This window comes from Chitinophaga sp. CCNWYY40, assembly GCF_037483205.1.
Lineage (GTDB): Bacteria > Bacteroidota > Bacteroidia > Chitinophagales > Chitinophagaceae > Chitinophaga > Chitinophaga ginsengisegetis.
The window spans coordinates 500354-615696 of sequence record NZ_JBBHLF010000004.1 but is presented as its reverse complement, the minus strand read 5'-3'; the positions used below and the strand labels follow the sequence as shown (position 1 = coordinate 615696).

89 protein-coding genes (2 of these 89 running past the window's edge) are annotated in these 115343 nt (G+C 46.5%); 57 read left to right on the top strand and 32 right to left on the bottom strand.

The window, feature by feature from the left end:
- From V7S65_RS17225 to V7S65_RS17215, 3 genes are all read left to right on the top strand, one after another.
- Nucleotides 1-929, top strand: partial view of a tetratricopeptide repeat protein gene (locus V7S65_RS17225; protein WP_336387404.1) — the 3' portion only. It extends 559 nt beyond the left edge of the window; 929 of the gene's 1488 nt are visible here — the last part of the coding sequence; the start codon falls outside the window, past its left edge; the stop codon is at nucleotides 927-929.
- A gap of 32 nt (nucleotides 930-961) precedes the next feature.
- Nucleotides 962-2617: a DNA repair protein RecN gene (recN, locus tag V7S65_RS17220; protein ID WP_336387403.1), complete on the top strand. Its 1656-nt coding sequence runs from the start codon at nucleotides 962-964 to the stop codon at nucleotides 2615-2617.
- A gap of 143 nt (nucleotides 2618-2760) precedes the next feature.
- Nucleotides 2761-3573, top strand: a complete 813-nt coding sequence (locus tag V7S65_RS17215) for an enoyl-ACP reductase FabI (RefSeq protein ID WP_079469311.1) — start codon at nucleotides 2761-2763, stop codon at nucleotides 3571-3573.
- A gap of 159 nt (nucleotides 3574-3732) precedes the next feature.
- Here V7S65_RS17215 and V7S65_RS17210 read toward each other — a convergent pair whose 3' ends face one another.
- Nucleotides 3733-3954: a DUF2795 domain-containing protein gene (locus V7S65_RS17210; protein WP_012794455.1), complete on the bottom strand. Its 222-nt coding sequence runs from the start codon at nucleotides 3952-3954 to the stop codon at nucleotides 3733-3735.
- A 100-nt stretch (nucleotides 3955-4054) separates the two neighbouring features.
- Between V7S65_RS17210 and V7S65_RS17205 the strand changes: the two genes are divergently transcribed.
- Nucleotides 4055-4705, top strand: a complete 651-nt coding sequence (locus V7S65_RS17205) for an ABC transporter ATP-binding protein (protein ID WP_079469310.1) — start codon at nucleotides 4055-4057, stop codon at nucleotides 4703-4705.
- Here V7S65_RS17205 and V7S65_RS17200 read toward each other — a convergent pair.
- The 3 genes from V7S65_RS17200 to V7S65_RS17190 are packed head-to-tail and all read right to left on the bottom strand — an operon-like array spanning nucleotide 4702 to nucleotide 8740.
- Nucleotides 4702-5601, bottom strand: a complete 900-nt coding sequence (locus V7S65_RS17200) for a histone deacetylase family protein (RefSeq protein ID WP_336387402.1) — start codon at nucleotides 5599-5601, stop codon at nucleotides 4702-4704. The two genes, V7S65_RS17205 and V7S65_RS17200, sit on opposite strands and share 4 nt — an antisense overlap.
- Nucleotides 5598-6245, bottom strand: a complete 648-nt coding sequence (gene pdeM, locus V7S65_RS17195; protein ID WP_336387401.1) for a ligase-associated DNA damage response endonuclease PdeM — start codon at nucleotides 6243-6245, stop codon at nucleotides 5598-5600. Before pdeM ends, V7S65_RS17200 begins: the two co-directional genes overlap by 4 nt.
- Nucleotides 6246-6286: 41 nt before the next feature.
- A complete protein-coding gene (locus V7S65_RS17190; RefSeq protein WP_336387400.1) occupies nucleotides 6287-8740 on the bottom strand; it encodes a ligase-associated DNA damage response DEXH box helicase in 2454 nt (817 codons plus the stop codon).
- Between the two features lie 52 nt (nucleotides 8741-8792).
- Between V7S65_RS17190 and V7S65_RS17185 the strand changes: the two genes are divergently transcribed.
- A complete protein-coding gene (locus V7S65_RS17185) occupies nucleotides 8793-10118 on the top strand; it encodes an NCS2 family permease (protein WP_336387399.1) in 1326 nt (441 codons plus the stop codon).
- Here V7S65_RS17185 and V7S65_RS17180 read toward each other — a convergent pair whose 3' ends face one another.
- From V7S65_RS17180 to V7S65_RS17165, 4 genes are all read right to left on the bottom strand, one after another.
- Complete coding sequence (locus V7S65_RS17180; RefSeq protein WP_079470037.1) at nucleotides 10119-11150, bottom strand: S66 peptidase family protein; 1032 nt, start codon at nucleotides 11148-11150, stop codon at nucleotides 10119-10121.
- A 31-nt stretch (nucleotides 11151-11181) separates the two neighbouring features.
- Complete coding sequence (locus V7S65_RS17175) at nucleotides 11182-11577, bottom strand: ester cyclase (protein WP_336387398.1); 396 nt, start codon at nucleotides 11575-11577, stop codon at nucleotides 11182-11184.
- Between the two features lie 62 nt (nucleotides 11578-11639).
- A complete protein-coding gene (locus V7S65_RS17170) occupies nucleotides 11640-12497 on the bottom strand; it encodes an AraC family transcriptional regulator (protein WP_336387397.1) in 858 nt (285 codons plus the stop codon).
- Nucleotides 12498-12703: 206 nt separating this feature from the next.
- A complete protein-coding gene (locus V7S65_RS17165) occupies nucleotides 12704-13237 on the bottom strand; it encodes an ORF6N domain-containing protein (protein ID WP_336387396.1) in 534 nt (177 codons plus the stop codon).
- Between the two features lie 142 nt (nucleotides 13238-13379).
- Here V7S65_RS17165 and V7S65_RS17160 point away from each other — a divergent pair, with 142 nt between their 5' ends.
- On the top strand, nucleotides 13380-13964 hold the full coding sequence (locus V7S65_RS17160; protein WP_336387395.1) for a hypothetical protein: 585 nt from the start codon (nucleotides 13380-13382) through the stop codon (nucleotides 13962-13964).
- On the opposite strand, the gene V7S65_RS17155 is transcribed toward V7S65_RS17160, so the two are convergent.
- From V7S65_RS17155 to V7S65_RS17145, 3 genes are all read right to left on the bottom strand, one after another.
- A complete protein-coding gene (locus V7S65_RS17155) occupies nucleotides 13942-14451 on the bottom strand; it encodes a hypothetical protein (protein WP_336387394.1) in 510 nt (169 codons plus the stop codon). The two genes, V7S65_RS17160 and V7S65_RS17155, sit on opposite strands and share 23 nt — an antisense overlap.
- Before the next feature lie 67 nt (nucleotides 14452-14518).
- A complete protein-coding gene (locus V7S65_RS17150; protein ID WP_336387393.1) occupies nucleotides 14519-15124 on the bottom strand; it encodes a hypothetical protein in 606 nt (201 codons plus the stop codon).
- A gap of 21 nt (nucleotides 15125-15145) precedes the next feature.
- Complete coding sequence (locus V7S65_RS17145; protein ID WP_079469299.1) at nucleotides 15146-15643, bottom strand: Lrp/AsnC family transcriptional regulator; 498 nt, start codon at nucleotides 15641-15643, stop codon at nucleotides 15146-15148.
- A 108-nt stretch (nucleotides 15644-15751) separates the two neighbouring features.
- Here V7S65_RS17145 and V7S65_RS17140 point away from each other — a divergent pair, with 108 nt between their 5' ends.
- On the top strand, nucleotides 15752-17143 hold the full coding sequence (locus V7S65_RS17140; RefSeq protein WP_336387392.1) for an MFS transporter: 1392 nt from the start codon (nucleotides 15752-15754) through the stop codon (nucleotides 17141-17143).
- Here V7S65_RS17140 and V7S65_RS17135 read toward each other — a convergent pair.
- The 4 genes from V7S65_RS17135 to guaA form a co-directional block, all read right to left on the bottom strand.
- Nucleotides 17108-18712, bottom strand: a complete 1605-nt coding sequence (locus V7S65_RS17135) for an ATP-dependent DNA ligase (protein ID WP_336387391.1) — start codon at nucleotides 18710-18712, stop codon at nucleotides 17108-17110. The two genes, V7S65_RS17140 and V7S65_RS17135, sit on opposite strands and share 36 nt — an antisense overlap.
- Before the next feature lie 3 nt (nucleotides 18713-18715).
- Nucleotides 18716-19723: a ligase-associated DNA damage response exonuclease gene (locus V7S65_RS17130; protein ID WP_336387390.1), complete on the bottom strand. Its 1008-nt coding sequence runs from the start codon at nucleotides 19721-19723 to the stop codon at nucleotides 18716-18718.
- A gap of 73 nt (nucleotides 19724-19796) precedes the next feature.
- Nucleotides 19797-21107 carry an ABC transporter substrate-binding protein gene (locus V7S65_RS17125; RefSeq protein ID WP_079469295.1) on the bottom strand — a complete coding sequence of 437 codons (1311 nt, stop codon included), beginning with the start codon at nucleotides 21105-21107 and terminating at the stop codon, nucleotides 19797-19799.
- A gap of 130 nt (nucleotides 21108-21237) precedes the next feature.
- The gene (gene guaA, locus V7S65_RS17120; RefSeq protein WP_079469294.1) at nucleotides 21238-22776 is read right to left on the bottom strand and encodes a glutamine-hydrolyzing GMP synthase; all 1539 of its coding nucleotides are present in this window, start codon (nucleotides 22774-22776) and stop codon (nucleotides 21238-21240) included.
- 92 nt (nucleotides 22777-22868) lie between these two features.
- On the opposite strand from guaA, the gene V7S65_RS17115 reads away from it, so the two are divergent.
- The 10 genes from V7S65_RS17115 to V7S65_RS17070 all read left to right on the top strand — a co-directional run bounded on the left by V7S65_RS17115 (nucleotide 22869) and on the right by V7S65_RS17070 (nucleotide 32425).
- Entirely contained in the window at nucleotides 22869-23606 is a 738-nt protein-coding gene (locus V7S65_RS17115) for a head GIN domain-containing protein (RefSeq protein ID WP_336387389.1), read from the top strand.
- A gap of 326 nt (nucleotides 23607-23932) precedes the next feature.
- Nucleotides 23933-24853 (top strand): hypothetical protein, encoded by a 921-nt coding sequence (locus V7S65_RS17110; protein ID WP_079469292.1) that lies wholly within the window; start codon nucleotides 23933-23935, stop codon nucleotides 24851-24853.
- Nucleotides 24854-25068: 215 nt separating this feature from the next.
- On the top strand, nucleotides 25069-26205 hold the full coding sequence (locus V7S65_RS17105) for a beta-ketoacyl-ACP synthase III (RefSeq protein ID WP_079469291.1): 1137 nt from the start codon (nucleotides 25069-25071) through the stop codon (nucleotides 26203-26205).
- 24 nt (nucleotides 26206-26229) lie between these two features.
- On the top strand, nucleotides 26230-26628 hold the full coding sequence (locus V7S65_RS17100) for a hypothetical protein (RefSeq protein ID WP_079469290.1): 399 nt from the start codon (nucleotides 26230-26232) through the stop codon (nucleotides 26626-26628).
- Nucleotides 26629-26717: 89 nt separating this feature from the next.
- Nucleotides 26718-27722, top strand: a complete 1005-nt coding sequence (locus tag V7S65_RS17095; protein ID WP_079469289.1) for a BtrH N-terminal domain-containing protein — start codon at nucleotides 26718-26720, stop codon at nucleotides 27720-27722.
- 19 nt (nucleotides 27723-27741) lie between these two features.
- Nucleotides 27742-28488, top strand: a complete 747-nt coding sequence (locus tag V7S65_RS17090; protein WP_168771237.1) for an ABC transporter ATP-binding protein — start codon at nucleotides 27742-27744, stop codon at nucleotides 28486-28488.
- Between the two features lie 33 nt (nucleotides 28489-28521).
- A complete protein-coding gene (locus V7S65_RS17085; RefSeq protein ID WP_079469288.1) occupies nucleotides 28522-29814 on the top strand; it encodes an ABC transporter permease in 1293 nt (430 codons plus the stop codon).
- 92 nt (nucleotides 29815-29906) lie between these two features.
- Nucleotides 29907-30164, top strand: a complete 258-nt coding sequence (locus V7S65_RS17080) for a phosphopantetheine-binding protein (protein WP_079469287.1) — start codon at nucleotides 29907-29909, stop codon at nucleotides 30162-30164.
- Between the two features lie 13 nt (nucleotides 30165-30177).
- The gene (locus V7S65_RS17075) at nucleotides 30178-31392 is read left to right on the top strand and encodes a beta-ketoacyl-[acyl-carrier-protein] synthase family protein (RefSeq protein WP_079469286.1); all 1215 of its coding nucleotides are present in this window, start codon (nucleotides 30178-30180) and stop codon (nucleotides 31390-31392) included.
- Entirely contained in the window at nucleotides 31382-32425 is a 1044-nt protein-coding gene (locus V7S65_RS17070; RefSeq protein ID WP_336387388.1) for a beta-ketoacyl synthase chain length factor, read from the top strand. The genes V7S65_RS17075 and V7S65_RS17070 overlap by 11 nt, the downstream gene beginning before the upstream one ends.
- Here the strand turns inward: V7S65_RS17070 and V7S65_RS17065 are convergent.
- The 4 genes from V7S65_RS17065 to rpsT form a co-directional block, all read right to left on the bottom strand.
- Complete coding sequence (locus V7S65_RS17065) at nucleotides 32422-33648, bottom strand: PDDEXK nuclease domain-containing protein (RefSeq protein ID WP_336387387.1); 1227 nt, start codon at nucleotides 33646-33648, stop codon at nucleotides 32422-32424. The two genes, V7S65_RS17070 and V7S65_RS17065, sit on opposite strands and share 4 nt — an antisense overlap.
- A 117-nt stretch (nucleotides 33649-33765) precedes the next feature.
- Nucleotides 33766-34782 (bottom strand): PDDEXK nuclease domain-containing protein, encoded by a 1017-nt coding sequence (locus V7S65_RS17060; RefSeq protein ID WP_336387386.1) that lies wholly within the window; start codon nucleotides 34780-34782, stop codon nucleotides 33766-33768.
- 338 nt (nucleotides 34783-35120) lie between these two features.
- On the bottom strand, nucleotides 35121-36845 hold the full coding sequence (locus V7S65_RS17055) for a M14 family metallopeptidase (protein WP_336387385.1): 1725 nt from the start codon (nucleotides 36843-36845) through the stop codon (nucleotides 35121-35123).
- A 73-nt stretch (nucleotides 36846-36918) separates the two neighbouring features.
- Complete coding sequence (gene rpsT, locus V7S65_RS17050; protein ID WP_079469282.1) at nucleotides 36919-37173, bottom strand: 30S ribosomal protein S20; 255 nt, start codon at nucleotides 37171-37173, stop codon at nucleotides 36919-36921.
- A gap of 241 nt (nucleotides 37174-37414) precedes the next feature.
- Between rpsT and V7S65_RS17045 the strand changes: the two genes are divergently transcribed.
- The 3 genes from V7S65_RS17045 to V7S65_RS17035 all read left to right on the top strand — a co-directional run bounded on the left by V7S65_RS17045 (nucleotide 37415) and on the right by V7S65_RS17035 (nucleotide 43103).
- Nucleotides 37415-40174, top strand: a complete 2760-nt coding sequence (locus V7S65_RS17045; RefSeq protein WP_111576663.1) for a 2-oxoglutarate dehydrogenase E1 component — start codon at nucleotides 37415-37417, stop codon at nucleotides 40172-40174.
- A gap of 96 nt (nucleotides 40175-40270) precedes the next feature.
- The gene (gene odhB, locus V7S65_RS17040) at nucleotides 40271-41848 is read left to right on the top strand and encodes a 2-oxoglutarate dehydrogenase complex dihydrolipoyllysine-residue succinyltransferase (protein ID WP_336387384.1); all 1578 of its coding nucleotides are present in this window, start codon (nucleotides 40271-40273) and stop codon (nucleotides 41846-41848) included.
- A 97-nt stretch (nucleotides 41849-41945) separates the two neighbouring features.
- Nucleotides 41946-43103 carry an RsmB/NOP family class I SAM-dependent RNA methyltransferase gene (locus V7S65_RS17035; protein ID WP_336387383.1) on the top strand — a complete coding sequence of 386 codons (1158 nt, stop codon included), beginning with the start codon at nucleotides 41946-41948 and terminating at the stop codon, nucleotides 43101-43103.
- Nucleotides 43104-43178: 75 nt separating this feature from the next.
- On the opposite strand, the gene mnmA is transcribed toward V7S65_RS17035, so the two are convergent.
- On the bottom strand, nucleotides 43179-44285 hold the full coding sequence (mnmA, locus tag V7S65_RS17030) for a tRNA 2-thiouridine(34) synthase MnmA (protein WP_111576660.1): 1107 nt from the start codon (nucleotides 44283-44285) through the stop codon (nucleotides 43179-43181).
- Between the two features lie 210 nt (nucleotides 44286-44495).
- Here mnmA and V7S65_RS17025 point away from each other — a divergent pair, with 210 nt between their 5' ends.
- Genes V7S65_RS17025 through V7S65_RS17005 form a run of 5 tightly spaced genes read left to right on the top strand, consistent with a single transcriptional unit; the run spans nucleotide 44496 to nucleotide 50378 of the window.
- Nucleotides 44496-45989 carry a tagaturonate reductase gene (locus tag V7S65_RS17025; protein WP_111576659.1) on the top strand — a complete coding sequence of 498 codons (1494 nt, stop codon included), beginning with the start codon at nucleotides 44496-44498 and terminating at the stop codon, nucleotides 45987-45989.
- 7 nt (nucleotides 45990-45996) lie between these two features.
- Nucleotides 45997-47391 (top strand): glucuronate isomerase, encoded by a 1395-nt coding sequence (gene uxaC, locus V7S65_RS17020; protein ID WP_336387382.1) that lies wholly within the window; start codon nucleotides 45997-45999, stop codon nucleotides 47389-47391.
- A complete protein-coding gene (locus V7S65_RS17015) occupies nucleotides 47391-48389 on the top strand; it encodes a sugar kinase (RefSeq protein WP_079469275.1) in 999 nt (332 codons plus the stop codon). Before uxaC ends, V7S65_RS17015 begins: the two co-directional genes overlap by 1 nt.
- Nucleotides 48390-48392: 3 nt before the next feature.
- Nucleotides 48393-49055, top strand: a complete 663-nt coding sequence (locus V7S65_RS17010) for a bifunctional 4-hydroxy-2-oxoglutarate aldolase/2-dehydro-3-deoxy-phosphogluconate aldolase (protein ID WP_336387381.1) — start codon at nucleotides 48393-48395, stop codon at nucleotides 49053-49055.
- 33 nt (nucleotides 49056-49088) lie between these two features.
- Complete coding sequence (locus V7S65_RS17005) at nucleotides 49089-50378, top strand: MFS transporter (protein ID WP_079469273.1); 1290 nt, start codon at nucleotides 49089-49091, stop codon at nucleotides 50376-50378.
- A 144-nt stretch (nucleotides 50379-50522) separates the two neighbouring features.
- Here V7S65_RS17005 and V7S65_RS17000 read toward each other — a convergent pair whose 3' ends face one another.
- On the bottom strand, nucleotides 50523-52169 hold the full coding sequence (locus tag V7S65_RS17000) for a UxaA family hydrolase (protein ID WP_111576655.1): 1647 nt from the start codon (nucleotides 52167-52169) through the stop codon (nucleotides 50523-50525).
- 502 nt (nucleotides 52170-52671) lie between these two features.
- Here V7S65_RS17000 and V7S65_RS16995 point away from each other — a divergent pair.
- The 7 genes from V7S65_RS16995 (at nucleotide 52672) to V7S65_RS16965 (ending at nucleotide 62403) form a co-directional block, all read left to right on the top strand.
- Nucleotides 52672-54624, top strand: a complete 1953-nt coding sequence (locus V7S65_RS16995; RefSeq protein ID WP_336387380.1) for a heparinase II/III domain-containing protein — start codon at nucleotides 52672-52674, stop codon at nucleotides 54622-54624.
- Nucleotides 54625-54929: 305 nt separating this feature from the next.
- Nucleotides 54930-55772: a 5-dehydro-4-deoxy-D-glucuronate isomerase gene (gene kduI / locus V7S65_RS16990; protein ID WP_336387379.1), complete on the top strand. Its 843-nt coding sequence runs from the start codon at nucleotides 54930-54932 to the stop codon at nucleotides 55770-55772.
- A gap of 22 nt (nucleotides 55773-55794) precedes the next feature.
- Nucleotides 55795-58017: a DUF4861 family protein gene (locus tag V7S65_RS16985; protein WP_336387378.1), complete on the top strand. Its 2223-nt coding sequence runs from the start codon at nucleotides 55795-55797 to the stop codon at nucleotides 58015-58017.
- 51 nt (nucleotides 58018-58068) lie between these two features.
- Nucleotides 58069-58830, top strand: coding sequence for an SDR family oxidoreductase (locus V7S65_RS16980; protein ID WP_111577399.1), 762 nt, complete (start codon nucleotides 58069-58071; stop codon nucleotides 58828-58830).
- A 30-nt stretch (nucleotides 58831-58860) separates the two neighbouring features.
- A complete protein-coding gene (locus V7S65_RS16975) occupies nucleotides 58861-59913 on the top strand; it encodes a LacI family DNA-binding transcriptional regulator (protein ID WP_079469267.1) in 1053 nt (350 codons plus the stop codon).
- Nucleotides 59914-59934: 21 nt separating this feature from the next.
- A complete protein-coding gene (locus V7S65_RS16970; RefSeq protein WP_336387377.1) occupies nucleotides 59935-61128 on the top strand; it encodes a glucuronyl hydrolase in 1194 nt (397 codons plus the stop codon).
- 18 nt (nucleotides 61129-61146) lie between these two features.
- Nucleotides 61147-62403, top strand: coding sequence for a DUF2264 domain-containing protein (locus V7S65_RS16965; RefSeq protein WP_336387376.1), 1257 nt, complete (start codon nucleotides 61147-61149; stop codon nucleotides 62401-62403).
- Between the two features lie 70 nt (nucleotides 62404-62473).
- Here V7S65_RS16965 and V7S65_RS16960 read toward each other — a convergent pair whose 3' ends face one another.
- From V7S65_RS16960 to V7S65_RS16945, 4 genes are all read right to left on the bottom strand, one after another.
- Entirely contained in the window at nucleotides 62474-63004 is a 531-nt protein-coding gene (locus tag V7S65_RS16960) for a GNAT family N-acetyltransferase (RefSeq protein WP_111576649.1), read from the bottom strand.
- 19 nt (nucleotides 63005-63023) lie between these two features.
- The gene (locus V7S65_RS16955; protein WP_336387375.1) at nucleotides 63024-66956 is read right to left on the bottom strand and encodes a Pls/PosA family non-ribosomal peptide synthetase; all 3933 of its coding nucleotides are present in this window, start codon (nucleotides 66954-66956) and stop codon (nucleotides 63024-63026) included.
- A 197-nt stretch (nucleotides 66957-67153) separates the two neighbouring features.
- The gene (locus V7S65_RS16950; protein WP_079469262.1) at nucleotides 67154-67567 is read right to left on the bottom strand and encodes an SRPBCC domain-containing protein; all 414 of its coding nucleotides are present in this window, start codon (nucleotides 67565-67567) and stop codon (nucleotides 67154-67156) included.
- A 488-nt stretch (nucleotides 67568-68055) separates the two neighbouring features.
- A complete protein-coding gene (locus V7S65_RS16945) occupies nucleotides 68056-68901 on the bottom strand; it encodes a bifunctional transcriptional activator/DNA repair enzyme AdaA (protein WP_079469261.1) in 846 nt (281 codons plus the stop codon).
- Between the two features lie 522 nt (nucleotides 68902-69423).
- Here V7S65_RS16945 and V7S65_RS16940 point away from each other — a divergent pair.
- The 4 genes from V7S65_RS16940 to V7S65_RS16925 all read left to right on the top strand — a co-directional run bounded on the left by V7S65_RS16940 (nucleotide 69424) and on the right by V7S65_RS16925 (nucleotide 76159).
- Nucleotides 69424-72567: a SusC/RagA family TonB-linked outer membrane protein gene (locus V7S65_RS16940; RefSeq protein ID WP_336387374.1), complete on the top strand. Its 3144-nt coding sequence runs from the start codon at nucleotides 69424-69426 to the stop codon at nucleotides 72565-72567.
- Between the two features lie 11 nt (nucleotides 72568-72578).
- Entirely contained in the window at nucleotides 72579-74042 is a 1464-nt protein-coding gene (locus V7S65_RS16935; RefSeq protein WP_336387373.1) for a RagB/SusD family nutrient uptake outer membrane protein, read from the top strand.
- Between the two features lie 174 nt (nucleotides 74043-74216).
- Nucleotides 74217-74624, top strand: coding sequence for a c-type cytochrome (locus V7S65_RS16930; protein ID WP_079469258.1), 408 nt, complete (start codon nucleotides 74217-74219; stop codon nucleotides 74622-74624).
- Nucleotides 74625-74914: 290 nt separating this feature from the next.
- Complete coding sequence (locus tag V7S65_RS16925; RefSeq protein WP_079469257.1) at nucleotides 74915-76159, top strand: DEAD/DEAH box helicase; 1245 nt, start codon at nucleotides 74915-74917, stop codon at nucleotides 76157-76159.
- 50 nt (nucleotides 76160-76209) lie between these two features.
- Here the strand turns inward: V7S65_RS16925 and V7S65_RS16920 are convergent, their stop codons facing one another.
- A complete protein-coding gene (locus V7S65_RS16920) occupies nucleotides 76210-77544 on the bottom strand; it encodes a DUF2252 domain-containing protein (RefSeq protein ID WP_336387372.1) in 1335 nt (444 codons plus the stop codon).
- A gap of 287 nt (nucleotides 77545-77831) precedes the next feature.
- On the opposite strand from V7S65_RS16920, the gene V7S65_RS16915 reads away from it, so the two are divergent.
- Entirely contained in the window at nucleotides 77832-78728 is an 897-nt protein-coding gene (locus V7S65_RS16915) for a DUF1266 domain-containing protein (protein WP_336387371.1), read from the top strand.
- On the opposite strand, the gene V7S65_RS16910 is transcribed toward V7S65_RS16915, so the two are convergent.
- Nucleotides 78725-79621, bottom strand: coding sequence for a hypothetical protein (locus tag V7S65_RS16910; RefSeq protein ID WP_079469254.1), 897 nt, complete (start codon nucleotides 79619-79621; stop codon nucleotides 78725-78727). The two genes, V7S65_RS16915 and V7S65_RS16910, sit on opposite strands and share 4 nt — an antisense overlap.
- Nucleotides 79622-79725: 104 nt before the next feature.
- Between V7S65_RS16910 and V7S65_RS16905 the strand changes: the two genes are divergently transcribed.
- The 11 genes from V7S65_RS16905 to V7S65_RS16855 all read left to right on the top strand — a co-directional run bounded on the left by V7S65_RS16905 (nucleotide 79726) and on the right by V7S65_RS16855 (nucleotide 92326).
- Entirely contained in the window at nucleotides 79726-80463 is a 738-nt protein-coding gene (locus V7S65_RS16905) for a glycine-rich domain-containing protein (protein ID WP_336387370.1), read from the top strand.
- A gap of 18 nt (nucleotides 80464-80481) precedes the next feature.
- Nucleotides 80482-80847, top strand: a complete 366-nt coding sequence (locus V7S65_RS16900; protein WP_336387369.1) for a hypothetical protein — start codon at nucleotides 80482-80484, stop codon at nucleotides 80845-80847.
- A gap of 574 nt (nucleotides 80848-81421) precedes the next feature.
- Nucleotides 81422-82585 carry a sensor histidine kinase gene (locus V7S65_RS16895; RefSeq protein ID WP_111576644.1) on the top strand — a complete coding sequence of 388 codons (1164 nt, stop codon included), beginning with the start codon at nucleotides 81422-81424 and terminating at the stop codon, nucleotides 82583-82585.
- Nucleotides 82586-82592: 7 nt separating this feature from the next.
- Nucleotides 82593-83345, top strand: coding sequence for a LytR/AlgR family response regulator transcription factor (locus V7S65_RS16890; RefSeq protein ID WP_111576643.1), 753 nt, complete (start codon nucleotides 82593-82595; stop codon nucleotides 83343-83345).
- Nucleotides 83346-83477: 132 nt separating this feature from the next.
- Complete coding sequence (locus V7S65_RS16885) at nucleotides 83478-83657, top strand: hypothetical protein (protein ID WP_133256090.1); 180 nt, start codon at nucleotides 83478-83480, stop codon at nucleotides 83655-83657.
- Between the two features lie 53 nt (nucleotides 83658-83710).
- The gene (locus V7S65_RS16880; protein ID WP_079469250.1) at nucleotides 83711-84085 is read left to right on the top strand and encodes a response regulator; all 375 of its coding nucleotides are present in this window, start codon (nucleotides 83711-83713) and stop codon (nucleotides 84083-84085) included.
- Nucleotides 84086-84171: 86 nt separating this feature from the next.
- Nucleotides 84172-87267 carry a lantibiotic dehydratase gene (locus tag V7S65_RS16875; protein ID WP_336387368.1) on the top strand — a complete coding sequence of 1032 codons (3096 nt, stop codon included), beginning with the start codon at nucleotides 84172-84174 and terminating at the stop codon, nucleotides 87265-87267.
- Between the two features lie 99 nt (nucleotides 87268-87366).
- Complete coding sequence (locus tag V7S65_RS16870) at nucleotides 87367-88638, top strand: PQQ-dependent sugar dehydrogenase (protein WP_111576641.1); 1272 nt, start codon at nucleotides 87367-87369, stop codon at nucleotides 88636-88638.
- Between the two features lie 9 nt (nucleotides 88639-88647).
- Nucleotides 88648-89061 carry a c-type cytochrome gene (locus V7S65_RS16865; protein ID WP_336387367.1) on the top strand — a complete coding sequence of 138 codons (414 nt, stop codon included), beginning with the start codon at nucleotides 88648-88650 and terminating at the stop codon, nucleotides 89059-89061.
- 90 nt (nucleotides 89062-89151) lie between these two features.
- Complete coding sequence (locus V7S65_RS16860; RefSeq protein WP_336387366.1) at nucleotides 89152-90960, top strand: ABC transporter ATP-binding protein; 1809 nt, start codon at nucleotides 89152-89154, stop codon at nucleotides 90958-90960.
- A gap of 85 nt (nucleotides 90961-91045) precedes the next feature.
- Nucleotides 91046-92326: an HAD-IB family phosphatase gene (locus V7S65_RS16855; protein WP_336387365.1), complete on the top strand. Its 1281-nt coding sequence runs from the start codon at nucleotides 91046-91048 to the stop codon at nucleotides 92324-92326.
- Nucleotides 92327-92389: 63 nt separating this feature from the next.
- Here the strand turns inward: V7S65_RS16855 and V7S65_RS16850 are convergent, their stop codons facing one another.
- Entirely contained in the window at nucleotides 92390-94474 is a 2085-nt protein-coding gene (locus tag V7S65_RS16850) for a LamG domain-containing protein (protein ID WP_336387364.1), read from the bottom strand.
- Between the two features lie 342 nt (nucleotides 94475-94816).
- On the opposite strand from V7S65_RS16850, the gene V7S65_RS16845 reads away from it, so the two are divergent.
- Nucleotides 94817-97237 (top strand): TonB-dependent receptor, encoded by a 2421-nt coding sequence (locus V7S65_RS16845; RefSeq protein ID WP_336387363.1) that lies wholly within the window; start codon nucleotides 94817-94819, stop codon nucleotides 97235-97237.
- A gap of 56 nt (nucleotides 97238-97293) precedes the next feature.
- Here V7S65_RS16845 and V7S65_RS16840 read toward each other — a convergent pair whose 3' ends face one another.
- On the bottom strand, nucleotides 97294-98265 hold the full coding sequence (locus tag V7S65_RS16840; protein ID WP_336387362.1) for an NAD(P)H-quinone oxidoreductase: 972 nt from the start codon (nucleotides 98263-98265) through the stop codon (nucleotides 97294-97296).
- A 173-nt stretch (nucleotides 98266-98438) separates the two neighbouring features.
- Between V7S65_RS16840 and V7S65_RS16835 the strand changes: the two genes are divergently transcribed.
- The gene (locus V7S65_RS16835) at nucleotides 98439-99002 is read left to right on the top strand and encodes a DUF1801 domain-containing protein (protein ID WP_336387361.1); all 564 of its coding nucleotides are present in this window, start codon (nucleotides 98439-98441) and stop codon (nucleotides 99000-99002) included.
- Between the two features lie 11 nt (nucleotides 99003-99013).
- On the opposite strand, the gene V7S65_RS16830 is transcribed toward V7S65_RS16835, so the two are convergent.
- From V7S65_RS16830 to V7S65_RS16820, 3 genes are all read right to left on the bottom strand, one after another.
- Entirely contained in the window at nucleotides 99014-100081 is a 1068-nt protein-coding gene (locus tag V7S65_RS16830; RefSeq protein ID WP_336387360.1) for an ArsO family NAD(P)H-dependent flavin-containing monooxygenase, read from the bottom strand.
- Between the two features lie 400 nt (nucleotides 100082-100481).
- Nucleotides 100482-103175 carry a T9SS type A sorting domain-containing protein gene (locus V7S65_RS16825; protein ID WP_336387359.1) on the bottom strand — a complete coding sequence of 898 codons (2694 nt, stop codon included), beginning with the start codon at nucleotides 103173-103175 and terminating at the stop codon, nucleotides 100482-100484.
- Between the two features lie 247 nt (nucleotides 103176-103422).
- On the bottom strand, nucleotides 103423-106302 hold the full coding sequence (locus V7S65_RS16820; RefSeq protein ID WP_339546064.1) for a ligand-binding sensor domain-containing protein: 2880 nt from the start codon (nucleotides 106300-106302) through the stop codon (nucleotides 103423-103425).
- A gap of 184 nt (nucleotides 106303-106486) precedes the next feature.
- Between V7S65_RS16820 and V7S65_RS16815 the strand changes: the two genes are divergently transcribed.
- The 7 genes in view from V7S65_RS16815 to V7S65_RS16785 are tightly spaced (at most 56 nt apart) and all read left to right on the top strand, a layout consistent with a single transcriptional unit that may run on beyond the window.
- Nucleotides 106487-109564, top strand: coding sequence for a SusC/RagA family TonB-linked outer membrane protein (locus V7S65_RS16815; protein ID WP_079469240.1), 3078 nt, complete (start codon nucleotides 106487-106489; stop codon nucleotides 109562-109564).
- A 56-nt stretch (nucleotides 109565-109620) separates the two neighbouring features.
- Nucleotides 109621-111156, top strand: a complete 1536-nt coding sequence (locus V7S65_RS16810; protein ID WP_336387357.1) for a RagB/SusD family nutrient uptake outer membrane protein — start codon at nucleotides 109621-109623, stop codon at nucleotides 111154-111156.
- A 36-nt stretch (nucleotides 111157-111192) separates the two neighbouring features.
- Complete coding sequence (locus V7S65_RS16805) at nucleotides 111193-111996, top strand: glycoside hydrolase family 16 protein (protein WP_336387356.1); 804 nt, start codon at nucleotides 111193-111195, stop codon at nucleotides 111994-111996.
- A 28-nt stretch (nucleotides 111997-112024) separates the two neighbouring features.
- Complete coding sequence (locus V7S65_RS16800) at nucleotides 112025-113107, top strand: Gfo/Idh/MocA family protein (protein WP_336387355.1); 1083 nt, start codon at nucleotides 112025-112027, stop codon at nucleotides 113105-113107.
- Nucleotides 113108-113128: 21 nt separating this feature from the next.
- Nucleotides 113129-113863, top strand: coding sequence for a glucosamine-6-phosphate deaminase (locus tag V7S65_RS16795; RefSeq protein WP_336387354.1), 735 nt, complete (start codon nucleotides 113129-113131; stop codon nucleotides 113861-113863).
- A 1-nt stretch (nucleotide 113864) separates the two neighbouring features.
- Entirely contained in the window at nucleotides 113865-114689 is an 825-nt protein-coding gene (locus V7S65_RS16790; RefSeq protein WP_336387353.1) for an ROK family protein, read from the top strand.
- A gap of 47 nt (nucleotides 114690-114736) precedes the next feature.
- Nucleotides 114737-115343 carry the start of a GMC family oxidoreductase gene (locus tag V7S65_RS16785; RefSeq protein ID WP_336387352.1) on the top strand. Its footprint extends 1112 nt past the window's final position, so the window shows 607 of its 1719 coding nt (coding positions 1-607); the start codon lies at nucleotides 114737-114739; the stop codon falls past the right edge of the window.

The window sequence follows — 115343 nt, the reverse complement described above, 5'->3', positions numbered from 1 at the left end:
AAGAAGGGATGGCGAATGTGAACAAGTTCATTGAGAGCAATGCGCCGGAAGCAAAAATGTTCCGGGAAGAATCTTACTACTATTATTGCTACCTGATGTTGTTTATTGTGAATAAACCGGAAGAAACGTGGGAATTCTTACAAAGAAAACAACTGGATACTAAAAATAACTACCTGTTTGCTTTAATGGTGGCAAACCTTTCTTTGAACAACCAGCGGGCTGCTACCGGCATAAAAGTACTGCAGGAGCGGAATGATACAGCGGAGTATGCAGACATGCAGTATTACAATTATGTAATGGGATTACTGAAATTAACGAGGCTGGATCCGGATGCACACATTTACCTGGAACGGTTTGTCAGTAATTTTAAAGGCAAGTTTTATGTGAAAGAGTGTTTGCAGCGACTCAGCTGGTACTATTACCTGGAAGGGAACCAGACCACGGCAGATAAATACCGGGCCATGATCCTGACGAAAGGCGGTGTGGAAACGGATGCGGACAAACAGGCACTGAAAGAAGCCAAAACCGGCAAATGGCCCAACCCGTTCCTGTTGAGAGTACGCCTGTTGAGTGATGGCGGATATTTCAACAAAGCGCTGGCATTGCTGCTCACAAAAAAAGCAGCCGAATTCCCGGCGATGGAAGATAAACTGGAATATGCCTACCGTTTGGGTCGCATTTATGATGAAAGCGGGCAAGACGATCAGGCCATAGCCATGTACGAAGTAACCGTGAAAGTGGGCAGCAACAGGCCGGAATATTATGCGGCACGGGCTTCCCTCCAAATGGGTTACATTTATGAAAAGAGAAATGAAAAAGCCAAAGCCATAGAATGTTATCAGCGTTGTCTGAACATGAAAGGCCACGATTATAAAAATTCCCTTGACCAGCGCGCCAAAGCAGGCATGCAGCGGGTAAACGGAACCTGAGCTTTCAACATCATAAAGGAATTTCCTTACTTATGTTACAGCGATTAACCATCAAGAATTACGCAATTATCGATCACCTGGAAGTAGACTTCTCAGGGAACCTGAACGTGATCACCGGAGAAACCGGTGCAGGTAAATCCATCCTCCTCGGAGCCCTTTCCCTGATACTGGGAGAAAGAGCAGATCCCGGAGTATTGTTCGATAAAACAGGCAAATGCATCATAGAAGGGCTCTTTAAAGTAAAGAAATCACAGATCGCTACTTTCTTCCAGGAACACGAACTGGACCTGGAAGATCAGCTGATTATAAGAAGAGAAGTGAGCGCCACCGGTAAATCCAGGGCGTTTGTGAATGATACGCCGGTGAACATCTCCCAGCTGGCAGAACTCAGCGGTTACCTGGTAGACCTCCATCAACAGTTTGACACACTGGCGCTCGGTAACGCCGATTTTCAACGGGAAGTGATCGATGCCCTGGTCAACAAACCTGCCGAACTGCAACAGTACCACCAGGGATTTATTCAGTACACACAGGTGCAGAAGAAATACAAACAACTGCTGGATAACCGCGACAACGCCAACAAAGAGCTGGACTATAACCGCTTCCTGCTCGATGAACTGGCAGAAGCAGGTTTCAATCCCAACGAAATAGAAGACCTGGATGCAGAACTGCAAACATTAAGTCACGCAGAAGAAATAAAGAACACCCTGAACCGGGTGTATTTTCAGCTGAAGGAAGACGAACAGCCCATCCTTCAACAGCTGAAACAGCTGCAGTCGTCGCTGCAGGCCTTATCCGCCTTTCATAAAGACATGCCCGCGGTATCTGAACGCCTGTTATCCACTTACCTCGAGCTACAGGATATTGCCGGAGAAGTGGAAAGCATCAACGACCATGTACAATACGACGCGCAACGGATAGAGCTGGTGAATGAAAGAATGGCGCTGGGATACCGTTTATTCAAGAAACACGGTGTACAAACCACTGCCGAACTACTGGCCATAAAAGAAGTGCTGACCCAAAAGGTAGAGGATGTGCTGAACCTGGATGAACAGCTGGCATCGCTGGAGCTGGAACAAACCCGGCTGAAAGAAAGTCTGCAGAAAGCGGCGGCTATCATCACCGGGCATCGCCAGGAACAGGCCGGTCCTTTTGAAAAACACGTGAATGCTTTACTGGCGCAGGTAGGCATGCCCAATGCACGCCTGAAAGTAGACATCATCCCCGGAGATCTCAATTCATACGGACAGGATACCATCGAATTCCTGTTTGACGCCAATAAGAGCAACCAGTTTGCACCGGTGGGCAAAGTGGCGTCCGGCGGGGAATTGAGCCGTATTATGTTATGTATTAAATCGCTGGTGGCACAGTCGGTAGCGCTGCCTACCCTGATCTTTGATGAAATTGATACCGGTATTTCGGGAGAAGCTGCCCGCCAGGTGGGTGTTATATTGAAAGATCTTGCCAAATCGCACCAGATCATCTGTATTACCCATCAGCCGCAGATAGCCGGGAAAGCAGATGCGCACTACTTCGTATATAAAGATGCCAAAGCGGATAAAGTTACTACCAGCGTACGTTTGCTGTCGCAGGATGAGCGGGTGAATAAAATTGCTCAGATGTTGAGCGGAGAACGGCCTACTGCTGCAGCGCTGGAGAATGCCCGCGAAATGCTGGCTGTACATTAATAACTGCTATCTCATTATAGCTGTTAGCCTTTAGCAGGCTGCATTTGGTTAACGGGCAACCGTCTAAATGCTGGTCGCTGATAGCTAACAGCTTTTTTTTTCAACTATAACGACTATTTTTGCCGAAATTAATTTTTGACCAAATGGCTCATAACTTATTAAAAGGGAAGAAAGGTATCATCTTTGGCGCACTGGACGACAAATCTATTGCCTGGAGAACTGCACTGCGTTGCGTGGAAGAAGGCGCTGAAATTGTGCTTACCAATGCCCCTATTGCCCTGCGTATGGGTGAGATCAACAAACTGGCGGAAACCTGTAAAGCACCTGTTATTCCGGCTGATGTTACCAATATGGATGATCTGGCCAACCTGTTCAACAAATCTATGGAGCACTTTGGTGGTAAGATCGACTTCGTTCTCCACTCCGTAGCAATGGGTATGAACATCCGTAAAGGCAGAAGCTATACCGACCTGGATTACGATTTTAATCACAAAACATTTGATATCTCTGCGATGTCTCTGCACCGTGTTCTGCAAACCGCTTACAAGCTGGATGCGTTGAACGAATGGGCATCTGTTATTGCATTGTCTTATATCGCGTCTCAGCGTGTATTCCCTGACTATGGTGAAATGGCTGATGCCAAAGCCCTGCTGGAATCAATTGCACGCAGCTTCGGTTATCACTACGGTACCCACAAAAAAGTACGCGTAAACACCATCTCCCAGTCGCCTGTTAAAACCACTGCTGGTGGCGGCGTGAAAGGTTTCGATGGCTTTATGTCCTATGCAGAGAAAATGAGCCCGCTGGGTAATGCCACTGCAGACGAGTGCGCTAACTACGCCGTAGCCATGTTCTCCGACCTCACCAAAATGGTGACCATGCAGAACCTGTTCCACGACGGAGGTTTCTCCTTCACTGGTGTTTCCAAACCAGTGATCGACCAGATGGAAAAATAGATCAGTCATTTATGGAGCCTGGCGATGTTGCAGATATGAGAGGTTAATCTCTGCAACATCGCCGGATCTCCGAATACCAAAATAAAAGCCGCTTCCTTATCAGGAGCGGCTTAGTAATTATTTGTCATAGTTGAACGGGAGTACGGTCAGCGATACGGGCTAATATTCATCCTCATTAAAGAAGAAGTCATCCTGCGACGGATAATCAGACCAAATATCTTCAATCCCCTCATAAATTTCCCCCTCATCCTCCAGCTCCTGAAGGTTCTCGATTACTTCGATCGGTGCACCGGAGCGAATGGCGTAGTCGATAAGTTCGTCTTTAGTAGCTGGCCATGGAGCGTCCTCCAGGTATGAAGCTAATTCTAATGTCCAGTACATCTTATTAAAATTTTTACTTTTTAATTTTTCGCAAAAGTATTATTTAATTTGAAATAAACAACTTTTACTATTTTATCGGTTAATTACTTTTCTTTGGGTTATGCTAACCGCTCGCAATGTTACCAAAAATTATTCCAATTTACCCATATTAAAAGGGGTAGACATTACTGTCAGTAAGGGAGAGATTGTAACCATCGTAGGTTCCTCCGGAGCCGGCAAGAGTACCTTGCTGCACATTCTCGGAACCCTCGATACGCCCACTGCCGGCGAAGTATGGCTCAATGATGTCAATCTGACCGGTTTAAAGGGAAACACCCTGGCCGATTTCAGGAACCGTCATATTGGCTTTATTTTCCAGTTCCATCACCTGCTGCCGGAATTCACTGCCCTCGAAAATGTTTGTATTCCCGGTTATATTGCCGGCACCCGCAAAAGCCAGGTAAAAGAAAAAGCCGTTTTCCTGCTGGAAACCCTTGGGCTGAAAGACCGGCTGGAGCACAAACCCAACGCCCTCTCCGGCGGAGAACAGCAAAGAGTGGCTGTGGCACGCGCGCTCATCAATGATCCGGACGTGGTAATGGCCGACGAACCAACCGGTAACCTCGACTCCCGCAACGCCCGGGAACTGCACCATCTTTTCATGGAGCTGCGCGATAAACTGAAGCAAACCTTTATTATTGTTACGCACAATGAAGAACTGGCGCCTATGAGCGATCGCCAGCTGGTAATGAAAGACGGGAAAATTATTTAGCCGTAAATACGGATGCCTGCCTTAAAAGTATTGCAGTGCGCATTTACAATATCACGGATATGGGTGGAATAGCCTCCTCCCATGGCCACCGCGCAGGGGATGTGATGTTTTTTCAGTGAATGAAAAACCATTTCATCCCGCTCCAGGCAGCCCTGTTGCGTTACTTTCAGCTTCCCGAACTTATCCGTTTCCAGGATATCCACCCCCGAAAGATAAAAAACGAGGTCCGGTTTTACCCGGTTAATCAGCACCGGCAAGGCTTCTTCCAGTAATTGCAGGTATGTGCCGTTATCCATACCATCCGCCAGGGGAATATCCCAGTCGGATGTTTCTTTATGAAAAGGGTAATTGTGCGCGCCATGCATGCTAAACGTATATACATGCGGGTTACCGGCAAACAGCGCCGCGGTGCCATTGCCCTGGTGCACGTCGAGGTCTATCACCAGCGCCTGTTTGATCCGTTGCCGGTGCAGCAGGTAATTGGCGGCTACGGCAAAATCGTTGAGCAGGCAGAAACCTTCCCCATGATCGGCAAAAGCGTGGTGGGTGCCGCCAGCCACATTAAAACCAATACCATGATCGAGTGCATGCAGCGAAATGTCTATGGTGCCCTGCGTAATCACTATTTCCCGTAAGGTAAGCGCAGGAGATTGGGGGAAGCCAATTTTCCGCTGTTCGCGTGGCTCCAGTGTCTGATCCCTCAGCTTATGCCAGTACCCGGGGGTATGTGTTAAAAGAATAGTTTCTTCCGTAGCCGGCGCAGGGGCAAATAATTGGGCAGGGGTAATAACGCCTTCCCGCAGCAGCTGGGCCGGTATCAGCTCGTACTTGAGCATCGGGAAGCGATGATCGGCGGGCAAAGGATGGGTGTATATATCGTGACTGGCAATTTTCATTGTGCGCGTATAATCGTTTTTCCGGCTATTACAAAGACTGGATCCCTTTCTTCCGGGTCGAGGCTGGCCGAACCGGTAAAGTGGCCGAATGCGGGTAAAATGCCGCAATGCCGGCCAAAATAGAAACAGGGTAAACGCAGCCGTTGCCTGCCGGCTCCATGCATCACGAAAGCCGGGTGCAGGTGCCCGGAAAAAGTATAGGCGAAGCCATTGTTATCTTCACAAGGCTCATGGATAAAATGAATGTTACGCAAAGTAAGCGCAGGGTGTACATTGATCTGCAGTTCCTCGTACACGGCATCGGGCATAATATCATGATTGCCTTTCACCAGGTCAAAGGAGATCCGGGAAAATTGCTGCCGCCATAATTTGAAATAATGCACTTCGTTGTTCTCCCGGCTATGGAACATGTCTCCCACTATGATGATCCTGTCGGGCAGGAACTGGGTGATCAGCTGCTGCAGCCGGAACAGATCTTCCTGTACAATGCCCGCCGGCACGGCAATCCCTGCCTTGCGAAAATGAGCTGCTTTCCCCAGATGCAGATCTGAAAGGATCAGCGCTTTCTCTTCTTCCCAGAAAATCGCCCGCTGGGGTGATAAATGCCAATGCTGCTCCTGAAAGTGAAATATTTCCGCGACCACTGAATCAACTGTTTTTTAATGAGGTGCAAATTAGAGATTTCTTAACCGTTCACCGTGATCAATTTTTTGATCCGGTCTTCCAGCTTTTCGCTGGTCATGGTGTCACGCAAACTGTCCACTTTAATCGGGAAGCAGAAGGGTGTGAGCTTTTGTGGGGTGGTGATCACGATCCTGCTTACCGCGATGCGCTCCAGCGTTTCCCTTAAACGGGCTTCTTCCATCTGGTAAAAAAAGGCTTCGTTGAAAGCCTGCTTCAGCAGCAGGTTTTGCGGGTCGTAGTCTTTGAACACGTTAAACAACAGCGAGGCAGAGGATTGCAGGTGACGGTTAGCCTTGTGTTTACCGGGATAACCCTGGAATATCAAACCGGCTATCACCGCAATGTCGCGGAATTTTCGCCGGGCCATTTCGGTGGAGTTAACACTGGTTTGCAGTTCCACGAGCAGGTTTTCGGTAGAAAAAAGCTGTTTGGCGTTTTCGGCTGTCAGCGGAATAGGCTGGTCAGATAACAACTCGAAGCCATAGTCATTCATGGCGATGGAAAAAGTAATAGGCTGGATACGGCTGATCCGGTAGGCCAGCAGCGCCGCCATTACTTCATGTACCAGCCGTCCTTCAAAAGGATATACGAAAAGATGATAACCGTCTTTGGTGGCTATCTGTTCAATCAGCAACTCATTGGCCTTTGGAATATGCGACAGTTCTTCCTGCAGGTTGAACAGCGGCTGTAAAGCAATCAGCTCAGGGTCTTTTGTGTTCCTCGACAGGGCTTCATTGAATTTTTCGCGCAGCATGCGTCCCAGGTTGGAAGAGAGGGGAATACGGCCGCCCTGGTAGCTGGGAACAATTGATCTTTTGGAATTTGATTTGCGGACCAGTACTGTCATGTCCTTGATGAGGATAAATTCCAGATTGCGGCCCGCCAGTGTAAAGGAGTCGCCGGGCGAGAGGCGGGAAATAAAACCTTCTTCGATTACGCCGATATAGCCGCCACTCATGAACTTTACTTTGAGCATGGCATCGCTCACGATAGTGCCTATATGTAAACGGTGACGCATTGCCATCATCCGGCTGCGGCAGATGTAGAAATTCCCTTCCCGTTCTACTTTTTTGAATTCATCATAGCTGCCCAGTGCATCGCCGCCGGTAGTGAGGAAGGAGAGGAGCCACTGCCAGTCATCTTCCGTAATATGCTGATAGCAAAAGGTATGGCGTACTTCTTCCCATATTTCATGGGCATGAAAGCCATCGGATACTGCCAGCGTCATCAGGTATTGCAATAATACATCGTAAGCGAGTAACACCGGCATCCGGCTTTCTATAAGATCCTGTTCCATAGCGGCTTTCAGCGCGGCCGCTTCTACCAGTTCCAATGCGTGGGTAGGCAGGAAGAAAATTTTACTGATGGCTCCGGGTTGATGCCCGCTACGGCCGGCCCTTTGCAGGAAACGGGCCACTCCTTTCGGACTGCCCACCTGTATAACGCTGTCTACCGGCCGGAAATCCACGCCAAGATCCAGGCTGGCAGTACATACCACCGCCTTCAGGATACCGTTGTGCAGCGCTTCTTCCACCCATATGCGCAGCTCCATATCTATAGAGCCGTGATGCAAGGCCAGCGCACCCGCCAGCATGGGATCTTCGCGGAGAAGGGCCTGGTACCATAACTCCGACTGCGACCGGGTATTGGTAAATATCAGCGTGGTTTGGCTGTCGTTGATAATGGGTAATGCCTGCGGCAGCATTCTGATACCAAGATGTCCTGCCCACGGATAATTTTCTATCTCATGGGGGATCACACTTTTCAGGGCGATATTCTTTTTCAGTTTGGCGCGGATAATAAGGCCATCGCTATGATAGGGGCCCAGCAATACTTCCAGCGCTTCATCGAGGTTGCCGATGGTTGCGGAAATACCCCATACTTTCAGCCGGTCTTTGCATAGTCCCCTCAGCCGGCTGAGGCCCAGTTCCACCATTACGCCGCGTTTACTACCTATCAGCTCATGCCATTCATCCACCACTACGGTGTGCAGGTGTTTAAACACGGCGGGATATTCTTTTTGCGCCAGCAGCAGGTGCAGGCTTTCCGGTGTAATGATGAGTACTTCCGGCATCTGCTTTTTCTGTGCTGCCCGCGTTGCAACAGGTGTGTCGCCACTGCGGATGCCTACCTGCCAGGGAACATTGAGTTCCTGCAGTGCGCTTTCCATCGCCCTGCCCAGGTCTTTGGCCAACGCGCGCAATGGCGTTATCCACAATAGCTGTAAACCGTTTTTTGTTTTATGGGAATAGTCTTTCGGGTGGGCATCTATCCAGCCGATAACGGCCCCCAGGAACAGGGAAAAGGTTTTTCCGAAACCCGTAGGCGCATTCACGATTCCCGATTTGCCCTGCAGATAAGCTTTCCAGGCATCTTCCTGGAATTTGAAGGGCTTCAGTTCTTTTTCGCCCAACCAGTTATTAATCACTTTCCATCCACCCGAACGTTGTTGCATAGGAATGAAATTAGGATAAAATGATAAATCGTGAAACGCTTATTTTTGCATTATGCTCGCAAAATTTTTCCGGCTCTCCGAACATCACACTACTGTTAAGAAAGAAGTACTGGCAGGGTTAACCACCTTTTCCACGATGGCGTATATCCTGGCCGTTAATCCAAGTATCCTGTCGCGCACAGGAATGGATTTTAATGCGCTGATCACCGCTACCGCCCTGGCCGCTGCCATTGGCACATTGGTGATGGCATTATATGCCAGGCTGCCTATCGGCGTGGCGCCGGGAATGGGACTGAATGCATTTTTCGCTTACACCATTGTTTCCTCTATGGGCTACAGCTGGCAGTTTGCGCTTACTGCCGTTTTCCTGGAAGGCATTATTTTTATTTTTTTGTCGATGTTCAGGATCCGGGAGGCGATCATCAACAGCATACCGGAGAACCTGAAGCATGCTATTTCGGTGGGTATCGGGTTATTGATTGCATTGATAGGTATGGCCAACGCAGGCATCATTGAAACGGGTATGCATCATGTGGGAGATGGAAAACTGGATGGCGTGATCCTGAAAATGGGCGATGTTACCAGCATCGGCCCCCTGATTGCGTTGATAGGACTGATCGTCAGCGCAGTGCTGATGTACCGGAATGTGAATGCGGCATTGCTGATCGGTATCCTGGCTGCTACAGTAGTAGGTATTCCGCTGGGCATTACGCATTTGCCGGCCAACGGCCAGCTGGTAAGCCTGCCGCCTTCGCTGGCGCCGGTAGCGTTTAAGTTGCAATTCGATAAAATATTCACCCTGGATATGGTGATGATCCTGTTTACGTTGCTGATGGTAAACCTGTTTGATACGGTGGGTACGCTGATCGGTCTTTGTAATAAGGCAGGACTGCTGGATGAGAAAGGCCGCTTACCCCGCGCCAAACAGGCTTTGATGGCCGATGCCGTAGGCACTACTGCCGCGGGTTTATTAGGTACCAGCGTAGTAACGGCGTATGTGGAAAGTGCCAGTGGGATTGCTGCTGGTGGAAAAACCGGTTTAACTGCGCTTACGGTAGCCGTCATGTTCCTGCTCTCCCTGTTTTTTGCCCCGGTTTTCGCTATGATTCCGCAGGCGGCCACAGCGCCCGCTTTGATTATTGTAGGTATGCTGATGATGGGAGCTGTTACCAAAATAAACTTCAATGATGTAACAGAAGCCATTCCCGCATTTTTAGCTATCGTGATGATGCCATACAGCTATAGCATAGCAGAAGGGATTGTGTTTGGTATGTTGTCTTACGTATTACTGAAAGTATTAACCGGGCAATATAAAAGTATCAGCCCGGTCATGTATGTACTGGCCGTGTTGTTTATCATCACTTTTTTTGTGAAGTAATTATTCCTTTAACGTAACGGTGTCGTCGCCTACGTAGAGGCTATGCATCATACCGCATTTAAGGGCATAGTTATTTTTCTGATGTCCTACGGGAAAATTAAAACATACCGGGAAATTAAAATCCTTCACCTTTTCCAGTACCATATCGTATACGGTTCTGCCAAATTCTTCACCGGGATCATCGGGCTTGATCCGGTTAAACCCGCCAATGATCAGACCTGCGAGGTTATCGAGTTTATGTGAGCGCTGCAGGGTGCCCAACATACGGTCAAGGCTATACGGATATTCGCCTACTTCTTCCAGGAACAGGATCTTTCCATTGGTATCAATTTCGGAATTGGTACCCGACATGCTTTGAATAATAGAGAGGTTACCACCCGTGAGCACACCTCTTGCTTTCCCTTTCCGGTTGCGGGTATCCGGCAAAGCGCTGTACTGCATCTTTTTGCCTGTAAGCGCCTGGTAGATAGACATGATGGTATCCTGGATAACGGGTTCCGCTTTTCCGAAATCGTCCGGGAAGCTGTTGCACATTTTTGAATGCAGGGAAGCTATGCCAAAGTGCCGGCCAATGTGGCAATGCAGTACGGTGGCATCGCTGAATCCAATCACCCATTTGGGTTTCCGCTGAAAGCGGGAGAAGTCGAGTTTATCAACAATCCGTGCAGTACCATAACCACCCCGGCCACACATGATGGCTTTGATATCATCATCGTTCAGCATGGCCTGTAAATCCGCCAGCCTTTCCGCGTCGGTACCGCCGAAACTGTAGTCGCGGTCACCCACGGTTTTGCCTATACGAATATTAAACCCCCAGCTTTCCATAATCCGGATTGCCGGTTGGATCTCATCCCTGTTGATATATCCTGCGGGGCAGGTGATACCAATGATGTCGCCGGGTTTGAGATAAGGAGGAACAAGCGGTTCCTTCTTATCTGAAGGTGTGGCCAATCCAATGCCGGCGAGTGTTTGCAGCGCCGGTAGCCCGGCGCCGGTGGTAATAAGAGCAGACAAAAAGTGTTTGCGGTTCATACGCTTAAAATAAGCATATTTCAGCAAATAATCAGGTGGTGATCATTTCGCGGATAGACCAGTGAGCAACGTATTGCCCTTCTTTCAGCTGTATGATATCAATAATACGCAGGGTTGCTTTTTTGCCTGTGGGCGCCTGTCCCATAAAGGGCGCGGTGAAAGTGCCTGTAAATGCTTTATGGGTTACTACTTTGTCATCTTCTGCTATCATATCAAAAATTTCCAGCTGAAGATCCGGCAACGCAGGATGTAATAACTGTAAGATAAAATCGCGGGTAGCATAGCGGTCGTTGCTGCCGGCAGGTGCGGTATGGTTAATAAAGTCCGCCGCTACTATTTCTTCAAAAGCCTGCAGGTTGCCTTTTACCAGGAATTCTTCATTGAAGCGTTTTACCACTGCCTTATTCTTTTCAGATAATGTTTGCATATTTTTCTTTTTTACAGATGCAAAATTATCCCGGAATACTTACGGTCAATAACGGAAAAAGCTCAGATGATAGCCTTTTTGGTTCTTACATGATTGGGTGTAATGCCATACGTTTGTTTGAAGATGCGGATGAAGTGAGAGGTGCTCTCAAAGCCGCATGCAATGGCTATTTCAGCCACCTGCTGCGTAGTGGTTTCCAACAGGGTGTGTGCGAAGGACAGTCGCTGCTCATTGATCCACCGGCGGGGTGACGACTGGTACTGCTGCTGAAAATCGCGCTTGAAGGAAGCCAGGCTGCGGCCGGACAGCCTCGCCATTTCTGCGAGTGTAATGGGCTGAAACAGGTGCTGCTTTACAATAAAGGCAATATCCTGCGGCTGTGCATATACGATCTGTTGCATAAAGGCAAGCACAGCAGCATGTTGCGGCGTAGCCAGCAATAACAGGAATACTTCGTATAGTTTTACAGATAATAACGCCGCCAAAGTGGAAGGCTCCTGCGTAAAGTAAGCCGTATAATGTTCCGAGAAAGCCTCCAGCAACGGGGTGATGGGTAATGTAAGGTGAATGGTGGCAGTAGCTTTTACAGGTGTTACGTAATTGTATTTATGCAGGAACCTGCGCAGTTGTTCATCTGAAAAATATAACAGCAAACTTTGAAATTGTATTTCTTCCCTCACGTAGTCGGACATCACATAAAATCCACGTTTCATCAACAATATGGAACCTGCCTCTACTTTTACGGTATGCTGATCGAAATGCAATAGTTTGTGTCCCGCCAATACAAATATCATCACGTTTTCTGTCAGGAATATGGTGCGTTTATCAGCCTTACTCCTTTGCTTTAGCATGGCGAAGTGGGTGTTGCCTGCTTTGAGGATCTGTTGCCCGTTTTGGTCTTTGGGAAATTTGAGTAACATGGGGTAAAGGTACGGCATTTCCTTTTTGTGAATGTAGGATACCGATGGAAGCATTTATGGAAGATAGTTGTTAAAATATTTGCCATTTATTGTGGGAAATATTTCAGCTCAATTCGGGACGCAGTGCGTCCCGAATTGGCAATAGGTGTCCGTTTCTCAGTGTTTAATCCTGGGCCTGAAAAGAATTTTACAAAGGTGATTGACTCTTATTTATGTCGTATAAAACCAATCTGTACCCGTGGCTCCTGTGGAGAATTTAGCAATTGTTTTAGATATTCAAAGACTAATGTTATCTGTTCATCATGCCCAGATACCCGCTTTTCCATCTGTTCCAGTTTTAACAAGATGTCTTTGTTTGTTAATACCATTTCCCGCATCCGGGTAAAGATGCGGACAATCTGGATATTTACAGCGATAGCTCTGTCACTGTTCAGAATGCTGGCCAGCATCACTGCACCATGTTCTGTAAAGGCATATGGCAGGTTCGGTGAGAATTTCAGACTTTTAAGGTGGTCGCATTTTGCGACCACCTCTTCCTTTTCACTCGTTGTTAATTGAAACATAAAGTCATCCGGGAAGCGTTTCATATTACGTTTTACCTGTTCATTCAATCGCTTTGTAGGTACACAATATAACTCAGCAAGGTCTTTATCGATCATTATCCTTTTATTTCTTATGAGCAATATTTTGCTCATAATCGATTCGTCTGCTAAGGTTACTTCACAATTGGTTTTGGCCATTATTGATAACTTTTAGCATTCAACATCTAATACACCTGTGCGTGTTTTAAAGTCCTATGCTTCTTTTCGTTTTTAACCTTCTCCCCATAAAATACGTTACTATACTGGCAGCATTTTTGAACTCATCTCCCAAACAAAAACTATGCGTCTCCTCATAATTTTCTTATCACTCCTATCCGCTACTTCCGCAGCCTTCGCCCAAAAGAGCGCCTGGCTGATCACTCCTGGAAAGTCTATCGGGCAAATAAAACTTGAAGCCCCGGCCCAGAGTCTGTCAGTATTAGGAAAACCGGACGGCGGCGATGCCGCTATGATGAAAGCCTGGCGAATCTGGTACAGCCGCAGGAAAGATAACAGCATCGATTCATCGCATATGCTGGCGGTATTCACCGCTATGCGTACGCAGGATACGCAATATGTAAAACAGATCCGCGTAAATTCGCCGAAGTTCAGAACCAATAAAGGCGTAGGACCAGGAAGTACCATTGCTGCCATCAAAAAGGCGTATCCTGGTATTGAAAAAGCACAGGCTTATGAATCCGCTAATAAAGCCAGGAAGATTGTAGTATATGAAGATAAGAAACAGGGAATTGCTTTTGAAACAGCAAACTCACGTAGCAGGAAACCCGTATGCTCTATGGTCGTTGTTTTTGATCCGGGAGAATCTGCTGCCGGCTACCTCGATTTTCACGCAGGATTTGATCTTATGAACCCTGTGGCGCCGTAATTCTTCGCCTGTCCTCCTTTTTTTTCTTCCTCATTTCACGGTCCAGTTCGTGGTAATATTCCCTGGGGTGTTCATAATGACGCCTCTCCCGGTGCTGATGAATACGGATGCCGATATTATACAGCAACGACATGCTAAAGATGCCTTTGACATCAGGATTATTGTTACTGAAATTAAACATGTAAGAAGATTGAAGGCTCCAGGAAGAATTACCCATCGGGAAATTGATCCTGCCATCCAGCACCAGGCCATGCGCATGCACTTCTGTGGTATCTATACCAGGACCGGGATCTACCTCGCGCCGGCCATTGTGTGCAGCATAACCTGCTCCAATGGAATAACCCATATATTTATAGCTACGTGGAGTGGCAGCATTGCCGAAAGTATAATTAACCGTAACGGGCACATTTACCATCCATCCTGGCCGTATAGGCCCGGGTCCTCCGTATCCCTTGTCAGTACTATAGTCATAATAAGAAGGCCCCATTGTCATAGATTTAAAACGGACCAGTTAGATAACAGGTTACAGTAAGTGGCGATTTTTCTATGTCATTTTATCTTGTACCCCTGATCCGCACACCAATGTTATAATCGATACCAATACCGGCAATGCCAGGAATGTCGGGGTTATATCGATTGTTATTAAAGAGATAAGAAAAGCGGATACCCAATGAATGATTGCTGACGGGTAGTCTTATTCCTGCACCCAGCGCTATTCCGGATACATGCACCTGGTTGGTGGTTACTTCTTCATCATCTACAAATTCTACACTACGTGTGGAATTATGAAATCCATAACCTGCGCCCATAAAAAAGCCCCACTTTGTGAAAGCTTGTTTGGTGGCGGCATTGCCGTAGTTCCAGGTTAACAGGAATGGTATATTTGCCATGAAGATGCTGGTGGAGTTACCACCGGTATTGCTGTTGTAATTATCGCCGATAGAAGTACCAACACCAATGTGTGCGCCTGCCGACAGTGTAGACCTATCGGAGAAACAAATTACATTTAAACGGGGAGAATATACGATGCTGCCACCGAGAAAGTTATTGCAGGAAAACAAGCCACCGCCTATTGCGTGGGAAAATAACCGTGATTGGGCCTGAGCCGCAACAGATATTAAAAAGCATCCTGCACACAGTAACGCGTATAGTCGGAACATAGGTATTGAAAATAATTGGCGTTAAAACACTACCTGGTGCGTAGCTTTAATCACTGAAATTACAAATATACTTTGTGTATGACTCAGATTATCTAACTCACCCAGTTTGTTCACATAAAATTCACGGTACTCATCCATATCCTTTACCTGCACTTTGATCATAAAGTCGAACTCACCGGAAATATTCAGGCACTCCGTTACTTCCGTGAAACCGAGTATTTCCTGGATGAATTTCTTCCCACACTTTTTATTATGTTCTTTCAGGGTGATGTAACATAAAACAGTGAGACTCTTATTAATCTTCCTGGGATCCACAATCGCTGCATATTGTTTGATAACGCCTGCCTGCTCCATTTTCCGGATGCGTTCGTACACGGGAGTAGTGCTGAGATTCAGTTGACGTGCAATATCCCGGATGGTCATTTTTGCGTCCTGCTGTAATAACTTCAGGATGCCCAGATCCTTCTCATCGAGGTTCAATTGTATATCATCCGTATTATTTTCTTTTTTGCTTGCCATCAAGATAGGTGTTTGGAACAAATATCTAATTTATTGTTAGATAATAGTCTTTTGTTCCAAATTTTTAAGAATTAAATTCCTTTTGAGATGTTTTAATAGGTTTGTGCCGTGAAAAAGGAACGAATCATATTAACAGTAGCCTGCATGGCTATCTTCTTTGAAGCACTGGATGTATCTGTGCTCAACATGGCGATTCCGCAGATGGAATCATTTTTTCATTTTGGTGCAGCCGCTATTCAATGGATACAAACCGTGTATGTTTTATTTTACGCCGGACTGGTATTGCTCGGCGGCCGGCTGGCAGATACCATAGGAAGAAAGAAAGTATTTGTAACAGGCGCCTGCTGTTTTGTGTTAGCGTCACTGGCTGCCGGGTTTTCCATGAACTTCACCTGGTTGCTGGTATGCAGGGCCCTGCAAGGCGCTGGTGTGGCGCTGGCTATTCCGGCTGCAATGGCTATTATCACCAATACATTTAAAGAACCGGTAGCAAGGAACCGCGCCTTCGGAATTTTCGGCGCTACTGCGGGAATCGGGTTTGCCACAGGTCTTGCTATAGGCGGGTTAATCAGCAACTATCTCGGCTGGCAATGGGTGTTTTTTATTAATGTACCGGTAATAGGACTGGCAGTGATCCTGGCAATTGTATACATTCCGGCAGATGAAAAAGCCGTGGTGAGACCTGCGCATAACCTGCTCAGCGCATTATTGATTACCGGCCTCATGATGCTGGCCGCGTGGCTGATCCACGACCTCGGTAATATCGCCCACCACTATACGAAATATGGCCTGTGGTTATTGTTGTTCCTCGCAGCCGGTATATTTTTTATACGCCGTGAACGCGTACACCCGTCACCGTTAGTAGATTTCGAACTGTTCCGGTTACATGGGGTGATCACCGGGAACATAGGAGCAGTAATACTTGGCAGTATCTTTCTGAGTTATATTTTTATGCTCACCATATACCTGCAGCAGGATCTGCATTTCACGTCTTCACAGGCGGGCTTGTTATTATTTCCCTTTAGTGTTTTATCAGGCGTTGTTTCAAAATTTATATTGCCACACTTGTTTGGTAAACTGGGTGTGGTAAAAACAGGCATGCTGGGAAATGCTTTTATGGGATGTGGTATACTCTTTTTTATCGCCAGCTACTTTACGGATTATACATTGTTGTTTATTTTTTGCGCAGTAGCTTGTATCAATTCATTTGGTATGGCTATTACTTTTCCGTGCGTAACTATCCTGGCGGTGCAGTCGGTGCCGGAGCCACAGCAGGGGCTTGCTTCGGGTATCAACGGCACAGCCAATGCGTTAGGTAGCGGGCTGGGCCTGTCTTTGACAGGATTGATCATGCAGCTGGCGGCAACGAAAGGCTGGAGCAGTTATGGCGCGGGATTAACAATGCTGGCAATTATTGCATTGGCAGCTATTATACAGCTGCTGGTGTTTTACCGCCGTAGTCAATCAGCCGTTGGTGTTGTAACCGTTCACCCGCAATAGTTCTTTCAGGTCTTCTAACGTATTGATTTCAGCTACCGGTTTATCTTTCCTCCACCGGTTAATGCGGGGAAAACGCAGTGCTACGCCTGATTTGTGGCGGTTAGATTCAGCAATGCCTTCGAAGGCGATTTCAAATACCAACTCCGGCTGCACGGTTCTTACGGGGCCAAATTTTTCAATAGAGTGGCGTTTGATCCAGTTATCCACTTCCGCAATTTCTTTATCCGTCAGGCCGGAATACGCTTTGGTAAAGGCTACCAGCTGTTCGCCATCTTTTACTGCGAAGGTGTAATCGGTATATAAATTTGAACGACGGCCATGACCTTTCTGCGCGTATATCATTACGGCATCTATAGTCAGCGGGTCTATCTTCCACTTCCACCAGTCGCCGCGCTTACGGCCAACCTGGTAGGGAGCTATCTTTTTTTTGAGCATAAGCCCTTCGCTGCCTTTATCGCGTGATTGGAGCCGCAGTTGCGTTAGTTGATCCCAGCTGTCAAAAATAATTTCCGGCGACAGCTGCAATACGGGCGCTTGTGTATTTTGCACGAGTATTCCCAACAGGGCGCGGCGCTCTGCCAGTGTTTTTTCGCGGATATCTGTTCCTTCCCATTCCAGCAGATCGTAGCTCAGGAATATAACCGGGGCTTCCTGGAGTTGTTTGCGGGTCACATTTTTGCGGCCTATCCTGGTTTGCAGCGTTTGAAAGGGTAGTGGCAAACCATTGGCAAAGGTGAGTATTTCTCCGTCCAGTACGGTACCATCCGGTAAGGCTGCGGTTAATGGTGTGAACTCCGGAAATTTTTCAGTGATCAGTTCCTCTCCCCGCGACCATACAAATAGTTGTCCTTCCCGCTTGATGATCTGTCCGCGGATACCATCCCACTTCCATTCCGCCTGCCAGTCTTTTTCCGGACCCAGTGTTTCCGGTAGTCCTTCCAATGCATAAGCGAGGTAAAAAGGATAGGGCCGGGAAGCATCTGCGCCGGTGGTATGCTGATGCAGCAGTTCTTCGATCGTTACATTATGCGGATCCCAGTTGCCGCTGATCATATGAGAAAGGGTGGCGGGTTCAATGTGGTATGTTTGGGCGAGGGCGTTCACCATCATTTTCTGCGACACGCCTATACGAAATCCGCCGGTGATCAGCTTGTTGAATACAAACCTCTCGCCGTTATCGAGTGCATCCCATGCCTGCAAAATAAAAGCCTTTTTGGTTTCTTCGGTTGCTTTCTCCAGTTGTTGCAGCTGTTCCAGCCAGTAATGCAGGGGAGCCGCTATGGGAGTGGTGCGTGGCGGCAGCAATAGTGCAATGGTTTCTGCGAGGTCGCCTACGGTGTGATAACATTCATCAAAAAGCCAGTCGGATAGCCCGGTGGCCTGCATGCACCAGGTTTTCAGCTGTGTACTGTTGACCGTCCGTTTAGGCCGGCGCCCTGAAAAGAGCGCCAGCACCCATGTTTTATCTTTATCCGGCGCTGTGGCAAAGTATTGGCTCAGCGCCCCCAGCTTCTCGTTGGTTTTGGTGCTGTTGCTTAATAATTGTACCAGTTCAGCAAATTGTTGCACGGCTTAGGATTCTGGGTTATTAATAATTTCTTCATCGCCATAGGAAGTAGTTACTTCTTTGGCGGCAATACCTTTTTCTGTGAGGTAACGGGCAAATACGCTGCTGAAGCCATGTGTGGCGTATACCTGTTCTGCACCGGTAGCTGTTACGGCTTCGAGCAAACCGGCCCAGTCTGCATGATCCGACAATACAAATCCTGCATCTGCATTCCTGCGGCGCATATTACCACGCACCTGCATCCAGCCACTGCAAATGCCCAGTGAGTAAGGCTGGAACCTGCGCATCCAAACATTATCTTCCGCCGAAGGCGGGGCAATAATTACCGCATTCTTAAAAGCAGTTTTCGGTGTGTCGGGTGTTATTCTTTCCACCGGAGGTAAAGGCCAGCCTTCCTGTAACAGTACTTCATGCGGAATGGCGATGGCGCCATGCGCCAGGAAATGATCCACTTTATCTTTCAGATGATATAACAGCCGTTGTGCTTTCCCCAGGCTGTAAGCCAGTAGTACGCTGGCTTTGCCGGCCTGCTGGTTTTCGTATATCCATTGGGTGATGCCATCGAAAATCTGTTGCTGCTTCGGCCACCGGTAAATAGGCAAACCAAAAGTAGATTCGGTAATAAAAGTATGGCAACGGACAGGCTCGAAGGGAGCCGACAATCCATCATTTTCCAGTTTGTAATCGCCGCTGGCTACCCATACTTCTCCATCCTGTTCCACTCTTATCTGTGCAGAGCCAATGATGTGTCCCGCGGGATGCAGGGATACTTTTACACCGTTTAAAAAAATAGTTTCGCCGTAGGCGATGCCCTGCACCTGGATGTCGTTGCCAAGCCTTAACCGTAGCAAGGGAACACTGGCATTTTCACATAAGTAGTATTGATTTCCCCACCGGGCGTGATCGGAGTGTGCATGCGTAATCACTGCCCGCTTTACGGGTTTCCAGGGATCAATGTAGAAATCGCCTGCAGGACAGTAGATGCCGTTGTCGGTAAATTGCAGCACATTCATATAGGGAATGTACGTAAAAAAAATCGTGCCACGACAACCGTCGCGGCACGAAGCAAGTAGCGTTGCAGGGCAACTATTTATTCATTTTAATATCCATGCTATCACCCTTCTGGATGATGTAGATATTTTTATTTTCAAAGTAGGAAGGTGTTTCTTCTCCTTCTTTCAGGTATACCGGAAGAAAGTTATAATTGGTGATCACTTTGGGGGATGTACTCACCATGTTGTTGAAATAAACGCCGTTGGTATACAGCAGTTTTACAAAGTAGTAGGTCAGGTCAAAGCCTTTGAAAGCCATGTCAGACGGGCGTGCTTTGTATACCCTGCGGAAATAATCGGAGACATAACGGCTGTAGTAATCTGTTTTGTCGTTATAGTAGGGAGATGAATAATATACCTGTAAGCCTTTAAACTCGGGTTCTTTCAGCTTAATCACATCCCAGGTGGGCATGCCAAAGATCTGCAATGGATAGGTAGCTGCAGAAATGCTCAGCTTACGCAGCAGGCTTTTGGCGCCGGCTTCATCCAGGGCAGTTACAATAACGGCGTTGGTACGGTCTGCCAGCAGGTATTTGGAAATTTCTTCCGGCGTGGTGGCGTCATTCCAAACTACTTCCCGGATCCTCGATTTTTTGGTACTCTCCATTTTATCGTAGGATGCCTTGAAATCTGCTGCCAGTCTTGTTTCAAAGGCAGTATTCCTGCGGAACAGCACAATATTTTTAGTAGTGAATGCGTCCTGGATATAATTCTGGAGCGCGTCGCAGTGCGTTTTCAGGGTGCTGTTGGAGATGTATAAAAACGGGTTGTTGTTGATACCGCCGTCATTGGGGAAAGTACCGGAAACAAAATTGATTTCTTTGTTCCTGGCAAAATCGCTCAGTTCTTTCAGTTCCGGGTTGCTCACCGCACCCAGGATGAGGTCAGTTTCATCGAGCGCTTTATTGCGGATCAGGGAAGATACGCTTTGCCTGGATTTGCTGTCGTATACGGTTACTTTCAGGTTATATCCCTGTTGTTGCAGCGTATCCAGCGCCAGTTGTGCGCCTTCATAAAATTCGAGACCGGGCAATACATACCGTGGCATGGTACGGCCGGGAATTTCACTGCTGTTGGCAAAAACGGAATCGAGGTATAATGGTGCGAAGAAAGCAATGTTATAGGAAGCTTTTTTAACTTCTTTCCCGAATGCGGGCACATTAAAAGGCGCCTTTGCAGCTTCTTTCTTATTATCCTCCGGTTTTTTAGCCGGTGAAGGTTTACTCAGAGATGGTGGTGGCCCGTCTACCTTACTGGTACTTTTCCTGGTAGATGAGCAGGAGCTGATCAAAACCAATAAAGCCAATCCGGATAACAGGTGCTTAATTGAAACTAAGTGGTTCATAATTGGCGCTAATTTACAAAAATCATTCCGGGGAATGTGAAATAAAGCATTACGGAGTTATGGATAGAAGAAATTATCTGTCTATCCATAACTCCGTAACTATAGCTCAGTATTTTATTGCTTCCTTTTTTTATTCCCACTCAATAGTAGCGGGCGGCTTGGAGCTGATATCGTATACTACGCGGTTGATGCCTTTTACCTTGTTAATGATGTCGTTAGACATTTTAGCAAGGAATTCATAAGGCAGGTGCGCCCAATCGGCGGTCATACCGTCTACAGAAGTTACTGCACGTAAAGCTACTGTGAATTCGTAGGTACGTTCATCGCCCATTACGCCAACGCTTTGAACCGGCAGCAGGATGGTGCCCGCCTGCCATACTTTGTCGTATAAGCCGGCTTCTTTCAGTCCTTCTACATATACGCTGTCTGCTTCCTGCAGCATGTGAACCTTTTCAGGGGTAATAGCGCCGAGGATACGGATCGCCAAACCAGGACCCGGGAAAGGATGACGGCCCAGGAATATTTCACTGATACCGATTTCACGGCCCACGCGGCGTACCTCATCTTTAAAGAGGAAGCGCAGCGGCTCTACCAGCTGCATATTCATCTTTTCCGGCAACCCGCCTACATTGTGGTGCGACTTGATAGTAACCGAAGGACCGTTTACAGAAACGGATTCAATTACATCGGGGTAAATGGTACCCTGACCCAGGAAAGAGATATCGGTGAGATGTGTGGCTTCCTGCTGGAAAACATCGATGAACAGGCCGCCGATGATCTTGCGTTTTTGTTCCGGGTCGGAAACGCCAGCCAGTTTTCCGTAAAAAAGATCTTTTGCATTGATCCCTTTTACGTTCAGGCCCATGTGTTTATAAGATTCCAGTACGGTTTCAAATTCGTCTTTTCTCAGCAAACCGTTATCCACAAAGATGCAGAAGAGGTTTTTGCCGATGGCTTTATGGATCAGCTCTGCAGCAACGGTAGAATCCACACCGCCGCTGAGGGCCATTACTACTCTTTTATCGCCTACCTGTGCTTTGATCCTTTCCACGGTTTCATGTACAAAAGCGGCTGGTGTCCAGTCCTGGCTGCAATTACAGATATGTAGCAGGAAGTTGCGGAGGATCAGTTTACCTTCCAGGGAGTGGGTTACTTCCGGGTGGAACTGTAAACCAAACATCGGGTTGGCCGCCAGTGTGGTATTTTTGAAAGCCGCTACCGGGATATTTTCTGTAGTGGCAATAATTTCGAATGCTTCAGGAATACGTTTAATGCTATCTGCATGGCTCATCCATACCTGGCTTTTTGCAGAGATATCATATAATAACTTTTCCTCTTTGTCGTTGTGCTCCATAAAGGCGCGTCCATATTCACGGAGGTTGCTTTTAGCCACTTCGCCGCCGAAAACTTTGGCCATCATTTGGGCGCCGTAGCAGATACCGAGTACGGGTACCTTTGCAGCAATCGCGGCAATATCAATGATAGGCGCATTCTCGTCATTCACCGAAAAAGGACTGCCTGATAATATAACACCTTTAATAGTTTCGTCCCAGGCAATGGGCTGAAGGCAAGGTTTAATTTCGCAATAAACATTCAGTTCACGGATGCTGCGTGCAATCAGCTGTGTATACTGGGAACCGAAATCGAGGATAAGTATCTTTTCTGTCATGGTGGTGCAAAGATAAAGTCCTTCTACGAATTTCGGATTTGGAAATTCGAATTTCGGAAATCTGGCGTATCTTTCTGTTATAATTTAGACCCATGATATCAACAAAATCGCTCCTATGTCAGGCCATAGTGGCCTCTTCTGCTTCTGTACTCCTTTATTCCTGTGATGTAATCGGACAAAATCGTGTAAAAGGCAACGGCCATGTTATTAAGGAAGAACGGCAGGTAGTCCCTTTTCACAGGATTAAGGTAGAAGGAAGTATGAATGTATACCTCACACAGGGCGCTGCCAAAGCGGCTGTTATTGAGGCGGAAGATAATATAGCCCCATTGGTGGAGCTGGTAGAAGAAGACGGCCGCCTCATTGTAAGACTGAAGCGTGGCGTTTCCATCAGCACCCATAAAGATCTGAACGTATTCCTCACCACCCCGGAGGTAGATGAAGCCAGTCTGGCCGGCTCCGGCGACCTGAAACTGGATGGTAAATTTACTTCCCGGTCTGATGTGAAATTCAACCTGTCGGGTTCCGGTAACCTCAAAGGCGAAATCAATGCACCGGCAGTAAAGGCTTCCATTGCCGGTTCCGGCGATATGTCGCTCAAAGGTGAAACAAAGGATGTAAACTTATCTATTGCCGGCAGCGGTAATTTTGAAGCAGATGAGCTGCTGTCTGAAAATGTAAGTGTAAATATTGCCGGCAGCGGCGATGCTGATGTGTATGCCAGTGTAAGGCTGGATGCAAAAATTGCAGGCTCAGGGAACGTAAATTATAAGGGTACCCCTCAGATATCCTCTTCTGTAGCGGGTTCTGGCAGTATTAACAAGAGATAAGCTTCAACATTTACAAATCTTTAACATTTTGAATATCATATTTGGCGGTGTTAAAGAGTTTATAGAGATGTTTTGAAGAAAACAATATCAAGTCCTTGAGTCCAGGTACAGCATTCGCTATAATTAACCCGCTGATGCTGTACCTGGCTGGGGCACAAGACATTACCCCTTTAACAAATACCCCATCCCGTCAACATTTCGCGTCAAATTATCATTAAATCACATGAATCATTGCCGTTTTTTTGTATGTTTACGGCTTGAATTGTAGATTTTACTATTTAAACTGTTTGATTTACGTTTTGAATTGTTGAACTCCTATTCCTTTTATGAACGAAAGACCGAAGATCCTGGTGGTATATTATACACAGACAGGGCAATTGAAAAGGATTATTGATCATGTGCTGGCTCCGCTGGAAGGCAAAGCCGATATTACTTTTGAGCAACTGGTGCCTGTAACGCCTTTCCCTTTCCCATGGGGGAAGCAGCAATTTTATGATACTATGCCGGAAACCGTTCAATCCACCCCCCGTGGTATTGAGCCGTTGAAAGTGGACGTGAATGCACATTTCGACCTGGTTATATTGGCTTATCAGCCCTGGTTCCTTTCTCCTTCACAGCCAACTGCCGCTTTTCTGCAAAGTGAAGCTGCCAAACAGCTGCTGAAAGGTAAAAAGGTAGTTACCCTGCTGGGTAGCCGTAATATGTGGCTGAATGCGCAGGAGAAGGTGAAAAATTATCTGCAGCAGGCCGGCAGTACCCTCGTGGGCAACATTGTACTGGTAGATAAATCGCCCAATCTCATTTCCGTGATCACCATCCTTCGCTGGGCGTTTAAAGGGAAAAAGGAAGCCACGCGCTTTTTACCGCAGGCAGGGGTACAGGAAAACGAGATCATTACCTCCAGCCGGTTTGCCGCCCCAATCGCAGAGGCATTGCAAAAAAATCAATGGGACACGTTACATTCGCAACTGCTGTCATTGGATGCAGTGGAACTGCTTCCCAACCTGGTAGTACTGGAAAACAAGGGGATCAGGGCTTTCCGTTTCTGGGCAAAGTTCATCAGTGCCAAAGGTGGCCCGGGCGCTCCTTCCCGTCAGGGACGCGTATCCATGTACCGGGGATTACTGCTGGCAGGTATTTTTGTTTTAACACCGATATCCCTGATTACTTCTCTTATACAGTTAAATCTGAAAAAGGCTAAGCTGCGCCGCGAAGTAGATTATTATAAGGGTATTTCCCTGAGATAATAAGTATCAGGTCCACCTTAAAGGCGTATCAAAAGCGTACTTAAAGCGACCTTTACGCAGTGGCGTGATACTTGTAATTCCAATTAGAATTCTATATTTACGTCTGTATACAACGTATATTAAATTAAAATATGTTTTTCACTGTGAGCTGGCTGGCAAGGCAGGGCAGCTTTGACCAGGTTTTACATGTAGCCTTAAAAGACGAATAAATTCAAATGAAGGAAGTTTATATTACCAGGCTGTCTAAATTTTTACCTAACAAGCCTGTAGAAAATGAGGAAATGGAGAGTATTCTCGGCATGGTAGATGGAAAGGCTTCCCGTGCGCGTTTGAAGATACTTGGTAACAACAAAATCAAAACCCGTTACTACTCTTTGGACAAGGAAGGGAAATCCACCCATTCCAATGCAGAGATGACCGCAACAGCAGTATCACAATTATTTGATGAGCAGTTTCCCATCAGCAAATTACAGTTACTGGCCTGCGGTACTACTTCTCCTGATCAGTTGTTGCCCAATCATGCTGCTATGGTGCATGGTATCCTGAAATGCCAGCCGGTAGAGCTGATTGCAGCCACAGGAGCCTGTGCGGCAGGAATGCAGGCATTTAAATATGCCTGGATGTCTATCCGTTGCGGTAATACTTCCAACGCCGTAAGCACCGGTTCTGAAAAATTCTCCGCCTGGATGCTGGCACAGAAATTCCAGCCGGAAGCAGAAAATCTGAAAAGCCTCGACGAAAATCCTATCATCGCCTTTGAAAAGGACTTTCTCCGCTGGATGCTATCAGATGGCGCCAGTGCAGCCCTTTTCCAGGATAAACCCAATGAAGAAGGTTTATCCCTGCGGGTCGACTGGGTAGAAATACTTTCCTATGCCAATGAGCTGGAAACATGCATGTATGCCGGCGCAATCAAACAACCGGATGGCAGCACCACCGGATGGATTGATATGACCCCTGAAGAATGGGCACAGCATAGCGTATTCTCCTTTAAACAAGATACCCGTTTACTCGGTAAAAATATTGTTCCTTCCGGAGCACAAATGTGGAAAGAGCTGGTAGAGCGCCACAATATTAATCTCGATGAAATAGATTTCTTCCTGCCTCACCTGTCGTCTGAATTTTTCAGGTTAAAGATAGATGAGGAAATTACCCGGTTAGGTGTTCCTATTCCTTTGGAAAAATGGTTCACCAATCTGGCCAACGTAGGTAACGTAGGTACCGCATCACCATACCTGATGCTGGAAGAACTGATGAACAGCGGCCGCTTTAAGAAAGGACAGAAAGTAGTAATGATGGTTCCGGAAAGCGCACGTTTTTCATATGCTTATGCACATATTACCGTAGTATAAGCAATCACTTCTAAAACTGCCATCATGAAAAAAGAGGAAGTACCGCAGGATAGTGATAACCTGCATGGAGGTACATTCAAGCAGATTATGTATGCGGTGGATAATTCCGGCAATTATGTACAGGTGCAAAGTGCAGGCTGGGAGCCGGAAAACATTGCAATGGACCAGGCCTGGGAAGAAGTAAATGAAAGAGTAAAAGCGGCACGCGCCCGGGTAGAAGCAGGCGAAATAAGTCCTGTTGCCTATTACATGGAAAAGAACCTGATGGATCTGCCGTTATTGGCCAGTTACGTCGGTAAATTCCAGTGGCAGGTAAAAAGACACATGAAACCCGGCGTATTCAAAAAGCTCAGTCCTAAACTGCTGCAGCGTTATGCAGATGCCTTCAAAGTGAGTTTAACAGATCTGCTGCAGATCAAATAAAGCATACAGATATAACGGATTTGTGGGTAGATGATATCCGGTGATCTTCCCGCAAATCCGTTATTCATGATGCTGCTACAAAAAATATTATGACTAATTCTTTTTTCCAACACCACCAGACCGCCCATTGTGAAAGTGGAGTGATATCAAACCTGCTGGGACATTACGGCTTACAGATCAGTGAACCAATGGCGTTTGGTATCGGTGCCGGCATCTTTTTCGGCCATCTGCCTTTTTTAAAGGTGAACGGCGTGCCCGGTACTACTTACCGGATATGGCCCGGCGCTATTTTCCAACGGGTGTGCAAGCGGCTGGGTGTACGGATGGAATCCGAAAAATTTTCTACCCCCGAAAAAGGAATGCAGGCGCTGGACAAAGTAATTGAAGCCGGTATTCCCGTTGGATTACAATCCGGCGTGTATTACCTGCCCTACTTTCCCGCTTCCTACCGGTTTCACTTTAACGCACATAACCTGGTTGTTTATGGCAAACAGGATGGACAATACCTGGTAAGCGATCCGGTAATGGATACCGTTACCACCATTGACCCGGAAAGCCTGGCGCAGGCCCGCTTTGCCAAAGGATTTCCGGCCCCTAAAGGAAAAATGTATTACCCGGTACACGTACCACCTTCTGCCTCGTTTGAAAAACCGATTAAAGCCGGTATTGAACAGGCATGCCACTTTATGCTGAAAGTTCCTATCCCCTTGTTCGGCGTAAAGGGGATCCGCTTTCTTTCCAAAAAAGTAGCCAACTACGCCGAAAATCCCGGCGACCGGAAAGCTACACTGTATCTCGGAAATATTATCCGTATGCAGGAAGAGATCGGCACCGGCGGTGCAGGTTTCCGTTTTCTGTATGCCGCTTTTTTACAGGAAGCAGCGGAGTTACTGAAGAAAGATGAACTGAGCAGGCTTGCAGGTGAGCTAACTAAAACCGGTGACTTATGGCGTAATTTTGCATTTGCTGCCGGCCGTGTATGCAAAAGCAGATCGGCGGATAATGTTTCCTATAAAGAGCTGAGCCAGATGTTACTGGAGTGTGCGGCATCGGAAGATGCATTCTTCCGCAAGCTGGCACAGGTGAAGTGGTAATTAAATATCCAATTGAATTATGTCCGGCATATCTGTAAAAGATCTATATAAAACCTACAAGGGTAGTGCAGAACCCACACTGAAAGGACTTACATTTCAGTTTGGGAAAGGAAAGATTGCCGGCTTGCTGGGCCCCAACGGCGCAGGCAAAACCACCACGATTTCAATATTATGCGGTATTGTGCGGGGCGACAGCGGAGAAGTAATCATACACGATTTAAAGCAGCAGGCCGCCCACCGGGAGGAGATCAAACATATTATAGGGATCGTACCACAGCAGATAGCCTTGTATCCACAACTGTCTGCCGTAGAAAATCTCACCTATTTTGGTAACCTCTACGGTTTTAAAGGAAAGCCGCTGCAACAGAAAATTATGCACTACCTCGAGCTGTTTGGCCTGGAGAAAAGTGCGCACAAAGAAATCCATAAATATTCCGGCGGTATGAAGCGGCGGGCCAACATTATTGCAGCCATCCTGCACAACCCCAAACTGCTGGTGCTGGATGAACCTACTGCTGGTGTGGATGTGCAGTCGCGCAGTATGATATTACAGTTCCTGCGCGACTACAACAGCCAGGGAGCCAGTATCCTGTATACTTCCCATCTGCTGGAAGAGGCACAGTCGTTATGTGAAGAAGTAGTAATCATGGATGCTGGAAAAATGATTGTACAGGGTAATCCGCAAACCCTCATCCATCAGCATCCGGATTGTAATAACCTGGAAGACGTATTCCTGCATTTTACCGGAAATGCACTCCGGGATTAATTTTTTAAAGCTAAAAGCTAAGGGCCAAAAGCGATGTTAAGACTACTGGCAACAATCAGGAAAGAGTGGCAATTGCTGTTACGTGATAAAACAGGGATCATCCTCCTGTTCATAATGCCTGTGGTATTGATTACTGTAATGGCACTGATCCAGGATGCCCCCTTTAAGGATTACCAGGATATCCGGTTTGATATTTTAACAGTAGATAATGATCATGGCCGTTTGGGCAGGTCCGTAAAAGAAGGGCTGGCTTCCGGCGGACAATTCAATATTATCGATTCTCTTGATGGCCAGCCGGTAACGGCAGAACGGGCCAAACAACTGGTGAACGAAGGCAAATACAAGATCAGTATTATCATACCCGCAGGCGCTACAGCTGCCATTGTGAGCAATGCTAACCGCATTGTAAATGATATCACTCACCGCATGGGAATGTCTGTATCCCTGCCGGTAAAGAAAGTACCTGATTCATTAAACGTAACGATCTATTTTGACCCCGCGGCGAAGAAAGCATTTAAAGGCGCTATTCACCAGTCGGTAGATAACTTCCTCACGCAGCTGGAAACAGATATGCTGATAAGCCGTATTAAACAGCAGCTACAGAGGAAAGACAGCACCGTTACTGCCACAGATACGCTGGCTATTCGTTTGCAGGCAGTGGGATTGAAGGAACAAAGTACAGGTACGGCCAAACAACTGGATGTAATTTCCAATTCTGTTCAGCACAACGTGCCTGCCTGGAGCATCTTTGCGATGTTTTTTATTGTGATACCCATTGCCGGCAACATGATCCGGGAAAGGGAAGATGGCAGCCTGTTGCGGATGAAGCTGATACCCGGATCTTACCTGGCTATCCTGGCCGGTAAGATGCTGTTTTTCGTAGGGGTTTGTGTATTACAATTTTACCTGATGATGCTGGTAGGTATTTATGTACTGCCACTCCTGGATCTGCCGCAACTGGTAATGGGACAGCATCCGGGAGCCACCTTGCTGGTAGCCGGTGGAATAGGGCTGGCTGCAACGGCTTATGGTATCCTGATTGGCACGGTATTTAAAACGCCTAACCAGGCACTGAATTTCGGAGCTATCTCTATTGTGATATTGTCGGCCATTGGCGGTATATGGATCCCGCTGGAGGTAATGCCTGCCAGAATGCAGCTGCTGGGGCATTTGTCGCCTTTAAGCTGGGGACTTGATGCTATTAATGATATTTACCTGCGCAATGGAGATGTTGGATTTGTGTGGAAGAATGTGTTGAGATTAATACTCACCGGACTGGCTATGCTGGCCATAGCCGGATGGGTGGAAAAAAGAAGAATGAACTGATAAATGTTTTCAAAACAATAGTAAAACTGTATTTTTACTCCCCGCAAGGGCATTCGCCTGTTGTGAACAACAGGTGATAAACCTACATCATTATGGAAGAATTAAAAAAGAAACTGAAAGAACAAATCATTGAGGCACTCAATCTTCAGGATACCAAACCGGAAGACATTGATGACAATGCACCATTATTTGGAGAAGGTCTGGGTCTCGATAGTATCGATTCGCTCGAACTGATGGTATTACTGGAAAGACAGTATCACATCAAAGTAGAGGACCCGCGCGAAGGTCGTAAGATTCTGCAGTCTGTTCAGTCTATGGCAGAGTTTATCCAGGCAAAACAACCGGCATAAGTAAACTGGCTACATGGCGGAAAGAGTGTTTATAACAGGGATAGGAATGATCACCGCCATTGGTGATAATGTAGCCGGAAACTTGCACCACCTGCGCTTACAGCAAAGTGGGCTGGGTTACAGCAGCTACATTGATACCATTTACAAAAATGTATTGCCTGTTGCGGAAGTAAAACACGCGAGCGAGGCCTTGTTTGCACTGGCCGGTATACCGGTAAAGGAAGGGTATACACGTACCACTTTACTTGGACTGGCAGCCATGCGGGAGGCTTTGCAGGATGCAGGTATTACGGATGTACAATCGGCTCCCACAGGCTTTATCAATGCCAGCACCGTGGGAGGGATGTGTGATACAGAGAAGTTATATTTTGATATTATTAATCCTGAGAAGACCGGCTCCTTTTTACAATATATAGATACACTGGATTGCGCGGATTGTACACAGCGTATAGCCGACACCGTAGGATTCAGTGAACATATTGCTACCATCAGCACCGCCTGTTCATCTTCTGCCAATGCACTGATGTTTGGCGCGCGTATGATTAAGCAGGGCATGCTTCCCCGGGTGGTATGCGGCGGCACCGAAGCGCTTACCCGTTTTACATTGAATGGATTCAACTCCCTCAAAAATGTGGATAAGCAGTTTTGCCGGCCCTTTGATCAGCAACGCACCGGTTTGAACCTGGGTGAAGGCGCGGCTTACCTGGTACTGGAAAGTGAATCTTTCGCCAGGGCCAACAACAGCCGCATCCTGGCTGAGCTAAGCGGGTATTGTAATACCAATGAAGCTTTCCATCCAACCTCTCCTTCACCGGATGGCGACGGCGCCTACGAAGCGATGAAAATGGCGCTGGCTATGAGCGGACATTCACTGGAAGAAGTATCTTACATCAATGTGCACGGCACTGCCACTCTTAATAACGATGTTTCCGAAGGAAAGGCGCTGGAACGTTTATTCGGGGATAAAGTTCCCCTGTTCAGTTCTACCAAACCTTTTACAGGGCATACACTGGCGGCTGCAGGTGCGATAGAAGCCATCTATTCTATACTGGCTATTCAACATGGGATAATATTCCCCAATCTCAATTTCTCAGAAAGGATGGAGGAATTGAATATCAGTCCGGTTACCACCCTGATGGAAGGGTACCCGGTAAATCATGTTATTTCAAACTCATTCGGCTTTGGGGGCAACAATGCTTCCCTGGTGATCAGCAAATATGAAGGGTAAGTGTTACATACAAGCAATGGCGGCCATCTCCCCGCAGCCAACTTTTGAAGGGGATATTTTTTCGGCGCAGCTGGTACATACAGATAGTAACCTGCTTGCCTGTATCGAACCCGATTATAAGCCATTCATCCCCGGCAACAGCCTGCGTCGCATGACAAGGGTGCTTAAAATGGGACTAACCGCTGCACTTAAATGCAGCCAGGAAAGTGGCATCACCATACCAGGACCTATTGTTACCGGCACCGGCAAAGGCAGTTTACAAGACACGGAAAAATTTATCAAAGAGATTGCCGAATACAAGGAAACAGCCCTGAACCCAACTCCTTTCATTCAATCTACCTACAATTCTGTGAATGGATTAATTGCGTTGCAGCAAAAGTGCACAGCCTATAACAATACTTTTGTACACCGCGGTTTTTCCTTTGAAAATGCTTTGCTGGACAGCATGATGCTGTTGCAGGAAGGCGCCACACATACGCTTACCGGCGCATTTGAGGAAATTACAAAAGAACATTTTTATATCAAAAGCCGGATCGGTTTCTGGAAAGAAGCGCCTACCGATAACCGGGAATTATATCGTCATCTTTCACCCGGCAGTATTGCCGGAGAAGGCGCTACTTTCTTCATACTAACGGGCACGCCTACATCGCAGAGCTACGCAGCCATTTCTGATTTCAGGATGCTGTACAAACCACGCGGCGGAAAACTAGCCGAAGCCCTGAAAAGCTTTACCACTTCTCCTGACCTGATCATTACCGGTCGTAACGGCGACAGTAACTACGAGCATTATTACCAGGAGCTGGATCAATGTTTTCCAGGCATACCACAGTTGCCATTCAAGCATCTTTGCGGTGAATATGATACTGCCGGAGCGTTTGGGTTATGGTTAGCTGCGCAGATTATCAAAGCGCAGCAAATACCGGCAGCCTGGTTTCCCGGTACGGAGCATTTGTCTGCGCCTGTTCGCACTATCCTTTTCTACAATCATTTTTACGGGGAACAGCATGTTATGCTGAAACTGGAAAGGGTTTAACTTTCACATCTTCTTAATTCACCCGCCAGGAATTGTTGTAACTCTTCTTTCGTTGGCAGTTGTACGGCGTAGGTAGAGATAAACATCTGCTGATCCATTCCGGAAGGAATGGCATATTCAGCAAGTGCCTCATCTTTATTGGTGACCAGCAAAATACCTATTGGAGGATTATCACCAGGCGCCGTCATTTTTGCTTTGAAATAGTTCAGGTATGTTGTGAGTTGTCCGGCATCTGCATACGTGAAATCACCAACTTTTAATTCGATGAGTACATGACATTTCAGGATACGGTGATAAAACACAACATCTACAAAATAATATTCCTGTCCTATCAGGATCCTTTTCTGCCGGCCTTCAAGGCAGAAGCCGTGTCCCATCTCCAGTAAAAATTCCTGTAAATGATCCAGCAGTTTTTGTTCTACCGTACTTTCCTTTTCTATTGCTTTTTGCGGAAGATCGAGAAATTCAAATGAGTATACATTTTTGATGAGATCTGCGGGTGTAACCGGGCTTTCTGTTGATTGCTGTATCAGCCGGGACAGTTTGTGCGGATCTTTGGCAAGACCCATGCGCTCGAAATAGAGACTGTTGATTTGTCTTTTTAGTTCGCGTACACTCCAGTTGCCTTTAATGCATTCTACTTCAAAAAAGGTCCGTTTGAAATCATCTTCAATTGTAAGCAAACTGGCAATGTGTGTAAACGACAGATTATTTACAATTTTCTTACTTGAAACCCTGCCAATTTCTACCAGGGGCGTTACTGAAGAAACACTTGAATTATTGGACGCTAGCAATTCATCAGACACTGTCTGATGAATTGTATGTTGCTGATTACTAGTTATTTGTAATTCATCAGTCACTGACTGATGAATTCGCATGTTGATTTTTTCAAATTCGTCAGTCAGTGACTGATGAATTTGAATGGGATTATTTTTTAATTCGTCTGAAACAACCTGACTAATCTGGGGATAATACTGATAGAATTGTCTGCATAGTCTTAGGTTAGTTGCAGATAATTTTAGCACAGGAAGTTCTTTCGAAATCTGTTCCAATAATTGCGCTCCATATCTGGCCCTATCCACGCCCTTCTGTTCATACTCTACAGTATAACAGCCAATCATCCAGTTGCGGATGGTAAGGGAACGATTAATAGCTTTGGCGGCTACTTCCTGGAAATGTACATGTGTGGTTTCAATGCTGTTAAGCAGATGGTTAAATTTCATTTTGATAATGGTTTTATGTTAGAGATATTGTTGTAAGTGAGGAATGCTAATAAACGTGTAAACGGGAACTGATGCAGTGTTTTGGGGATTATTAATGTGAGTTATTCATTATCATTTTTATAGCATTTTTCCTAATGCCTCCGCATCGGGCAAAAATTCTTTCATGTTTTCGGGTATGCTATGGGCATGATAATGTGTATAGGTGCCTACACTCATCGCTTTATCGATAGATTTGATGGCATAATCTACTACTGTATTGTCTTTCTGTTTACAGAGTATAATGCCGATACTGGGATTTTCGTGTGGTAATTTTACTTTATCATCCAGCACATTCAGATAAAAGTTCAGCTGGCCGGCGTATTCAGGTTTGAACTTTTTACGTTTCAATTCAATGGCTACAAGGCATTGCAGGTGCCGGTTGTAAAAGAGCAGATCTACAAAGAATTCATTGTTATTTACTTCCAGCCTATACTGATTACCAATAAAGGAATATCCTTTACCCATACTCATAATGAACTTCCTGATGTTGTTCACTATTTCATTTTCAAGGATCCCTTCATCATCCTCTTCATTAATATTAACAAAGTCGATGAGGTATTCATCTTTAAATACTTCCAGTGCTTTGGATTTGATATTTTCCGGCAGTGTTTTATTGAAGTTGTGGGGCATATTACCCTGGTGTTTGAAAAGATTGGCATTGATTTGATGTTCCAATTCTCTTACTGACCAGAATTGTTCTGCGGCCTGGGAGATATAAAAAAGCCGGGCATCCTCGTGGCTACATTTTTCAAGGATGAGAATATGGTGGGTAAAGCTAATGCTGTAGAAAGAAGTCTGTAATTGGCCCGTCACTGACGGGCCAATTACGGGCGCACCGTATGAGTCATAAAAATGACGCATTTTTTTTAAATTGGTGTAAGAAAAACCTTTTACTCCAGGAAGTTCCTGCTGAAGGTCTCGAGCTATTTGTTCTACTACTTTCGCTCCCCAGTTCTCAGCATTTATCTTCTCGGAAAGCATCTGCCCGATTTTGAAATAGAGTTTTAATTGCTCCTGATTAGCAAGCCTTGCAGCAATGTATCTGCTCCTGACAATGTTTTGTTTTAAATCCTGTACAAATTCCTTGTAAGACATGTTTTTGGTTTTTTGTTTAAAGAATATGAGTTTGAAAGAAGAGTATTTATAGAACTCCCTATGTTGAATACACACAAACAACTACCATGAATGAAGAAAAAATTACAGCAGGATTCATGTTGATATGGTTTTTATAACGGAAGGATTATGCCCACTTCATTTCTCTGAAGTATGTTAACAAACATCTAAACGCGAACGAATTTAAAGCATACATCAATAAAATCCCGTTCATTTTATTCAGGGGTGAAATGATCCGTTCATTATCATGAACAGGATGCATTAAAAAAAGCGGAGACATAAGTCCTGCTTATATCTCCGCTTCCATAACTGATAATATCTTATCGTACTCTATACACCGGGTAACGCATGTATTCCGGTTCTGCATAAGGTGAATTTTTAAACACAAAATTCAGCTGCGCACTGGCGTTGTTGGCGAAGGCAGTATCACCGGCTTTCTTCTTATTTAATAATTCCTGTAACTCCGGATGTTGTTTTAAATATTCAGCACCGGTATCTTCAAAAACATAAGGAGAATATCCTTCTTTTTGTCCGAGGATGGCATCAAAAAAGTTCCAGGCAAAAAACGAGTCGCCAGCGGTGGGTTCCAGTGTTTCCATCAGGAAACGGTTGGCGTTCTGGTTCATGGGAATATAGCAATCACCTTTGCGGAACCGGATGGAATCCTTGCTGCTGGTTACTTTGATGTTGGTGTGCAGGTAATGTTTTTCAAATGGTTTGGTGTAGCTCTGGAAGTCGGCAATATGATATATTTCTACGAGGATGGTCGTATCATGTTGCAGTGGCTGCATTTTTACCTGGTTATTTTTCAGCAGATTGATTACTGCCCACCAACCTTGCGGAATAATATATGCCTGCGGTTTTTCCACAAAGTTTTCTTCGGTAGCATAGTTATAGAATTTCACCTGCCTGGTGTATGGTTTGGAGCGGTCATAGTACAACCTGGGCAGACCGGAAATTGCACTGGGTTTGTGTCCGGAAGCAAAGCCACGGAATGTGATCAGGCTGTATTTGTTCATATCAAACTGCCACGCGAGCGGAAACATTTTCTGTGTAAGAGCGGTTTGCTTTGCCTGTTCGCGCAGGTGTTTAATTTCTTCACTGTGTGTGGCGGTAAATTCGATGAAGCATTCCATCAGGGCGTAAGTTGCTTTTACGCGCAGCGGATAGGGTTTCAGCATATGTGTTTCGGGTACAAAACCGAAGGTATGGAAGAGGGTTGTGTAACCGGTAGAGTAACGGGGAGCGTCAGCAAATTCCACCCATCCGCTGTCGGGTGTTTCACCAAAGTGATTTACATAGGGAACCAGGTCGTAGCCTTTATTTTTCATCAGGGCGTATAATCCGGGTTCAAATGTTTTGTTCATGAATTCGCCCATTGGTCCGCCGAGTTTATTGTGCTGAGTAGTGAGGAGGGTCATGATATGCTGATAATCTGCGCCATTGCTCACGTGGTTATCCACAAATACGTCCGGATCGGTGAGGTGATAGATCTGCTGGAAGGCGAGGGCATTTTTTGAATCGGCTTTGATGAAGTCGCGGTTGAGATCCAGGTTCTGGGCGTTGCCGCGGGAGCCAAAGGCATCGGGACCGTTCTGATCTACCCGGTACCAGGGGGAGCGGTTGAGCATTCCGCCGATATTATATACGGGGATTACAGCGAGTATGATATTTTCCGGGAGATGGATTTTCCCCTGTGCGAGGTCGCGTAGGAGCATCATACTGGCGTCTATACCATCGGGTTCACCGGGATGGATACCGTTATTGATGAGGATAATCCGTTTATTTTGTTTGTGGAGGCTTTTAAAGTCGAAATTCCGGCTGGGGGAGTAGGTCACCAGGTGCAGGGGAAAACCGGCATCGGTGGCGCCAATGATTTGTATATTGATCTGCGGGAAGCGTTTGGCAAGTTGCTGGTAATACCGGATCACTTCGTCGTAGGTGGCGGTTTCGCGGCCATTGGTTTTCTCATATTGCGTGGTGAGATCCTGCGCGGAGGAGAGCAGGGGAAACAGGGCGGTCAGAAGCAGGAGTATCTTTTTCATCATCTTGGTAAAATGGAAAAACAAAAAGCCCTTCCTTTTCGAGGAAGAGCTATAAATATTGTTACTGAAGCAATTAAGCCAGAGCTAATACTCTCTTAGCCAGCTTGCTTTTCAGATTTGCAGCTTTGTTCTTGTGAATAACGTTACGTTTAGCCAGCTTATCAAGCATAGAAGCTACCTCAGTTAAATCTTTCTCCGCTGTTGCTTTATCGGTAACTGCTTTCAGGTCACGGATGGCGTTACGGGTAGTTTTACCATAGTAACGGTTACGCTCATTACGCTTTCTGCTTTGACGTACGTCTTTCTTTGTTGCTTTATGGTTTGCCATTTTTCAAATTTCAAGTTTCGGACGGCAAAGGTAACTATATTACCTTTACAAAACAAACTAAATGTAGTTTTTCCGGTGAACTACAAATATAAGCACCTTTTATCACAGATAAACACTTGATTTTTTCTCATTTTTTCCAACCAGCGTATCGAAAAACGAGCGATATTTGCAATCCCATATATTAATATATTGGGATCAACAGAAAAGTATTTGAACTGAAGATCAGCAAAACTCGTTGTAAATGAAGGACTTCTCATTCGTCACCAACTCACATCCTGCTTACATTGAATCGTTATACCAGGATTTCCGCAAAGATCCCAACTCTGTAGACCCGGATTGGGTTAAATTTTTCGAAGGATTTGATTTTGCAGTATCCAATGTAAACGGCAAGGCGGCAACATCAGCGCCGGTAGCAGGAGGCAGCACTTCGTTGCCTGTGAGCGACGACCAGCTGGCGAAAGAACTGGGCGTGTACCGCCTGATCCAGGCGTATCGCAAAAAAGGCCATTTAATTGCTAAAACCAACCCCATCCGTGAAAGAAAGGACCGCAAGGCCAACCTGGATCTTGCCAGTTTTGGATTAGGGGACGCTGATCTTAAAACCGAATTTTACGCAGGAACTACCATTGGCGTGGGTAAAGCCTCCCTGGAAAAGATCGTTGCCTATCTGCAGCAGATCTACGCTGGTTCCGTAGGACTTCAATACACTTACATCAACGACCGTGATAAAGCGAAGTGGATGGAGAAAGAATTTGAGTCCATTATGTTGCAGCCATTGTCGCTGGAGCAGCGTAAACGCATCCTGCAGAAGCTGAACCAGGGCGTTATTTTTGAAAAGTTTCTTCACACAAAATATATCGGACAGAAGCGTTTCGGCCTGGAAGGCGGAGAATCCACCATTCCGGCGCTGGATGCCATCATTAACGTAGCCGCAGAGTATGGCGTACAGGAATCTGTGATAGGAATGGCCCACCGTGGCCGTTTAAACGTACTGGCCAATATCCTGGGTAAAACCTACGAACAGATCTTCAATGAATTTGAGGGCCTGGCCGTACCGGATATGACCATGGGCAGCGGCGATGTGAAATATCACCTCGGCTTCCGCTCCCAGGTAACCACCCCCGGTGGCAAACCCGTTAACCTGCAACTGATGCCCAACCCTTCCCACCTGGAAGTAGTAGATCCAATCGTGGTCGGATTTGCGCGCAGTAAAGCAGATGTGATCTACAACAGCGATTACGATAAAATACTGCCCATCCTCATTCATGGCGACGCCGCCGTGGCCGGTCAGGGGATTGTGTATGAAGTGGAACAGATGAGCAAACTGAAAGGATACTACGTAGGTGGTTCCATTCACTTTGTGATCAATAACCAGATCGGCTTTACCACCGATTTTGATGATGCCCGCTCCTCAGATTACTGTACCAGCGTGGCATCGATTGTACAGGCACCGGTATTCCATGTAAACGGCGACGACGCAGAAGCAGTGGTGAAAGTATCCCAGCTGGCCGCCCGCTACCGTCAGGAATTCAACGAAGATGTGTTTATCGACATGGTTTGTTACCGCAAACATGGTCACAACGAAGGCGATGAGCCCAAGTTTACACAGCCGAGCCTCTACGCCCTGATTGAAAAACACGCTAATCCGCGTGAAGTATATACCCAGTTCCTCCTGAACAACGGAGAATCTGAAGCACAGGCATTGGCCAAAGAAATGGAAAAAGGCTTCTGGGACGATTTACAGGCACGCCTGGATGAGGTAAAACAACATCCACTGCCTTATGTAAGCCAGAAACCGGAACAATGGTGGCAAGCGCTGCGCAAAGCCACCCCACAGGATTTTGACGCTTCCCCGGTAACCGCTATCAAGGAAGACGACTTTAAACGGTTGTTCGACGGCCTCATGAAATGGCCTGAAAACTTCGTGCCCCTGCGTAAAGTGAGCAAACTGCTGCAGGACAAAATAAAACTGTACCAGGATGAAGGCAAAGTGGATTGGGCCACCGGTGAACTGCTGGCCTATGCCAGCCTCCTGATTGAAGGGAAAGACGTAAGAATGAGCGGGGAAGATGTAAAACGCGGTACTTTCTCTCACCGTCATGCGGTACTGTTTGATGAAAATACGAATGAAACGTATAGCCGTCTCAGTCATCTCCAGGAAAACCAGGGTAAATTCAGAATTTATAACTCTTTATTGAGCGAATATGGTGTATTGGGCTTTGAATATGGCTATGCGATGGCCAATCCCAATAACCTGGTATTGTGGGAAGCGCAGTACGGCGACTTTGTAAACGGCGCACAAACAGTGATTGATCAGTACATCAGCAGCGCAGAACAGAAATGGACTACGCAAAATGGCCTGGTAATGCTGCTGCCTCATGGTTATGAAGGTGGTGGACCGGATCACTCCAATGCCCGCCCGGAACGCTTCTTACAACAATGCGCAGAAGAAAATATGGTGATCACCAATATCACGACTGCCGCCAACTTCTTCCATGCGTTACGCCGTCAGTTAACCTGGCAGTTCCGCAAACCACTCATTAACTTCTCTCCAAAAGCAAATCTGCGTCATGTAGGCGCTTACTCTGCTATGCAGGAATTTACACAGGGAGGCTTTAAGGAAGTACTGGATGATCCGTTTATCGACGACGCCGCTGTGGTGAAGAAGGTATTACTGTGCTCCGGTAAAATGTATTTTGATCTGAGTGACAAACAGGCTAAAGATGATCGCAAAGATGTAGCGATTGTTCGCCTGGAACAACTGTATCCGCTGCCGGTTAAACAACTGGAAGCCATTGCACAGAAGTATAAGGGAGCTACTTTCTTCTGGGTACAGGAAGAACCACTGAACATGGGTGCTGCAGCCTTCCTGCAAATGAACCTGAAACAGATCAACTATGGTGTTATCAGTCGCAACCCGAGCGCTTCTACAGCAACCGGTTATGCGAAAGTACATGCCCGTGAACAGCAACAGATCATTGACACGGCTTTTAACATCTAAAAAAATTCAAAGTATAAACAGAATAACGGGGTTTTACGTTAAGCTAAAGGCTAACCGCTAAACGCAAAACCTGGTATCACCATCAACTGATTAAATATGGTTATCGAAATCAAAGTCCCTACGGTAGGAGAATCTATTAGCGAGGTAACAATTGCAAAGTGGTTGAAGAAAGACGGAGATTATGTTCAGCAGGACGAGGTATTGTGTGAAATGGAATCAGAGAAAGCAACCTTCGAACTGAATGCAGAAAAGGCGGGCGTTCTCAAAATTGCCCCCGCAGCTCAGGAAGGAGCTACTTTGAAGATTGGTGATGTAGCCTGTACTATCGATACAGACGCCGCCGCACCAGCAACCGGCGCCGCACCGGCAGCTGAACCTGCTGCACCTGTAGCAGCCGCGCCAGCGCCTGCTCCGGCAGAAGCCGCACCGGCAGCGCCTGCAGTGAATAAAGGGACGATTGAAATGAAAGTGCCTACAGTAGGAGAATCTATCAGTGAAGTAACACTGGTAAAGTGGCTGAAGAATAATGGTGATTATGTAGAGCGTGATGAAGTGGTATGTGAACTGGAATCTGAGAAAGCTACCTTTGAACTGAATGCAGAAGAAGCCGGCGCACTGATTACTGTAGCAAAAGAAGGCGATACTTTAAAAATAGGCGATGTTGCCTGTAAAATTGATACCAGTGTTGGCAGACCAGCAGGCAAAGCCGCACCGGCAGCCGCTCCCGCTGCACAACCAGCTAAAGCCGCTCCACAGCCGCAACAGGCCCCTGTTACCAGCATCCCGAACGATGTGAAAGCATCACCGGTAGCTGCCGCAGTGATCGCAGACAAACACGTGGATCCCTCCAGCATCAAAGGTTCCGGCGCTCATGGCAAGATCATGAAAGACGATGTATATGCTGCCCTGCAGAATCCGGGTGTAGCCATCGGTCAGGAAATGTTTACCCGTGCCGAACGCCGCGAAAAAATGAGCAACCTGCGTAAAACTGTTTCCCGTCGCCTGGTGGAAGCGAAAAATACAACGGCCATGCTCACTACCTTCAACGAGGTAGATATGACAGAAATTATGGCGCTGCGTGCCAAGTATAAAGAAGTATTCAAAAAACAGCATGAGGTAAACCTCGGCTTCATGAGCTTCTTTACTAAAGCATGCTGCTTCGCTTTACAGGAATTCCCTTCCGTAAATGCTTATATCGACGGAGAAGAACTGGTATACCACGACTACTGCGATATCTCTATCGCGGTATCTGCTCCAAAAGGACTGGTAGTACCGGTGATCCGCAATGCAGAAAGCCTGGATATGGCAGGTATTGAAAAAGCAGTAGTAGAACTGGCCACTAAAGCCCGCGATAACAAACTGACCATGCCTGAAATGACCGGCGGTACTTTCACCATCACCAATGGTGGCGTATTTGGTTCCCTGATGAGCACACCTATCATCAACATCCCGCAGTCCGCTATCCTGGGTATGCATAAAATCCAGGACCGCCCGATGGCCATCAACGGCCAGGTGGTGATCCGCCCGATGATGTACCTGGCGCTGAGCTACGACCACCGTATCATCGATGGCCGCGAATCAGTAAGCTTCCTCGTAAGAGTAAAAGAAATGCTGGAAAATCCTGAACAACTGCTGTTTGGTAAAGATCCGCTGAAAGCATTGCTGAAACTCTAGTTTCAGCTGATAAGATAAAATGAAATCCGGTCTGTTATCAGGCCGGATTTTTTTGTGTTATCTCCCACAGCGTCAATATTAGCCCTTATCTTCGCGTATGACCCGTTGGGAAAATTACTTAGCATCCGCAGAAAAAATTATCGGCGCCTACCAGGGCAGCCTGCCATTACATCATTTCCTGAAATCTTTTTTTAAGGAACATCCCTACATGGGAGGCCGCGACCGGCGCTGGATTTCACAGCTGGTATATCATTACTTCCGCCTCGGGAACTGGGGTAAAAGCCTTTCCGTGAACGAGCGGATCATTACCGGCGCTTTCCTTTGTGAAGCCACACCGAATGATTTCCTGGCAGCTATCCGTCCTGCATGGAACGAGCAAATTGCATTGCCGCATGCCGATAAGGCTGCGCTCCTGCCTGTTCCTTTAACCCCCGGCACGCTTTTCCCGTTTCTGCCGGAGCTGTCAGCCGGTATAGATGCTAACGCATACGCCTATACTGTTTTAAAGCAGCCGCGGTTATTTATCCGGGTACGCAACAATAAGCTCGATAAAGTGCTGCAATTGCTGGATAAAGCAGCCATTGCGTATGAGCTGTTCGCTAATAACACTACCATAGCCTTGCCCAACGGCACTAAAATAGAAGTGGTAGTGCCGGAGAAAAGCTGGTATGAGGTGCAGGACGCTTCCAGTCAGCAGACCGGTGAATTGTTCCATCCGCAGCAACACCAGCGCTGGTGGGATTGTTGTGCTGCCAGTGGCGGTAAATCCATCCTGCTCAAAGATCAGCAGCCTGGCGTGCAATTACTGGTATCTGATGTGAGAAGATCTATCCTGGAAAATCTGCAGCAGCGTTTTGCAACGGCAGGAGTGAAGCATTTTGAAGCACGGGTGGCCGATCTTACGGCAGAGAATTTCCCTGCGTCTATGGGGAGTCAGCAGTTTGATGGTATCATCCTGGATGCACCCTGCAGCGGCTCCGGTACCTGGGGGCGTACGCCGGAAAGTATCTCCTTCTTTAAAAAAGACGAGATCGGGAAGTACCAGCAGTTGCAGAAGAAGATAGCCCATAATGTGGCGCCATTTGTAAAAAAAGGCGGCTCGCTGATCTATATTACCTGTTCTGTTTTTAAACAGGAGAATGAAGAGGTGGTGAAGTATATAGAAGAGATCAGTGACTTGCGGAAGCAGGAAGGAGGCGTGATTGCGGGGTATGACAAGGGAGCGGATACGATGTATGCAGTAAGATTATCTTAGTTTTTGAAGATAAAAAAAGGGTGGGAAGATCTGTCTTCCCACCCTTTCTGTTTATCTATCTTATGAAATTAATTCTTACAAAACCGGCATCGTCCGCTGGATAATACCTCCGCCAACTACATCGTCGCCTTCATAAAAAACAGCCGACTGACCCGGAGCAATGCCTTTCACGCTTTCGTAGAAGCTTACTTTTACCTGCCCGTTTTCATTGTACAGGTTACTCAGCGCGCCTTTATCTTTATAGCGGATCTTGGTAACTGCTTCCATGCCTTCCGGAATGGTATCGTATTTACCCATGTTGATACCGCTTACGAACATCTCACTTCTCTGTAATTCATCTTCATTGCCTAAAACCACGGTGTTGGTTTCGGGGATGATTTCGGTTACAAAAACAGGGCGTCCGAGGGCAATATCAAGCCCTTTACGCTGTCCAACGGTATAGAAGGGGTAACCCTTGTGATGACCAACGATAGTGCCGTCTGCCAGCACAAAATTGCCTCCGTTTACTCTTTCTTCCAGACCCTCTACTTTTCTTTTCAGAAAACCGCGGTAGTCATTATCCGGCACAAAGCATATTTCATAGCTTTCTGCTTTTTTAGCCAGTTCGGGATAGCCGAAATCAAAGGCCATCTGGCGTATTTGTGTTTTACGGTATTTGCCTAAAGGAAGAATGGTGCGGGCCAGTACATCCTGTTGGATGCCCCACAGTACATAGCTCTGGTCTTTGGTTTCATCAAGACCCTTGCTGATCACATAACGGCCGTTGTCGTGCTGACGGATCTGGCCATAGTGGCCGGTGGCAATAAACTCACAATCCATTGCGTCGGCACGTTTCATCAGTGCGCGCCATTTTATATGGGTATTGCACAGTACACACGGATTGGGAGTACGTCCTGCAATATATTCCTCGACAAAATTATTCACTACAAAATCACCAAATTCATCGCGGATATCCAGCACAAAGTGCGGAAACCCGTGATGCACCGCTGCCGCGCGGGCGTCGTTAAAAGAATCCAGGTTACAGCAGCCGGTTTCCTTTTTACTGGAACCAGCAGATGCATAATCCCAGGTTTTCATGGTGATACCCACCACGTCATACCCCTGTTCATGCAGCATCAACGCCGTAACAGTGCTGTCTATACCACCACTCATGGCTACCAGCACTTTACCATGCTTGCTCATTTATAAAAGTTTAGAGCAACAAAATTACTTAAATTTAAGCCAACGGCCATCTGTGCTTTATTGATCCTGACAATGGCCGGATTGATTCTGATTATATCGTTGATATAATTTTAACGTGTTTGAACGATTATTTCCGGAAACATTATAAATTGTTAATTGTGAATTATATATTTATTAGTTTTAGCCACCTTATAGCATAAATCAGTTGTAATGCTACCTATATTAAACAAAGAATTTATATTAAAAAATCAGGATTCCGGCGTTCATGAAAAAACATTCACCTTCCCGGAAAAGATCCTTCAATTTGGTACTGGCGTGCTTTTGCGCGGTTTAGTAGACTATCTCGCAGACAAAGCCAACCGCCAGGGAATTTTTGAAGGAAGGATTGTGGTGGTGAAATCGACCGACGGTGATACTGTTGATTTTTCCAGTCAGGACTGCCTGTTTACCACCCATATCAAAGGTGTTTCCCAGGGAGAACTGGTAGACCAGGTGCTGATCAACTCCGCTATTAGCCGGGTTTTGCAATCGAATGCAGAATGGCAGGAAATATTAGCTGCTGTTCATCAGCCCGCTTTGCAAACAATTATTTCCAACACCACGGAAGTAGGGATCCAGTATGTTCCGGAAAAAATAGCTGACGGTGTACCGGCCTCGTTCCCCGGCAAATTGCTGGCGGTGCTATGGGAGCGGTTTACCTATTTTAAAGGCAGCGCCAACACCGGCTTTGTGATTGTACCTACAGAGCTGGTGGTAGATAATGGCCGCCTGTTAAAAGACATTGTACTGCAACTGGCCGCTTATAATGAACTGCCGCCGGCTTTTATTACATGGATCCAGCAGGATAACCAATTCTGTAATTCCCTGGTAGACAGGATCGTTCCCGGCAAACCCCGCAACCTGGCTGAAATTGAGCAAAAAGCAGGGTACACGGATAAATTATGGATAGAAGTAGAACCCTACCTGTTATGGGCTATAGAGGGTAATGAACATACCCGTTCTGTATTATCTTTTTATAAGGCAGATGAAAGAATGCTGATTGAGCCCAGCATTACACCATTCCGTGAACAGAAGCTCCGGTTACTGAATGGCAGTCATACAGCAGCAGTACCATTGGCTTTCCTGTCGGGCCTCAACACGGTATACGAATGCATGCAGGACGATTATATGAGTCATTTCTTCAAAGAAGTGGTGCTCCGCGAAATACTGCCTACTATTGAAGATACCTGTCCTACCGCTACTGCATTTGCGCCGGAAGTACTCGACCGTTTTGCCAATCCGTTTATTGCGCATAAGCTCATCAGCATCACTTTCCAGGAAAGTTCCAAGATGAATGCCCGCAATGTGCGCACACTGGTACGCTACTACGAAAAGTATAAAACACTCCCGCCTCACCTGTGCCTGGGCTTCGCCGCCATGCTGCTGTTCCTGCAGCCGGAGCGTGAAGAAGCAGGTAAATATTATGGCAACAGGGACGGGGAAGAATACGTTATTACAGATGACAATGCCCCGGTTTTTGCAGCCTGGTGGCGAACTCACACCGATATAAATGATATGGTAACCGGGATCTGCAGCGACAAACGTTTGTGGGAAACAGATCTGACGGCCATTCCAGGCTTTGCTGAACAGGTAGCCGGCATCTTAAAAATGCTGAAAAGCAATGGTGTGAAAGCATTTATTCAATCGCAGCTGCTCAAAAATTAATCATGTTATGAAGGAATTTCTGTCTGAGGATTTTTTATTAAAAACGGAAACGGCTAAACGATTATACTTTGATTACGCCGCCGCTATGCCGGTGATCGATTATCATAACCATCTGCCGCCGGATGAAATAGCAGGGAATAAAACATTTGACAACCTATACGCTATCTGGCTGAAAGGAGATCATTATAAATGGCGCGCTATGCGTGCCAACGGTGTGCCGGAGGAGTTTATTACAGGCCCCGCCGACGACTATACGAAATTCCGTCACTGGGCAGCTACTACGCCATATACAATGCGCAATCCTTTGTATCACTGGTCGCATATGGAGTTAAAAAATCCTTTCGGCGTAACCGACCTGCTGAGTGAAAAAACAGCGGAGAAAATATACCACGATTGTAACGCACAATTGCCCCGGTTATCCACACAAACACTCCTGCAACATTATAAAGTAGACACGCTGTGCACAACCGACGACCCGGTAGATTCGCTGGAGCATCACCGTGCTATTGCCAATAAACCTTTTGGTACGCGGGTGCTGCCTACCTTCCGCCCCGACAGGGCAATGGCGGTGGATAACCCGGAGGTGTTCAACCGTTTTATTAATGAGCTGGCAGCAGTTACCAATAAAGAGATCACGAAGTTTGAGGACCTCATTGAGGCACTCCATAGCCGGCATACTTATTTTCATGAAGCCGGCGGCCGCCTGAGTGATCATGGCATCAGCACCTTTTATTTTTCACCGGCTACCGGAAGGGAACTGGATACTATTTTTTACAATACCCGCAACCACCGCGCGGCCACACCATACGAGAATGCGCAGTTTAAAACGGCCATCCTGCTGGCGGTATGCGAATGGAATCATGAAAGGGAATGGACACAACAGTTCCATGTGGGCGCTATCCGTAATAATAATTCCCGCTTACTGCAACGGGTAGGGGCGGATGCCGGTGTGGATTCAATCGGCGACTGGCGCGTTGCGGAAGCCATGAGCGCATTTTTTGATGCACTGGATAAGAAAGATAAGTTAACAAAGACAGTAGTATATAACCTGAATCCTTCCTACAATGAAGTTTTTGCTACGATGGCAGGCAACTTCCAGGATGGCGCCATTCCCGGCAAAATTCAGTATGGTTCCGGATGGTGGTTCCTGGATCAGAAAGATGGTATGGAAAAGCAAATGAATGTATTGAGCAACATGGGTTTGCTGAGCCGGTTCGTAGGAATGTTAACCGATTCCAGAAGTTTTCTGTCTTATTCCCGGCATGAATATTTTCGCCGTATTTTGTGTAACCTGATCGGCAACGATGTGGAGCAGGGAGAGCTGCCAAATGATGTTGCCTGGTTAGGGAAAATGGTACAGGACATTTGTTACTATAACGCAAAAGCATATTTTGGATTCTAATGAAGCCGGTAAAAGTTATCACATTCGGAGAAATATTATTACGCTTGTCGCCGCAGCTGGCGCAAAATACGGCCGCCGTTTATGTAGGCGGGGCGGAAGCCAACGTGGCCGCGGCATTGGCCAACTGGGGCACGGAAGTGGCGTATATCAGCAAGGTGCCTGAAAATGGGTTGTCGAAAGACGTGCTGGAGCAACTGAGTAACCGCGGTATCCATACCGACAGGGTGTTGTGGGGTGGTGCGCGCATTGGTATTTATTACCTGGCGCAGGGCAGCGACCTTAAACATGCGGAGGTAGTGTACGACAGGGCCTGGTCGTCTTTCAGCGAAATAGTGCCGGGCACTGTTGACTGGGACGCATTGCTCGGTGATGCGGAATGGTTTCACTGGAGCGCTATTACACCCGCATTAAACCCTGCTGCCGCGGAGGTTTGCAAGGAAGTATTGCAGGCCGCCACCCGGAAGGGAATGACCATTTCCACCGATCTTAACTACCGCAGTAAACTATGGCAGTATGGCAAAAAGCCGGTGGAGGTAATGCCGGAGCTGGTTCAGTACTGCGATGTAATCATGGGCAACATCTGGGCCGCCAATAATATGCTGGATACCGCGCTGGATACCGCTGCGCTGGAAGCCAATACCAAAGATATTTTCCTGCAACAGGCAGAAAAGGTAGCCGCGGAAATCACTGCTACGTACAAACGCTGTAAGCGGGTGGCTTTTACTTTCCGTTTCAGTCATGCTGCCACGCATAATCTGTACTACGCCTTTTATTATAACGAAGGACAGATGAGCATTTCCCGTGAGTACGACACCAATGACGTAGTGGATCGCGTGGGTAGCGGAGACTGCTTTATGGCCGGGCTCATACATGCCCAGCTGCAGGGACTGGATGATCAGCAGATCATTTCCTTTGCTGCTGCCGCCGCGTATTCCAAGTTTTTTGTGAAAGGAGATTTTAATACTACTTCTGAAAAAGAAATAATAAAACTGATATAAGATATGGCACCAAGTCCTGAAACAATTATAGCAGCATTTGAGCAAAGCGGGATTATTCCGGTTTTTTATCATGATGATGAAAATGTTTGCCTGGAAGTACTGCAAGCCTGTTATGATGGCGGCTTACGGGTATTCGAATTTACCAGCAGGGGAGAAAATGCACGTAAGAACTTCGCTACCCTGCGCGACAGGAAACTGGCTGCCATGCCGGATTTATACCTGGGTATCGGAACTATTAAAAACGCATCGGATGCAGCCGTGTATGCCGGTATGGGCGCCGACTTTATCGTATGTCCCGTAACTGATCCGGAAACGGCCGCTTATTGCAGTGCGGAAAGCATTACCTGGATTCCCGGCTGTATGACGCCAACGGAAATTTCTGTTGCAGAAAAGAGTGGCGCCAGGCTGGTGAAGCTGTTCCCGGGCAATGTACTGGGGCCGGGTTATGTAAATTCCATTAAACCGCTGTTCCCGCAACTGAAATTTATGCCTACGGGCGGTGTAGAACCTACCCGGGTTAGTATGGATGCCTGGTTTGACTCCGGAGTGGTATGCGTGGGAATGGGGTCTAACCTGCTGTCCAAATCCCTGATCGAAAGCAAGGACTGGAGCGCGCTGAAAGATAAAATAGTGCAAACGTTTGCATTTCTCAGGCCGAAGAAGTAACTTATACACTTTATAAATTCCAAATAAACCGTAATGAATTCCACAACTTTAGGTAAGTATCGCTGGCGGGTATGCGCACTTTTATTTGTTGCGACGACCATCAACTATATAGACAGGCAGATATTAGGATTGCTTAAAACTGATTTATCAGCTGAGTTTCACTGGTCAGAAACAGCTTACAGCAACCTGGTGATGGCGTTTTCCGCTTCCTATGCGATTGGCTTGCTTTTCTTTGGCGCATTGGTAGATAAGATCGGTTCCAAACTGGGATACGCGGTTTCTATTGTGGTATGGAGCCTGTCGGCTATGGCACACGGACTGGTGCGTTCCACGCTGGGTTTTGGTGTGGTAAGGTCTATCCTCGGCGTAAGCGAAGCGGGCAACTTCCCTGCGGCTATTAAAGCCACCGCAGAGTGGTTTCCAAAGAAGGAGCGGGCGCTGGCTACGGGCATCTTTAACTCAGGTTCCAATATTGCGGCTGTAATAGGACCGGCAATGGTATACTGGCTGGCCAGCAATCATGGCTGGAGAAATGCCTTTGTATGGACAGGCGCCATCGGTTTTATCTGGTTGATATTCTGGTGGATCTATTATGAAGTGCCTGCCCGTCACAAGAAATTATCCAAAGCAGAATTTGATCATATCCACTCCGACCAGGAAGTAGAAGAAGTGAAACCCAAACCTATTAAATGGAGTAAGCTCCTGGGTGTAAGACAAACATGGGCTTTCATATTTGGTAAATTACTGACTGATCCTGTGTGGTGGTTTTTCCTGTTCTGGTTACCGGGTTACCTGGAATCCATTTTCCACGTAAATATGAAAGAAACGCTGGGGCTGCCGGTGATCATTATATATTCCATTACCAGCTTTGGCAGTATCGGTGGCGGATGGTTATCTTCCCACCTGATCAAATCCGGCTGGCCGGTTTTCAAAGCGCGTAAAGTGTCTATGCTGATCTTTGCGCTTTGTGTATTGCCCATTATGCTTATACAGTATTCCAATAATGTATGGTTTGCTATTGCATTGATTAGTTTGGCCACGGCGGCTCACCAGGCATGGTCTGCCACCATATTCACCACTGCTTCTGATATGTTCCCGAAACGGGCCGTAAGTTCTGTGGTAGGTATTGGCGGTATGGCCGGATCTATTGGCGGTACGCTGTTCCCGATGCTGATTGGCGCTATGCTGGATCATTATAAGTTAATCGGCAACATCGGTATTGGCTATAATATTCTGTTCACTATCTGCGCCCTGGCTTACCTGGTGGCCTGGACAGTGATGCACTTCTTTGCACCTAAAATGGAGCAGGTGAATTTGAATTAATACAAGAACAATTTTTGATACTCATAAGAATAAAAACAAACGTCCGGACATCTGCCCGGACGTTTTCTATTTAAAATCTTTCTTCATCTTACAAAATCAAAAAGTAAAAATCGGTGTAATCCTGAAATACACGACAGTCGCTGCTTACAGGGAAACACCCCGTTTCCACGGAATAAAATCATCCTGGTTAAGTTGTTCTGCCTTTGTATACACTTCACCACTGGCGGTTTGGATCACATATTCCAGGATTTCTTCACCCATACCGGCAATACTCTGTTCGCCACTGATGATGGTACCGGTATTGATATCGATAATATCTTTCATACGGGTAGCCAGTTTGGTATTGGTAGCCAGTTTTACTACCGGCGCAATCGGGTTGCCGGTAGGCGTACCAAGCCCTGTGGTAAACAACACCACGTTAGCGCCGGAACCTACTTCTGCTGAAGTGGATTCAACATCGTTACCGGGTGTGCAAAGCAAGTTCAGTCCGGGTTTGGTTACATACTCTGTATAATCCAGTACATCCGTAACCGGTGAGGTTCCTCCCTTTTTAGCTGCCCCGGCGGATTTGATGGCATCGGTAATCAGGCCATCCTTGATATTTCCCGGAGACGGATTCATGTAAAAACCGGAACCTACCGACTGGGCCTGGTTTTCATATGCGCGCATAATGCGGATGAACTTATCGGAGGTTTCTTCTGTCTGACAGCGGTTAATCAGTTCCTGTTCCACTCCGCACAGTTCAGGAAACTCGGAGAGAATGGAAGTACCACCCAACGCCACCAGGAGGTCGGAAGTATGACCTACAGCCGGGTTAGCTGAAATGCCGGAAAACCCGTCGGAGCCGCCGCATTCCAGTCCTATTACCAGCTTGGAGAGCGGGCTCGGCTGGCGGGTCAGCTTATTGGCTTCTACCAGCGCGAGGAAAGTATCTTTAATGGCGGCAGACAGCATCGCAAATTCGGAAGCGCTTTTCTGCTGCTCGTATACCAATACCGGTTTGTTAAAGGCCGGGTTAAGTTTTTTCAGTGATTCCTGGAGGATAGATACCTGCGCGTGCTGGCATCCCAGGCTAAGAATAGTGGCTCCGGCAACATTGGAGTGATGAATATAACCGGCCAGCAGGGCGCACAGGGCGTCTGAATCCTGGCGGGTACCACCACAGCCTCCTTCGTGGGTGAGGAATTTGATACCGTCAATATTCGGGAAAACCACATTACGTTTACTCGTTTCCGTTAGTGCGCCAGCCTCATAGTTTTTAATGGCTTCCAGGTCGCCGCTTTTATAAAGGGAAACCAGGTCAGTTACCTGTTCGTTATATACTTCGGCAGGAGAAAAACCAAGTCCTTTTTCGAAAGCGGTTTTAATCACACTCACATTCCTGTTTTCACAAAAAACCAACGGAATCACCAGCCAGTAGTTACGGGTACCTACCTGGCCATCGGCCCGATGATAGCCCATAAAGGTGCGGGTTTTCCATTTACTCACATCGGGCGCCTGCCATTCCAGGGAGCTGTCTTTTTCATGGAATGCGTTGGCATCATGAATCACATTTTCTGTGGTAATGGTTTCGCCCTTCCCGATGCTTTTGCTGGCTTTGCCTACCAGTACGCCATACATCGTGATGGGATCGCCCTCTCGGATGTCATTTATCAGGAATTTATGTTTAGCAGAGATATTTTGTTGCAGTTGAATGTTATGTCCGTTAAATGAGATATCGGTTCCTACCGGTATATCCTGTAAGGCTACCAGCACATTATCATCAGGATGAATTTGTAAATAAGCGTTCATAAGAGCTAAAGTAGTAAATAACTGCTCCGGCTGGTGATAGTAAAATGTTAATCCATGATAAGATTTTGACTATTTGATTATTCCGCTGGAACACCTTATGGGAGCAGGTCAGGAATGAATTATAAATTGTTAATCGGCTATCAGTGCCTTTTAACCGCCCGGATGTGTAAATGTCCCGATCCTGTAATATTTATGCAAACGTTTGTAATTTACCTGTATTTTGATATTTTTGATCTATCAGCGCGGGTCTCCGGCGATGACGCCAACAAATTCCATTGGAGCAAACTGAAGAGATCATTTACCGGTAATCTGAATTGCTGACCTGAAGCGGTGTGATTCCGGCAGAAAAGAAAGCACCAGCCATACACTCCGGCGCGAACAATTGAATGACAGTATGGCAACAAATACAAACGTTTACATCATGACGCGGTTTGGGAAATATACCATCCCTTTAACCTATTACACTGCCCTGTTTTTATCTTACAAAAAAAATAAATGTCAAATGCACGTTAAAAAACTGATCTGCGCGGTATTGCTTTTTTCAAGTATTAGTATAGCCGGTAACGTTAGTGGCCAGGATGCCGGTAAAGCCAGGAATTATTTATATGAAGAATACAGGCAGAAAGGTGGTGATGCTGCTTTTAAGGATATTATTCAGTGGAGGGAACAACGATACAAATCTGTTACGGAGAAGATTGCTGCCCTGCCGGCGGCCAGCAAGGCGATATTGCTGAAGGAAGCGGACAAGGGATTATCGTTCGACTGGCCTTCATTACCGGCTACTTTATATCTTCAATACCGTGATAATGGTAACCGTGTAAATTTTGAAAATGCGCAGTTTGAACGCCGCAAAGTATTGGCGGCGTTAGTGGCCGGAGAACTGGTGGACGGAAAAGGAAAATACATGCCACAGATCGTAAACGGTTTATGGCTGATCCTGGAAGAAAGCACCTGGGTATTGCCTGCGCATATTGGTGCACAAAAAGCAGGCAGTGGTTTGCCCGATCCAACGGAACCGGTGGTGGATCTTTTTGCCGGTGAAACTGCTGCTACACTCAGCTGGGCGCAGTTCCTGCTGCACGATCAGCTGGATAAATTTTCTCCCATCGTAAATAAACGGATTACCTATGAACTGCAACACCGCATTGTGGAGCCTTACCTGAAGCGGACTGATTTCTGGTGGATGGGATGGGGCGGCCGCGCAGTGAATAACTGGAATATCTGGATCAATACCAATGTTTTACAAACTGCATTGCTGGGTATAAATGAAACGGATATACGAAATAAAGTAATAGAGAAAACGATCCGCAGCGCGGATAATTTTGTGAACGGATATCCTGATGATGGCGGTTGTGACGAAGGTCCCATTTACTGGGGACATGCAGGCGGTAAGCTCATTGAATTTATTGATCTGCTGAACAGCGCTTCTGCCCACCGGTTGAGCTGGAGCAATAATGAACTGATTCACCGGATCGGCGCCTATATTTATAAAATGCATGTAGACAGCAGCCGGTTTGTGAATTTTGCAGATGCTTCTGCGAGCACCATTCCACCTTCACATACCGTGTATTTATACGGAACTGCTTTTCATGACCCGTTGCTGGTTAACTTCGCCGCTTACCTCTCAGGGCTGGAGAACCCCGACAGTAACAGGGTTAAAACGCCTTCCCTGGCTTTCTTTGTGTATAACGTGGAATATCGCAGTGCCTTGTTATCTGCCAAAGCAGCCCCTTATACCGCAGAAAACTGGCTCCCTGATTTGCAGGTATTGTCGCTCCGCTCTGAAGCCGGTGTCTCCAAAGGTTTATTCTTCGCCGCACAGGGCGGACATAATGCAGAAAGCCATAATCATAACGACGTTGGAAATTTTGTGCTGTACATGGATGGAAAGCCGGCGATTATTGATGTTGGCGTGGGTACCTATACAAAGCAAACATTTAGTGCCGACCGTTACAAATTATGGTTTATGCAATCGCAATGGCATAACTGTCCCACTATTAACGGTGTTCAACAGCAGGATGGCCGGAAGTTTCAGGCTACAGCTGTGGAGTACAGTCACAATAAGCTGAGTATGGATATTGCCGCTGCTTATCCGGAAGCAGCAATGGTACAATCGTGGAAACGTACATTTACATTCAACCCTGCCAAAACTTCCCTGCAATTATCGGAGGCATACCAGTTAAAAGAATGGAAGGAGCCCTTCCTGCTGCATTTTATGACCTGTCTGCCTGCCGGCACCGGCACACCCGGAAGGATTGTATTAAAAGGCGGAACTGCGGACCTGTTACTAACCTACGATCCTTCCTTATTTGAAGTGGTAACGGAGCAGCAGGAGATAAAAGATAGCCGCTTGTCACCGGTATGGGGCGACCACGTAACACGAATCAGCCTGAAGGCCCGGAGCCAGGCACTAACCGGTAAACACTCGGTGGCGTTTGTGATGCGCCGTAAATAGGTACCCATACCATCCTGTAAAAGACATTTTTTAAAATAAATGCTTGATTTTTGCAAACGTTTGCATTACTTTAGAGCTTTCGCCTGAAGCCATGTAATGGAACCGCTTTTTTAACTTTATAAAGGAAAGCCACATTGGAAAGCAGAAACTTTATCAGAATAGTGTCACTGGCAGGGCTTGCCGGAGCTATGAGCCCCGCGCAATCCATTACAACAGCGGTAAAGGGCCAAACAGTGGGCAATACTCCTGGGGCCGGGCAAATAATGAATCAGTATTCTCAATAGCTAAAAACATTCAAACATCATATGAGCACCACGTTCGAATCAAGATATGCCAGCAGTCCGGCTGAAGTAAAGCACATGGATACGGCACAACTCCGGCAGGCATTTTTAATGGAGAAAATTTTTGATGCCGACCACATCGCCTGGACGCATACACATTACGACCGGTACCTGACCGGCGGTGCAATGCCCGTGAAAGGGCCGGTGGTTCTGGAAACGATTGACCTGCTGAAAGCAGCCTATTTCCTGGAGAGAAGGGAACTGGGTATGATCAATGTTGGAGGCGATGGTATAGTGGAAGTGGACGGGGAGAAATTTGAACTGGCGTATAAAGAAGCGTTATACATCGGCAAAGGAAAACAACAGGTGATCTTCTCCAGTAAAAACGCACAAACACCCGCTAAATTCTACCTGAATTCCACTCCTGCTCATCATAGCTTCCCCACCCGCAAAGTGTCTAAAAAAGAAGCAGAAGTGGTAACACTGGGTGCGCTTGAAACTTCCAATCACCGCACTATCAATAAACTGCTGGTGAACAGTGTGCTGGAAACCTGCCAGCTGCAGATGGGCATGACAGAGCTGCAACCAGGCAGCGTGTGGAACACCATGCCGGCGCATACGCACGACAGAAGAATGGAGGTGTATTTTTACTTTGAAGTGCCGGAGGGGCAGTCCATATGCCACTTTATGGGACAGCCGCAGGAAAGCCGCCATATCTGGATGCAGAATGAACAGGCGGTTATTTCCCCGCCCTGGTCTATTCACTCCGGCGCCGGTACCAGTAACTATACTTTTATATGGGGTATGGCCGGTGAGAACCTCGACTATAGTGATATGGATCATTGCAAGATCACTGAACTACGTTAATGAACTGATAATAGCTGCTATCATGATGATGAAAAAAATTATCGCAGGAAGCTTGCTGGGCTTGTCTTTCCTGCATGCCGGCTTACCGGTGCATGCTACGGAACCTGTTACCGGGCAGCATGCCACGGTTTTCACTGATGCCTATACCGCTGCCGCGGTAAGGGCGCAAATGGAAAAAGTGGCTTCCTGGCAATGGCGCCATATTACTGCCAATGGCTGGAACCATGCGCCTACCGACTGGACCAACGGCGCTATGTATGCAGGCATGATGTCGCTGGCACAGGTAACATCCAATCCCTTCTTTATTGACCGCCTGGTACAGGTAGGAAAAGATAATGACTGGAACACAGGACCGGACCGTTTCTTCGCAGATGAATACTGTGTGGGACAGCTATACTCACAACTAAACAGTGTGTATAAAGATCCGGTAATGATCGATAAATTCCGTAAGCTGGCAGATAGCATTGTGGCAGCGCCGCATACAGAATCACTCGAATGGAAAGATGGTATTCATCATCGTGAATGGGCCTGGTGTGATGCGTTGTTCATGGGGCCTCCGGCGCTGGCTTATTTAAGCACCGCCACCGGGGATTCGCGCTACCTGGAAACCGCGGACAAGCTGTGGTGGAAAACAACTGACTACCTGTATGATAAGCAGGATAGCCTTTATTACCGCGATGGCAGTTATATCGGCAAAAAAGAAAAGAATGGCACCAACGTATACTGGAGTCGTGGTAACGGCTGGGTAATGGGCGGCCTGGTGCGTACGCTGGATAATATGCCGGCCGGTTACGCAGGAAAGGCACGTTTCCAGGACCTGTATAAACAAATGGCTTACCGCATAGCCGCCCTGCAAACTGCAGATGGTACCTGGCATGCCAGTTTACTGGACCCGGACAGCTATCCGGCAAAGGAAACAAGCGGCACCGGTTTCTACGTATATGCGTTGATGTGGGGTGTGAACAATGGTCTTTTACCGGAGAAGAAATTTTTACCGATAATACAGAAAGGATGGGAAGCACTTACCGGTTGCGTACAGCCAAATGGTAAACTGGGCTTTGTCCAGGAAATAGGCGCTGCACCCGGAAAAGCTACCGCTAACGACACGGAAGTATATGGCGTAGGTGCGTTCCTGTTAGCCGGTTCAGAACTGATCAAATATGATCTCCGGAAAAATGCGGCTGCTCACCTGGTCATCTCCAATAACACCGGTATCAACAGGATAGAAGAGGTTACAGAAATTCCTTATTCCGCTTTCAGCGCGAAATTATCCAAACAAACGTTGAAAGGTTTTAAAGTAGTAGATATTGTGAGCGGACAGGAAATTCCTTATCAGTTGATTTATGAAGGTGGTAAATCAGCAAAGAAGATATTACTACAGGTAACGCTGCCCGCTGCAGCAAGTTTGTATGCCGCAGTGGCAGAGGGTGCCCCGGCGCCGGTAAAGGCGAAAGCGTATGGTCGTTATGTACCTGAACGCAAAGATGATTACGCCTGGGAAAATGACCGCATGGCCTATCGTATGTATGGCAAGGCGCTTGAACTGGTACCGAAAGAAATGGCCTATGGTATTGATGTATGGGCGAAGCGCACCACCGATATGGTGATCGACACCTGGTATAAACTGGATAACTATCACCACGACAACGGGCAGGGATTGGACTACTACAGCGTGGGCTTAACACTTGGCGCAGGTGATACAGCGCCCTCCGGACAGGATACCATCTATTTCCCGAAAAACTACCGGCAGTCGAAAACCCTTGATAATGGTCCGTTGCGCACCACTTTTTCCCTGACCTACGATACCTGGCAGGCGGGCAATACGGCCGTTACTGTTACCAAAACCATTTCCCTGGATGCAGGTTCCCAACTCAATAAAATGCAGGTGCAATACAGCTTCAAAGGGAATGACATCCCCGTGGTAACCGGTATTGTAAAACGCAAAGAGCCGGGTACCGTATTGCTGGATGAGAAAACCGGCGTAATGGGCTACTGGGAGCCCGCTCATGGCGATGATGGCACGTTGGGTATAGGCTGCGTTTTTGCCCGGGAGGTACCGGGAATGAAAACAGATCGCGTACATTTGCTAAGCCCCGGAACAGCAGGGAGCGAGCAGCCATATGAATACTATTTCGGGGCGGCGTGGAACAAAGGCGGAAGAATTACTTCCGCTGAAGAGTGGTTCAGCTATCTGGAAACATTCGCCCAAAAAATTAAGCAACCCTTACAGGTAACGATTCAATAACTTTTCCGGCAGGCCACCAGTGGTGTGCCGGAAAGCTCCAACTTATTCATCATGGACTTATTTCAGTTAAAAGGAAAAACTGCGCTGGTTACCGGCTGCAAACGTGGTATAGGAAAGGCGATGGCGGTGGCACTGGCTTCCGCAGGCGCCGATATTATCGGGGTGTCAGCCTCCCTGGAGCTGAGTGGCAGTGAAGTGGAAAAAGAGGTAAAGGCATTGGGCCGTAGTTTTAAGGCTTATCAATCCGACTTTTCCAACCGGACCAGCCTTTATACATTTATTAAGCAACTGGAACAGGATGTTCCGGTAATAGATATCCTGGTGAATAACGCAGGCACTATTCTCCGTAAACCCGCTGCAGAACACCCGGACGAGTACTGGGACGAAGTGATTAACATCAACCTGAACGCCCAATTTATCCTGACCCGTGAAATCGGGAAAGGAATGATTGCCCGTGGGAGCGGAAAAGTTATCTTTACAGCATCTTTGCTCACCTTCCAGGGCGGTATCAACGTGCCGGGATATGCAGCCAGTAAAGGAGCCGTAGGATCGCTGGTAAAGGCATTTGCCAATGAATGGGCTTCCAAAGGAGTGAATGTGAATGCAATAGCCCCGGGATATATTGCCACGGATAATACCGCGGCACTGAGGGCAGATCAGCAACGCAGCAGCGCTATACTGGACCGTATTCCAGCCGGCAGATGGGGTGAACCGGAAGATTTTGCCGGACCAACAATATTCCTTGCCTCAAAAGCGGCTGATTATGTACATGGTACTATCCTTACAGTGGATGGTGGCTGGATGGGAAGATAACAGAACACTTACAGCTAATAGCCTCTATACATGAGCAAACGTACCGAAAAAACAATTGTAGATATTGCAGAAGAACTGAAACTCTCAGTATCTACTGTTTCACGCGCGCTGAATGATAATCCTAACATCAGCGCACGTACGAAAGATAAGGTGAAGAAGATGGCCCGTAAACTTGGTTATCGTCCTAATGCCCTGGCCGCCGGTTTGCGCAACAACAAAAGCAAAACCATCGGGCTTATTGTTCCGCGTATCTCCATGTTCTTTCCTGCCGCTATCAGTACAATCATTCAAAATAAACTGCAGGAACATGGATATAACCTGATCATCTGCCAATCCAATGATTCCTACGAACAGGAAATAGCACTGGTAAATACGCTGTATTCCGCACGGGTAGACGGATTGGTGGTATCCACCACGTTATATACCACCGACTTTTCCCATTTCGATATATTCAAGGACAACAACATCCCGCTGATATTTTTTGACAGGGTCCCCAAAGATTACAATGTAAAAGTGATTAAGGGAGATGATTACGTAGGAGGTTACACCGCCACTACCCACCTGATAGAAAAAGGTTGTAAAGATATTGTTCATATTTCCGGGCCGCTAAGCTGTAACCTGTATGTGGAAAGAGTAGCGGGGTACAAGAACGCCTTACAGGAGTTTAAGCTGCCGTTTAAAAAAACGCGCGTATTTTATCACGAGCTCACGCGCGATAACGCCTGGCAAACGTGTGAAAAAATATTCTCGCAACCACCATTTCCGGATGGCGTATTTGCATCTAACGATACTACTGCTATTACCATCATGGAGTATTGCCGTAAGATCAATGTAAGGGTGCCGGAAGACCTGAAAATAGTAGGGTATTCCAATGATCCCCGGACAGAAATTGTTACGCCGCCTGTTACCAGCGTAGACCAGTATCCAGCCATGATGGGAGAAAGGGTGGTGGCTGCCCTCATGGAACTGATCAATACCGCCCCTTCCAGCGTACCACGTTATTCACAGGAAATAATACCTATTCAACTGATAGCCCGCGAGTCTTCTGCCGGTACAGTCAAGAGCAGCGGAAAAAAGAAATGATCATACTCTAATCACGTTATTATGAAAAAGAACCTGTTCTTTATGGTACTGTTGTTGCCTGCATTTTTGATGCAATCGTATGCACAAGCGGGTAAAGCAGATAAAGCCTTACTGGCAAAGGCAGATGCCACATTGCAATTTGCCGCCAGGCAGTATAAGCTGATGATGAAGCATGTGCCCGACAGCTTGTTACCCCGTAGCACCAGCAAAGACGGCAGTTTGATGACGTCTAACTCCGGCTGGTGGACCTCCGGTTTTTATCCCGGTACCAACTGGTATCTTTTTGAATACACCAAAGATCCGGCCTTTAAGAATGAAGCCCTGAAAAGAATGGCACTTGTACAAAAAGAACAGTACAATACCCACACACATGACCTGGGCTTTATGATGTATTGTCCTTTTGGCAATGCGCTGCGCATCACAAAAGACACGGCTTACAAAGCTATCCTGCTTACCAGTGCAAAGTCACTATCCACGCGGTTTAATCCAACCGTAGGTTGTATCAAATCGTGGGATCACGGCTCCTGGAAATTCCCGGTGATCATTGATAACATGATGAACCTCGAATTGCTGAACTGGGCCACCCGCGAAAGCGGTGATAAACAATTTGCAGACATTGCACGCATACACACCAACACCACCATGAAAAATCATTTCCGCCCGGATTACAGCTCTTACCACGTAGTGGATTATGATCCTGCTACCGGCGCCGTAAATGAACGTAAAACGCACCAGGGGCTGGCAGACAGCTCTGCCTGGTCGCGCGGACAGGCATGGGGGCTCTATGGTTACACCCTGATGTACCGCGATACAAAGGACAAAGCTTACCTGGAACAGGCACGTCATATTGCAGACTTTATCCTGAACAACCCGCATATGCCGGTCGACCTGGTGCCCTACTGGGACTATGATGCACCGGATATTCCCAACGCACTGCGTGATGTATCTGCTGCATCGGTAGCCGCATCTGCACTGCTGGAACTGAGCCGCTACACAGGCAAAGCCGATGGCAAACGTTACTGGAACGCCGCAGAAAAAATGCTGACAAGCCTTTGCAGCCCGGCATACCTGGCGAAGGAAGGAGAGAACAATGATTTCATACTGATGCATAGCGTAGGCCACCTGCCTAATAAATCGGAAGTAGATGTACCACTCACCTACGCCGATTATTATTTTGTAGAAGCATTGCTGCGGTATAAACAATGGGCGAAATAACGCCGTAAATTTATTTGCATGGACAGACGTTTTTTTATCAAGGCTATTCCTATGGCAGGAGTGGCCAGTACCATAGGCACAGAAAAAGGATTGCTGAAAGTAATGGCTGCTGAAAAGCCTGCGACCGGCGACAGGGAGTATAATGTGGATCTGATGATTCGTATATGCCGCCCCGTTATAGAGCAGCTGAGCAAAGGAAAACTGAAGGCTACCATGCCTACCGAAGTGGCGCCCAGCTATGGAAAGCCGGTGGATAAAGTAACCTATCTCGAAGCATTTGGCAGAACTCTCGCCGGTATTGCACCCTGGCTGGAACTGGGGGAAGATAATACAATGGAAGGCAGCAAACGTATTGAGATGCTGGAGATGACCCGTAAAGCTATAGCAATGGCGGTAGATCCTGCCTCTCCGGACTATATGAACTTTACCGGCAAGTTTGATGCGCAGCCATTGGTAGATGGCGCTTTCCTCGCGCATGGATTACTACGCGCCCCCAAACACGTTTGGGGCAGGCTGTCTGCTAAAACACAACAACAGGTTATAGATGGCCTGATCAGCTTACGCAGCATTAAAGCATTTACCAATAACTGGGTGTTGTTCTCCGCTATCATTGAAGCCATGCTGCTGAAATTCGGCGCCGACTGGGACCGCAAACCAATAGACCTGGCTGTACAAAAAATGATGGAGTGGTACAAGGGCGATAGTATGTATGGTGATGGCGCACATTTTCATTACGACTATTACAACTCCTTTGTAATTCATCCCATGCTGGTAGATGTACTAAAGGTGATGGCTGAAAAAGAAGAAAGCAGTAAAGCCAATTATGAACTGGCATTAAAGCGGATGCAACGCTATGCTGCTATTCTTGAAAAACAGGTATCTCCTGAAGGGACTTTCCCGGTAGTGGGTCGATCGATGCCCTACCGCAACGCGGCTTTCCAGGCATTGGCGCAAATTGCATTAGAAGAGAAATTACCCGAAGATATATCCCCTGCACAGGTAAGATGTGCACTAACGGCAGTGAATAAACGAATATTTGAAACGCCTGGTACCTTTGATAAAAAAGGCTGGCTGCAAATTGGTTTCTGCGGGCATCAGCCGGAAATTGCAGATGTTTATACCTCTACCGGTAGCCTGTACTTATGTAGCACCGGCTTCCTGGCATTGGGGTTGCCTGCTTCAAACCCTTTCTGGTCGGCGCCTGCGCAACCCTGGACATCAAAGAAAGCATATGCGGGGGCTCCTGTAAAAAAGGATCATGCTATTGATTATTAATGACATTTCTTCTTAAGTAAAAACAGCGGCAGGGAATATTTTTCTGCCGCTGTTTTTATTTAAGAAGAAATTATAAGTCAGGAAGAGGTGGAAACAATGGAACCGGTTTCTTTCCATCAGGAGTTAACCATTTCTCATATACCAGCCGTACCGGTTCATAATCTTTCGACACCAGGAACTGTTGCATACGATGGTTGTTGGCCAGTGTATATCTTACTATTCTACGGATACCCATCTCTACGTATATCCGTTCCAGTTCCTCATTCATCATCCTGTAAATACCCTGCCGGCGGAATTCATTGGCCACATAGCCATCAGATACATACAGGGTGTTACCGGTGTAATCTTCAATCCGGCTTTCATCCGGTTCTTCCAGGTAGGCAAAGATGAAGCCTGCCGGCTGCGCATCAACATATGCCAGCAGGCAGGTACCATCGCAGGTTTCCTGCATTTCCATTACATGCTGCATGTAGTTTGAAGCAATGCTTTCCCAGGCGGCTGTTTTCAGAAAGAATGTTTTTTCCGAGAGATGCAGCTGCTCCATCATGCTGCTGATAAGATCATAGTGATCTCTTATCTGTATGGACCGGATGGTGATCATTTTCGTATATACGGTAGCGTTATTCGGGTTTAACCGGGCTGCCTGTCCAGCTGGTACCCGGTTGTAATTTTTCTCCTTTCATTAACAACGAGAGGGGTGCAATGTTTACATCATCGCCTATCTCACTGTCGTACAGGATGATAGATCTTGCGCCAATGCTGCTTCTGCGGCCTATTTTAATGGGTCCTATCTTCATTACCCGGTCTTCAAACAGGTGTGTCTGCGGACCACTGTCTTCATTCAATACGCTGTCAGTGCCTATTTCCACCATATCAAATTCTGTGATATCTGCGGTATTCAGCAATACGCGGCGGCCTGTTTTTACACCCAGCAGCCGGAGTATTACCGGCAGCCAGGGCGTTCCTTTCAGGTATTCCAGCAGGAACGGAATAGAGAGGGCTTCGTAAGTAGAAGTAATCGCTTCGCTGCGCCATACATTGGAAGTCCACATAGGACTTTGCAAAGCCTTGTATTTGCCGACAAGAATCCATTTGAGCAATACCGTGAAAAGGAATGCGGGCAGCCCCAGGAAAAAGAGATAATAGAAGGGGAACTGCAGCAGGATCATCCACCAGGCTTCATCTGTTACGAGGTCGTGGGCATAGGCGATGAACAGGATACTGCAGCAGATCACCACTGTTTCGGGGATCAGGATACGTATAAACTCCACCGTAGCCCTGGCCAGTTTGCGTTGTGGTGATGGGTGAGTGGTGAGTTCCGGCGGAAAGAAATGACTTTCCTGGCGGCGTGGCAGCGCAATGGCCGGCGATCCAAACCAGTCGCGCGCAGTACTTGCTGCCAGCTGTTCTTTGGATGGCGGCGTGGATAGCACGCCTATCAGCATATTCTCCGGTAATTCATATCCCTGCGGTATCAGGGCGCTGTTGCCTACAAAGCTGGTGTTATGGATAATTGTTTTTTCCAGTATCAGTTGTTGCCCGCGTACATCGGATTCGCCGAGAGTTACCGCATCCGCAATAAAGGCGCCGTCGCCGATTTCCAGCAAAGGATGGGTAACGCTGCTGGCGGTAGATACTTCTGTATTGCGGCCTATCTTAGCACCCAGTGCACGGAATAATGAAGAAATATATACCGTGGCAAAAATAGGATGGATCACAATCAGGGATAACGACATCAGCTGATCGGCAAACCATTTACGGGCATAAAACGCACTGTAAATAGGGTAGGTACCCGGCTTAATGCCCCATTGCAGTAAACGGGTGAGCAATACTGTCTGCCCGGTAAATAAAATAATATAACTCAATGCCAGTGCCGGTGTGATCACCATGTAATTGAAGTTATAGTCCGGCGCTGCATTATCCATCTGGTTGAGGGTAATGATCGTAGGCAATAACGGCAATAACACCGTGAATGGAAATACCAGCAGGAACAGGGAAAAGATAGCGCTGTATTTTCTGCGGGTTGCTTTTGATACGGGCAATGGTTGCGGCAGATCGCTGATATTTTTAGTTACTTTTAACACTGCCGGACTACCCTGCCATACTTCGCCTGATTTCACGGTACTGTTGGCGGGTAAAAAGCTGAGGTCCTGTAACTCGCTCCAGGCTTCCATTACCGTATCACCGCCAATAACTGCACTGCTGCCTATGTACGCATGATCACCAAGATGTACGGTGCGGAGTTTCAGCAGGCCATCTTCCACGAAAGCATTATTAATCACTGCCTGTGAACTGATACTTACATCACTGCCAATCGTAACAAGATCTTCCGCGCCAATAGTCACCGCGCCGAGTTGCGCATCCGGCGCTATTTTCACACCCAGCATCCGGAGATAAGCGGGGTATAGCGGTGTACCATTAAGGAACTGTGAAGGCATGAGACGCTGGATTGTTTTTACCAGCCACCAACGGAAATAATAGGTACCCCATAAAGGATAATCTCCTGCTTTCATTTTTCCGATGACCAGCCATTTTGTACTGATAATAAGAATAGAAAAGAGAGGAGGCAGCAGGCAAAACATGATGAGCGCGGTAACGATAGCATATCCCAGGTGGCTGGTATCCTGTTCTACATAATAATATCCGAGGTAGGGAAGAAATATCTGCATGGCAAATAATCCGAAGATCACCAGTACAGCAATGGTTTGCGCTATCCAGCAACTTAGGTGACGCCACCACGGCACTTTATTAAAAACACGATGCGGCTTTGGGGCCGACTGTGGTTGTGCGGCCCATACATTTACCAGTTCCTGCAGGGGGCGATGTATATAAATATCTTTGAGAGATGCATTCGGCACATTGGCTTCCCGGCGCAGTCGTGATACAAAAGCAGCTGCCAGCAATGAATGTCCTCCGAGGTCTGTAAAAAAGTCCTGCTGAAGATCGATTGTCCTGTCGGGAAATACCTTTGCCAGGATAGCGCTGATCCTGTCGGCAACGGGTGCATCCGGATCGATGGCTTCATGGGTGGTTACCTGTGTAAAGGCAGCCGGAAGAGGCAGTGCCTTGCGGTTTATTTTACCGCTGGGCAGGCGGGGCATGTCTTCCAGCGCTACAATGGTGCCAGGCACCATGTAGGGCGGTAATGTTTTGGCGAGCGTTGCGCGGAGGGCGGATTCATCGAAAGGAGAATGATCTTCCTGTACAATATAACCCACCAGCTGGTCCTGGTCGTTGCTGTCTTTTTTTACAGCTACTGCCGCTGCGGCGATGCCGGCAATGGCATGGAGCTGGTTTTCAATTTCTCCCAGTTCGATCCTGTATCCGCGTAGTTTGATCTGATCATCGAGGCGGCCCTGGAAGTCGATACTGCCATCCGGTAAAATGATGGCGGCATCACCGGTGCGATACAGGCGGTTGCCGGGCAACTCCGTCATGGAAGATGGTTTATCCACAAATTTTTCCCGGGTCAGCTCGGGGCGATCAATGTATCCGGCGCCTACTCCGGGGCCTGAAATAACGAGTTCCCCGCGTTCGCCTACCGGCAGGATATCCAGTTTTTCATCTACCACGGCCATGTTGTAATTGGGCAGTGGCTGACCGATGGTGATATAATCTCCCGGCCTTAGTGCGGCGAAAGTAGCGCTGACCGTTGTTTCCGTAGGGCCGTAACTGTTATAGAAGTGACGGGGAGGCGCTGCCCACCTGGATAACACCTGTGGTGTACATGCTTCGCCACCGGCGTTGATGAGGCGCAGTGTGGGGATGTTATCATCCATAATGGCGAGCAGGCTGGGAACGGCGTGTAGTACGGTAATTTTCTCCCGGCGCAATACGTCGCCCAGTTCATCAATGGCCTTCGCGGTAGTAGCGTCGGCCACCCAGAGGGTAGCGCCGGCGAAGTAACTAAGCCAGGTTTCTTCACACCACATGTCAAAGGATACAGAGAAGCCCTGGTATACCTTATCGGTGGCGCGGATATTTAAAACGGTTTGTTCTGCCCTGATAAGGTGGCAGATCTGCCGGTGACTGATCGGAATGCCTTTGGGTTTGCCGGTACTGCCGGAAGTGTATAATACGTAGGCAAAGTTTTCGGGTTGTGGTCCGGCATGAAGGGTGAATACTTCGGTGCTGTCGGGTACCGGGGGTATGGATAATACCGGGGCTTCCAGCTGGAGAGGCACTTCGCTGAAGCAGGCGGCAGCCTTTACTTCTGTAAGTACGCCTTCCACTCTTTCCGCGGGCATTTCCCGGTCGAGCGGTACATAAGCTGCACCGGCCTTTATGATACCCAGTATTGCGGCATGCAGTTCCAGGCTGCGCGGCCACCAGATGCCTACTACACTGCCGGGGCCTATTCCTTTGGATTGCAGGAATGCGGCGATGGCATCGCTCCAGTGATCCAGCTGTTGATAAGTAAGCGTTTGTTGCTGGAATATCAGTGCAGTGTGATGGGCGTGTTCCTGCACTGTTTGTGAAAAGATATCTGCCAGCGTTTCATGGTGAAGCAGCTCTGGCTGTTGGGGCCCTTTAACTATACTGTAAACATTCATAAGTTCGCGTTCCCGTAGGTACTTTGGTGTTTGGTATAGCAAAGTTAGGGGTAAGAATCGGAGCGCCGCCTTATAATACGCTTAAAAATGGTCCGGCAAAATTTGCCTGTAACCGGATAAGGGCTTTTTTAGGTTTGATGCTTACCAATAACTGTATATGCTGGTAGTATAACATAGATAAGCAGCTATATGTTCGATCAGATTGTTTCACTGATTTTATCCAGTACCTTTTTCCAGTAGTCGTTCATTTTAAGTCTTTCTTCGCCATCTTTCAGCCATTCGTGATGAAAGGCAATGACGGTCTTTTCTTTGGCGGGAATCACTCTTATCTGCAGGGTAGAGGTATTTGTACCGGGGGCCTGCTGCCATTTCATGCGGATCACTTTACCGGTGGTGACGGAAGCTACGTGGATAGTGATACCGGACCGGGTGGTATAGGAGTCGCCTTTCTCAAAGGGGATGTTTGCATTATTATCCAGCCATAATCCCAGTATGGGTTGTGTAAACAGCTTTTCCCAGGCTTCCATGGGAGCGATCGCAAAAGTGCGTCGGATGCCGGTTTCCCAGCCCTGCGAGGTAGTCAGTCCGACAGGTTTCTTTCCGGAGGTCATCGTTTTTTATGGAAAGGTAAGAAAACGCGTAGATATTGGCATATGTAAAGGGTTGATACTAAATGTCGATATAATTTTTAGTGCGGTCTGCAAACAAACAGGAAATTTATATATGAAAATGCAAAATTATTTTTTATTTTTAAGGTAACCTATTAAGCACTACTGAGCATCTGCGGGAGGTGTGTTTATAGTAAGCAACCAAAATCTGAAAAACAGGAGTATCACAAACGATAAACTAACTTGATTAACATCTAAACCAGACGCTGATCTTTCGTGAGAGAACTAATGCTCATGCCCTGCAGGCATGTTGATGACGTTTATACAATGGTGATATTTTGACTTTTCTGACAAACTTTTTTCCTCGTCTAACCGGCAGGCACTATTTAGTGCTGGTCCTTTTTTTCATAAGCAAAAACGGGGCTGTCCTACACAAGCGGGCAGCCCTTTGTTTTTTGTCTTTGCAGAATATTGATAAGATTACGGGATGATTATATTTCCCCTCCGGCGGTATGCCCTTTCTTTGCGGCTTCCCAGCCGATGATGGCACTTTTACGTGTACTGCCCCAGTGGTATTGCCCGGTGTCGCCGGTAGCTTTAATTACGCGGTGACAAGGGATCAGGAATGCCACAGGATTCTGCGCTACGGCTGAACCCACTGCACGGGAGGCATTCGGGTTTTGAAGGGTGGTAGCCAGCTGGGAGTAGGTGGTTAAATTACCCATCGGAATTTTCAGGAGCGCTTCCCATACTTTCAGTTGAAAGTCCGTTCCCCGCAAATGCAGTTTTATTTCCGACAGCCGGCTCCAGTCCTGCGTAAATATATACAGGGTGTTTTGCTGGATGAGATCCACCATCTGGGTAAACTGCGCATGGGGAAACTGTGCAGTCAACTCCTGCAGGGCGAGTTGCTGATCGTCTGCAAAGGCCATGTGGCAAATACCTTTTGAAGTGGATGCCACTATGATATCACCAAACGGACTTTCAGCAAAACTGTAATTGATGCGTAGTGCCTTGCCGCCGTTTTTATATTCTCCCGGTGTCATACTTTCGATATTGATAAACAGGTCGTGCAGGCGCCCGGTACCTGAAAGGCCCGCTTCAAAGGCGGCATCGAATACGGTCACCTTTTCTTCTCTCAGCATCGTTTTGGCATAATCCAGCGTAAGGTATTGCAGGAACTTTTTAGGCGTTACCCCTGCCCACTCAGCAAATACACGTTGAAAATGAAATGGGCTCATATGTACTGCCGCAGCAATTTCCTGTAAGTCGGGCTGCGTTTTGAAATGCTCTTTAATATAGTCTATTGCCGTGGCAACGGTATTGTAATGATTCATGGCTTCAATGTTTTTAAACAAAGGTAGCCTCGTGAATATCGGTAAAAAACCCGGTTATTGCGGATTAAATCCCACCGCCTGATATCCTTTGTTTTAGTATGGGTTATAAAAACAGATATTAGAAGAATAAAAAAATTCCTGTGAGAATTAAATATATAAGCTGCTGATACCTATGTAATAGAGCAGTAGAAAATCGTTTTTGGAGAGATGAATATTAAGTAATATTTATCGCTGCGATGAAAAGTTAAATTTCTTTTTTATTTTTAAGCAACCAGTAATATTTACCGGTGAACCTTATTATGTGTATTTGTATTGTAGCTGCAACCAAAATTCTGAATCTAAACCTTTAATTATTATAACTAAAACCTTAAAACTCTGTGCTGTAAAGCCTTTTAGCTAATGTAATCACCTGGTCTTTTTAACGCATGCTAATCCGGTTTCATGAACCGGAACAGGATGTCTATTGCCAAAATCTCGATACCACCATTGTAATTTTTTATCAACAATTAAATCTAAACTGACATGAGGAAACTTCTACTCGTGCTGGCAGGTATGCTATTGATAGCCACCTCGCTGCTGGCACAGCATCCCCGCACTGTGAAAGGAAAGATAACAGACGATACCGGTAATGGATTACCTGGTGTATCTGTAAGCTTACCCGGAGGCAGAACAGGCACTGTTACCGATGCAATGGGCGAGTTCTCGCTTTCCGTACCTGAAAATGTTAAATCACTGAAAGTATCTTTTGTAGGATACGAAACAAAAACGCTGCCTATTACAGGCAATTCTACAGGCAATGTAATCCTGTTGCCCGATTCAAAATCTATTTCCGAAGTGGTGGTAGTGGGTTATGGTACGCAACGTAAAAAAGATGTAACCGGCAGCATCGCCTCTGTGAAAGGCGGCGCCATCGCGGAATTGCCGGTACAAAGCTTTGAGGCTGGTTTAGGTGGCCGCGCGGCAGGTGTGCAGATCACTGTTCCTAACGGAATCGTGAACAACCCGCCGGTATTCCGTATCCGTGGTTCCAATTCTATTTCCATGAGCGCCTATCCGTTGATCGTTATTGATGGCGTACCCGCTTTTTCAGGAGATGTAGGCGCAGGTATTTCCAACTCCCCGCTGAATCCATTATCAAGTATCAATCCTGCTGATATCGCTTCTATAGATATCGCCAAAGATGCTGCTGCTACTGCTATTTACGGTAGCCGTGCCGCCAATGGTGTAGTGTTTGTAACAACCAAAAAAGGCAAAGCCGGCCGGCCGAAAGTAGCCTACGATGGTTGGGTAGGTACTACCAGACCTACACGCCTGCCTACTGTATTGAATACAGAACAGTTTCTTGAAATGAAAAATGAAGCGTTGAAAAACGCCGGTAATACAGATCGCTATGTAGCTAACCTCGATGCCAATGGTAAAGTAATTGATACCAAATGGATGGATGTGGTGTACCGCGACAAAACAATATCGCATAATCATAACGTAAATGTTTCCGGTGGTTCCGAAAGTACCAGCTATTACTTTTCTGCAGGGTATACCAAACAACAGGGTATTCTGAAAAAAAATGACTTCGCACGCAAGAGCCTTCTGTTCAGTATTGATCAGCAACTGGGAAAAGCCTTTTCCATCGGTGCGCGGATGTCTTACTCCAATGAGCAAAGCCTGATCTCCGGATCTTCCGGCTCACTGGAAGGCGAAGCCTTTAACTCCGGCGGTCTTGCCCGTCTCGCTTTCCTTACTTCTCCGTTAGTATCTCCCTATAACAATGATGGAAGTTATAATATCAGTGGTTCCGGTATGAGTGGCGGAAAAAATACGCTGCCCATTGGCATCTACAACCCGCAGGTACTGCTGGATATGGATCATTCCAATACAGAAGCCAGTCACATTCAGGGCAACGTTTACCTGCAGTTGAAACCTGCTGAGTGGATCACCTTAAAAACCCAGTATGGTGCGGATTACATCCTGATGAACAACGATATTTATCTCAATTACCTGTCGGGCGACGGAGTATCTTCTACCGGTGATGTTACCAGTATTTATACACAAAACAAACGTTGGGTATGGACCAATACCGTACAACTGGACCGTTCTTTCGGTAAGCACAACCTGAGCCTGCTGGCGGGTTTTGAACAACAGCGTGATGCACGCGAGCGTTATGGTTTGCGTCGCCAGAAACAGATGGATAACTATTTCAATAATAGTGAAGGAGGCTGGCTCACGGATTTGTCGCGTTATTTGCTGCGCAAAGAAAACTACCTGTTGTCTGCCTTCTCCCGTTTAAATTATAATTATAACGAGAAATATTATTTAAGCGCCAACGTAAGACAGGACCAATATTCCGCTTTCGGTCCCAACTTTAAAAAAGGTACTTTCTATGGTTTTTCTGCGGGATGGGAAATTACGAAAGAAGCATTCTGGACAAACGCCGGTCTTAATAATGTATTCAGCAGTTTCAAGATCAGGGCCAGTCATGGTAAAGTGGGTAACTTCGCGGGCCTGGGCGATTATGACGCCTTATCATTGTATAAGCCTGCTCCTTACGGTGGTAGTTCTTCTATCTATTTCAACCAGGCGGGTAACCCCGATCTGAACTGGGAAACCAGTAAAAAAACAGACGTAGGATTTACCTACGGCATACTGAATAACCGGATCAGTGGTGAGTTTTCTTATTACTATAATGATATTAACGGCTTAATCCTGTTTGTACCGCAGATGCCATCTGCCGGTATTCCTATCACCAGCACCACGGCTACTATTGCTACCATCCCCACCAACGTGGGCAGCATGTATAACAAAGGAATAGAGTTCAGTGTAAACGCGGTAGCTATTGATAAGCGTGATTTCTCCTGGAACATCGGTTTCAACATTGCACATAACAAAAATGAAGTGACATCACTGGCCGGTGATATCACTGCGATCCCTTTTGTTACCAGCAGCCTGGAACAAACCAGTATCAACAAAGTAGGCTATCCTACCAGCATGTTGTACGTAGTACGCACCGATGGTGTGGACCCGGCAACAGGCAGAAGGATTTTTATCAATGCCAACGGCGACAAGGTTTATTTTAACAATGCAGATGCCGTTAAGTATAAATATGAAGATGGCAAAGCTGCTCCTACCGTGGGTGTGAAAGATGCGGTGGCGTATAGAAATACCAATCCGAAAGTACTCGGCGGACTGGAGAATACGTTCCGCTACAAAGCCTTTGAGCTGAATGTACTGCTTACCTATCAAACAGGATTTTACGTGTACTATGGCAGTAATGCAGGATTAAGAGATCAGCGTTACTGGAACAACAGTACAGATGTGTTAAACAGATGGCAGAATCCAGGCGATCAGACTGATATGCCGCGTGTAGTATACGGGGATAACATTTCCAATGGTTCTTCTTTTGCAATTGCCGCGAATGTTTTTAAAGGCGACTTTGTAAAATTAAGCACCGCCGCACTCACTTACCGTCTTCCTGATAATATCGCAAACGCCATCCGGCTGCAGGGCGCCAAAGTTTATGTAAGAGGACAAAACCTCGCGCTGATTACAAAGTATCCTGGTCCGGATCCGGAAGTTTCTTCCAATGGTAATAATGCTTCCGGTCAGGGTGTTGACCGTAATACGCTTGGTAATGGAAGAACACTGACAGTGGGTCTTAATGTTAACTTTTAAATTGAAAGAAGATGAAAAAGTATGCTTTAAATATATTGGCTGTTACTGTGATGGGTTTAGGTGCTTGTCAGAAAGGATTACTGGAGCCGGTTCCCTCTACGGATATTCCTGATTTCAAGGCTTTTGAAACCAAAGAGCGGATTGCCAGCCAGGCGAATGGCTTGTATTCTGTAATGAAGCATGGCAAGTTCCTCGGCGGAAAATATGCCATTGCCAATGAAGTAAGGGGCGAAGACTTTGTGAATGAAAAGGCTAATAACGTAACATTGAATGCCAGCTGGAGAATGGTGCCTACGGGTGAAGCGCAGGAAGTGAAGGAGATCTGGTCGCAGGGTTACATCACCATTAACAACGTGAATGTTTTTCTTACGGGCATGAATGCTGTTGGCAACCAGGTGGTGGGTGACTCCATTGCGAAGCTGTATGCCGGCGAAGCGAAATTTGTACGGGGCGTGAGCTACTTTTCATTACTGCAGTTATATGCGCGTCCGCATTGGGATGGCGCCGGCAGCAAGCCCGGTTTAATTATTCACACCGAAGGACATGCTAAAATTGGTAGTTATGCCCGTGCGCGTAGTACGGTGAATGAAACATATGCGCAGATTATCCGCGACCTGGATTCTGCTGAAACGTTGTTAACAAAACCGGCTGCAGGCGCCCTGACGTCTATTACGCGCGCCAACGCCTATAGCGCTATTGCTTACAAAACCCGTGTGTACCTGTATATGGAGCAATATGATAAAGTAATAGCAGAAGCGGCAAAACTGGTGTCTGCCAGCGCGCCGTTTGTATCACCTGCCGGGCATGCATTGGAAGCGGATGTACAAAAGGTATTTGCGCCGCCGTATTCTACAAAGGAATCTATATTCTCCCTGCCATTTACCGGTTCTACAGACGATTTTCCGGGCACGCAAACACAGCTTGGATATTATTTTACGCCTGCTGCAAAGCCATTTACCGGTAATGGTGAGTACTCCATGCATCCTAATGGCGTGATCGCCGATTCTTCCTGGAAGTCTGACACTGATACACGCAGGAAATTTATTGTACAATCTCTCGGGAAAAAATACTGGACCAAATTCCCTACTCCAAGTCCGTTCACCGATTATATTCCTGTGATCAGGTATGCAGAAGTATTACTGAACCTGGCGGAAGCGCGGGCGCGGCAAACCAATTCAGTAGATCCGACTGCGGTAGCGTTGTTGTCTGCGGTAAGACACCGTTCCGATGCTACCATCACTTATACCGTAGCTGATTTTGCCAATGTAACAGCCTTGCTGGCGGCTATTGCCCAGGAGAAACATATTGAATTGCTGGGAGAAGGTTTCAGAAGTATGGAGATTACCCGTCTTGGTATTCCGTTCCCTGCCAAAAGCAGTACGGTGCCTGTTATTGCGCCAACGGTTCCTCAGTATATCTGGCCGATTTCTTCTGATGAACTGATCTATAATAAGCTTTGTGTTGACAATAACTAAGTCCTCATAACTAGAAAAAAGCCCCCGCATCCGTCTGGATGCGGGGTTCTTTTTGGGCTGATCGTTGGGTTGAAAGAAAGAAAAAGCGGATGTATACACCTACAACCTATTATTCTTTTTTGTAGATTCCTTCCCTGAAGGAAGCATTTACAGACTTATTTAAACCCAAGATCAATGAAAATCAGGAAAAGCTTTGTAGTGGTGGCGGCATTTATGGCTGTCGGTACCCTATGTTCACTCGCATTGCCACAGGAGCCGGAGAAGGCTACCAATCTGAAAGTATTGCCAAAAGATATCAGTCATGATGACCTGATCAAGGTAATGCGCGGTTTTAATGCTGCGTTGGGCGTAAAATGCAATTTCTGTCATGAGCCGCGGAAAGATGATGCAAAGAAACTGGACTTCGCCAGCGACGCTAATCCGCATAAAGGCACTGCCAGGGATATGATGAAGATGACCAAACGCATCAATAAGAAATTCTTTAAAGGCAGTGAAGTAATGGCGGTTTCCTGTTATACCTGTCATCATGGGGATGAAGAGCCAAAAACCAAACCTGATGCTGCACCGGAAGCGGCAAAGTAAGTTTTTAGAAGCCGCTGTGAAAGCGGCTTCTTTTATTTTGGGCCTGATAACGGCAATTTTAGACGTTTTCAACACGTAAAACACCCCTTTCATATGGCTTTTTTTTAATTTATCAGCATCTTGACCAGAAAAACAGTATCTTTGCTTCCGTCTGTTGAGTTAAAAGCATAAAGCACAGAAATATCTATTCTCTCCAGTCCGGAAATCTTTTCTTTACTGCTCTCCTCAATTGTGATAACGCTAAAGATGAAGAAGCGTTATTTTATATTTATTACATCAGATATATCAACATGTTATTTGAGCAATTAGGGCTTATTGAGCCCATTTTAAAAGCAGTTAAAACCGAAGGTTACACTACACCTACTCCTATACAATTACAATCTATTCCTATTGTATTGGAAGGTAAAGACCTCCTCGGCTGCGCGCAAACAGGCACCGGTAAGACGGCTGCGTTTGCTATCCCCATCTTACAGTTATTACATAACAGTACGCCGGAAAAACAAGGCTTTAAACATATCCGCACACTGATCCTCACGCCCACCAGGGAACTGGCGGTGCAGATCGATGAAAGTTTTGCCGCCTATGGCAAACACACCGGTCTGAAACACGATGTGATCTTTGGTGGTGTTCCGCAACACAGGCAAACTATTGCCCTGCGCAACGGAACAGATATATTGATTGCCACACCGGGTCGTTTACTCGACCTGATGAATCAGGGTTACATTTACCTGAACCACCTCGAAATATTTGTGCTGGATGAAGCCGACCGCATGCTGGACATGGGCTTTATCAACGATATCAAAAAGGTGATCAGGGAACTGCCACAGCAACGCCAAACGCTTTTCTTTTCGGCTACCATGCCGCCAAGCATCGCGCAACTGGCTAACTCTTTACTTTACAAACCGGAAAAGGTTACCATTACACCGGTATCTTCCACCGCGGAAAGGATTGAACAATCCGTTTACTTTGTAAAGAAGAAAGATAAACAGTCACTGCTGGAAACTATCCTGAAAGACCATCGTATTGAACGTACCATCGTGTTTACCCAAACCAAGCATGGTGCCGACAGGATCGCAAAGAACCTGAAGAAACGTAATATCGATGCCGATGCCCTGCATGGGGATAAGTCACAGGCTTCCCGTCAGAATACCCTGAACAACTTTAAAAATGGCCGCCTGCGTGTGCTGGTTGCTACAGACATTGCTGCAAGAGGTATCGATGTGGATTCACTGGAACACGTCATCAACTACGATCTGCCAAATGTTTCTGAAACATACGTACATCGTATAGGCAGAACCGGTAGAGCAGGTGCTGCAGGTTATGCCCTCTCTTTCTGTGATACAGAAGAAAGACCATTCCTCCACAGCATCAATAAACTGATCCGTCAAACCATTCCTTCCGTGTCTCATCCGTTTGAAGAAGCGGCACTGATGGAAGCCAACAGCGCCAACCCGGATATGCCGAAGGCACTTCCAAGAAGACCCAAACCACACAACAGGAGAGGGAAACTGGATAAACGCGACAGAACTTTTTAGTGTTAGAAATTAGTCATAGTGATTGGGATGTTGTACTGCAACATCCCTTTTTATTTTACAGACACCGGTAGCTTCCCGCCCTTTACCGCTTTCAGGAAGTCCGCGTAGTCTTTCTCTGTCTGATCTGCATAGGCTACTGCAAACTTACCGATGGCTTCATCCATCACCTCCGATTTACCCAGGTAGTTGCTGATCACGGCGCCCTGCCCGGTTTTGGCATGCGCCCTTGCCAGTACTTTTCCACACAAACCTGCATAAGCCGCCAGTATCTCCTTATCAAAATGTTCTACATCCGGCGCAATCTTCCGGTCTCTCAGCTGCCGCAGGTAATAATGCCTGTTTTCCCCGTCGGTGCTCCAGCCGAGGAAAATATCGCTGGCAGCCTGCACCAGCCGCTGCCCCTGTACAATCCTTTCGCCGTTATGCGGGTATTTGCTTTTACTGGTATAGGCTTCCAGCACACTGGCTCTGGCTTCTTTTACCTGCAGAAAAAGAGGATCGTCTTTTGCATTCATGAGCAACGCTACGAGACAACGGGTGCCCACACTGCCTACGCCCACTACTTTCAGGGCAATATCTACGATGTTGTATTGACTGAAAAGATATCGCCGGTCATCCTGCAAAGTACTCTTGTAATGGTCCAGGAACGACTGTACCTTTTTTTTCTGCTGCACTAGGTCGATCGGGTGATAGATCAGCGGGTGCTGATCCGCAATTTCAAAACTTCCCAGCATGCTCTGGGTGATTTGATAAAACACTTTGGTATGTGAACTTTTTTCCGCTCTGTCCATTGCTTCTTTCAGCAGGGTTTTTACTTTTTCGCTACGGGTGCGGTTTAGCAGGTCATGCATTTCAAACTTCATATACCAGAGATCCAGTGCATTCATCCGGGCGTATTCCGCCATACCGGTACGATAAGCCATCGCCATATCAACGGCCATCTGCTGCGCATCTGTCTCCCGCATATTGTTATGCCGTGCTGCCAGTACAAAGCTGGTGGCCAGCCGTTTTACATCCCACTCCCACGGTGCGGGCAGTGTTTCATCAAAATCGTTGGCATCGAAGATCAGGTTACGTTCCGGTGTGGCAAACCCGCCAAAGTTCATCAGGTGGCAGTCGCCCATTGCCTGTACCTGCAAGCGGGTATGCGGTAATGAGGAGAGATCCCGTGCCATAATATCGCCAGTGCCCCTGTAAAAAGCGAAGGGCGATGTACTCATCCTGCTCATCCGGATGGGGATCAGGTCTTTTACCCGGTCGTAGTTGGAAGCTTTAATGGCTTCCAGGATAGTGGGACGTTGGGCGGGCAGCCGGAAGATGCCCTGCGAAGTGCGGGGCACCGTATCCCTGATTTTTTTGCCGGGATTGTCTGTAGAAGTAGTCATAATCAAAGCACTTACTATCAAAACACAGGAAAGGCATTGGTTGTTGCAATTAACCGCCGGCCGGACATTGAAGGGGCTACCGGTAACGGATAAACGGTATTTAACCCGGCGCCGGGGCCGGAGACAATCCGCTTTCGGGTAGCTGCCCGTGAAGCTATTATTGATATTGCGTGCAGTCGTATCAGAACATTATCTATCTTTACAATACCTAAAGAAAAACTTTAACCTGGTTTTATCCGTAAATACCAGGAATTAGCTCATTTTAACCGAACCCTTAACCAATCCTGATGGATCAGCAGCACTATATGGAGCAGCAACTGCGCAATATGGGACTCAGCGAAGAAGAAATTGCCTTGTATAAGCAGCAGTTACAGCCCCCTGCCACTTCGGCAAACGATTGGCCAGCCCTGTTTAAGGATGTGAAACAGTTTAACCACTTATTTTCAGGAGATGATGCGGATGTAACGGACGGGGATGAACATCCGCCGGCCTTATCTCTGAATCCGAACAGCCGGCTGGATATCCGGCAGCAATGGGCAGTAGCCTGCGGGGCTGATATTGCTTTTGTAAACCGCCTGTACCTGAATGATCTCACTACCGGTGCAGATGGGCTGACATGCCGCGAACAGCTGTCGGAATGGTGGGATATCAACAATACCGCAGCGTTGCGGGAAACGCTGGCCTGGCTGCAGGAGAGCGGTCACCGGATAGAATATGATATTATCTGGCAAGCGATCAATGCTGTTTCTATGAAAGAAAGCAAAGCCTTTCTGAAGGAACATATCGCCACCAATGAGCTGGAAGAGGCGGTAGTGATGGAACGCTTACGCAATACCCGCGAAGCCCTGGAGCTGTTCAGGCAACGGGAACTCATAAACGAAAACCTGCAACCGGATATGCTGATCTGGGACTTTGGCCGTATTATTAACCTGAGCCGCTCTGGCTATGATGCCGGTTATATCAGTTATGACGAGGCGCAGGAATACATCCAGGCCTGTGTTCCGCTGATTAAAAGAACTTACACTTCCTGGAAACATCTTTCCGTTTCCTACCAGTTTGCCCGTTGTGTGTGGAACGGGGTAGAAATGGGTAGTTTCGAAATCCTGCGCAATAATATGGAACACCTGCTGGCCGCGCCGGAAAGCCCGTGGGTACGGTTACCTTTTAACAGCCGCTTGTTTTAGTGTTGCATGATCCTGTTCTGCTCACTGTCTTTCAGGTGTACCAGGATATGCTTTGGCAGCAGTGGGCTGTCGAAAGCCAGGTCTATGGATGTTTTGTCGAAGTCCTTTACTTTTGCCACCCGGTGAAATATTTCATACAGCGCGATGGGTTCTTCATTAAAGCTCACACAGGTGCTTACAAAGTTTAACTCATTGATGGCATACCCGGATCTCTTTATATTATCTTCCATATCTTTCAGCCGGCCTATGAAATGACGTTGACGGATAAACGTAGTACTGTTCATGATGATAAAAATGTAATTGGCATAAGAGGTTATCTTACCATAATACATATGGTTATCCCTTCCCGTGCGCTCCACAAGGTATTCATCGCCCGACTTATATATCTCCAGGGAAGATCTCCAGATACGTTCAGCCGCTTTCTTACCCGACTTAAACGGAAGGTTACGGTTATAGCAATACCAGTATCCCACCAGGTGATCCAGTAATTTATGATTGACTGCCGACAGGGGAATACCGATTTTAAGTTCATGAAAGGGATATACCTCTGACGAGTTATTGATGAAATCAATGTAACTGCTGAAGCCAAGTGCCACTGCTATTACATTCAGTTTGGAGAAATTCGGGCTGCTCAATGCTGCAATGGCAGTATTGTTTTTAGCGGCTTTCAGTTTCCGGATCACGAGGTGTTCATAGAAATAATTGTCGCCGAACAGGGAAGGAGGTGCGGCTAATTTCCTGAAGCGCTGCTGTTTGCCGATGATCGTGTTGAACTCATCTACAACATGGCTCCATTCTGTTTTTGAAACATCTTCCCAGCTTACCTTTTTCAGGTATTGATAAGCAATGTAATTCATCAGCCGTTCCAGGTTAAGCAATTCTTCCTTACTCATAATAATACGATTATAATACGGAAATAAGTCTGTCTAAGATACGCACAAGACTTTAGTATTCTGAAATAATTTCATCTTGGTAATAACAAATAAAAAATGAAATTATGATGATGAAAAACAACCAATTCGTAGCCTTATCACCGGGTACATTGCTATGGGAGCAGATCAGCAACTTCCGTTTGGATGAGCCGGATGTAAAGTTCCCGTTTTCGAAGAAGCTGGCCCGGGAACAGCGCTGGAGTGAAGATTTTACGCGGAAAGCCATACAGGAGTATAAGCGCTTTATTTATCTCTGCTGTATTTCTCCAACGGGCGCTTCCCCTTCTGAAATTGTAGATAAGGTCTGGCACCAGCATTTACTTTACACCCAGAATTACTGGGAAGTATTTTGTGAGAAAACGCTGGGTAAAAAGATCCACCATTATCCTTCCGGCGGTGGACGGGCAGAACAACAAAAGCACGCGGCCTGGCAGGAGGACACGCTGCAGTTATACCGGCGATGTTTTGGAGAAGATCCGCCTGAAGCTATCTGGTTAAATAAATCCCCCTCCCTTTCCTTGTCCCTGATAAAGCGCTTTACCTTGTTTCCCCGGCGCTGGCTAACACCCCTTCTCTTCTTATCCTTCTTCTTCTTTGCAGGTTGTACGGCCGACAGTGCGCCTTTCTTTGGATATACAATGGTGCTGTTGTTTCTGGGACTTCTTATTGCAAAAAGCAATAAGAAAAAGACGAAAGCTGACAGCGAGGATGATTCCGGCGGAAGTAATTGCAGTAGCGGCAGCAGCTGCGGAAGTAGCTGTGGCAGCAGTTGTGGAGGTGGGTGCGGCGGGTGCGGGTCCTGATCTTTAAAAAATGATACGATGAAAAAAGAAATAACTCCACGACCCCTTTTTCTTTCTCTCCTTGCCATCGGCGCGTTCTTTTTGCCCTTCCTCTATGTTCACTGTGTTTCATCACAGTGGAACCCCTTTGTCATCAATGGGAAGAAATTCCTGGTGTTCTATGGCGGGTGTATTATCATTGGTTACCTCGCTGTATTATTCCGGCAATATGCCGGTTTTTTCCCTTTTATGAGAGGATTGGTGATAGTGCTACTAGGCGCCGGCGTAGCCCGGATGTGCCAGGGACTTTATCACGGGAAGCCGGTAGGCTACCTGCTTCTGTTATTGATGAGTTTGTTGGTATTGTGGCAGTGGGTGCAGTATTTATATAATAAAAAGAGATAGACGGTTGTCTATCTCCTTTAGAGCTGTAAGGGGGAAATTCATAGTGTTTCCATAGAATAGAATAGTATTAGCAGGTAGATGTTCATACCCTCAGCTATAATCTTTTTTTGGAGTTCACGCAGGACAAAATTCGCTAGGTTTTCTGACCAGATTGGTGTAATATTATTAATAAGTTAAATGTCAATCTTTTAAGTGACAATGGTAACAACAATGGATGAAAGTATCTTTTGTGCAGGTTAATGCACGCTTCATCCTTGTTTTTGTAGAATTTGTAACGGCAAAGAGCTTAAGCCAGCGAACATATTCAGGCTTGCATCTCAAAAGTCAGCATTAAATAGCAAGCGATTAAACTTATTAGATGAATTGACTCATAAACGCGATGAAAATGCGGTTGTATCCAACATTGTGTACTTTGGGTGCTGGCAGAAGACATTCATAATGTGTAAGTTATAGACTGAAAAGGGTATTTGTATAATATTAAAAATTTATATGATAAAAGAAAATTCAGATTGGTAAAGTATTTTTATCTTACTTGCTTCCTGCTTAGTGTAAATTTTTTATATTCAGGGATACGATGCTAGCTTTTTTCAGAAGAAAAACCAATGGAGAGCCGCCTGATATCAGCCGGAAACTCATGGAATGGTTTTCATTTTTTTTATCTGATAAGTATTATGGAACGAGAGTCAGGATATGGGCGCATGTGCTCATGTGGGGATGCATGGCAATGTTCTATGCTTTATTATTGAGTGGTACTTTTACTGTTTCCGCCAGCGCCAGTCTTGTATTTGTTATCCGGAATGTGCTGGGCGCCATGTTCTTTTTTTATTTCGTTTTTTATTTTACAATACCGAAGGTTTTACTGAAGGGATACTTTTTTCTTACGATTGTATGTTTAATAATACCTTTCCTGTTCTGGTCTGTTATTAATTACCTATGCTCGTTGTATGTACTTATATTTCTGGAGATTACGGATGTTCCGGTGAGGGAATTCCTGGAGCGGGTGGTTAACAGCGGATGGAGGGATACTTTTTCACCTAATCATTTGCTGAAGATTTTCTTTCCGGTGTTGATGACTGTAGCGCCGCCCATGTCATTGAAACTGATCCTGGACATTATCCGCGCTTCCACCCGTACATTGAGGCTGGAGCGGGATAACCTGAACCTGGAGGTTGATTTTCTCCGCTCCCAGCTGAACCCGCATTTCCTGTTTAATACACTGAATAATATCTATTCATTGTCTATCAGGAATGACGCGCTGGCATCGGACCTGATCATGCACCTGTCGGAAATGATGCGGTATACGCTCTATGACTCAAATACAGAAATGGTGCCGCTGGGTCTGGAAGCGGAGTTCCTGAAAAATTATGTAGAACTGGAAAGTGTGCGTTATGGAAAAAATGCCAGTATACATTTCGATTGCGATACAGAGAAGATGGAGGGCTACCAGATAGCGCCATTGCTGATGTTTCCTTTTGTAGAAAATGCTTTTAAATATTCACATAGTACTACAGCAGATAAATGCTGGATTCACGCATCAATGGATGTATCGGATAACCGGCTGAGATTTGAAATTTCGAATAGCAAAGGAGAGCTGCCGGAAGGCAAAAAGATATCCGGGGGGATCGGATTAAGCAACACCCGTAAAAGGCTTATTCTATTATATCCTGATCAACACATTTTATTTATTGAAAATAATCCCGAATATTACAAAGTTGTCTTGACACTAACGTTGAACTAGAAAAAATATGGATCAAGTAATTACCTGCCTTGTAGTGGACGATGAGCCGTTTGCGAGGGATCTGATGGAAAATTACATTGGAAGGGTGCCTTATCTGCAACCTGTAGCCTTTTGCGAAAATGCCTTTGATGCAATCAATGAATTGCAACGGCAGCCTGTGGACCTGCTGTTTTCCGATATCCAGATGCCCAATATTAATGGCATCGAAATGATCCGTTCTCTGAGCAATCCGCCTGTTGTTATTTTTACCACTGCCTCCAGGGACCATGCCATTGCTGGTTTTGAGCTGGATGCCGTGGATTACCTGGTGAAGCCTATATCGTTCGACAGATTCCTTAAAGCCGTAAACAAAGCGCGGGCACATATCAGTCAGCGCTGGCAGCCCGCAGCCGCAGAAACCGCCAGACCCAAAGTGCAGAATACCAATCACCTGTTTGTAAAAGATAATAACAAGCTGACAAAAATCCTCTTCGACGACATTTATTACGTGGAAGGGATGAAAGACTATATCAAGATTGCATGCAGGGAAAAAAATATCATTACCTATATGCGCATGAAAGCAATAGAAGATATTTTGCCGCCTGATCAGTTCATGCGTATCCATAAATCGTATATTGTAAGATTGCAGGCTATTAAATCTATCATGGGTAATACCGTGGAAGTCGTTAACGGCCAGTCTGTGATTATTTCCAAAGCCTCCCGGCAAGACCTCAAGCGACTGCTTGGCATTGCCAACTATAATGAGGAGGACGAAGAGTAATTACCGGGATCCATAACAAGGGCTGTTGGTCGAAGAAAAAAGCAATTATGTCTAATAAAATATGATATTTAAGATCATTGGGCGAGATTCGGTCGTTGATTTGTCTATCAGGTCACTTTAAATGCATATTTTATGTCGGAAACTAAATTGTCTGTGAATCGCCGCCCTATGTTAATTTTAGAAAAAGAAATTGTTTCAAAAGCTGATATAAGTACAATAGAAAACATAAGGGCATCCAGTTATGATGGAGCAGCAACAATACCTTCAAGTATTCCCACTACTCCTACTACTTTGACAGGTTTATTTCGCTAGGTCTTTAACAAATTTGATTATTATTCCTAATTGATTAACCCCTTTGGTAAGAAATGCAATACAGATGTGCCATAGTAGATGACGAGCCTCTGGCATTAGATATACTGGAAAGCTATATCCAAAGAACATCCTATCTGAAACTTGTAAAAAAAGCATCAGAGCTGGACACCGTGGAAAGCCTGATTGCTGAGAGAAAAGTGGACGTCGTTTTTTTGGATGTTAACCTAAGAGGCAATACAAGAGATATTATAGCGAAGTTTCTTAAAAAGGACTGCGTTTTTATTCTTGTTACTGCTTATTCCAGTCGCGAGGTCCAACATCTTTGCCAGGAAGAACGGCAGGGTTACCTGGGTAAACCTGCCAGTTATAAGAAATTTGTAGATGAAATGGAACGGGTTATTCCAGGTGTCAAAATAGCCGTCACCTGAGATCCTGAAAAAACATTTTTATCTTTATCAAGCATACAGAGCCGGAAGGCGTAGCTTTCCTACTAAAGTAAGTATGCCAGCTATCTATGTCCGTGCTGCGCACCTGCGATTTCTTTTTACTGAGAATGCCACTATTGTCATATGAGGAAGTGTTACAATTGCATTGTAACACCCGCAGTGATCAGCCTTCCTTTGTATCAGCCCTCCGGGAAATATATACCCATCCGTTATTACAGGAGGCCGTTTTCCTGGCCAGCCCCGCGCTTCATGCAGAAATGATGAAGTGGCTGCCATCCCCCGATACTTCCCTGAAACTGCCGTTGGCGCTTTACCGTTACCTCCTGAGAATGAGCACCCGCTGCACACCATACGGCTTATTTGCCGGTTGCAGTACCGGCTACATTCATACAGGCCCTACCCGGTTACCAGCCCCTGCCATACATCAGCACCAACCCGTAGCCCGGCTGGACATGGGGTACTTGTCTGAACTGATAAGCGAACTGGCACAATGGCCCGAAATAAGCAGGCAACTGCTTTATTTTCCCAATAGCAGTTTATATCATTCCGGTAACGCCTCCCGCTATTTTGAATACCAGCTGCGCGATAAAAAACGGCATTACTTCCTCAGCGCCTTCCCGCAGAATGAATATATGGAAGCCCTGCTCGCTGCTGCCGGTAAAGGCGCCAGCATCGCCCGGCTCACCGGCGTACTCACCAACCTGGACATACCGGCGGAGGAAGCCCGCACTTTTATTGAAACACTGATCCGGAGCCAGATCCTCGTAGTAGGATTATCTCCCGAAATTACCGGGAGTAATAACCTGGATGCCCTGATCCGTGAACTGCTGGCATTACATCCTGCGCCGGCCTGTGTTCCTGCTTTGCAACAGGTGCAGCAGCTTTTGGAGCACCCGGCTAAAGGAGTAAACCGCTACCAGGAAGTTAAGGATATCCTGGCATCGCATTTCCCGGCTATTAATGCCAAAGAGCCGGTACAGGTGGATCTTTTTTTTGAGTCTGGCCCCCGCCTGTCTGCATCCGTTGCCAATACCCTGTTACAGCGACTGGAACGCCTGCTGGTATTCAGCACTTCCGGCGATGGTGGGGACCTGCAGCGTTTTAAAGAACAGTTCCTTCAAAAATATGATCAGCGCGAAATACCACTGATGATGGCGCTGGACAGCGAATCGGGGATAGGCTACGGCGTGGTATCCGGTGAAGATGCAAGCTATACGCCGCTGATAGATGACCTCGTGATGCCGGCCGGCAAAAAGAACGGTACCATTCACTGGAACGCCCAAACGAAGTTTGTACTGAAGCACTTGCTCGCTTCAAAAGCAGCAGGCACAACTGTCATTTCCCTGGCAGATGCCGACCTGGATGAGCTGGCCACCGGCATGGATAATCCTGAAATGCCTCCGGCGCTTTGTCTCATGGGCTCGCTGATGGCCACTTCAACCGCTGCAATGGATAATGGCGACTTTAAGTTTTTGCTGAAAACATGCCACGGCCCCAATGCCCTCGCCCTGCTGGGCCGCTTTGCCGCCGGGAACAGGGAACTGGAAAACCTCTTACGCGATTTTACAAAGCAGGAACAGTTACTGGAGAAAGATAAAATACTGGCAGAAATTATTCATTTGCCGGAAGGCCGCACTGGGAATGTATTACTACGGCCATCCCTATACGATTATGAAATACCGTTCCTGGGAAAAAGCAGCCTGCCGGAAGCATTCCAGTTACCGGTGAGCGACCTGCTGGTGAGTGTGCGTAACAACAGGGTAGTGTTGCGTTCGCAACGATGGGGAAAAGAAGTACTGCCCCGGCTGACCAGCGCCCATAACTTCAGCCGTGGCTTATCGACCTATAAATTCCTGTGCGACCTGCAACAGCAGCACGCACTGTCTGTAGAATGGAACTGGGGGATTTTACAGGAAGAACCGTTTCTGCCCAGGGTAGTATACCACGAGGTGATCCTGGCACGGGCCCGGTGGTACCTGACCAGCGCGGTTTTTGCCTCACTCATGGAAACCCATTCTGCGGATGAGGCATTGCTGCTGTTAAAAGAGCAACGTCAGCTGCCGGGGCATGTGGTGTTATCGGAAGGGGATAACGACCTGTTAATAGATTTCTCCAGTGCCTTTGGCCGTATGCTGTTGATGGATAAACTGAAGAAAGGAAATGTAGTATTACAGGAGTGTTTGTTTAATGAAACCACCCGCTTATCGGCAAACGAACAGGGCGCTTTCTGCAATGAAATTATTATACCACTGCGTAATACAGCATGGCAGCCATCCCCTGCATTGCCTGCTACGCAGGTGCCGGCCGGTTTGCAACGCAGCTTTGCCCCCGGCAGCGAATGGATGTATATAAAAATATACTGTGGTCCCAAATGGATGGATAAGCTGTTGCTGAAGGTATTGCTGCCCCTCACCGTGAGATTGCAGTCGTCGCAGGTAACAGACCGCTGGTTCTTCACCCGGTACCAGGATCCGGATCATCATATCCGCATCCGCTTTCACCTGCCTCAATACCGGGAGCACAGCGCCGCCGTAATACAGGAGATAGATGCATTGCTGCTTCCTTATCTTAACAGTGATATTGTACAGAAGATACAGCTGGATACTTATGTGCGGGAGCTGGAGCGGTACGGGCCGGCGCTGATGGAACAAAGCGAGGCTTTCTTTTTTCACGACAGTGAAGCAGTGTTGAGGCTGTTACTTACCATAAGCGGCGCAGAAAACGAGGAACGCTGGCTGCTGGCGCTAAAAGGAGCAGATGAATTATTAAACGGTTTCGGCTATACGCCGCTGATGAAATTGAAATTGTTGCAGCAATTGCAACAACAGTACTTTGCGGAGCATCATGGAAATGCCTCCCTGCTGCGGCAATTGAATAATAAATACCGGGAGCACCACAGGCAGGTTACGGATGTACTGTCTGATAACGTGAACGATTATACGTTACCGGATGGCGCGCGCGAAATACTTGCAGCGCGGGCGGCTGCGTGGAAGGATATCATCCTGGAACTCCGGACCAAACAACCGGCAGCCGTAACAGAATTGCCACCGCATTACCTGCACATGTTCCTGAACCGGATGTTTACGGCCAACGCCCGTTTGCATGAGCTGGTGATTTATCATTACCTGGTGAAGTATTACACTTCCCTGGTAGCCCGGAGCTGATGCCATTCATCCATAAATTACCAATTCCATAAAAAGCCTTATTATTTTTACACGGTAAGTTTACATATCCCCTCATCAATCATTGTAAATAAAGAAAATATGAAAACAAGAGTAGTTCTCCTGGGATGTTTGTCCATGATGACGCTGTTATCTGTTCAATGCCTGGCCAATAACGGCGACAGCAGCGCTGTTCGGCGTACAGTGGCAGATCCCGGCAATGCAGGGTTGAAACTGCCCGCAGGATTCAAGGCGCAGGCAATAGCGGAAAACCTGGGCGCAGCCCGCCACATAGCGGTCACTCCGCTGGGGGATGTCTATGTAAAAATCCAGACTTCAAAACCGGGAAAAGCAATTGCGGTTATACATGGCAATGACGTAAAAACCTTTGGCACTTACCGCGGTACCGGCATGGTGATCAAAGGGAAATACCTGTATACTTCCTCTGATGAGGACGTATACCGTTATGCCCTGAACGACAAATTTGAAGTGATCAACCCCGAACAGCCGGAAAAAATTGTAACGGGATTGATTAACCGCCACCAGCACGAAGCCAAAGCCTTAACGCTGGACAACGACGGAAATATTTACGTGAACATCGGCGCCTACTCCAATTCCTGCCAGGTGCAGGACCGCGCAAAAGGTTCCAAAGGCATGGAAGGCTGTCCTATCCGCGATTCGGCGGCAGGCATCTGGCAATTCCGCGCAGATAAGCAGAACCAGACCTATGGCGATGGCAGCCGCTACGCTACCGGTCTGCGTAACGTGGTGGGGCTCGACTGGAATACAACAGATAACCAGTTATTTGTAATGCAACACGGAAGAGACGGACTGTTTGACATGTTCCCGGAATATTACAACCTGCAGCAGGGCAACGAATTACCCGCTGAGTGTATGTATGCTTTGAAGAAAGGAGATGATGCCGGCTGGCCCTATATTTATTACGACGGCCAACAGCAAAAGAAAATACTGTCGCCCGAATATGGTGGCGACGGAAAGAAAACCGGTGGTGAAAACGCCATTGATCCGGTAGTGGCATTTCCTGCGCACATGGCGCCAAACGGTTTGTTGTTCTATACCGGCAGCCAGTTTCCGGCGAAATATAAGAATGGCGCTTTTGTGGCTTTTCATGGTTCCTGGAACCGTCAGAAAGGACAGAAGGGTTATTTCGTAGCATTTGTACCGTTTAAAGATGGGAAACCATCCGGTAAATGGGAGGTTTTTGCAGATGATTTTGCCGGTGTACCGGACATCCAGTCGCCAGGCCAGGCAAAGCACCGCCCCTGCGGACTGGCACAGGGTCCCGATGGTTCCCTGTATGTAACAGATGATGTAAAAGGAACGGTTTATAAGATTACCTACAGTGGTAAATAATGATATTGTATGAAGAGGATCATTTTAACAGGTGTTGCATTCAGTGCAGTGCTTTCTTTTTTATCTGCGCAGACAAAAAAGCCCGGCGCCAATCCTGCGATAGCACGCGGCAAAAAGGTATATGAGCAATATTGTCTTACCTGCCACCAGGTAGATGGCAGTGGCGTACCACATTTAAATCCGCCGCTGATTAAAACTACTTTTGTGCTGGGTGATAAACCCACATTGGTACAGGTGATATTAAAGGGCATGCAGTCGTCTGTTCCGATAGATGACGAGTATTATTCCAATAATATGCCGCCGCATAATTTTCTGAAAGACCAGGAAATAGCGGATGTACTGACTTATGTGAGAAATAATTTCGGTAACAAGGCCAGTGCGGTTACTGCTGCGGAAGTAAAAGCCATCAGGGCAAAAAATTAATCCGTAACGGAAAATGAGAGGCCGGGTCAAACGCTGATCCGGCCTCTCTTCATTTTGGTACATGTTACCCGTTTGTCGTAATTTTAAAATATGAAGGTTCTCTGGAACTATTTGAAGCCGCACAAGTGGCTGGTCATTTTATCTTTATTACTGGCCGGCGTCAGCCAGGTGCTGGTGATGACAGACCCGTTGATTTTCGGTAAAATCATCGATGACTATGCCGGTAAGGTAAACAGTATGCCCGAAAAGCAACTGGTGAACGGGGTGTTGTTCTGGCTGGGCGTTGCAGTGGTAATTGCTTTGCTGGCACGGCTGGCAAAATCTTTCCAGGAATATTTTCTTCGCCTGGTAGTGCAGAAATTCGGGATGCAGGTATTCAACGATGGGCTCAAACAAACGCTCCGGCTGTCGTTTGAGGAATATGAAGAGCAGCGGAGCGGAGAAACACTTGCCGTACTGCAAAAGGTAAGAACAGATACAGAACGTTTTATTACGGCTTTTATCAACATCCTCTTTACTTCCCTGGTGGGTATGGGATTCCTGATCTGGTACGCCATTACCAAACACTGGGCGCTGATACCCGTATTTGTGGTAGGGATTATTTTCCTGGGTGGACTCACCGGTTTGCTCAGCAAGAAAATGAAAACCGTGCAGCGGGCCATTAACCGCGAAACATTGCAGCTCTCCGGCGCCATTACAGAATCATTGCGGAATATAGAACTGGTAAAAAGCCTGGGCTTAACCTTCCCGGAAATAAGGCGGCTGAAAACCTTTACCAAAGAGATCTTTGACCTGGAAATGGAAAAGACCAGGCAGGTAAGAACCTTATCTTTCTTACAGGGTACTACACTTAATATCTTAAAACAGAGCATCCTGTTTATCCTGCTGTGGCTGATCTTCCGGAATATACTCACCACCGGTGAGCTGATCACCATGCAGTTTATTACCACGGCTATTTTTGTGCCGTTGCAGGACCTGGGGAATATCATTATCCAGTACCGGGAAGCAGAAGCCTCGTTGCAATTGTTTCATAAACTCATGCAACGCCCGGTGGAAGAGCGTCCGGAAGAACCGGTGGAAATCGGTGACCTGCAGCAGATGCGTTTTGAGGATGTGGTGTTCAGGCATAAAACCGCTGCCACCAATGCCATCGACCACATTTCATTTGCCGTGGAAACCGGCGATACCATTGCGTTTGTGGGTCCATCCGGCTCCGGTAAATCTACCCTGGTGAAATTGCTGGTGGGACTGTATAAACCGGTAGAAGGAGAAATATATTTCAATGATGTGCCTTCCGGCGATATCCGGTATAATGCGCTGAGAAGACAGATTGGCTTTGTAACGCAGGACACACAGCTGTTTGCAGGCACTATCAAGGAAAACCTGTTGTTTGTGAAATCCGACGCCACCGATGAGGAAGTGATTGAAGCATTGGAGAAAGCTTCCTGTACCGCCCTGCTGGCACGTTCCGGCAAAGGCATTTATGCCCGGCTGGGTGAAGGCGGTGTAAAATTATCGGGCGGGGAAAAGCAACGCATCTCTATTGCCCGTGCATTGATCCGTCATCCCCGTTTGCTGATCTTTGATGAGGCTACTTCCGCACTGGATTCTATTACAGAAGAAGCCATTACCGATACCGTAAGAAGTATTTCCGCCCGCAGGGAACAGATCACCATACTCATTGCGCACCGGTTATCGACCATTATGCATGCCGACCGGATCATTGTGCTGGAAAAGGGAAAGATCGCGGAAACCGGCACGCATGAGGAGCTGGTGGAACATAAGGGATTGTACTATGCCATGTGGCGCCAGCAGATAGGAGAACGGAGAACAGCTGAATTATCTGTAGAAAAGAAGACGCCGGAAGAGGACGAAGACCCGGAATGGGACGCTTTATAATGCCGGCTTAAATTCCCCGAATTACAAGATTGTCTGTTAAATCCTATTTAAACTTATATTTTTGTGCTCCAAATTTGATCGTTCCGTGGGCAAAAAATACTATATAATCGACTTTGACAGCACTTTCACGCAGGTGGAAGCATTGGATGAACTGGCGCGCATATCCCTGCAGGACCATCCGGACAGGGAACAGATCTATAAAAAAATTGAAGATCTGACCAACCTCGCTATGGAAGGAAAGCTTTCTTTCAGGGAAAGTCTGGCTGCCAGGGTGCAGTTGCTGGAAGCCAATAAGCACCACCTGAAGCTGTTGGTGAAGCATCTGAAAAAGCTGGTGTCTACTTCTTTCTCCAGAAATAAAAACTTTTTTAAACATCATGCAGAAGATGTATTAATTGTTTCCGGTGGATTTAAAGAGTTTATCACACCGGTGGTGCTGCCGTTTCATATCAAAAAAGAAAATATTTATGCCAACACCTTTTTGTTTAACGACGAAGGGAAGATAGTAGGCTATGATGCGGCAAATCCTCTTTCCAATGAAGGCGGTAAAGTGAAATTGCTGCATGAACTGCAGCTTCAGGGCGAAATTCATGGTATTGGCGATGGCTATTCCGACTTTCAGCTGAAGGAGTCCGGGATGATCAAGAAGTTTTACGCCTTTACAGAAAATATCGAGCGTAAATCCGTTACAGAAAAAGCAGATCATATTACACCGAGCCTCGATGAGTTTCTGTATGTGAATAACCTGCCTTCCGCCATCTCCTATCCAAAGAACCGCATCCTTTGCCAGGTAGCGGGCGATGTACCGGAAGCAGCAGTAAAATACCTGAAGAAAGATGGCTTCACCATTAAGCACGCCGGAACAGACGATAAACAGTTATCGGCTGCCGGAATACTGTTGATGGGAGAAGGAGAAAAGATCAGCGCGGAACAACTGAAAAAGGCGACTAAACTGAAAGTGATCGGTTACCTGGGGAATAGTAAAAAACATATCCCGCCGGAACTTTGCACAGAAATGGGGATCGTGATTTTCGATAATATCCGCAAGCCGGAATCCGTGGCGAAAAGAATTGCTAAGTTTATCAACAATGGCGACTCCTTTAAAAGCAGCAACTTCCCCAACATCCAATTGCCGGAAGTAAATAATGCACACCGCTTTATCCACATTCACCGTAACGTTCCGGGCGTGATGGCAAAAGTAAACCAGGTGCTGGCGGATCATCGTATTAATATTGTTTCACAATTCCTGATGACGAACACCGCTATCGGTTATGTGATTACAGATACCAGCAGTGAATACGATAAAAAGATATTGAAAGAACTGAAGAAGATTAAAGATACTATCAGCTTCCGGGTGTTGTATTGAGGAAGTTGTGTTGTTATATAAAGAGGCTGTATCAAATTACTTTTGATACAGCCTCTTCTTATTTTAACCCTGTACTGTTTTCTCCGCCAATTTTCCACAGTTACCGTTATATTCCAGTGAAAGCTTCGTCAACTGTGCAGCCCATACAATAAACTTCGCCAGTATTTCTGCTGCTACTATGCCGGTTGCCAACGTAAAAGCTCTTGTAAGGATAGCAGTCAGGCCAAACCAACCCGCCGAGACTATAAGGAATTTTAAAATGGGCCATAAAACCTTTTCACGATGCATTTCTGTTATAATACCCAGCCCGGAAGCAACGGAGATCGTAGTGCCGACTAAAGCGGTGATTTTTGCCAACAGCTTTGCATTCCTGACAACAAGATTGAAAATCTTAGTGGGAATCTGGTTGTAGGGCGAGAAAACCGGAAGCGGAAGGAATATGCCCAAAAATTTAACGGAGATGGCGAAGGTAAAAGTTATCCACCAGATAGTACAGTCAGTTACTTCTCCTATTGGACGGTCATAAATAAGTGTGTCTCCACGAAGGTCGTGGTATATGATCTTTGTTCTTCCATTTTCATCTGTTCTTGTATAAACTTTCCGGAGATTTTCATTCTCTGAGAGCATTTCTTCTGCCTGTGCATATGCTTTTTCAAATACTTCCCGGAAAGCATTTTGTTTTTCTTCATCCAGCTTCCAGAAACTAACCAGGTCTGTAAATGTTTTTTCCTTATGAACAGCAGAGGATAGTTCAGGCTGAACAGCAGGTTTTATGACTGTTGGAGGAGGAAGGGGTTTTTCTTCCACATTGTTAAAGTAGCTGGAATTGATAGGCATAGAAACACCCAGCTGGGCTTTTCTGTCTGCCAGCTCAAGGGTAGTTGTTGCCATCATGTTGGCGGCATCGCCCAATAGTTGAACAGTGTGGCCCATTGAATCCATCGGTGGAGTAGTGGTGAAATCGAAGTTGGCCACCAGTCTTGGATCGGTAATCACATCATTCAGTATCCATTGGCGTAGTTCTGCCTGATCCAGGCAATCTTTCCATAAACGAACGTTTTGAAAGTAACCGGTAAAGCCGATTCCGCCTAATATCAATCTTCCCTGGGCAACATTCGCTACACCGCCGGGAAAATATTCAGCTGTTTGCAGGTTCCCGTTTACGTAGAGGCTCATCATTTTTGTATCGCCGTTATAGGAAACGGCAAAATGATAGAAACGTCCTTCCGTGATTTGTTCCTTGGAATAGATGGCCTGTCCATCTGAATTCCGTTTTGCAATGATGCGCTGGTTGAGTTTATCGTACTGAATATAGTATTGCCAATGCAAATCTTTTTCAAAGGCTACGAGTACCGCCAAATCCGCTGTGGAGGAGGGATTGAACCAGCCCTCAATGGTATATGGGTGATAGCCACCGAAATTATAATCCGGATAGACACCGCAATCAATAGCGCCATTTTCTGTTACCCCTACCGAAGGGATACTGTAAACATAACTGGGTGGAGGCGTACTGTAGGAGATCTCAATAGCATTACCGGAACGGTCTTCAGTTGGCATTTCCGTGAAGTCTGTCCATAAAACGAGATCAGTTGTTCTTGCTGGGGGTGGAATAATAGCCAGTGCATCTTCCACGATTTCAAAAACGCTGCGGGCCGATTTCCAAATGGCTACACGTGCCATTTGTCCATTGAAGAATTTCTGGTACCCGGTTGAGGTCGGGGTTTTTCCAACGCCGATATAGGTATGAAGCGGTATGGCCTGGTAAGGAACTCCCTGTACTGCGGTACTACCTGCTTCCACTCCATCCTGGTATAGCGTGATCAATTGCCTGTCACTATCAAAAGTAACTGCCACCTGGTGCCATTCCTGTAGTGATAGCAGCGTTGTAGATGTTACATGGAACCACTTCTGGTTATTATTCAGTGCCTCGAAATACAGGTACCCGCCGGAAATGGAGAAGTTGAAGTAAACGCCGGTACCCATTGATGCATTGCAAAGAATGGTCCCTGTTGGTGTTGTTGAAAGGATCGTTGCTTCGAAAGTAAACGACTTCATGTTGTTAAGGAGGTCGGATGGGAAATGAGCATACGAAGTTCCATTGAATTGAAGCGCGCTATATCCCCAGCGCATTGTTAATCCGAGATTCATAAGTGTATTTTTTGGTCCTACTCTGTTATGGTTTTTCGGTTCCACCCCCTGCTTATTGTCAAGCCTGGCCGACCTGTTTTTTTCTGTGCTGGCAGCTGCACATTCTTCTTCACAAAAGTCTATTGATCTGCCGGCCTGGATAAGAGTGTAAATGAGTGTTTCTGAAAACGGGTATAAATACCTGTTTAGGGATATATAGCGGGTATTTATATCTGCCTGGTGCGCCATGTGCTAAAACGTTTTTTCCGTATCGCGTAAACCTTTTTCCCGAATCCGTAACCTTGCCCGGTGTATCGTAATTAATTTTGCGCCTGAATTTCTAAACAGAATTAACCGACCTATATGTTTTCATTTATCAACCGGATAACGGTGTACTTATGCTTTCTATGTGCTGTTTGCTTTTCCATAAATGTATCCGCTGTTACTGAGCCTTTATCTGCTATTAAGGGTTTGGTAGTTACGTCAGACGGTACGCCGGCGGCTTATGTAGCGGTGCAGATCAAAGAAAAAAACCGCGGCACACTTACCAATGAAAAAGGAGAGTTTGTATTCAAAAAGCTGATGCCTGGAAAATATACTTTGCAGGTAATGCTGATCGGGTATAAAACAATGTCGCAGGAAATAACTGTAGAACAGGATCAGATTGTGCAGATAAAACTGCAGCTGGAAGCTTCCGATAAACAATTGAAAGAAGTAATTGTGAGTGGTGCAAGAAACCGGTATAAGAACGACAGTCTTTCCGGATCACTGCGATTGAGAACGCCCATCCTCGAGGTGCCGCAGAATATCCAGGTAATATCTGCCAATGTAATTGCCGACCAGCAGGCATTTGACCTGGTAGATGGCATCACCCGTAATGTAAGCGGGGCCACACGTGTGGGGCATTGGGATAATCAGTATGCGAATATCAGGATGCGTGGTTCCAAGATCCCTGCTTTCCGAAATGGCATGAACATAGAAGCCAGCTGGGGACCTACCGCAGAAGATGCCGCTATGATTGACCGGGTTGAATTTGTGAAAGGACCGGCAGGCTTTATGCTGGCAGGTGGCGAGCCCGGTGGCTTTTACAACGTGGTTACCAAAAAGCCTACGGGTGTTACCAAAGGAGCTGCCAGCATCAGCATGGGTAGTTTCAGCACTTACCGCGCGGCCCTCGACTTTGATGGTAAACTGAGTAAAGATGGTAAACTGTTGTACCGTTTGAATGTGGCCGGTCAGCAGAAGGACTACTATACCAAATACAACTTCAACAACCGTTACCTGTTTGCGCCGGTATTAAAATATTTGGTAGATGACCGCACTTCTGTTACGCTGGAATATACTTACCAGGGATCAACGTACCTGGCGAATGGGAACTATGTTTTCTCCAAAATTAAATTGCTGGATGAAGGTATCTCCAATAATTTCTTTTATGGTGATCCTTCCCTCACACCGGGCAAATTGAAGGATCATAGTGTATACCTGTATTTCGATCATAAGATGAATGATAAATGGGAAGCACATGCGCAGGTAGCTTATTTCAACTTCGGCATGGAGGCAAACAGTATCTGGGCTTCCAATATAGATAGCGCAGGGAATATGGGCAGAACTTTCAGTGTGGCGGATGAAGCCGGGGAAAACCGTTTTGCGCAGGCGTCCATTTCGGGCGAAGAGTATACCGGTACGGTGCGTCACAGGATTCTGGCGGGTGTGGATATGGGGAATAAAAAGTTTTGGGGAGATTTCAGATCATTGGCCAATATCGATATGGTAGGCGATAAGAAATTCAATGTATATAACCCTGTATACAGTATTCCTATTGGTACCCTGCCCACGATAGACCGCAGCCAGAGTGTAAAAACAAGAGCGGGCGGCAGTAACTATGTAAGCTCCGTAAACTACACCTCTGCCTATATACAGGATGAACTGGGATTTTTTAACAACAAGCTGCGTTTGTCGCTCGCAGGTCGCTTTACTTACGCAGAAACTGTTGGCAAAACCAAAGCACTGGCCATAAAGGATAATGTATTTACGCCCCGTGTTGGTTTGAGTTACTCTATAGATAAATCTACTACGATCTACGGCTTGTTTGATCAGTCGTTTGTACCTGTGCCGGGTGCTGACTCCAACCAGAACGCATTTAAACCTATTAAAGGAGTAGATGTGGAAGCTGGTGTGAAGAAAGAATGGTTTGAAGGAAGATGGGTGGCATCTGCCACTGTGTATCGCATCGCCAGGCAAAACTCGCTTGTAAGCCTGAATATGAAAGACAGTCGTGGTGCTGATGTACAGGAGCAACTCGGCGAAACGCTTACCAAAGGCGTGGAAATTGACATCGCCGGGGAAATACTACCGGGTTTGAATGCTACGCTGAACTATGCTTATACCGATTCGAAAATTTCAAAGGAATCACCAACAGCCACAACGAAAACAGTAGGTAATATAACGCCTAATACAGCTACGCATATTACCAATGCCTGGCTGAACTATCGCATCGGTAAAGGTGTGTTGAACGGATTTGGCGTAACAGGCGGTATCCAGTGGATGGCCGACCGCTACGTAGGAAGCGCCACAAAGGTGTTCAGCATTCCCAACTACTTCCGTACGGATGCCGGTTTAAATTACGTTAAAGGAAAGTATAGTATTGCAGTACTGGTGAATAACCTGCTGGATAATCAGCGGCTGCTTACTGCTGCTTCTATTCCTACTACTTCCACCGGGTTTTACAATTATATAGTAGAGGCGCGCCGCAATTTCAGGATGACGATCGGTTACCGCTTTTAATATCTTACTAAAATAATAAAACAAAAGGTGTACTATCAACGGTACACCTTTTGTTTTTATTCATTTACCAATACAATTTTACCTATGTGTTCACTGCTGCCCATCAGCCGGTGCGCTTCCGCGGCTTCTTTAAACGGAAAGGTGGCGTATACCACCGGCAGGAATTTTTTCGCTGCTATCAGCGGCCATACGTGTTGGTGGATATCGGCCGCCAATGCTTTTTTATAACTGTATTCCCTGCTCCGGAGCGTACTACCGGTAATGGTTATACGTTTTTGCATCACCGTGGAAATATTTACTTCCGCCAGGTTGCCTTCCATTGAGTTGATATATACCAGCCGCCCTTCGGGGTTAAGGATAGTAAGATTTTTACCGAGATATTTCCCACCCACCATGTCCAGTATCACATCTATTCCTGTTGTGGCGAGTACTTTCTCAAAATCCTGTTTTTTGTAATTGATATATTGTGTGGCGCCCAGCCTGATACAGGCTTCCCCTTTTTCTTCCGTACCCACTGTTACCCATACTTTATTGTTTAATGCGTGTGCCAGTTGTATGGCGGTAATGCCAATGCCACTGGAGCCTCCGTGAATCAGCAGGGTTTCGCCCGGCGTTAATTTCCCGCGTTGAAAAACATTGCTCCATACGGTGAAAACGGTTTCGGGCAAACTGGCCGCTTCGGCAAAGCTGAGCCCTTCGGGAACAGGGAGGCATTGCCCTTCTTTTACGGTCACATATTCCGCATAGCCACCTCCCGCCAATAACGCGCATACTTTATCGCCGGGCGACCACATGGTAACGCCTTCGCCACTACTAACCACGGTGCCGGCCACCTCCAACCCGGGAATATCTGCCGGCACGCCCGGAGGCGCCGGGTACCTGCCTTCGCGTTGCGACAAATCCGCCCGGTTAAGACCGGCTGCATGTACTTTAATCAGCACTTCTTCCTGTCCGGGCACCGGCGCCGGATATTCCTGTAGCTGCAATACTTCCGGACCACCCGGTTTGGTAATAACGACGGCTTTCATGATGAATGATTTTATCAAAAATCGGTGTTTCTTCCGGAATATGTTTATTTTATCCGGCGTTTGAATGCAGAATGAAGAAACGATACCTAAGTCGCAAATGACCCGTATAATGTCGTGTTAGTACCCCGTGAGAACAGCAGGATTATACTAATTTTCAGGAAGAATTCAGCGATATGAAAACAGTAAACGACATTGATCAGTATATCGCCGGTTTTCCGGAGGAAACCCAGGCGCTGCTGCAGCAAATGAGGGCGGCTATCAGGAAAATTGTACCTGAAGCAGGAGAGAAAATCGGTTATGGTATTCCAACTTTTACTTTAAACGGCAACCTCGTTCATTTTGCAGGATATAAACATCACATCGGCTTTTACCCCGGCGCCTCCGGCATTAAAGCATTTGAAAAAGAGCTTTCCGTTTATAAGAATTCCAAAGGTGCCGTTCAGTTTCCATTGGACCGCCCTCTCCCTATTTCTTTAATCAATAAAATAGTAAAGTTCAGGGTGAAAGAAAGCCTGGCAAAAAATGCCGCCAGGCATACTGCTGCTCCGGGAGATCTTTTTGCATCACTCTCCGCACCCGCGCGCCGCGCATTGGAGAGTAAAGGCATCACAACCATACAGCGACTCTCCAAATTCAGCGAAGCAGCTATACTGGCGCTTCATGGAATGGGAAAAAGCTCACTGCCAAAGTTGCGCAATGCGCTGAAAGAAAAGGGGCTGTCGTTTAAGGCGGAGTAAGGAGGCGCTTTTTATGCAGACTGCAGGAAGCTACTCAGTTCTTCCACGGTTTGCTTAGCCGTTCTGCCTACACCGATAAGTGTGGCAGAAGCAAAGCCTGTCCATGATCCATAGCCGGTTAACCAGAGGCCGGTAATACCTGTTGCTTTTGTTCCGTTTGTTTTAATCCTGCCATCCGGTTGTATTATTCCCAATGGAGCCAGATGCGCCAATGCTGGCCGGAATCCTGTACAAAAAATAACGGCATCCACGGCTTCCTGCCGGCCTGTATTCCATGCAATTCCATCGGGGTAGAAATGATCGAATGCGGGAAGGAAATGTTGATATACGCCTCTTTCCCTGGCTTCTTTTACAGGAGGCACCATTACAATGTGCCCCAGCGAAGGAGGCTGGTAATCCCTGCCTTGTTGTTTGGCCTGGTATAGCTGGGTGGCCGCATCAAAGAGATATTTGCCGTCAATATCATCCGGTAAAAATTCGGGTGGTTGCCGCGTGATCCACAGGGTAGATGCTACTTTGGAAACCTCCGCCAGGATTTGCGCGCCGGAGTTGCCTTCTCCCACAATGGCCACGCGTTTTCCTGAAAAATCTTCCGGTTCCCGGTACTGTGAAGAGTGAAGTACAGTACCCTTAAAAGAGGCGCTTCCGGGAATATCCGGAATGAAGGGATTGGCATAGCTGCCGGTAGCGCTTACAATGGCTTTTGCGTAATAATAGCCGGCGGTGGTGGTTAAAACAAAAGTATCTTCTTTTTTTATTACTGATGTAACCTTTACAGGTCTTGCTACCGGGAATTTATACCGTAATTCATACTCCTGTAAATAGGTGATGGTTTCCGCGCGGCTGGGGTAATGATGCTGACCTCCCGGCATAAAAACACCCGGAAGGGAGCTCCATTGCGCCGGGGAGAACAGGGAAAGAGATTTCCAGGTGTACTGCCAGCTACCGCCCGGAAGGGGCGCCGCATCCAGCATGATATATTTCAGTGTGGTCCGGCGGAGATAATACGCCACGGATAAAGCGCTTTGTCCGCCGCCAATGATGATTACGTCGTATATGGATTGCCTTTCATCTGTCATAATAAATTGCTTTCGTCGACTTTATATTTCCCAACAATAGTAGGATCTAAATTAACCATTTTGGTATTCCCAATTGTGGCGCCAGGCGTATTTGCGTTAGGGCCTATTACAGGATAACCCGGACTATATTTATAGAAAAGACAGGGATAAGCCGGAGATAAGCCGGATCTCTATAGGTACGGGTTATCTATGGCTTATATACGGGTTATATACGGCTTATCTACGGCTTATCCTATAATGGGCCTACTCACGGCGCAGCATTACAGGTACCTGGTAATGATACAGAATTAGCATGATGGCCTCTTATTTAAGCCTTCTGATGGGAAATGGATATCAGGCATTGGCTAAAAAAGAAAACCCACTCACGGAGCGGGTTTTCTTTCAGACCAGGGGCCTGCAACTATTGCTTAACAAACTTATAAGTATGATTTATCTGTGCTGATCTGACTTTTAAGTAATAGGTGCCCGGTATCAGTTCAGCAATGCTAATAGACATACCCAATGCCGTTTTCATACGCTGACCATCATTATCATACACCTCAAGATGGGCGTTGTTATTTAGCCCGCTGATATAGAGCCTGGCGCCAACCGGGTTCGGATACAGCGAAATACCCTGTTTTGTGCCCTTCAGCTGGTTGGGCGTTTCCGCTCCTGCCAGCACATTGATGCGCATATTGTTCAGCCCCGGTGATGGTTCGCCAAACAATTCGATCTCCGACAACTGGAGCATTGTTCCGGTGTTATTTGACAGATTCAGTCTATAAAATGTATACCCCGTATTATTGTTAATGTTGAAAATTCTTGTTTGGTTACGATAGGGGAAATCTTCATTGGAACGGCTATCAATAGTGGTCCAACTGCTTCCATCTGCCGATCCCTGTAACGTCCAGTTCATAGGATCCCGCTCCGGGGCGTCATTTGCTGAAGTGATCCTATAGCTTTTCACTACATAGCCGGATGGCGCCTGATACTGGATCCAGGCGGAAGGGTTAAATGTCAGGTATTTGGTGTTACGATTGTTATCGGTCAGGTTTGTATATTCTTCGCCTGCCGGAGACCCCGTTTGATATTGAGCGGTTAATATCCCGCCCAGATCTGTAATATCTGTTCCCAGGCTATCACTGGCATCAACGGGTGGAAGCCCGTTTTTTTCACGCAGCAATTGAAAAAGATGATCTGGTCGCACCACAATATGATTTGAATCGAGCGAGTTCATGACGTTCTTAAAATTTGTTGGCTTCACATCCTGCCAGGGTTGCGCCTGTATAATCATGAACCTCGGCGATGCTCCATCCCATCCTGCGGAAGCAGCGTCAATGGCATCCTTCATGGCTTGTTCCCCGGTGCAATAGTTACAGGAGAGCGGCATTCCCGGCAAGGTTTGGTTATAGATGCTAAGGGGGCCGCCCGTATTCTGTGCGGTTAATCCAAGTAATGATGGGGCATAGGTGGCAAAGCTCTCACCCACATTTTGATTGATGCCACCTGTAATCGTGTTCCAGATGGTAACCACCCGGAGCCCTGCCCGTTTGTTGTAATCCTCGGTTTTAGCAACAAATTGGTTGAGTGTATTTTGATTGGGGAAATTATTAGGGTAGGCGTAACCGTATCCCGAGGGGCCTGAAATCAGGTTGTCGTTATTAGTGGAAGTTTGATGATAGAAGTTTAACGCTCCCGGCATGGCGTCCACCATTGCGGGGGACAAAGTCCATCCAATGGGAACCGAGCCCCGGTCAGGATTGTTCCAGAGCTTGCGCATCAGGTGCTCCACATATTGTAAGTTATCCCCGTCGCTTAATATAAACGCCACGTAAATTTTGTTCTTTAGTGCTGGTTTTGGAGGTATCGGTTTAACGTTGACGGTTCTGGGCATACCGCTATGAACCGTTAAATTGGTGGCATAGTCACTGGCAACAGTAGCTATACCATAGCTGGATGCCCTGGTTATACCTGAACCTTCTTCCGGCCACCAACCCATGAAGGAGGCTCCTGCCGGCATGGAGGATAAAAAGCTGTTTAGCAGTTCACTTTCACCCGTTACCCGCGGATCTAACCAAATTACTGCGGCGCCCAGGGCAGTGGCGTATTCCCGCAGGGAGCCCTGATGCACTTCCGGACTTAATCCTATTAACACCCGGTGATCCAGCGTTGGCCAATAGGTGTTATATAAGGTTTGGTACACCTGCAGGTTACTGGTGAACTGGCCACGCAAATCGAGCAATACCGGAAGGTTATAAGGGGCGCCTGTTAAGCGTGATAATAACGATGGCGAGGCAATGAGCGCCTTTTTATTTTTTGCAAGCATGGTTGCCAGGTTTACCGTGGCTGACTGCGCCGGATCATAAACAATCAGGCCGGATACCTCGCTGCGGTATTGGGTGATAAGCTCCCACCTGTCGGTATGTTCGGTCCAGGTTAAACCCAAAGACTGCATCCAGGTATACGGTCCTTCTGCAAAGGCATCGCCTTCATAGGAAAAGAGGCGTGGTTGTGTGCTGTTAACGATGCCTTTCAGGGAAGCAAATAAATAGGTTTCGGCAGTGGCATTATCCTGCTGCACACCCACCCAGTCCACTTTTATATATGCTCCTCCTCTCCAGAATACACGCAGTTCAATAGCGTGACTGTCGGCCGGCATTGTGAAAGGCAATTTGAAACTTGTGTAATCGGACGCTATGGGGAATTGCTGACGGGTAATTGCCTTAAACGCAAGGATTGCGCCGGTGGTGGCATCCCTGACATCGATATCTACTATAGAGTCATTGTTGGCGGTATTATTATCTGTTTTCATTCTAAACTCCGCAATATTGGCTCCTGCTGTAACACTGTTATCATAAGGTCCGTAAATCATATGTTCATTCGCCGCATCGATTCCAACCTGGCAAAGCCAGCCATCGGTTTCCAGGCGCCCGGTATGATGACTGAGAGCGGGGCCTTCCCCTTCCCAGCGCCAGGACCGTTGAGACGTTCCGTTATTGTAAAACAGATCCAGGTTGCTGGCTGTTGCCGGAAACGTTGGCAGCAACTGACCAGCAGGCCATGCTATCTGGGCCGTGGAAGGCATCATCAACAATAGTAATAGAGGAATGAGCATTGCAGCCCGGGTTAAAGAGGATTTGATTTTGTGGGTCATCGTGGATAGAATTTGGGTCATAGAATAAGAATGTGCCTATTAAGGGTTTAAAGCGCTTACGGGTTCTCACGGGTTCTCATAAAACAAAATGCCTGTGCAGTACTTACATAAAATAGGCAATTAAATCAGATTTTTTTAATTTTTATTATTGACGGTTACGACAATAAACAGAAGTGAGGGGGCTGGCGTATGGAAGGATGGTTAGTCTTTAAATCTGGTTTAAAAAGTTACTTAACGATTGCTCTGTTTGCAGGCCTATCTTTTTTCTTATCCTATACCGGCTTACTTCCACGCCGCGAACCGTGATGTTCAGCAATTGCGCCATTTCCTTTGTTGTTAAATTAAGCTTGATATAAGTACATACTTTTAAATCGGAATTGGTAAGCTGCGGATATTGCTTTTTCAGTTTATTCAGAAATCCATCATTTAACTCATCAAAGTGAGCAGCAAATACTTCCCAGTTGGCATTGTTTTTTTCAGTGTCCTTGATCAGGTCAGTGATACTTTTAATATCGTTGTTATTAGTGGTATCATTGTTAAGACGCGAAACTTTTTCTTTTATTTTTGTTAAGGTATCGTCTTTTTCCATCAGGTGCATACTTGCATTCGCCAATTCTTTTTTCTGGATAAAAACTTCCTGTTCTAATTTTTCATTTTGAAGCTTGATTATTTCCTTTTCATTTTTCTCCAATTCCAGGTGGTGGATGTATTTCAGTCTTTTTTGTTCTTCTTCAAATTTTTTCTGTTGTGAGAGGAATTTATTCTTTTGATGTTTGTTCATCATAAATAACAGACCAGCGAAAATGGAGATGTAGCAGAGTATTGCCCAGATAGTTTTATACCACGGGGCATTGATGACAAAACTGTAAGAAACAACCGGGGATTCGTTATTCTGGTTGTCCCGGGCTTTTATTTTAAAAGTATATTCCCCGTTTGACAGGTTGGTATAGTCTTTTTCCGTTTTAGGATCCCAGGGCGACCAGTCATTGTCGTAGCCTTCCAGTTGATAGCTATATTCAATATTCTTCTGGAATTCATATGATGGCGAGCTGTATTCAAAATGAAACGCATTGTAAGCTGATGGCAATTGCAATACCTGTTTGTCTGTGCCGCCATAGCCACCAAAGATGGTGCTGTCAGTTTTACCAATAGCTTTTACCAGTCCTAAGAAAACGGTCAGCCCGGGCTTTACGGATGAATATTTTTGATAATCAAGATGAATTAATCCTCTTTCTGAGCCAATAAAAACGTTTTCCTTATTATAAGGATAAATGTTTTCAAATTTTGGCAGGAGCTGCCCGGTTAGCTCTGGAAAATAAGTGACCTTAGGGGTGCTGACAGCATCCGCTGTAGAAAAATGCGCAACCCCTGTGCCTTTTTCGTTGCAGAACCAGATGTTGCCTTCTTTGTCTTCTGTCAGATAACGTACTTTCATTCTCCCAAAAACATCTGAAAGAAACGGGGAAGGAGAAAATTTATTTGTTTGGAGATTAAACTCGTAGAGTCCGCGGGCCGTAGCAAAGATGATTTGATTTTTTATCTTGAAAACAAAATTATTTAAGGTAGAAGGCAAACCATCATTGAGGGTGTATAGCCGGGAGGTGTATTTTTTCTTGTCCTGAGAAAGACTAAAGCGATAGATACCGCGATAGGGATGGGAGGCCCATACATCCCCGTTATGATCCAATGCCATAAAACGATAGGAATCATTCATGCCGTCCATCTTTCCTTCGTCCCTGAAATCATTGCCTTCATACCGGAGCCGTTTCAGGCCATAATAGGTGCCTACTATGATATCCTGTGCCGGATAAACCGAAGACAAGGGGAGGAAATACCAGCTACCTGCGCCTCCCGAAAGCAGCCGGGCTTCGTTTCCCTGTATTTCATAGCTTCCATTGTCGTTGCCAAGCAACAAATGTCCATTCACTTCGTTGAGGTTCCATGCCTCCCGGTTTTCTGTATTTTTTACCAGGGAGAAATCATTTTTTGTAACATGGTTCCCATTATTTGCCAAAGGGGCGCTATACAGTCCGTTGGAGGTAGCAACAAACAGCCTGTTATTTAGTATCCGGGCTGAATAGCCGGGCAGGGTGTTTGTTTTACCGATCTGGAGGTACCTGATGGCGGAGTTGTAATTAATATAACTAATCCCGCTATTCAACCCTGCCCATAGGTTTTTACCGGCGTCCATAAAAACGCTCAACGCATTGTTATTCTGGAGTCCTTGTTCGTCGGAGAAGCTTTCCCACGCATCCTTTTTTATATTCACCACCAGGCAGCCGGCAGAGGAGGTAGCTATAATAAATTCATCCTCACTTATTTTAGTGGCAGAATTGATGTAGAGATTATTTTGCCTGCTATTGTTTTGTAAAGTTATCAGGTTGTTATGTAACAGGAAGATGCCATTTGTCCTGGTAACAATGAAGATACTGTCTTTGCCCATCTGGAACATACCGGCAATAAGCACCCCGGCCAGTTTTTTACCATCCGCTACCGGGGTCCATTGATTGTCGTTCAGTTGTAGCAATCCTGTAACACGATCAGAAGCATAAATGCTTTCACCGGCACGTTCTATGAAAAGCCATTGTGAATTGGCCATATAAGTATGAACGTTTTTCTCGTCATACTCGAAGACGCGGTCGTCGGCCTGGAAGAAAACCCGGTTGCCCAGGACGGCAATATGCCATATATCTGCAAATTTTTTATATTGTTCCGGGATCTTATTATTTAAGGAGGTATATGTGAGCATACCATTGGGTCCGGGAGAAAAATACCCTATTTCATCCTGGCCGCCAACGTAAATTTTCCCGTTATCACTAACTGCAAGTGACCACATCACCGTATTATTAGGCAGCGGATAAAGCTTCCAATGGCTGCCATCAAACCTCAGTAAGCCTTCATTATTGGCAAAATACATTACTCCCTGTTTATCTTGTCCTATGCCCCAGTTCTGGCTACCTCCGTTGTAATTAAACTTGGTGTAGTTGATAACAGCAGGAATGCCGATGCCATTTTGGGCATATGCAGGTGTGCCGCTCACCAAAAACAGCCCAAAGAAAAACAGGATATTAAGCAGCATCTTATTCATGTTTCAAGCCCCCGCGTAACAGATGTAGTAGTATTGTAGTAGTTGGTTTTGCCCTAAAAATAGGGAATTACGCGATAAGATGTAGTAGTGTAGTAGGGTTTTCTTAACATTTTCTGGCGGGCTAACCTACATTTGATTTTCCACGATTCACATTCGAGAACGAGTTAAAAATTAAATTTTACGTATGAAAAAAAGGTTCTTAGGAATTTTTATCCTCCTTGTGCTTTCCACTATTTTCCACTTAACCACCAAAGCCCAGAACAAAATCATAAAGGGTACCGTCACTGATGACAAAAATGCACCTGTTATCATGGCTTCGGTAGGAGTGAAAGGCACCGCTACAGGTACTACAACAAACGAAACCGGCGCCTTTACGCTCTCGGTACCTCCCGGCTCGGATTCTATTATGGTGTCGGCAATAGGGTACGCCAGTAAAGTAGTGGCTATTACCGGTAATGTCTTAAATATTCAACTGCGGGAGTCCCTGACCGGGTTGGATGAGGTAGTAGTGGTAGGCTACGGCACGCAGAAGAAAGGCGACCTTACGGCGCCGATATCGATTGTAAATACAGACGATATGCTTAAGCGGACTACGGCTACGCCTATGGAGGCTTTACAGGGAAGCGTTCCCGGTGTACAGGTAGTAACCAGCGGGGTTCCGGGTAGTTCTCCCAATGTCCGGATAAGAGGAGTTGGATCGTTTAATAATGAAAATCCACTTTATGTAGTAGACGGGATGTTTGTAAGTGATATCAGTTTCCTTAATCCCAATGACATTGCTGACATGTCTGTTCTTAAGGACGCGTCTGCTGCAGCGATTTATGGGGTGCGTGCGGCCAACGGAGTAGTGTTAATAACCACTAAGAAAGGGAAATTAAACATGAAGACCCGCGTAACTTATAATGCATATGTAGGGGTTCAGAAGCCAACAAACGTTCTCAAAATGGCCAATGGACAACAATATACCGACTTCTCCCTGAAGAGAGGTTCCACCGCCGACAGTGGTACCGTGTTGTTATCTTCTCAAAAATTTGGAGGCAGCGGGCTTAATCCAACCACCAGCACGGATTGGTACGATGTTATTTTAAGAAAAAGCGCCCTGATAACGAATCATGGCATTGATATCCAGGGAGGCAGTGACAAAATAACTTATTCAGTAGGTTTAAACTATACTTATCAAAACGGTATTTTGAATGCGCTGAATAACTTTAAGAGATATAACGGTCGGCTTCAATTGGAAGCCAGAGCCTTTCCCTGGCTTAAAGTAGGATTTTCGGCCATTTTTAATAATTCTATCACTTTTACGCCTAACAGCGGTGCTTTCCTGGATGCCTATACAGCTTCCCCTTTATTCCCGGTATACGACAGCACCAATGTGAATGCTTTCCCGGTAAAGTTCACAGCGGCTTCCGTTATTGGAAGATCGGATGATAAAAATCCAATGGCATCTGCCTATTATAATTATAACCGGTCAAAAGCATTTCAGATATTACCAACCCTGTATGCAGAAGCAGGCTTTTGGGATAATAAACTCACTTTCCGGTCCCAGTTGAGCCAGATATATGGATCGTTACTTGGCACCCAGTACAGCCCTTTAAGGAACCTGGGCCCTGGCGCCGATGCCACCGTATCTCACCTGACTTCTATCCAGGAACGGACTACCAATTATATCCTGGACAACCTGCTTACCTATAAGGATGGCAAAGGCCGCCATCATTGGAGCCTGTTACTGGGACAGTCTACCAGGGAAGAAAGATGGCGTCAAACCCGGACAGAAGCGGATAATGTACCCGATGTAGAAGAATCGTGGTATACCAGCCAGGGAACGCCGAATGCGGCTTATTATAAAGAGGATGGTACCCGCAACGCCGGTATCTCATTCTTTACACGCGGCACCTATGATTTTGATAATAAGTACTTACTGACAGCAACTTTTCGTGCCGATGGAAGTTCAAAATACCAGACAAAATGGGGCTATTTCCCTTCCGTAGGTCTTGGATGGGTGATCAGTAAAGAAGCATTTATGCGGAATCAGAAAGTGTTTGACTTTTTAAAACTCAGGGGTAGCTGGGGACAACTTGGTAACGACGGTGTAAATGCCAATGCGGGATATGCCATCGTGAAAACCGGCAACAGCACTTCCGCCGTTTTTGGTAGTACTGCAGCAGCCAATGGCCAATATCTGCCCGGCTATACAGTAAACAGATTTTATACAGATATCACCTGGGAAGTTGTAACAGAATGGGATGGCGGTGTTGATTTTGAAATGCTGAAAGGAAAATTAAACGGATCTGTTGATTATTACAACAGAAAAACAACTAAAGCGGCGCTCTATCGCCCATTCCCTTTTACTTATACTACTATTTATGGCAACTGGGCTGATATGGTGAACAGTGGTTGGGATATTGCGTTAAACTGGCATGATAAAATTGGTAACGTAGGATACCAGATAGGCGCCAATATGTCGACTTTAAAAAATAAAGTTACAAACTTAGGAACGCTTCCAAGCTCCACAAGTGGATTTCCGGAGTGGACAGCTGAGTTTCCTAACCGCATAGTTGTTGGGCAACCCATCAATTATTTTTATGGTTACGAATTTATCGGTGTTTACCAAACGAAGGCGGAGGTTGATGGTGATCCGGTTGCTGCCCATTATAACCAATCGGCTACCTCTCAGATTGTTCCCGGTTTTCCTAAGTATAAGGACCAGAATGGAGATGGCATCCTGGACGATAAAGATCGCATCAATATGGGAAGCTATTTGCCAAAAGTTACTTATGGTTTCAATTTTGGACTTACTTATAAGGGCTTTGATTTTAGCGTGGCATTCCAGGGCGTATCAGGAAATAAAATTATGAACCTCAACCGGGGACGGCTTTACAAAGCTTCCACGTCGCTGAACTTGGATGAAAAATTTGCCAGCAATCTCTGGACCGGTCCTGGTTCCACGAATGCATATCCATCAGCGTATGCTTTAGGTCAGGGATGGTTTAAAGTGAGCAATTCCTTTTTTGTAGAGAGCGGCGCTTATTTACGTGTACAGAATATTCAACTTGGGTATAACTTTAATGTAGGCAAGCAGTCGCCCATTGCCCTGAGGGTATTTGGTACTGCCGACAGGCCGTTTATTTTTACAAAGTACAATGGTTTTACTCCTGAAGTAGGCACCAATACTTCCTTTGGTTATTCGGTTTCTGGTTATGATGCAAATGTTTACCCGGTTTCCTCCACTTACAGCTTAGGTGTAAGGGCTACTTTCTAGGATGAACAAACTCTTCAGGCTATAATAACAGTTATAGGAAAACAAAAAAAAGAATCATGAAATACAATATATCAATTCTGCTCGTAATATTTTTGTTATCTTCTGGTTGCTCTAAGTTTTTAGACCGGCCATTAGAAAATCAGGCGCAGGCAACCACCATCAATTATACCGATTTGTCTTTAATGTACCAGCCGGTGTCGGGTGTTTACAGAACTGCTGCCAGCGGCACTTTTGCAAAATGGATAAGTGTGGCGATCCGCTCTGAGCGCAGTGATGATATAGCGCCGGGAAATGATGATGCAGGGCAGGTAGCCATTCATAATTTCCAGAGTGATGTAACGGTTAAAAGTTACTGGGGTATTAACGACATGTGGATCAGCATGTATGCAGTGGTACTTGGGGCGAACAGCGCATTGGCCGAATTGGAAAAGTTTGGAAAAAATATTCCCGCCAATGATGCGGCAAAAACAAAGCAGTTGGCACAATACCAGGCGGAAGTTCGTTTCTACAGGGCGCTTGCGCATTTCTGGATTTCCAGGACCTTTGGAGCAGTACCCATTCTTGGCATAGAAAGTAATGATCCTACCAATCTTGGCGCCGCTTCAAAAAGCAGTGTTGAAGATGTGAAAAAGCATGTTATTTCCGAAATGGATTTCTGCATTGCAAACCTGGAAGATGCCAGACCCAATGCTGCCACACACATAGGAGCCGTTACCAAATACACCGCGTTGATGTTAAAAGCCAAAGCAGCAATGGACCTGGCTGGTAACAACAGTGGTAGTACTTATTGGGATGTTGTATTGGATTGTACCAACCAGATTATCAACAGCGGCCAGTTCTCTTTATTCAGCGATTATTACCAGTTGTTTAAGAAGCCAGGTAAACTGTGCGATGAAGCTATCCTGGAATTGCAGTATTCCGATTTCGGAAAATCGACCGGCGATATCGTTATATCCGGCGGCCCCGGCGAAGAATGGGGTAATTTCTTTTTCTTCCAGGGTCCTGAAAATACGTTCAGCACGGTGATTACAGGTCCCGGTTGGATGGTGCCTACACAAAAAGCCGTCGATTTTTTGAAATCACGTAATGATAGTATCCGTTTAAAAACAGCGATTCAGTATTGCGGAATTGATGGTAATCCTGATACGTTTTCTTTTACACCGGATGGCGACAAGATCTCCGGTAACGCATCCAGGAAGAAATACTTCAATGGAAAGGCCTATTACCCCCGTTCACAAATGACCGATAGCCGGGTAGATTATTATGGAGCCAATAACAACGTCCGGATCATGCGCTATGCAGAGGTGTTATTGATGAATGCGGAAGCGAAGATCCGTAAGGGACAAAGCGGTGATGCGCAGGTGAACCTGGTCAGGAACCGGGTAAAACTGGCTTCCATCTCCAACGTCACCTTACAGCAATTACTGGATGAACGCCATGCAGAACTGATATGCGAGTGGTGGGGAGAAAGATTCAATGATCTGTTAAGAACAGACCAGGCCGCAACCGTACTCCCTGGCTTTGTAAAGGGACAAAGCGACTACATTCCCATTCCGCAGGCGCAGGAAGATGTGAATCCAAGACTTAAATAATTTTATTAACCGACATATCTATTGAATCTGAATCTGATGAAATATATAATAGTGTTGCTTATTACAATTGGTTGCTCGGGTATAGCTCAATCTCAATCTTTAAAGCGCCACAAAAAGTGGCAGCTTGCCTGGAGTGATGAATTTAACTACCAGGGGTTGCCTGATAGTACAAAATGGGGATATCAAACCGGCAGGTCGGGCTGGGGAAATAATGAACTGCAGCTATACACCGCTGCAGACACCAGCAATGCCAAAGTGGAAAACGGATCTTTGTACATCACAGCAAGAAATACCGGCAGCGGAGATAATAAATATACTTCGGCAAGGATGATTACCAAAGAGAAAGGCGATTGGAAATATGGAAAGCTGGAAGTTAAAGCAAAGCTTCCCGGAGGCAGGGGACTCTGGCCCGCAATATGGATGCTGTCGACCGATGATGAATACGGAGGTTGGCCGGCAAGCGGGGAAATCGATGTGATGGAACATGTTGGCTACATGAAAGACAGCATCTTTGGAAGTTTGCATAGCAAATCCTATAACCATGTTATTGGAACACAAAAAACAAAAGGTATCTATATTAAGCGGCCCTACGACAAGTTTCATATTTATGCAGTAGAGTGGACTCCTGAAAATATCACTTTCCTGTTAGACGGGAAAGTATATTACCAGGTAGCCAATGAACATAAAACGGCCGCCGAATGGCCTTTTGATAAAAGATTTTATTTGTTGTTAAATGTTGCTGTTGGGGGTAACTGGGGTGGAAAGGAAGGTGTGGATGATACCGTTTTCCCTGCTGCCATGCAGGTGGACTATGTGCGGATGTATAAATGGGTAGAGTAACAGTTTGTAAACCTCTTGAATATAAAATATGAAACGGGTAAAAGTAGCCATATTAGGAGCCGGATTTATTGCCGATATCCACCTGGAAAGTTATGAACGGTTTGTGCCGGAAGCAGAGGTGGTAGCTGTTTATACAAGAAGTGCAGAGAAAGCAAAAGCCTTTGCAGCTAAACATCATATTGCGCAGCACTTCTCTTCCATAGATGATTTGATCAGTAATGTTGACTTCGACGTAGTTGATATTTGTCTGCCTAATTTTCTGCACAAGGAAGCCACCTTAAAAGCCACAGCGGCCGGGAAGCACATTATTATTGAAAAGCCGCTGGCTGTTACCCTGGAAGAAGCCGATGAAATGATTGCCGCCTGTGAAAAAGCAAATGTGAAATTAATGTATGCGGAGGAGCTTTGCTTTGCGCCTAAATATGAGCGCGCCCGGAAGCTGGTGGAAGAAGGAGCTGTTGGAGATGTGTATATGTTAAAGCAATCGGAAAAGCATTCTGGTCCGCATTCCGATTGGTTTTATAATATCGATCAATCCGGGGGCGGCGTTTTAATGGATATGGGGTGCCACGGCATTGCGTGGTTCAGGTGGATGCTGAAAAACAACAAAGCACTCAGTGTTACGGCATCCATGAAAACCGTTTTACATAAAGAAAGAACTAAGGGAGAAGACAACTCCATCGTAATTATAGAGTTTGAAAATGGCGTAACAGGCGTTGTGGAAAACTCCTGGGCAAAGCAGGGAGGCATGGATGACCGCAGCGAAATTCACGGTACGGACGGAGTAGTGTATGCCGACCTGTTTACGGGCAATTCCGTACTGGCCTATAGCAAAAATGGATATGGCTATGCAATGGAAAAAACGGATACTACTGTAGGCTGGAGTTTTTGCATGTTTGAAGAAGCATTTAACCAGGGATATCCCCAGGAGTTAAAGCACTTTATAGATTGCGTACAGCATAACCGGGAACCATTGGTTACCGGAAAGGACGGAAGGGCTGTTCTGGAAATCATTTATGCCGCTTACGCATCTGCCGGGCAGGGAAAGAAAATCAATCTTCCGTTTAATCAGCAAGCAGAAAAACCTATTGACCTTTGGCTGAAGCCATAGTTAACCGTTAATACAGGAATTGTGAAATTAACCATACTTAATACGTACCAGGAACTTTCAGCAGCAGTTGCAGAACAGGTAACTGAACTAATGTCCGGGCGCGAAAAGCCGTTACTATGCCCTGCTTCCGGCGATACGCCGGCTGGTTTATATAAGGTGCTGGTGGAAAAATATAAAGACAGAAAAAGTGATGTATCCCAGTGGGGCTTTGTAGGGTTGGATGAGTGGGTAGGACTAAACGGCAGCGATGAAGGAAGCTGCCGTTACTCCATCGACAAAGAGTTGTTGCTGCCACTGAATATTTCCGGAGATAAAATCTGCTTCTTTGATGGCCGTGCAACAGCTCTTCAGCAGGAGTGTGAAGCTGCCGAACAGTTTATTGCGCAGTATAACGGGATTGATGTAGCCATACTTGGTTTGGGAATGAACGGGCATATTGCCATGAACGAGCCGGGTTGTGCCGCGGATGGCAGGGCGCAGATTGTTACACTACATCCGGTAACCATGCAGGTAGGTCAGAAATATTTTAACCAGCCGCAGGTATTGAAAGAAGGGATTACACTGGGACTCGGTACGTTACTGGAAAGCAGGCATATTATTTTAATGGTAAGCGGAAAACACAAGGCAGGAATTGTGAAGAAAATGCTGGAAGAGCCGCCTACCAATGAATTGCCGGGAAGTTTGCTACTCAACCATTCTTCTGTAACTATCTTTTTAGATGCAGATGCTGCGGCTCTCTTATCAAATATACACTAACATGGTTATAGGTATTGATCTGGGAGGAACAAATCTGAGAGCAGGTATAGTGAGCGACGGCGTGCTTTCATCCGTTATTTCCCAGCCCCTTTATGCACAGGAAAATGTACCCGAACAGATTTATAGTGTAATTGATAAAATAATCAACGACGATGTAACCGCAATCGGGATAGGCGTTCCTGGTTTGGTAGACCCATCCACGAAAGTTTTATATGATGTTGTTAATATTCCTTCATTGAACGAAATAAATCTCCGGGAGGTTTTAGCGCAGCGTTATCAGTTACCGGTGAAAATGGAGAATGATGCGAACTGTTTTGCATTGGGGGAATTTTATTTTGGAAGCGGGCGTGCGCATGAATCCGTGGTAGGATTGACAATAGGAACGGGGCTGGGAACAGGGATCATCCTGAACAGCCAGTTAGTTACCGGGAAATATGGTGGCGCCGGGGAATTTGGAATGATAAAATACCTGGATAAAAACATCGAGTATTATGTAAGTGGCCGTTTCTTTGAACAGGTGCATCATGTAAAAGGAGACATTCTCTATAACAACGCACTGGCGAATGATGCAGCAGCTATTGAAATATACAACGACTTTGGCAGGCATTTAGGTGAAGCCATCAAATTGATCCTGTATGCACTGGACACGGAGTGTTTTGTTATTGGTGGCGCAGTAAAAGCAGCGTTCCCTTTTTATTCAGAAAGTATGTGGGAAACAGTGAACACTTTTGCATATAAACGCGCAATTTCTACTTTGAAAATTGAAGCGTCTTCCCTGGTGAATGGTAATATTTTAGGTGCGGCAGCTTTGCATTTGCACCAATAGCATACAACGTAGAACAACTTAAATAATAACAAGATAAATATTCACATATGGCCGGTAGTTCAGGTACTTCTGTTAAGCAGGAGGAAATAACTTCTTTTGATGCAATTGTTGTAGGCAGTGGTATCAGCGGTGGTTGGGCAGCAAAGGAATTGTGCGAGAAAGGATTAAAAACACTGGTATTGGAGCGTGGAAGAAATGTGGAGCATATAAAGGATTATCCAACTGCTAATACGCCTGTCTGGGATTTTAAGTATCGCGGAGCGCTTCCGGAAAAAGTGTTAGACGCCAATCCCTATATCAGCAAAGCCGCAGGATATGATGCCAGTACCGCGCATTTTTTTATAAAAGATGCAGACCATCCCTATATCCAGGAAAAACCCTTTGAATGGATACGGGGCTACCAGGTTGGCGGAAAATCCCTGATTTGGGGCCGTGCCTGCGCACGTTGGAGTGAGATGGACTTTACGGCGCCACACCGGTACGGATATGGAATTGAATGGCCCATTGGTTATAACGATGTGGCTCCGTGGTACAGTCACGTGGAAAAGTTTATTGGCGTTTGTGGCAACAAAGAAGGTATTGATACCATGCCGGACGGAGAGTTTTTGCCTGCTTTTGAATTGAACTGTGTAGAACAGCATTTAAAAGAAACGG

Coding starts and splice junctions, on each gene's coding strand:
- V7S65_RS17130 (WP_336387390.1), bottom strand. CDS start 19,723: ATGAATGTGCTGCAATTTACCGACAACGGCATCTACTGTCCTGCAGGC.
- V7S65_RS17105 (WP_079469291.1), top strand. CDS start 25,069: ATGAAGGAAGTTTATATTACCAGGCTGTCTAAATTTTTACCTAACAAG.
- V7S65_RS16930 (WP_079469258.1), top strand. CDS start 74,217: ATGAAAATCAGGAAAAGCTTTGTAGTGGTGGCGGCATTTATGGCTGTC.
- V7S65_RS16830 (WP_336387360.1), bottom strand. CDS start 100,081: ATGACAGATGAAAGGCAATCCATATACGACGTAATCATCATTGGCGGC.
- V7S65_RS16970 (WP_336387377.1), top strand. CDS start 59,935: ATGAAAAAGAACCTGTTCTTTATGGTACTGTTGTTGCCTGCATTTTTG.
- V7S65_RS17155 (WP_336387394.1), bottom strand. CDS start 14,451: ATGGGGCCTTCTTATTATGACTATAGTACTGACAAGGGATACGGAGGA.
- V7S65_RS17185 (WP_336387399.1), top strand. CDS start 8,793: ATGCTCGCAAAATTTTTCCGGCTCTCCGAACATCACACTACTGTTAAG.
- V7S65_RS16980 (WP_111577399.1), top strand. CDS start 58,069: ATGGACTTATTTCAGTTAAAAGGAAAAACTGCGCTGGTTACCGGCTGC.
- odhB (WP_336387384.1), top strand. CDS start 40,271: ATGGTTATCGAAATCAAAGTCCCTACGGTAGGAGAATCTATTAGCGAG.
- V7S65_RS17170 (WP_336387397.1), bottom strand. CDS start 12,497: ATGTTACTCAAATTTCCCAAAGACCAAAACGGGCAACAGATCCTCAAA.
- V7S65_RS17045 (WP_111576663.1), top strand. CDS start 37,415: ATGAAGGACTTCTCATTCGTCACCAACTCACATCCTGCTTACATTGAA.
- V7S65_RS16870 (WP_111576641.1), top strand. CDS start 87,367: ATGAAAACAAGAGTAGTTCTCCTGGGATGTTTGTCCATGATGACGCTG.
- V7S65_RS17115 (WP_336387389.1), top strand. CDS start 22,869: ATGATATCAACAAAATCGCTCCTATGTCAGGCCATAGTGGCCTCTTCT.
- V7S65_RS16885 (WP_133256090.1), top strand. CDS start 83,478: ATGTCGGAAACTAAATTGTCTGTGAATCGCCGCCCTATGTTAATTTTA.
- V7S65_RS17205 (WP_079469310.1), top strand. CDS start 4,055: ATGCTAACCGCTCGCAATGTTACCAAAAATTATTCCAATTTACCCATA.
- V7S65_RS17035 (WP_336387383.1), top strand. CDS start 41,946: ATGACCCGTTGGGAAAATTACTTAGCATCCGCAGAAAAAATTATCGGC.
- V7S65_RS17075 (WP_079469286.1), top strand. CDS start 30,178: ATGGCGGAAAGAGTGTTTATAACAGGGATAGGAATGATCACCGCCATT.
- V7S65_RS17215 (WP_079469311.1), top strand. CDS start 2,761: ATGGCTCATAACTTATTAAAAGGGAAGAAAGGTATCATCTTTGGCGCA.
- V7S65_RS17010 (WP_336387381.1), top strand. CDS start 48,393: ATGGCACCAAGTCCTGAAACAATTATAGCAGCATTTGAGCAAAGCGGG.
- V7S65_RS17180 (WP_079470037.1), bottom strand. CDS start 11,150: ATGAACCGCAAACACTTTTTGTCTGCTCTTATTACCACCGGCGCCGGG.
- V7S65_RS17085 (WP_079469288.1), top strand. CDS start 28,522: ATGTTAAGACTACTGGCAACAATCAGGAAAGAGTGGCAATTGCTGTTA.
- kduI (WP_336387379.1), top strand. CDS start 54,930: ATGAGCACCACGTTCGAATCAAGATATGCCAGCAGTCCGGCTGAAGTA.
- V7S65_RS16960 (WP_111576649.1), bottom strand. CDS start 63,004: ATGATCACCATCCGGTCCATACAGATAAGAGATCACTATGATCTTATC.
- V7S65_RS16985 (WP_336387378.1), top strand. CDS start 55,795: ATGATGATGAAAAAAATTATCGCAGGAAGCTTGCTGGGCTTGTCTTTC.
- mnmA (WP_111576660.1), bottom strand. CDS start 44,285: ATGAGCAAGCATGGTAAAGTGCTGGTAGCCATGAGTGGTGGTATAGAC.
- V7S65_RS16820 (WP_339546064.1), bottom strand. CDS start 106,302: ATGAATAAGATGCTGCTTAATATCCTGTTTTTCTTTGGGCTGTTTTTG.
- V7S65_RS17055 (WP_336387385.1), bottom strand. CDS start 36,845: ATGAAAAAGATACTCCTGCTTCTGACCGCCCTGTTTCCCCTGCTCTCC.
- V7S65_RS17125 (WP_079469295.1), bottom strand. CDS start 21,107: ATGAACCACTTAGTTTCAATTAAGCACCTGTTATCCGGATTGGCTTTA.
- V7S65_RS17095 (WP_079469289.1), top strand. CDS start 26,718: ATGACTAATTCTTTTTTCCAACACCACCAGACCGCCCATTGTGAAAGT.
- V7S65_RS16905 (WP_336387370.1), top strand. CDS start 79,726: ATGATGATGAAAAACAACCAATTCGTAGCCTTATCACCGGGTACATTG.
- V7S65_RS17145 (WP_079469299.1), bottom strand. CDS start 15,643: ATGGCAAGCAAAAAAGAAAATAATACGGATGATATACAATTGAACCTC.
- V7S65_RS17110 (WP_079469292.1), top strand. CDS start 23,933: ATGAACGAAAGACCGAAGATCCTGGTGGTATATTATACACAGACAGGG.
- V7S65_RS16850 (WP_336387364.1), bottom strand. CDS start 94,474: ATGAATCTCGGATTAACAATGCGCTGGGGATATAGCGCGCTTCAATTC.
- V7S65_RS17190 (WP_336387400.1), bottom strand. CDS start 8,740: ATGCAACAACGTTCGGGTGGATGGAAAGTGATTAATAACTGGTTGGGC.
- V7S65_RS16950 (WP_079469262.1), bottom strand. CDS start 67,567: ATGACCTCCGGAAAGAAACCTGTCGGACTGACTACCTCGCAGGGCTGG.
- recN (WP_336387403.1), top strand. CDS start 962: ATGTTACAGCGATTAACCATCAAGAATTACGCAATTATCGATCACCTG.
- V7S65_RS17150 (WP_336387393.1), bottom strand. CDS start 15,124: ATGTTCCGACTATACGCGTTACTGTGTGCAGGATGCTTTTTAATATCT.
- V7S65_RS17070 (WP_336387388.1), top strand. CDS start 31,382: ATGAAGGGTAAGTGTTACATACAAGCAATGGCGGCCATCTCCCCGCAG.
- V7S65_RS17175 (WP_336387398.1), bottom strand. CDS start 11,577: ATGCAAACATTATCTGAAAAGAATAAGGCAGTGGTAAAACGCTTCAAT.
- V7S65_RS16875 (WP_336387368.1), top strand. CDS start 84,172: ATGTCCGTGCTGCGCACCTGCGATTTCTTTTTACTGAGAATGCCACTA.
- V7S65_RS17200 (WP_336387402.1), bottom strand. CDS start 5,601: ATGAAAATTGCCAGTCACGATATATACACCCATCCTTTGCCCGCCGAT.
- V7S65_RS16900 (WP_336387369.1), top strand. CDS start 80,482: ATGAAAAAAGAAATAACTCCACGACCCCTTTTTCTTTCTCTCCTTGCC.
- V7S65_RS17065 (WP_336387387.1), bottom strand. CDS start 33,648: ATGAAATTTAACCATCTGCTTAACAGCATTGAAACCACACATGTACAT.
- V7S65_RS16995 (WP_336387380.1), top strand. CDS start 52,672: ATGCACGTTAAAAAACTGATCTGCGCGGTATTGCTTTTTTCAAGTATT.
- V7S65_RS17060 (WP_336387386.1), bottom strand. CDS start 34,782: ATGTCTTACAAGGAATTTGTACAGGATTTAAAACAAAACATTGTCAGG.
- V7S65_RS17025 (WP_111576659.1), top strand. CDS start 44,496: ATGCTACCTATATTAAACAAAGAATTTATATTAAAAAATCAGGATTCC.
- guaA (WP_079469294.1), bottom strand. CDS start 22,776: ATGACAGAAAAGATACTTATCCTCGATTTCGGTTCCCAGTATACACAG.
- V7S65_RS16910 (WP_079469254.1), bottom strand. CDS start 79,621: ATGAGTAAGGAAGAATTGCTTAACCTGGAACGGCTGATGAATTACATT.
- V7S65_RS16865 (WP_336387367.1), top strand. CDS start 88,648: ATGAAGAGGATCATTTTAACAGGTGTTGCATTCAGTGCAGTGCTTTCT.
- V7S65_RS16800 (WP_336387355.1), top strand. CDS start 112,025: ATGAAACGGGTAAAAGTAGCCATATTAGGAGCCGGATTTATTGCCGAT.
- V7S65_RS16940 (WP_336387374.1), top strand. CDS start 69,424: ATGAGGAAACTTCTACTCGTGCTGGCAGGTATGCTATTGATAGCCACC.
- V7S65_RS16975 (WP_079469267.1), top strand. CDS start 58,861: ATGAGCAAACGTACCGAAAAAACAATTGTAGATATTGCAGAAGAACTG.
- V7S65_RS16955 (WP_336387375.1), bottom strand. CDS start 66,956: ATGAATGTTTACAGTATAGTTAAAGGGCCCCAACAGCCAGAGCTGCTT.
- V7S65_RS17005 (WP_079469273.1), top strand. CDS start 49,089: ATGAATTCCACAACTTTAGGTAAGTATCGCTGGCGGGTATGCGCACTT.
- V7S65_RS17160 (WP_336387395.1), top strand. CDS start 13,380: ATGCGTCTCCTCATAATTTTCTTATCACTCCTATCCGCTACTTCCGCA.
- uxaC (WP_336387382.1), top strand. CDS start 45,997: ATGAAGGAATTTCTGTCTGAGGATTTTTTATTAAAAACGGAAACGGCT.
- V7S65_RS16805 (WP_336387356.1), top strand. CDS start 111,193: ATGAAATATATAATAGTGTTGCTTATTACAATTGGTTGCTCGGGTATA.
- V7S65_RS17210 (WP_012794455.1), bottom strand. CDS start 3,954: ATGTACTGGACATTAGAATTAGCTTCATACCTGGAGGACGCTCCATGG.
- V7S65_RS17090 (WP_168771237.1), top strand. CDS start 27,742: ATGTCCGGCATATCTGTAAAAGATCTATATAAAACCTACAAGGGTAGT.
- V7S65_RS16790 (WP_336387353.1), top strand. CDS start 113,865: ATGGTTATAGGTATTGATCTGGGAGGAACAAATCTGAGAGCAGGTATA.
- V7S65_RS16860 (WP_336387366.1), top strand. CDS start 89,152: ATGAAGGTTCTCTGGAACTATTTGAAGCCGCACAAGTGGCTGGTCATT.
- V7S65_RS16840 (WP_336387362.1), bottom strand. CDS start 98,265: ATGAAAGCCGTCGTTATTACCAAACCGGGTGGTCCGGAAGTATTGCAG.
- V7S65_RS16920 (WP_336387372.1), bottom strand. CDS start 77,544: ATGACTACTTCTACAGACAATCCCGGCAAAAAAATCAGGGATACGGTG.
- V7S65_RS16880 (WP_079469250.1), top strand. CDS start 83,711: ATGCAATACAGATGTGCCATAGTAGATGACGAGCCTCTGGCATTAGAT.
- V7S65_RS17100 (WP_079469290.1), top strand. CDS start 26,230: ATGAAAAAAGAGGAAGTACCGCAGGATAGTGATAACCTGCATGGAGGT.
- V7S65_RS16845 (WP_336387363.1), top strand. CDS start 94,817: ATGTTTTCATTTATCAACCGGATAACGGTGTACTTATGCTTTCTATGT.
- V7S65_RS16810 (WP_336387357.1), top strand. CDS start 109,621: ATGAAATACAATATATCAATTCTGCTCGTAATATTTTTGTTATCTTCT.
- V7S65_RS16890 (WP_111576643.1), top strand. CDS start 82,593: ATGGATCAAGTAATTACCTGCCTTGTAGTGGACGATGAGCCGTTTGCG.
- V7S65_RS16925 (WP_079469257.1), top strand. CDS start 74,915: ATGTTATTTGAGCAATTAGGGCTTATTGAGCCCATTTTAAAAGCAGTT.
- V7S65_RS17080 (WP_079469287.1), top strand. CDS start 29,907: ATGGAAGAATTAAAAAAGAAACTGAAAGAACAAATCATTGAGGCACTC.
- V7S65_RS16815 (WP_079469240.1), top strand. CDS start 106,487: ATGAAAAAAAGGTTCTTAGGAATTTTTATCCTCCTTGTGCTTTCCACT.
- V7S65_RS16935 (WP_336387373.1), top strand. CDS start 72,579: ATGAAAAAGTATGCTTTAAATATATTGGCTGTTACTGTGATGGGTTTA.
- rpsT (WP_079469282.1), bottom strand. CDS start 37,173: ATGGCAAACCATAAAGCAACAAAGAAAGACGTACGTCAAAGCAGAAAG.
- V7S65_RS16825 (WP_336387359.1), bottom strand. CDS start 103,175: ATGCTCATTCCTCTATTACTATTGTTGATGATGCCTTCCACGGCCCAG.
- V7S65_RS17015 (WP_079469275.1), top strand. CDS start 47,391: ATGAAGCCGGTAAAAGTTATCACATTCGGAGAAATATTATTACGCTTG.
- V7S65_RS16965 (WP_336387376.1), top strand. CDS start 61,147: ATGGACAGACGTTTTTTTATCAAGGCTATTCCTATGGCAGGAGTGGCC.
- V7S65_RS16945 (WP_079469261.1), bottom strand. CDS start 68,901: ATGAATCATTACAATACCGTTGCCACGGCAATAGACTATATTAAAGAG.
- V7S65_RS17000 (WP_111576655.1), bottom strand. CDS start 52,169: ATGAACGCTTATTTACAAATTCATCCTGATGATAATGTGCTGGTAGCC.
- V7S65_RS16915 (WP_336387371.1), top strand. CDS start 77,832: ATGGATCAGCAGCACTATATGGAGCAGCAACTGCGCAATATGGGACTC.
- V7S65_RS16895 (WP_111576644.1), top strand. CDS start 81,422: ATGCTAGCTTTTTTCAGAAGAAAAACCAATGGAGAGCCGCCTGATATC.
- V7S65_RS16835 (WP_336387361.1), top strand. CDS start 98,439: ATGAAAACAGTAAACGACATTGATCAGTATATCGCCGGTTTTCCGGAG.
- V7S65_RS17165 (WP_336387396.1), bottom strand. CDS start 13,237: ATGGCCAAAACCAATTGTGAAGTAACCTTAGCAGACGAATCGATTATG.